This is a genomic window from Thauera phenolivorans (assembly GCF_001696715.1).
GTDB classification, from domain to species: Bacteria; Pseudomonadota; Gammaproteobacteria; order Burkholderiales; family Rhodocyclaceae; genus Thauera; species Thauera phenolivorans.
Genome location: NZ_MBFM01000002.1, coordinates 1 through 114,415, shown reverse-complemented (window position 1 = coordinate 114,415; position 114,415 = coordinate 1). Strand labels below are relative to the sequence as shown.

General features: G+C 67.7%; 101 protein-coding genes, 2 tRNA genes and 1 pseudogene (1 of these 104 cut by a window edge). 36 read left to right on the top strand and 68 right to left on the bottom strand.

Annotated features, from left to right (window positions below; genetic code table 11):
• From bamA to rpsB, 9 genes are all read right to left on the bottom strand, one after another.
• A protein-coding gene (gene bamA, locus BB334_RS04025) for an outer membrane protein assembly factor BamA (protein ID WP_068804664.1) crosses the window boundary here: on the bottom strand, positions 1–651 show its start. It extends 1,686 nt beyond the left edge of the window; 651 of the gene's 2,337 nt are visible here — the first part of the coding sequence; its start codon is at positions 649–651; its stop codon lies off the left edge, out of view.
• A gap of 8 nt (positions 652–659) precedes the next feature.
• Positions 660–2,024 (bottom strand): RIP metalloprotease RseP, encoded by a 1,365-nt coding sequence (rseP, locus tag BB334_RS04020; RefSeq protein WP_068804661.1) that lies wholly within the window; start codon positions 2,022–2,024, stop codon positions 660–662.
• Positions 2,021–3,223 (bottom strand): 1-deoxy-D-xylulose-5-phosphate reductoisomerase, encoded by a 1,203-nt coding sequence (gene ispC / locus BB334_RS04015; RefSeq protein WP_068804658.1) that lies wholly within the window; start codon positions 3,221–3,223, stop codon positions 2,021–2,023. The genes rseP and ispC overlap by 4 nt, the downstream gene beginning before the upstream one ends.
• A gap of 11 nt (positions 3,224–3,234) precedes the next feature.
• Positions 3,235–4,062, bottom strand: a complete 828-nt coding sequence (locus tag BB334_RS04010; RefSeq protein WP_068804655.1) for a phosphatidate cytidylyltransferase — start codon at positions 4,060–4,062, stop codon at positions 3,235–3,237.
• A complete protein-coding gene (uppS, locus tag BB334_RS04005; protein ID WP_068804652.1) occupies positions 4,055–4,837 on the bottom strand; it encodes a polyprenyl diphosphate synthase in 783 nt (260 codons plus the stop codon). The genes BB334_RS04010 and uppS overlap by 8 nt, the downstream gene beginning before the upstream one ends.
• A gap of 48 nt (positions 4,838–4,885) precedes the next feature.
• The gene (gene frr / locus BB334_RS04000; RefSeq protein WP_068804649.1) at positions 4,886–5,443 is read right to left on the bottom strand and encodes a ribosome recycling factor; all 558 of its coding nucleotides are present in this window, start codon (positions 5,441–5,443) and stop codon (positions 4,886–4,888) included.
• A gap of 18 nt (positions 5,444–5,461) precedes the next feature.
• Positions 5,462–6,178 (bottom strand): UMP kinase, encoded by a 717-nt coding sequence (gene pyrH / locus BB334_RS03995; RefSeq protein WP_068804646.1) that lies wholly within the window; start codon positions 6,176–6,178, stop codon positions 5,462–5,464.
• 11 nt (positions 6,179–6,189) lie between these two features.
• Entirely contained in the window at positions 6,190–7,086 is an 897-nt protein-coding gene (tsf, locus tag BB334_RS03990; protein ID WP_068804643.1) for a translation elongation factor Ts, read from the bottom strand.
• A gap of 114 nt (positions 7,087–7,200) precedes the next feature.
• Positions 7,201–7,962 carry a 30S ribosomal protein S2 gene (gene rpsB / locus BB334_RS03985; RefSeq protein WP_068804640.1) on the bottom strand — a complete coding sequence of 254 codons (762 nt, stop codon included), beginning with the start codon at positions 7,960–7,962 and terminating at the stop codon, positions 7,201–7,203.
• A 292-nt stretch (positions 7,963–8,254) separates the two neighbouring features.
• Between rpsB and map the strand changes: the two genes are divergently transcribed.
• Together map and BB334_RS03975 are read left to right on the top strand one after the other, a co-directional pair.
• Entirely contained in the window at positions 8,255–9,070 is an 816-nt protein-coding gene (gene map, locus BB334_RS03980) for a type I methionyl aminopeptidase (RefSeq protein WP_068804637.1), read from the top strand.
• A gap of 27 nt (positions 9,071–9,097) precedes the next feature.
• Entirely contained in the window at positions 9,098–11,674 is a 2,577-nt protein-coding gene (locus BB334_RS03975) for a [protein-PII] uridylyltransferase (protein ID WP_068804634.1), read from the top strand.
• Between the two features lie 137 nt (positions 11,675–11,811).
• Here the strand turns inward: BB334_RS03975 and typA are convergent, their stop codons facing one another.
• The 7 genes and pseudogenes from typA to BB334_RS03940 form a co-directional block, all read right to left on the bottom strand.
• Positions 11,812–13,629, bottom strand: a complete 1,818-nt coding sequence (gene typA, locus BB334_RS03970) for a translational GTPase TypA (protein WP_068804631.1) — start codon at positions 13,627–13,629, stop codon at positions 11,812–11,814.
• A 117-nt stretch (positions 13,630–13,746) separates the two neighbouring features.
• Positions 13,747–14,484, bottom strand: coding sequence for an S-methyl-5'-thioinosine phosphorylase (locus BB334_RS03965; protein ID WP_068804628.1), 738 nt, complete (start codon positions 14,482–14,484; stop codon positions 13,747–13,749).
• Between the two features lie 33 nt (positions 14,485–14,517).
• Positions 14,518–15,420: a UTP--glucose-1-phosphate uridylyltransferase GalU gene (galU, locus tag BB334_RS03960; RefSeq protein WP_068804625.1), complete on the bottom strand. Its 903-nt coding sequence runs from the start codon at positions 15,418–15,420 to the stop codon at positions 14,518–14,520.
• A gap of 55 nt (positions 15,421–15,475) precedes the next feature.
• Complete coding sequence (gene ligA, locus BB334_RS03955) at positions 15,476–17,542, bottom strand: NAD-dependent DNA ligase LigA (protein WP_068804623.1); 2,067 nt, start codon at positions 17,540–17,542, stop codon at positions 15,476–15,478.
• Positions 17,539–18,660 carry a cell division protein ZipA C-terminal FtsZ-binding domain-containing protein gene (locus BB334_RS03950; protein ID WP_068804620.1) on the bottom strand — a complete coding sequence of 374 codons (1,122 nt, stop codon included), beginning with the start codon at positions 18,658–18,660 and terminating at the stop codon, positions 17,539–17,541. The genes ligA and BB334_RS03950 overlap by 4 nt, the downstream gene beginning before the upstream one ends.
• A gap of 31 nt (positions 18,661–18,691) precedes the next feature.
• On the bottom strand, positions 18,692–22,231 hold the full coding sequence (smc, locus tag BB334_RS03945) for a chromosome segregation protein SMC (protein WP_083200281.1): 3,540 nt from the start codon (positions 22,229–22,231) through the stop codon (positions 18,692–18,694).
• Between the two features lie 364 nt (positions 22,232–22,595).
• A pseudogene (locus BB334_RS03940) lies at positions 22,596–23,614 on the bottom strand (NAD-dependent epimerase/dehydratase family protein).
• Positions 23,615–23,836: 222 nt separating this feature from the next.
• On the opposite strand from BB334_RS03940, the gene BB334_RS03935 reads away from it, so the two are divergent.
• The 5 genes from BB334_RS03935 to tnpC all read left to right on the top strand — a co-directional run bounded on the left by BB334_RS03935 (position 23,837) and on the right by tnpC (position 29,496).
• Positions 23,837–25,048, top strand: a complete 1,212-nt coding sequence (locus BB334_RS03935) for an IS110 family RNA-guided transposase (RefSeq protein WP_198531173.1) — start codon at positions 23,837–23,839, stop codon at positions 25,046–25,048.
• A gap of 80 nt (positions 25,049–25,128) precedes the next feature.
• Complete coding sequence (locus tag BB334_RS03930; RefSeq protein ID WP_068804614.1) at positions 25,129–26,829, top strand: IS1634 family transposase; 1,701 nt, start codon at positions 25,129–25,131, stop codon at positions 26,827–26,829.
• A gap of 288 nt (positions 26,830–27,117) precedes the next feature.
• A complete protein-coding gene (gene tnpA, locus BB334_RS03925; RefSeq protein WP_068804612.1) occupies positions 27,118–27,435 on the top strand; it encodes an IS66 family insertion sequence element accessory protein TnpA in 318 nt (105 codons plus the stop codon).
• Positions 27,435–27,794: an IS66 family insertion sequence element accessory protein TnpB gene (gene tnpB, locus BB334_RS03920; RefSeq protein WP_068804609.1), complete on the top strand. Its 360-nt coding sequence runs from the start codon at positions 27,435–27,437 to the stop codon at positions 27,792–27,794. The genes tnpA and tnpB overlap by 1 nt, the downstream gene beginning before the upstream one ends.
• A gap of 22 nt (positions 27,795–27,816) precedes the next feature.
• Positions 27,817–29,496, top strand: coding sequence for an IS66 family transposase (tnpC, locus tag BB334_RS03915; protein ID WP_068806079.1), 1,680 nt, complete (start codon positions 27,817–27,819; stop codon positions 29,494–29,496).
• A 589-nt stretch (positions 29,497–30,085) separates the two neighbouring features.
• Here the strand turns inward: tnpC and BB334_RS03910 are convergent.
• The 26 genes from BB334_RS03910 to BB334_RS03815 form a co-directional block, all read right to left on the bottom strand.
• The gene (locus tag BB334_RS03910) at positions 30,086–32,104 is read right to left on the bottom strand and encodes a polysaccharide biosynthesis protein (RefSeq protein WP_068804606.1); all 2,019 of its coding nucleotides are present in this window, start codon (positions 32,102–32,104) and stop codon (positions 30,086–30,088) included.
• Positions 32,097–32,474 (bottom strand): VanZ family protein, encoded by a 378-nt coding sequence (locus tag BB334_RS03905; protein WP_068804605.1) that lies wholly within the window; start codon positions 32,472–32,474, stop codon positions 32,097–32,099. The genes BB334_RS03910 and BB334_RS03905 overlap by 8 nt, the downstream gene beginning before the upstream one ends.
• Complete coding sequence (locus BB334_RS03900; protein WP_068804603.1) at positions 32,474–33,649, bottom strand: DegT/DnrJ/EryC1/StrS family aminotransferase; 1,176 nt, start codon at positions 33,647–33,649, stop codon at positions 32,474–32,476. Before BB334_RS03900 ends, BB334_RS03905 begins: the two co-directional genes overlap by 1 nt.
• A gap of 54 nt (positions 33,650–33,703) precedes the next feature.
• Positions 33,704–34,363 carry an acetyltransferase gene (locus tag BB334_RS03895; RefSeq protein ID WP_068804601.1) on the bottom strand — a complete coding sequence of 220 codons (660 nt, stop codon included), beginning with the start codon at positions 34,361–34,363 and terminating at the stop codon, positions 33,704–33,706.
• A complete protein-coding gene (locus tag BB334_RS03890; protein ID WP_269798988.1) occupies positions 34,363–34,956 on the bottom strand; it encodes a sugar transferase in 594 nt (197 codons plus the stop codon). The genes BB334_RS03895 and BB334_RS03890 overlap by 1 nt, the downstream gene beginning before the upstream one ends.
• Positions 34,957–34,964: 8 nt before the next feature.
• Entirely contained in the window at positions 34,965–36,089 is a 1,125-nt protein-coding gene (locus BB334_RS17445) for a glycosyltransferase family 4 protein (RefSeq protein WP_083200311.1), read from the bottom strand.
• Positions 36,090–36,135: 46 nt separating this feature from the next.
• Positions 36,136–37,389 (bottom strand): hypothetical protein, encoded by a 1,254-nt coding sequence (locus tag BB334_RS18090; protein ID WP_158014348.1) that lies wholly within the window; start codon positions 37,387–37,389, stop codon positions 36,136–36,138.
• 540 nt (positions 37,390–37,929) lie between these two features.
• Entirely contained in the window at positions 37,930–39,291 is a 1,362-nt protein-coding gene (locus BB334_RS03885; protein WP_068804597.1) for an IS1380 family transposase, read from the bottom strand.
• A gap of 119 nt (positions 39,292–39,410) precedes the next feature.
• A complete protein-coding gene (locus BB334_RS17440; protein WP_083200280.1) occupies positions 39,411–40,820 on the bottom strand; it encodes a lipopolysaccharide biosynthesis protein in 1,410 nt (469 codons plus the stop codon).
• A gap of 650 nt (positions 40,821–41,470) precedes the next feature.
• Entirely contained in the window at positions 41,471–42,589 is a 1,119-nt protein-coding gene (locus BB334_RS03880) for an ISAs1 family transposase (RefSeq protein ID WP_068804595.1), read from the bottom strand.
• Positions 42,590–42,759: 170 nt separating this feature from the next.
• Positions 42,760–42,924 carry a hypothetical protein gene (locus BB334_RS18085; RefSeq protein WP_158014347.1) on the bottom strand — a complete coding sequence of 55 codons (165 nt, stop codon included), beginning with the start codon at positions 42,922–42,924 and terminating at the stop codon, positions 42,760–42,762.
• Between the two features lie 196 nt (positions 42,925–43,120).
• Entirely contained in the window at positions 43,121–44,185 is a 1,065-nt protein-coding gene (locus BB334_RS17435) for a glycosyltransferase (RefSeq protein WP_083200279.1), read from the bottom strand.
• Positions 44,182–45,285 (bottom strand): glycosyltransferase, encoded by a 1,104-nt coding sequence (locus BB334_RS17430; RefSeq protein WP_198531172.1) that lies wholly within the window; start codon positions 45,283–45,285, stop codon positions 44,182–44,184. The genes BB334_RS17435 and BB334_RS17430 overlap by 4 nt, the downstream gene beginning before the upstream one ends.
• A gap of 223 nt (positions 45,286–45,508) precedes the next feature.
• Positions 45,509–46,534, bottom strand: coding sequence for an NAD-dependent epimerase/dehydratase family protein (locus BB334_RS03875; RefSeq protein ID WP_068804593.1), 1,026 nt, complete (start codon positions 46,532–46,534; stop codon positions 45,509–45,511).
• A gap of 118 nt (positions 46,535–46,652) precedes the next feature.
• A complete protein-coding gene (tviB, locus tag BB334_RS03870; RefSeq protein ID WP_068806076.1) occupies positions 46,653–47,930 on the bottom strand; it encodes a Vi polysaccharide biosynthesis UDP-N-acetylglucosamine C-6 dehydrogenase TviB in 1,278 nt (425 codons plus the stop codon).
• Between the two features lie 8 nt (positions 47,931–47,938).
• Positions 47,939–50,173, bottom strand: a complete 2,235-nt coding sequence (locus tag BB334_RS03865; RefSeq protein WP_068804591.1) for a polysaccharide biosynthesis tyrosine autokinase — start codon at positions 50,171–50,173, stop codon at positions 47,939–47,941.
• Positions 50,174–50,195: 22 nt separating this feature from the next.
• Positions 50,196–50,663 (bottom strand): low molecular weight protein-tyrosine-phosphatase, encoded by a 468-nt coding sequence (locus BB334_RS03860; RefSeq protein ID WP_068804589.1) that lies wholly within the window; start codon positions 50,661–50,663, stop codon positions 50,196–50,198.
• The gene (locus BB334_RS03855; RefSeq protein WP_232756645.1) at positions 50,663–52,921 is read right to left on the bottom strand and encodes a YjbH domain-containing protein; all 2,259 of its coding nucleotides are present in this window, start codon (positions 52,919–52,921) and stop codon (positions 50,663–50,665) included. The genes BB334_RS03860 and BB334_RS03855 overlap by 1 nt, the downstream gene beginning before the upstream one ends.
• A 194-nt stretch (positions 52,922–53,115) precedes the next feature.
• Entirely contained in the window at positions 53,116–54,054 is a 939-nt protein-coding gene (locus tag BB334_RS03850) for a capsule biosynthesis GfcC family protein (protein WP_083200277.1), read from the bottom strand.
• Positions 54,051–54,707, bottom strand: coding sequence for a YjbF family lipoprotein (locus BB334_RS03845; protein ID WP_068804588.1), 657 nt, complete (start codon positions 54,705–54,707; stop codon positions 54,051–54,053). Before BB334_RS03845 ends, BB334_RS03850 begins: the two co-directional genes overlap by 4 nt.
• A gap of 36 nt (positions 54,708–54,743) precedes the next feature.
• On the bottom strand, positions 54,744–55,763 hold the full coding sequence (locus BB334_RS03840) for a polysaccharide biosynthesis/export family protein (RefSeq protein WP_232756644.1): 1,020 nt from the start codon (positions 55,761–55,763) through the stop codon (positions 54,744–54,746).
• 171 nt (positions 55,764–55,934) lie between these two features.
• On the bottom strand, positions 55,935–56,282 hold the full coding sequence (locus tag BB334_RS17845; protein WP_068804584.1) for a hypothetical protein: 348 nt from the start codon (positions 56,280–56,282) through the stop codon (positions 55,935–55,937).
• A gap of 252 nt (positions 56,283–56,534) precedes the next feature.
• Positions 56,535–57,314, bottom strand: a complete 780-nt coding sequence (gene cysQ, locus BB334_RS03830; RefSeq protein ID WP_068804582.1) for a 3'(2'),5'-bisphosphate nucleotidase CysQ — start codon at positions 57,312–57,314, stop codon at positions 56,535–56,537.
• A gap of 290 nt (positions 57,315–57,604) precedes the next feature.
• On the bottom strand, positions 57,605–58,297 hold the full coding sequence (locus BB334_RS03825) for an RES family NAD+ phosphorylase (protein ID WP_068804580.1): 693 nt from the start codon (positions 58,295–58,297) through the stop codon (positions 57,605–57,607).
• Between the two features lie 2 nt (positions 58,298–58,299).
• Entirely contained in the window at positions 58,300–58,740 is a 441-nt protein-coding gene (locus BB334_RS03820; RefSeq protein WP_068804578.1) for an MbcA/ParS/Xre antitoxin family protein, read from the bottom strand.
• 246 nt (positions 58,741–58,986) lie between these two features.
• On the bottom strand, positions 58,987–59,403 hold the full coding sequence (locus BB334_RS03815; RefSeq protein WP_408646427.1) for an REP-associated tyrosine transposase: 417 nt from the start codon (positions 59,401–59,403) through the stop codon (positions 58,987–58,989).
• Between the two features lie 285 nt (positions 59,404–59,688).
• Between BB334_RS03815 and dapC the strand changes: the two genes are divergently transcribed.
• From dapC to BB334_RS03785, 6 genes are all read left to right on the top strand, one after another.
• Positions 59,689–60,882 carry a succinyldiaminopimelate transaminase gene (gene dapC, locus BB334_RS03810; RefSeq protein WP_068804574.1) on the top strand — a complete coding sequence of 398 codons (1,194 nt, stop codon included), beginning with the start codon at positions 59,689–59,691 and terminating at the stop codon, positions 60,880–60,882.
• A gap of 35 nt (positions 60,883–60,917) precedes the next feature.
• Positions 60,918–61,739 (top strand): 2,3,4,5-tetrahydropyridine-2,6-dicarboxylate N-succinyltransferase, encoded by an 822-nt coding sequence (gene dapD, locus BB334_RS03805; RefSeq protein ID WP_068804572.1) that lies wholly within the window; start codon positions 60,918–60,920, stop codon positions 61,737–61,739.
• A 17-nt stretch (positions 61,740–61,756) separates the two neighbouring features.
• The gene (locus BB334_RS03800) at positions 61,757–62,947 is read left to right on the top strand and encodes a PilT/PilU family type 4a pilus ATPase (RefSeq protein WP_068804570.1); all 1,191 of its coding nucleotides are present in this window, start codon (positions 61,757–61,759) and stop codon (positions 62,945–62,947) included.
• Positions 62,948–62,953: 6 nt separating this feature from the next.
• Complete coding sequence (gene dapE, locus BB334_RS03795; RefSeq protein WP_068804568.1) at positions 62,954–64,096, top strand: succinyl-diaminopimelate desuccinylase; 1,143 nt, start codon at positions 62,954–62,956, stop codon at positions 64,094–64,096.
• 63 nt (positions 64,097–64,159) lie between these two features.
• On the top strand, positions 64,160–65,101 hold the full coding sequence (gene prmB / locus BB334_RS03790) for a 50S ribosomal protein L3 N(5)-glutamine methyltransferase (protein WP_068804566.1): 942 nt from the start codon (positions 64,160–64,162) through the stop codon (positions 65,099–65,101).
• An 87-nt stretch (positions 65,102–65,188) separates the two neighbouring features.
• Positions 65,189–65,638 carry a response regulator gene (locus tag BB334_RS03785; protein WP_068804565.1) on the top strand — a complete coding sequence of 150 codons (450 nt, stop codon included), beginning with the start codon at positions 65,189–65,191 and terminating at the stop codon, positions 65,636–65,638.
• Positions 65,639–65,644: 6 nt separating this feature from the next.
• On the opposite strand, the gene BB334_RS03780 is transcribed toward BB334_RS03785, so the two are convergent.
• From BB334_RS03780 to BB334_RS03725, 12 genes are all read right to left on the bottom strand, one after another.
• On the bottom strand, positions 65,645–66,139 hold the full coding sequence (locus BB334_RS03780) for a glutathione peroxidase (RefSeq protein ID WP_068804562.1): 495 nt from the start codon (positions 66,137–66,139) through the stop codon (positions 65,645–65,647).
• 88 nt (positions 66,140–66,227) lie between these two features.
• Positions 66,228–66,422, bottom strand: a complete 195-nt coding sequence (gene iscX, locus BB334_RS03775) for a Fe-S cluster assembly protein IscX (protein ID WP_068804560.1) — start codon at positions 66,420–66,422, stop codon at positions 66,228–66,230.
• The gene (gene fdx / locus BB334_RS03770) at positions 66,422–66,763 is read right to left on the bottom strand and encodes an ISC system 2Fe-2S type ferredoxin (RefSeq protein ID WP_068804558.1); all 342 of its coding nucleotides are present in this window, start codon (positions 66,761–66,763) and stop codon (positions 66,422–66,424) included. Before fdx ends, iscX begins: the two co-directional genes overlap by 1 nt.
• On the bottom strand, positions 66,760–68,628 hold the full coding sequence (gene hscA / locus BB334_RS03765) for a Fe-S protein assembly chaperone HscA (protein ID WP_068804556.1): 1,869 nt from the start codon (positions 68,626–68,628) through the stop codon (positions 66,760–66,762). The genes fdx and hscA overlap by 4 nt, the downstream gene beginning before the upstream one ends.
• A gap of 22 nt (positions 68,629–68,650) precedes the next feature.
• Positions 68,651–69,184 (bottom strand): Fe-S protein assembly co-chaperone HscB, encoded by a 534-nt coding sequence (hscB, locus tag BB334_RS03760; protein WP_068804553.1) that lies wholly within the window; start codon positions 69,182–69,184, stop codon positions 68,651–68,653.
• Positions 69,185–69,200: 16 nt separating this feature from the next.
• Positions 69,201–69,524, bottom strand: coding sequence for an iron-sulfur cluster assembly protein IscA (gene iscA / locus BB334_RS03755; protein ID WP_068804552.1), 324 nt, complete (start codon positions 69,522–69,524; stop codon positions 69,201–69,203).
• Positions 69,525–69,544: 20 nt separating this feature from the next.
• Entirely contained in the window at positions 69,545–69,928 is a 384-nt protein-coding gene (iscU, locus tag BB334_RS03750; RefSeq protein WP_068804549.1) for a Fe-S cluster assembly scaffold IscU, read from the bottom strand.
• Between the two features lie 25 nt (positions 69,929–69,953).
• Positions 69,954–71,165, bottom strand: a complete 1,212-nt coding sequence (locus BB334_RS03745; RefSeq protein ID WP_068804548.1) for an IscS subfamily cysteine desulfurase — start codon at positions 71,163–71,165, stop codon at positions 69,954–69,956.
• A 61-nt stretch (positions 71,166–71,226) separates the two neighbouring features.
• Positions 71,227–72,396 (bottom strand): cysteine desulfurase family protein, encoded by a 1,170-nt coding sequence (locus BB334_RS03740; RefSeq protein WP_068804546.1) that lies wholly within the window; start codon positions 72,394–72,396, stop codon positions 71,227–71,229.
• Between the two features lie 17 nt (positions 72,397–72,413).
• Positions 72,414–72,896: a Fe-S cluster assembly transcriptional regulator IscR gene (iscR, locus tag BB334_RS03735; protein ID WP_068804544.1), complete on the bottom strand. Its 483-nt coding sequence runs from the start codon at positions 72,894–72,896 to the stop codon at positions 72,414–72,416.
• A gap of 108 nt (positions 72,897–73,004) precedes the next feature.
• The gene (cysE, locus tag BB334_RS03730) at positions 73,005–73,760 is read right to left on the bottom strand and encodes a serine O-acetyltransferase (protein ID WP_068804542.1); all 756 of its coding nucleotides are present in this window, start codon (positions 73,758–73,760) and stop codon (positions 73,005–73,007) included.
• 186 nt (positions 73,761–73,946) lie between these two features.
• Positions 73,947–74,687 carry an RNA methyltransferase gene (locus tag BB334_RS03725; RefSeq protein ID WP_068804540.1) on the bottom strand — a complete coding sequence of 247 codons (741 nt, stop codon included), beginning with the start codon at positions 74,685–74,687 and terminating at the stop codon, positions 73,947–73,949.
• 101 nt (positions 74,688–74,788) lie between these two features.
• On the opposite strand from BB334_RS03725, the gene BB334_RS03720 reads away from it, so the two are divergent.
• Positions 74,789–75,601: an inositol monophosphatase family protein gene (locus tag BB334_RS03720; RefSeq protein WP_068804538.1), complete on the top strand. Its 813-nt coding sequence runs from the start codon at positions 74,789–74,791 to the stop codon at positions 75,599–75,601.
• On the opposite strand, the gene BB334_RS03715 is transcribed toward BB334_RS03720, so the two are convergent.
• Positions 75,591–77,033, bottom strand: coding sequence for a DHA2 family efflux MFS transporter permease subunit (locus tag BB334_RS03715; RefSeq protein WP_068804537.1), 1,443 nt, complete (start codon positions 77,031–77,033; stop codon positions 75,591–75,593). The two genes, BB334_RS03720 and BB334_RS03715, sit on opposite strands and share 11 nt — an antisense overlap.
• A gap of 267 nt (positions 77,034–77,300) precedes the next feature.
• Between BB334_RS03715 and BB334_RS03710 the strand changes: the two genes are divergently transcribed.
• The 7 genes from BB334_RS03710 to BB334_RS03680 all read left to right on the top strand — a co-directional run bounded on the left by BB334_RS03710 (position 77,301) and on the right by BB334_RS03680 (position 85,647).
• Positions 77,301–77,675, top strand: a complete 375-nt coding sequence (locus BB334_RS03710; protein ID WP_068804535.1) for a response regulator transcription factor — start codon at positions 77,301–77,303, stop codon at positions 77,673–77,675.
• Positions 77,676–77,716: 41 nt separating this feature from the next.
• Positions 77,717–80,833 carry a PAS domain-containing sensor histidine kinase gene (locus tag BB334_RS03705; protein ID WP_068804533.1) on the top strand — a complete coding sequence of 1,039 codons (3,117 nt, stop codon included), beginning with the start codon at positions 77,717–77,719 and terminating at the stop codon, positions 80,831–80,833.
• Positions 80,811–81,641, top strand: coding sequence for an HD-GYP domain-containing protein (locus BB334_RS03700; protein ID WP_083200275.1), 831 nt, complete (start codon positions 80,811–80,813; stop codon positions 81,639–81,641). The genes BB334_RS03705 and BB334_RS03700 overlap by 23 nt, the downstream gene beginning before the upstream one ends.
• 127 nt (positions 81,642–81,768) lie before the next feature.
• The gene (locus tag BB334_RS03695; protein WP_068804531.1) at positions 81,769–82,233 is read left to right on the top strand and encodes an RrF2 family transcriptional regulator; all 465 of its coding nucleotides are present in this window, start codon (positions 81,769–81,771) and stop codon (positions 82,231–82,233) included.
• A 150-nt stretch (positions 82,234–82,383) separates the two neighbouring features.
• Entirely contained in the window at positions 82,384–83,454 is a 1,071-nt protein-coding gene (locus tag BB334_RS03690; protein WP_068804529.1) for a flagellar motor protein MotA, read from the top strand.
• A gap of 4 nt (positions 83,455–83,458) precedes the next feature.
• Entirely contained in the window at positions 83,459–84,565 is a 1,107-nt protein-coding gene (locus tag BB334_RS03685) for a peptidoglycan -binding protein (RefSeq protein ID WP_068804527.1), read from the top strand.
• A 143-nt stretch (positions 84,566–84,708) separates the two neighbouring features.
• Positions 84,709–85,647 (top strand): bifunctional enoyl-CoA hydratase/phosphate acetyltransferase, encoded by a 939-nt coding sequence (locus BB334_RS03680; RefSeq protein WP_068804525.1) that lies wholly within the window; start codon positions 84,709–84,711, stop codon positions 85,645–85,647.
• Here the strand turns inward: BB334_RS03680 and BB334_RS03675 are convergent.
• Positions 85,617–86,024: a Rossmann-fold NAD(P)-binding domain-containing protein gene (locus BB334_RS03675; RefSeq protein ID WP_068804523.1), complete on the bottom strand. Its 408-nt coding sequence runs from the start codon at positions 86,022–86,024 to the stop codon at positions 85,617–85,619. The two genes, BB334_RS03680 and BB334_RS03675, sit on opposite strands and share 31 nt — an antisense overlap.
• Before the next feature lie 48 nt (positions 86,025–86,072).
• Here BB334_RS03675 and BB334_RS03670 point away from each other — a divergent pair, with 48 nt between their 5' ends.
• From BB334_RS03670 to BB334_RS03640, 7 genes are all read left to right on the top strand, one after another.
• The gene (locus BB334_RS03670) at positions 86,073–87,395 is read left to right on the top strand and encodes an ISL3 family transposase (protein ID WP_068803159.1); all 1,323 of its coding nucleotides are present in this window, start codon (positions 86,073–86,075) and stop codon (positions 87,393–87,395) included.
• Positions 87,385–88,548 (top strand): catalase, encoded by a 1,164-nt coding sequence (locus tag BB334_RS03665; protein WP_083200274.1) that lies wholly within the window; start codon positions 87,385–87,387, stop codon positions 88,546–88,548. The genes BB334_RS03670 and BB334_RS03665 overlap by 11 nt, the downstream gene beginning before the upstream one ends.
• A gap of 48 nt (positions 88,549–88,596) precedes the next feature.
• Complete coding sequence (locus tag BB334_RS03660; protein WP_068804521.1) at positions 88,597–89,055, top strand: hemerythrin domain-containing protein; 459 nt, start codon at positions 88,597–88,599, stop codon at positions 89,053–89,055.
• A gap of 138 nt (positions 89,056–89,193) precedes the next feature.
• Positions 89,194–91,764, top strand: a complete 2,571-nt coding sequence (gene mutS, locus BB334_RS03655) for a DNA mismatch repair protein MutS (RefSeq protein ID WP_068804519.1) — start codon at positions 89,194–89,196, stop codon at positions 91,762–91,764.
• 10 nt (positions 91,765–91,774) lie between these two features.
• A complete protein-coding gene (locus BB334_RS03650; RefSeq protein ID WP_068804517.1) occupies positions 91,775–92,548 on the top strand; it encodes a fused MFS/spermidine synthase in 774 nt (257 codons plus the stop codon).
• A 109-nt stretch (positions 92,549–92,657) separates the two neighbouring features.
• Positions 92,658–92,864 (top strand): (Na+)-NQR maturation NqrM, encoded by a 207-nt coding sequence (nqrM, locus tag BB334_RS03645; protein WP_068804515.1) that lies wholly within the window; start codon positions 92,658–92,660, stop codon positions 92,862–92,864.
• Between the two features lie 25 nt (positions 92,865–92,889).
• Positions 92,890–93,291, top strand: a complete 402-nt coding sequence (locus BB334_RS03640) for a CBS domain-containing protein (RefSeq protein ID WP_068804514.1) — start codon at positions 92,890–92,892, stop codon at positions 93,289–93,291.
• Positions 93,292–93,298: 7 nt separating this feature from the next.
• On the opposite strand, the gene dnaQ is transcribed toward BB334_RS03640, so the two are convergent.
• From dnaQ to BB334_RS03625, 3 genes are read right to left on the bottom strand one after another with little or no spacing between them, the layout of a single operon-like run.
• Positions 93,299–94,018, bottom strand: a complete 720-nt coding sequence (dnaQ, locus tag BB334_RS03635; RefSeq protein WP_068804512.1) for a DNA polymerase III subunit epsilon — start codon at positions 94,016–94,018, stop codon at positions 93,299–93,301.
• Positions 94,019–94,028: 10 nt separating this feature from the next.
• Positions 94,029–94,490, bottom strand: coding sequence for a ribonuclease HI (gene rnhA, locus BB334_RS03630; protein ID WP_068804505.1), 462 nt, complete (start codon positions 94,488–94,490; stop codon positions 94,029–94,031).
• Complete coding sequence (locus tag BB334_RS03625; protein ID WP_068804503.1) at positions 94,491–95,222, bottom strand: class I SAM-dependent methyltransferase; 732 nt, start codon at positions 95,220–95,222, stop codon at positions 94,491–94,493.
• A 27-nt stretch (positions 95,223–95,249) separates the two neighbouring features.
• Between BB334_RS03625 and gloB the strand changes: the two genes are divergently transcribed.
• Together gloB and BB334_RS03615 are read left to right on the top strand one after the other, a co-directional pair.
• Positions 95,250–96,014, top strand: a complete 765-nt coding sequence (gloB, locus tag BB334_RS03620; RefSeq protein WP_068804501.1) for a hydroxyacylglutathione hydrolase — start codon at positions 95,250–95,252, stop codon at positions 96,012–96,014.
• Positions 96,015–96,113: 99 nt separating this feature from the next.
• Positions 96,114–97,343, top strand: a complete 1,230-nt coding sequence (locus BB334_RS03615) for a transglycosylase SLT domain-containing protein (protein WP_083200272.1) — start codon at positions 96,114–96,116, stop codon at positions 97,341–97,343.
• A gap of 25 nt (positions 97,344–97,368) precedes the next feature.
• Here the strand turns inward: BB334_RS03615 and BB334_RS03610 are convergent, their stop codons facing one another.
• From BB334_RS03610 to BB334_RS03600, 3 genes are all read right to left on the bottom strand, one after another.
• The gene (locus tag BB334_RS03610) at positions 97,369–99,468 is read right to left on the bottom strand and encodes an ABC transporter ATP-binding protein (RefSeq protein WP_068804499.1); all 2,100 of its coding nucleotides are present in this window, start codon (positions 99,466–99,468) and stop codon (positions 97,369–97,371) included.
• A 129-nt stretch (positions 99,469–99,597) separates the two neighbouring features.
• Positions 99,598–100,083 (bottom strand): FKBP-type peptidyl-prolyl cis-trans isomerase, encoded by a 486-nt coding sequence (locus BB334_RS03605; protein ID WP_068804497.1) that lies wholly within the window; start codon positions 100,081–100,083, stop codon positions 99,598–99,600.
• Entirely contained in the window at positions 100,065–100,556 is a 492-nt protein-coding gene (locus BB334_RS03600) for a peroxiredoxin (RefSeq protein ID WP_068804495.1), read from the bottom strand. The genes BB334_RS03605 and BB334_RS03600 overlap by 19 nt, the downstream gene beginning before the upstream one ends.
• A gap of 210 nt (positions 100,557–100,766) precedes the next feature.
• Here BB334_RS03600 and BB334_RS03595 point away from each other — a divergent pair, with 210 nt between their 5' ends.
• From BB334_RS03595 to BB334_RS03570, 6 genes are all read left to right on the top strand, one after another.
• On the top strand, positions 100,767–101,774 hold the full coding sequence (locus tag BB334_RS03595; protein WP_232756642.1) for a zinc-dependent alcohol dehydrogenase family protein: 1,008 nt from the start codon (positions 100,767–100,769) through the stop codon (positions 101,772–101,774).
• Between the two features lie 67 nt (positions 101,775–101,841).
• The gene (gene lexA / locus BB334_RS03590; protein ID WP_068804493.1) at positions 101,842–102,450 is read left to right on the top strand and encodes a transcriptional repressor LexA; all 609 of its coding nucleotides are present in this window, start codon (positions 101,842–101,844) and stop codon (positions 102,448–102,450) included.
• Between the two features lie 31 nt (positions 102,451–102,481).
• Positions 102,482–103,201: a translesion DNA synthesis-associated protein ImuA gene (gene imuA, locus BB334_RS03585; RefSeq protein WP_068804491.1), complete on the top strand. Its 720-nt coding sequence runs from the start codon at positions 102,482–102,484 to the stop codon at positions 103,199–103,201.
• A gap of 25 nt (positions 103,202–103,226) precedes the next feature.
• A complete protein-coding gene (locus tag BB334_RS03580; protein WP_068804489.1) occupies positions 103,227–104,663 on the top strand; it encodes a Y-family DNA polymerase in 1,437 nt (478 codons plus the stop codon).
• Between the two features lie 164 nt (positions 104,664–104,827).
• Entirely contained in the window at positions 104,828–105,388 is a 561-nt protein-coding gene (locus BB334_RS03575; RefSeq protein ID WP_068804487.1) for a hypothetical protein, read from the top strand.
• Positions 105,385–106,776, top strand: coding sequence for an MATE family efflux transporter (locus BB334_RS03570; protein ID WP_068804482.1), 1,392 nt, complete (start codon positions 105,385–105,387; stop codon positions 106,774–106,776). Before BB334_RS03575 ends, BB334_RS03570 begins: the two co-directional genes overlap by 4 nt.
• A 2-nt stretch (positions 106,777–106,778) precedes the next feature.
• Here the strand turns inward: BB334_RS03570 and BB334_RS03565 are convergent, their stop codons facing one another.
• The 6 genes from BB334_RS03565 to BB334_RS03540 form a co-directional block, all read right to left on the bottom strand.
• Positions 106,779–108,584, bottom strand: coding sequence for a M61 family metallopeptidase (locus BB334_RS03565; RefSeq protein WP_068804480.1), 1,806 nt, complete (start codon positions 108,582–108,584; stop codon positions 106,779–106,781).
• Positions 108,585–108,644: 60 nt separating this feature from the next.
• Positions 108,645–108,719: transfer RNA gene (locus tag BB334_RS03560), tRNA-Val, on the bottom strand.
• Positions 108,720–108,787: 68 nt separating this feature from the next.
• A tRNA-Val gene (locus tag BB334_RS03555) sits at positions 108,788–108,862 on the bottom strand.
• An 81-nt stretch (positions 108,863–108,943) separates the two neighbouring features.
• The gene (locus BB334_RS03550) at positions 108,944–111,691 is read right to left on the bottom strand and encodes an Hsp70 family protein (protein ID WP_068804478.1); all 2,748 of its coding nucleotides are present in this window, start codon (positions 111,689–111,691) and stop codon (positions 108,944–108,946) included.
• 23 nt (positions 111,692–111,714) lie between these two features.
• A complete protein-coding gene (locus tag BB334_RS03545) occupies positions 111,715–113,586 on the bottom strand; it encodes an Hsp70 family protein (RefSeq protein ID WP_068804476.1) in 1,872 nt (623 codons plus the stop codon).
• A complete protein-coding gene (locus BB334_RS03540; protein ID WP_068804474.1) occupies positions 113,583–114,152 on the bottom strand; it encodes a DUF2760 domain-containing protein in 570 nt (189 codons plus the stop codon). Before BB334_RS03540 ends, BB334_RS03545 begins: the two co-directional genes overlap by 4 nt.
• Positions 114,153–114,415 lie beyond the last annotated feature (263 nt).

Sequence of the window (114,415 nt, the reverse complement as noted above, 5' to 3'; positions counted from 1 at the left end):
GCGCGAGTACTGGTCGTTCTTGGTGTACCAGGTGAGCCAGCCGGGCGTGCGCAGCTGCATCAGTTCGATCAGCTCGTCTTCCTCGAAGGCCTTCGCGCCGACGATGTTGATCTGGCGGATCTTGGCGACACCGCCCTCTTCCACCGCGAAGTTGATGCCGACGCGGTTGCGCTCGAGCGGCGTCACCGTGGTGGTCACGGTGGCGGCGTACTTGCCGCGCGACAGGTACTGGCGCTTGAGCTCCTGCTCGGCGCGCTCGAGCAGTGCGCGGTCGAAGATGCGCGATTCGGCCAGGCCCACTTCGCGCAGGCCCGCCTTCAGCGCATCCTTGTCGAACTCCTTGACGCCGTCGAAGTCGATCTGGGCGATCGCCGGCCGCTCGTCCACGACGACGACGATCACCTCGTCCTCGACCTCGATCGCCACGTCGCTGAAGAAGCCGGTCGCGAACAGCGCCCGGATCGCATCCGCGGCCTGCCCCTCGTCAAAGCGCTCGCCCACCCGCACCGGCAGGTAGTTGAACACCGTGCCCGCTTCGGTGCGCTGGATCCCCTCGACACGGATATCCTTGACGGTGAAGGGCTCGAACGCGAATGCCGGGGCAGCGGCGAAGAGGGCAAGGAGCAGCCCGGGCAGAAGCTTGCGATTCATTCAGGTATTCAGCCGGAGATGAGGCGATTGATGTCGTTGTAGAAGGCGAAGGTCATCAGGATGATGAGGAGGGCCAGACCGATGCGCTGGCCGAGCTCCATGACCCGCTCGGGGAGCGGTCCGCCCTTTATGATTTCGGCCGTATAGTACATTAAATGCCCGCCATCCAGCACCGGGATGGGGAGCAGGTTCAGCACCCCCAGGCTGATGCTGATGAGAGCGACGAACTTCAGATAATGGTCGAGGCCGAGCTTCGCCGTCTGCCCTGCGTAGTCGGCGATCGTCACCGGGCCGGAGACGTTCTTCCACGACACTTCACCGGTGATCATGCGGCCAATCATGCGCAGGCTGAGCACGCTCGTGTCCCAGGTCTGCACCACGGCCTTCACCCCGGCCTCGAGCGGACCGTAGCTGACGCGCGCGAACATCGGCACGCCGCCCGGCGCCGGCTCGGCGACGCCGACCCCGATGCGGCCGATCGTCTCGCCCTTCTCCTGCGCCGCCTCGGGCAGCACGGCGAATTCCATCCGCGCGCCTTCGCGCATCACCTCGAAGCGCAGCTCCCGCCCGGGCGCCTCGCGCACCCGCTCGACCAGCGCCAACCATTGCGCGACCGGCTCGCCGTCGATCGCGACCACGCGGTCGCCCTCGCGCAGCCCGGCGCGCGCGGCCGGCCCGTCGGCGAGCAGGCGTGCCAGCACCGGCGGGATCTCGGGCCGCCACGGCCGCAGACCGATGCGCGCGATCAGGTCCTCGTTGCCGTCGTCGATGGCGATGCCGCTGAGGTCGAGCGTGCGCGTCGTCCGCACCTCCTCCAGGGTGCGCACGTCGAGCACCGGCCGGGCGCCGTCGAGCGCACGGCGCAGCAGCTCCCAGCGCAGCTCCTGCCAGCTGCGCACCGGGTCGCCGTCGATGGCGGTCACCAGGTCGCCGTCGCGCAGGCCCGCAGCGGCGGCGATCGAGGGCGGCTGGACGAGCGCGACGCGCGGCTGCAGCTCCTCGGTGCCGGCGGCGAACAGGCCCCAGTAGAGCGCGATCGCGAGCAGGAAGTTGGCGATCGGCCCGGCGGCGACGATCGCGAAGCGACGATAGACGCTCTGCTGGTTGAAGGCGCGATGGACTTCGGCGGGGGCCACCGGCGCCTCGCGTTCGTCGAGCATCCTGACGTAGCCGCCGAGCGGAAAGGCCGCCAGCGCCCATTCGGTCTGGTCGGCGCCGGCGCGACGCACCAGCAGCGGCTTGCCGAACCCGATCGAGAAGCGCAGCACCTTCACGCCGCACCAGCGCGCGACGAGGTAGTGCCCGAGCTCGTGCACCAGAATCAGCAGTCCGAGGGCGAGGACGAAGGGGACGAGGTAGCTCAGCAGGTTCATCGGGCGGTCTGTCTCTTGCGGATTTCTTCTCGGGCGAGGTCGCGCCCGCGCGCATCGGCGGCCAGCACCGCGTCGAGCGTGTCGACCGCGAGCGCGCCCGCCCGTTCCAGGCTGGCGGCGATCACCTCGGCGATCCGCATGAAACCGATCCGCCCCGCGAGGAAGGCGGCCACCGCCTCCTCGTTGGCGGCGTTGAGCACCGCGGCCGCGCCGCCGCCGGCGCGCAGGGCCTGGTAGGCGAGCGCGAGGCAGGGAAAACGGCGGAAGTCGGGGCGTTCGAATTCGAGGCGACCGATCTCGAACAGGTCGAGCGGGCGCACCCCGGCGTCGATCCGTTCCGGCCAGGCGAGTGCGTGCGCGATCGGCGTGCGCATGTCGGGGTTGCCGAGCTGGGCGAGCACCGAACCATCCACATAGTCGACCATCGAATGGATCACGCTCTGCGGATGGACGACGACCTCGATCTGGTCCGCCGAGGCACCGAACAGCCAGTGCGCCTCGATCACCTCGAGGCCCTTGTTCATCATCGTCGCCGAGTCGACCGAGATCTTGCGGCCCATGACCCAGTTCGGATGCGCGCAGGCCTGCTCCGGCGTGACCGCCTCGAGCGCCGCCACCGGCGTGGCGCGAAACGGCCCGCCCGAGGCGGTGAGCAGCACGCGGCGCACTCCACTCGCGCCCGGACGGCGGTCGTAGGCCGCCGGCAGGGACTGGAACACCGCGTTGTGCTCACTGTCGATCGGCAGCAGGCGGGCACCGCTGTCGGCGACCGCGTCGAGCAGCAGCTGGCCCGACAGCACCAGCGCCTCCTTGTTCGCCAGCAGCAGCTTCTTGCCCGCACGCGCCGCGGCCAGCGTCGGCCGCAGGCCGGCGGCGCCCACGATCGCCGCCATCACCGCGTCGACCTCGGGATGGGCGGCCACCGTTTCCAGTGCCTCGGCGCCGGCGAGCACGTCGGTGCCGCAGCCGGCGACGCGCAGCCGCGCCTGCAAGCGCTCGGCCTCGGCCGCGTCGCCGAGCACCGCGTAACGCGGCAGATGAGCGAGGCACTGCTCGTACAGCTTGTCGGCCTGGCGTTGTGCGCTCAGGGCGAAGACCTCGAAGCGCGCCGGATGGCGAGCAACCACGTCGAGCGTGCTGCAGCCGATCGAGCCGGTCGCGCCGAGCACGGTGATGCGCTGGATTCTGGGTTCTGCCATGGGGAAGGAAATCAGGGGACGAGCGCCAGTGCGGCGAGGGCGGCGAGCGGCAAGGTCGAGGTCAGGCTGTCGATGCGGTCGAGGATGCCGCCGTGGCCGGGCAGGATGCTGCCGCTATCCTTCATGCCCGCCTGGCGCTTGAGCAGTGATTCGAAAAGGTCGCCGATGATGCTCACCGCGGCATAGGCGACGAGCAAGGGCGCGAGACCCGGCCAGTCGGCGCGCAGCGGCAGCGCGAGACCGCCCTGCAGCGCGACCGCGTAGCCGAACACGAGCACGCCGATGCCGGCGCCGATCGCCCCCTCCCAGGTCTTGCCCGGGCTGATCGTCGGCGCGAGCTTGCGGCGACCGAAGGCGCGCCCGGCGAAATAGGCGGAAATGTCGGCCACCCACACCACGGCCATCACCGCGAGCAGGGTCCACGGCCCGAGCAGGCGCAGATGGGCGAGTGCGAGCGCCGGCGGCAGCAGGACGACGAGGCCGACGACGAGTGCGAGCACGGGATTGCCGAGACGCCACTTGCGCGACAACCAGGCGGGCACCGCCAGCAGCCAGAACGCGGCGCTGAGGCCGTAGAGCAGGAACAGGGGCGCCTTCGCCACAAGCACGCCGTCGCCCAGACCGACCGCCTGGCCGACGATCAGGCAGGCCGCGCCGAGGGCGAGCGCGAAGCCGGTGCGAAGGCCGCGGCCGAACCCGGCGAGCGCGCCCCACTCCCAGCCCGCGCCGGCCGCGACCGCGGCGCACAGTAGCAGCCAACCGCCCGCAGGCAACAGGAACAGCGCCGACAGCAGCCCGACGAGCAGGACGATCGCGGTGATGACCCGGGTCTTAAGCATTGCGCTGCGCGCCGTCGGCGCCCTGCTGCAATTGCTCGCTGGTGCGACCGAAACGGCGCTCGCGCCCCTTGTAGGAGCCGATCGCGTGATCGAGCGCGGCCAGGTTGAAGTCCGGCCACAGGGTGTCGGTGAAGTACAGCTCCGTGTAGGCGAGCTGCCACAACATGAAATTGCTGATCCGCTTCTCGCCGCCGGTGCGAATGAAGAGGTCGGGCTCGGGCGCGAAGCTCATCGACAGGTTCGCGGCGAGTTCCTCCTCGGTCACCGGCGCGGTGCGCCCGGGCTCGTTCGCGAGAACCCGGTTCATCGCGTTGAGGATGTCCCAGCGGCCGCCGTAGTTGGCGGCGATCGTGAGGTTGAACCGGTTGTGCCCGGCGGTCAGCGCCTCGCCCTCGCGCACCATCGAGACGATGCGCTCGTCGAAGGCCGACAGGTCGCCGACGACGCGGAAGCGGATCGCGTTGTCGTGGAGCCGGCCGACCTCCTTCTGCAGCGCCTTCAGGAAGAGCTGCATCAGGAAGGACACCTCGTCCTGCGGCCGGCGCCAGTTCTCGGAACTGAAGGCGAACACGGTGAGGTATTCGACGCCGCGCTCCATGCAGCCGCGCACCACGGTGCGCAGCGCCTCGACACCGCGGCTGTGGCCGGCGACCCGCGGCATGAAGCGCTTGCGCGCCCAGCGTCCGTTGCCATCCATGATGATGGCGATGTGGCGGGGCACGGCGGACGCCTCGGGGATACCCCGGGTGGAACTGCTGAAAACGGTTTCAGGCATTTTCCGTCACCTCGTGCGTCCGCAATGGGAACAGACGATCCGGACGGATCAAATCTGCATCAGCTCTTGTTCTTTCTGCTCGAGGAGCTTGTCGATCTCGATCACGTGCCGGTCGGTCAGCTTCTGGATCTGCTCCTCGGCGCGACGCTCGTCGTCCTCGGAGATGGTCTTATCCTTGACCGCCTCCTTGAGCTGCGCGTTGGCGTCGCGACGGATGTTGCGCACCGCGATCTTGGCCGCCTCGCCTTCGTGGCGGACGACCTTGGTGAGATCGCGCCGGCGCTCTTCGGTGAGCATCGGCATCGGCACGCGGATCAGCTCGCCCATCGACGCCGGGTTGAGGCCGAGGTCGGAGTCGCGAATCGCGCGCTCGACCTTGCCGACCATGTTCTTTTCCCAAGGCTGCACGCCGATCGTGCGGGCATCGATCAGGGTCACGTTGGCGACCTGATTGACCGGCACCATCGAGCCGTAGTAATCGACCTGGATATGATCGAGCAGGCCGGTGTGGGCGCGACCGGTGCGCACCTTGGCGAGGTCGGTCCTGAGGGCCTCGACCGACTTGCCCATCTTCTGATCGACGGTCTTGATGAGTTCGGGAATCATGCGGGTCCTCGCTATGGATCAGGAATGGACCAGCGTGCCTTCGTCCTCGCCCATCACCACGCGCTTGAGCGCGCCGGGCTTGAAGATCGAGAACACGTTGATCGGCAGCTTCTGGTCGCGGCAGAGCGCGAACGCGGTGGCGTCCAGCACCGCCAGATTGCGCCCGATCGCCTCGTCGAAGCTGATGCGATGATAGCGCTGGGCGTCCGGATCCTTGTGCGGATCGGCGGTATACACGCCATCGACCTTGGTCGCCTTGAGCACGATCTGGGCGCCGATCTCGGCGCCGCGCAGCGCCGCGGCGGTGTCCGTGGTGAAGAAGGGGTTGCCGGTGCCGGCAGCGAAGATCACCACCCTGCCCTCCTCGAGCTGGCGGATCGCGCGGCCGCGCACGTACGGCTCGACCACCTGGTCGATGCGCAGCGCGGACTGCACCCGCGCTGGCACGTCGAGGCGGCGCATCGCGTCGGCGAGCGCCATCGCGTTCATCACCGTCGCGAGCATGCCCATGTAGTCGGCAGTGGCGCGGTCCATGCCGGACGCGGCGCCCTTCATGCCACGGAAGATGTTGCCGCCGCCGATCACCACACCGACCTGCACGCCGAGGCGCACGACCTCCGCGATCTCGGCGACGATGCGGCTGACGACCTCCTCGTTGATGCCGTAGGCATCATCGCCCATGAGGGCCTCGCCCGAGAGCTTGAGCAGGATGCGCTTGTAGGCGGCGACAGTCATCGCGTAACTCCTTACTTCTGCGCGGCGGCGGCCTGCTGGGCGGCCACTTCGGCGGCGAAATCGGACACCTTCTTCTCGATGCCTTCGCCCACCACGTAAAGGACGAAACTGGCGACCGAGGCGCCCTTCGCCTTCAGCAGCTGCTCGATCGTCTGCTTGCCGTCCTCGGCCTTGACGAAGACCTGGCCGAGCAGCGTCACTTCCTTGAGGAACTTCTGCACCGTACCTTCGGCGATCTTGTCGAGCATGGCTTCCGGCTTGCCGGCCTCGCGCGCCTTCTCGATCGCGATGCGGCGCTCGGCGTCGATCAGCTCCTGGTTCACGCCCGAGGCGTCGAGCGACTTCGGCTTGGAGGCGGCGATGTGCATCGCCAGATCGCGTGCGAGCTGCTCGTCGCCGCCGACCAGGTCGACCAGCACGCCGATCTTGGCGCCGGCATGCACATAGCTCGCGACCAGGCCCTTGGCCTCGATGCGGGTGAAGCGACGGATGCTCAGGTTCTCGCCGATCTTGCCCACCAGCGCGGTGCGGAAGGCCTCGACGGTCTGGCCGTCGAGCTCGAGCGCGGACAGGGCCTCGACGTCGGCCGGGTTCTTCGCGGCGACCAGTTCGGCCAGGCGGGCGGCGAGCGAAATGAAGTCGTCGTTCTTGGCGACGAAGTCGGTCTCGCAGTTGAGCTCGACCATCGCGGCAAGCTTGCCGTCGTCGGCCAGCCAGGTGCCGACGATGCCTTCGGCGGTGACGCGGGCGGCCGCCTTGGAGGCCTTGTTGCCGAGCTTGACGCGCAGGAGTTCCTCGGCCTTGGCCATGTCGCCATCGGCTTCGGTCAGCGCCTTCTTGCACTCCATCATCGGCGCGTCGGTCTTCTCGCGCAGTTCCTTGACCATGCTTGCGGTAATTGCCGCCATGCTAGCTCCTGAATGTTTGGGCGTTGCACACGGCGAACCTGCGGCCCACCGCGCAAAAACTGTGGCCCGCAGCGGCCGCGGCATCGCGCGGACCGCGGGCGGGCCGGGCGTGAATCAGGCTTCCTGCTGCGCGCCTGTGTCGCCTTCGTTGACCTCGACGAACTCGTCGGCGCCGGCGGCGACGATTTCCTGCAGGGCCAGGTTGCGGCCTTCGAGCACGGCGTCGGCCATGCCGCGGGCGTAGAGGCGGATGGCGCGCGAGGAGTCGTCGTTACCCGGGATGATGTAGTCGATGCCTTCGGGCGAGTGGTTGGTGTCGACCACCGCCACGACCGGGATACCGAGCTTCTTGGCTTCGGTGACGGCGATCTTGTGGTAGCCGACGTCGATCACGAACAGCGCGTCGGGCAGACCGCCCATGTCCTTGATACCGCCGATCGACTTCTGCAGCTTTTCCATCTCGCGGGTCACGGTCAGCGCCTCACGCTTGGGCAGGCGCTCGATCGAGCCGTCCTCCACCATCGCCTCGAGCTCTTTCAGGCGCTTGATCGACTGCTTGACCGTCTTGAAGTTGGTCAGCATGCCACCGAGCCAGCGCTCGTCCACATAGGGCATCGCGGCGCGCTGGCCTTCCTCGGCGATGATCTCGCGGGCCTGGCGCTTGGTGCTGACGAACAGGATGCTGCCGCGGTTGGCGGCCAGCTTGCGCACGAAGTCGCTCGCTTCGCGGTACTTCTGCATCGTCTTCTCGAGGTTGACGATGTGGATCTTGTTGCGGTGGCCGAAGATGTAGGGGGCCATGCGCGGGTTCCAGAAACGGGTCTGGTGGCCGAAATGGACGCCCGCTTCGAGCATCTGACGCATCGTGACAGTCATGCTTTTACTCCAGATTTCAAGGGTTTGACCTCCGCCCTGCAGCGTGACGAAAGCGCGCCGGCAGCCGCCGGAAAACGAACGCTCCGCCACACCAGCCGCCACGCAGGCCTTGCCTGCGCCACGGACCCCGATCCTGCCGGGCGTGTGGATTTTGCCTGCGGTAGCAGACAAGCCCGCGATGTTAGCACGCGCGAATGACGCGACTCAAGACGCGCGGCAAAAACCGGTTTGCCGGCAGGGACCTGGAAGCGCTACCCTTACAGGCTTCGAAGCCAGCCCCAGCCCTGAAAGAATGTCAATCAGCATCAAGACCCCGGAAGAAGTCGAGAAAATGCGCGTGGCCTGCCGCCTGGCCGCCGAGGTGCTCGACTACATCGATCCCTTCGTCAAGCCGGGCGTCACCACCGGCGAACTCGACCGCCTGTGTCACGAGTACATGGTCGATGTGCAGAACACCGTCCCCGCGCCGCTGAACTACGCGCCGCCGGGCTACACCCCCTTCCCCAAGTCGATCTGCACCTCGATCAACCACGTCGTCTGCCACGGCATCCCCGGCGACAAGGCGCTGAAGAAGGGCGATATCATCAACCTCGACATCACCGTGATCGCCGACGGCTTCTACGGCGACACCAGCCGCACCTTCATCGTCGGCGGCGAGAGCAGCATCCTCGCCAAGCGCCTCACCCATGTCACCTACGAGTGCATGTGGCTCGGAATCGCCGCGGTGCGCCCGGGCGGCCACCTCGGCGATATCGGCGCGGTGATCCAGAAGCACGCCGAAGGCAGCGGCTTCTCGGTGGTGCGCGAGTTCTGCGGCCACGGCATCGGACGCAACTTCCACGAGGACCCGCAGGTGCTTCACTACGGCAAGGCCGGCACCGGCGCCGAGCTCAAGCCCGGCATGATCTTCACCATCGAGCCGATGATCAACGCCGGCCGTGCCGCGATCTCCGCGCTCGCCGACGGCTGGACCATCGTCACCAAGGACCGCAGCCTGTCGGCGCAGTGGGAGCACACGGTGCTCGTCACCGACAGCGGCGTCGAGGTGCTCACGCTGTCCGACAAGGCGCCCGCCCCGCCCGCGATCGTCGCCAGCCAGTTCGCCTGACTCCTTCCCGCCCGCCGGAGGCCGACCATGCTCGATGCCGCCACCGCCGCCCTGCAGGACACGATCGCCGCCGCGCGCGCCCGCCTGCAGGCAGGCACGGCGGCCTTGCGCGCCGAATACGAGGCCGAGCCGCGTAGCGCCCGCCTGCTGCAGGGTCGCGCGAAGCTGGTGGACGAGGCGATCGTCGGCCTTTGGCAGGCGTGCGGAATCCCCGCCGGGCTCGCCCTGGTAGCGGTCGGCGGCTATGGGCGCGGCGAGCTCTATCCCTGCTCCGACGTAGACCTGCTGGTGCTGCTGCCCGATGCGCCCGATGCCACGCTGTGCGGCCGGCTCGAGCGGCTGGTGGGCGCGCTGTGGGACATCGGCCTCGAGATCGGCCATTCGGTGCGCACGGTGGACGAGTGCGCGGACCTCGCCGCCAACGACATCACGATTCAGACCGCATTGCTGGAGGCGCGCCGGCTCGCCGGTAACCTGTCGCTGTTCGACGAGTTCGTCGCCCGCCTGGACGCAGCGCTCGACGTGCGCGTGTTCTACAAGGCCAAGCAGCTCGAGCAGGAACAGCGCTACCTGCGCTTTCACGACACGCCTTACGCGCTCGAGCCCAACTGCAAGGAGAGCCCCGGCGGTCTGCGCGACCTGCAGCTGCTGGGCTGGATCTCGCGCGCCGCAGGGCTGGGGCGCAACTGGCGCGAGCTCGCGCGTAACCGCATGATCACCGGCAAGGAGGCGAGCGAGCTGCGCAGCGTCGAGCGCTTCCTCCAGCACGTGCGCATCCGCCTGCACTACCTCACCGGTCGCGCCGAGGACCGCCTGCTGTTCGACCATCAGGAAAAACTCGCCTCGATCATGGGCATCGGCCCGAGCGGCGGCAAGCGCGCCTCCGAGGTGTTCATGCAGCGCTACTACGTCACCGCCAAGGTGGTGACCCAGCTCAGCACGGTGCTGCTGCAGAACTACGGCTCGGTGATCTTTCCCGACCGCGGCGCGGCGATCGTCATCAACGCGCGCTTCCAGGTGGTGCGCAACCTGCTCGACATCCGCCACGAGGACGTCTTCGCGCGCCACCCGTCGGCGATGCTCGAGTGCTTCCTGATCATGGGCCAGCGCTCCGAGCTCAAGGGCCTCACCGCGCGCAGCCTGCGTGCGCTCTGGCTCAACCGCACCCGTGTCAACGCCGCGTTCCGCAAGGACCCGGTCAACCGCGAGACCTTCCTCGACATCCTGCGCATGCGCCGCGGCGTACTCCACGCCTTCCGCCGCATGAACGACTACGGCATCCTGTCGCGCTACCTGCCGCCGTGGCGACGCATCGTCGGTCAGATGCAGCACGACCTGTTCCATGTGTACACGGTCGATCAGCACATCCTGATGGTGCTGCGCAACCTGCGCCGCTTCAACATGGGGCAGCACGCGCACGAGTACCCGATGATGACCCGGCTGATGCTCGGCTTCGAGCGCAACTGGCTGCTCTACGTCGCCGCCCTCTTCCACGACATCGCCAAGGGCCGCGGCGGCGATCACTCGCGGCTCGGCATGGTCGACGCGCGCGAGTTCTGCAACGTGCACCGGCTCGACGCGGAAGACGCCGCGCTCGTGGTGTGGCTGGTGGAGCAACACCTGACGATGTCGCAGGTGGCGCAGAAGGAGGACACCGCCGACCCCGAGGTGATCGCGCGCTTCGCCCGCCTGGTCGGCAGCGAGCGCCGCCTCATCGCGCTCTATCTGCTCAGCCATGCGGACATCCGCGGCACCAGCCCGACGGTGTGGAACGGCTGGAAGGCGAAGCTGCTCGAAGACCTGTTCCTCGCCACCCAGCGCCTGCTGCGCGGCGCCACGCCGCAACAGGCGCTCGGCCTGGACGACCGCATCGAGGACAGCCGCCGCCTGCTGCGCTTCCATGGCCTGCGTCCCGGCGTCGAGGACGAACTCTGGTCGCAGCTCGACACCGCCTACTTCATGCGCCACTCGCCGGAGGAAATCGCCTGGCACACCCGCCTGCTCTACCACCGCGCCGCGCCCGCCACGGCGGTGGTCAAGGCACGCGTCGCCGAGGACGAGACCGGCGTGCAGGTGATGGTCTATGTGCACGACCGGAAGGACCTCTTCGTTCACCTGACCGGCTTCTTCGGCCGGCTCGGCTTCAACATCCTCGACGCCAAGATTCACACTACCCGCCACGGCTTCGCGCTCGACAGCTTCATGCTGCAGGACCCGGGCAACGAATCCGCCTACCGCAACGTGGTGTCGCTGATCGAGCATGAGCTCGCCGAGCACCTGGTCGGCGACAAGCCCCCCGAGCGCCCGGCGCGCGGTCGCGTTTCGCGCCAGGTACGGCATTTTCCGATGACGCCCGAGGTCAGCATCGAGCCCGACGAAACCGGCCGCTACCACCTGCTCTCGCTCACCGCCGCCGACCGCCCCGGGCTGCTGTTCGACACCGCCGAGGTCCTCGCCCGCCACGGCATCCGCCTGCACATGGCGAAGATCACCACCTTGGGCGAACGCGCCGAGGACAGCTTCCTCATCACCGGCGCCGAACTCGCCAGCGAACCCGCGGTGTTGCGCATCGAACGCGAGCTGCTCGAGAAGCTGCAGGTCTAGTCAGCGTTCGCCGCAGGCCTGTAGGCGCCCTGCCCCCAGGGCGATAACCGCCGCCATCCCTGGCACGACCGCCGCCATCGCGCACGGGGGTGCGCTCCTACCGTGCTTGCGAGCGGTGTCGGCGAATGGGGGCGCGATTACGCGGCGTCTGCCTTGGCGGCGCGCTTGCGCTCGTGCTCGAGCAGGTAGCGCTTGCGCAGGCGGATGCTCTTGGGGGTGATCTCGACCAGTTCGTCGTCAGCGATGAACTCGATCGCGGATTCCATCGTGAGCTGGATCGGCGGCGTCAGCGACACCGCTTCGTCCTTGCCCGAGGCGCGCACGTTAGTGAGCTGCTTGCCCTTGATCGGGTTGACCACGAGGTCGTTGTCGCGCGAGTGGATGCCGATGATCATGCCCTCGTAGAGCGCGTCGCCCGGGCTCACGAACATGCGGCCGCGATCCTGCAGGTTCCACAGCGCGTAGGCCACGGCGTCGCCGTTGTTCTGCGAGATCAGCACGCCGTTGCGGCGCTCGCCCATCGCGCCCGCCATCGGGCCGTAGTCGTCGAAGACGTGGCTCGCCAGGCCGGTGCCGCGGGTCAACGTCAGGAACTCGCCCTGAAAGCCGATCAGGCCACGCGCCGGGATGCGGTACTCGAGGCGCACACGGCCCTTGCCGTCGGGCTGCATGTCCTGCAGATCGCCGCGGCGGCGGCCGAGCTCTTCCATCACGCCGCCCTGGTGGTCTTCCTCGACGTCGACCGTCAGCAGCTCGTAGGGCTCGCACTTCTTGCCGTCGATCTCCTTGAACACCACGCGCGGGCGACCCACCGCCAGTTCGAAGCCTTCGCGGCGCATGTTCTCGAGGAGGATGGTCAGGTGAAGTTCGCCGCGGCCGGAAACCTCGAACACGTCCGAGTCCTCGGTGTAATTCACCCGCAGCGCGACGTTCTTGAGCAGCTCCTTCTCTAGCCGCTCGCGGATCTGGCGGCTGGTCACGTACTTGCCTTCGCGGCCGGCGAGCGGCGAGGTGTTGACCATGAAGTTCATCGTCAGCGTCGGCTCGTCCACCGCGATCGGCGGCATCGCGTCGAGCGCGGACGGGTCGCACAGGGTGACGCCGATGTTGACCTGGTCGATGCCGGCCACCAGCACGATGTCCCCGGCCTCCGCCAGCTCCGCCGCCGAGCGTTCGAGGCCCTTGAAGGTCAGCACCTGGCTCACCTTGCCCTTGCCGCGGTTCTCGTCGCCATACATCACGACGATTTCCTGGTTGGGACGGATGGTGCCGCGCTTGATGCGGCCGATGCCGAGCTGGCCCATGTAGGTGGAGTAGTCGAGCGAGCAGATCTGCAGCTGCAGCGGGCCGGCGGCGTCGACATGCGGCGCGGGCACGTACTTGAGGATGGCCTCGTACAGCGGACGCATGTCGACGCGCTCGTCGTCGAGGTTCTCCACCGCGAAGCCGTTCAGGCCGGAGGCGAAGATCACCGGAAAGTCGAGCTGCTCCTCGGTGGCGCCGAGCTTGTCGAAGAGGTCGAAGGTGTGGTTGATGACCCAGTCCGGACGCGCGCCCGGGCGGTCGATCTTGTTGACCACCACGATCGGCTTGAGGCCGAGGGCGAGCGCCTTGCGCGTCACGAAGCGCGTCTGGGGCATCGGCCCTTCCTGCGCGTCGACCAGCAGCAGCACGCCGTCGACCATCGACAGCACGCGCTCCACCTCGCCGCCGAAGTCCGCGTGGCCCGGGGTGTCGACCACGTTGATGTGGGTGTCGCCGTACTGGATCGCGCAGTTCTTCGAAAGAATGGTGATGCCGCGTTCCTTCTCGATATCGCCCGAATCCATGACCCGTTCGGCCACTTGCTGGTTGTCGCGGAAGGTTCCGGACTGGCGCAGCAGTTGGTCGACCAGGGTGGTCTTGCCGTGGTCGACGTGGGCAATGATGGCGATGTTGCGGATGGAGCGCGTCATGGAGAAGGGGAAGTCCTTGAAAGGGCAAGGATTCTAACATGCGCCATGGCGGTGCAACATGAATTTGCGGGGAATGAGGAGGCAGTATGCCGCCGCGATGCGGCGGAGACGCGGCGGTCAGGCCCGGCAGATCATTTCGAGCACGCCCCGCACCCGGCCCATCGCGTGGTGCAGCACCGCCTCGATCTCGTCCATGCGGATCCCCTGCTCGCTCGACCAGCGCCCGGCCGCGTAGTTGACCACGACGTTGATCGCCGCATAGGGGATGTCGAGCTCGCGCGCGAGCGAGGCCTCGGGCATGCCGGTCATGCCGACCAGGTCGGCGCCGTCGCGCTCGAAGCGGTCGATCTCGGCGGCGGTCTCGAGGCGGGGCCCCTGCGCGGCGGCGTACACTCCGCCGTCGACCATCGTCTCGCCGGCGAGCGCGCCGGCGCGCAACAGGCGCTGGCGCAGGACCTCATCGTAGGGATGGGTGAAGTCGACATGGCGCACCAGGCCCTCACCGCCCTCGAAGTAGGTCATCTCGCGGCCCCAGGTGTAGTCGATGACCTGATGCGGCACGATCAGCGTGCCCGGGCCGAGGTCCTCGCGGATGCCGCCGACCGAGGCCACCGAGACGATCGCCTCGGCCCCCGCCTGCTGCAGCGCCCAGATGTTGGCGCGGTAGTTCACCCGGTGCGGCGGGATCGTGTGGCCGTAGCCGTGGCGGGCGAGAAATACCACCGGACGCTCGCACATGGTGCCGAAGATCAGCGCGCCCGATGGCTCGCCGTAGGGCGTGCGCGCCACCTCGCGGCGGAGCACCTCCATGTTCGAGAGCTTGGTGAGGCCGCTGCCTCCGATAATGGCGAGCATGGACGTGTCTCCCTTGTCGAGCGTGGTCGAGGCTTACTTCTTCTTCGCGACCGCCTGGCCGCCGAAGCGATGGGCGAGGTAGGCGTCGAATTCGCCGCCGGTTTCGGGGTGGCGGAGGCCGAATTCGACCGTGGCCTTCAGGTAGCCGAGCTTGGAGCCGCAGTCGTAGCGCACGCCGTCGAACTCGTAGGACAGCACCGCCTCCTGCTTCATCAGCGCGGCGATCGCGTCGGTGAGCTGCAGCTCGCCGCCGGCGCCGGGCTTGAGCGCGCGGATGTGATCGAAGATGCGCGGGGTCAGGATGTAGCGCCCCACCACCGCCTGCGTCGTCGGTGCCTCTTCCGGCTTCGGCTTCTCGACGATGCCGGTCACGCGCTGCACCTTGCCCGCCAGACCCTCGGTGCTGACGATGCCGTACTGGCTCGTCTCCTCGCGCGGCACGTTCATGGTGCCGAGCACCGAGCAGCGGTGATAGTCGTACACATCGGCCATCTGCTGCATCACCGACGGACCGCCGCGGTTGTCGAGCAGGTCGTCGGCGAGGATCACCGCGAAGGCCTCGTCGTCGTTGATCACCGCCGAGGCGCACAGCACCGCGTGCCCCAGGCCGAGCGCCTCGGCCTGACGGATGTAGATGCAGTTGACGTTCTTCGGCACGGTGTTGCGCACCAGCTCGAGCAGCTGCTTCTTGCCGCGCGCCTCGAGCTCGGTCTCGAGCTCGTAGGCCTTGTCGAAGTGGTCCTCGATCGAGCGCTTGGTGCGGCCGGTGATGAAGATCATCTCGGTGATGCCGGCGGCGAGCGCCTCCTCCACCGCGTACTGGATCAGCGGCTTGTCGACGATCGGCAGCATCTCCTTCGGGCTTGCCTTGGTCGCCGGGAGGAAGCGGGTGCCCATGCCGGCCACCGGGAAAACCGCCTTGGTAATCTTCTTCATGTTCGATCGCACTCCGGGTTGACACCGTCCGCGCCGCACGGCGGGACGGCAGGAATCATGACTGCAGCAGCGCGCGCAGGCCCGCCTCGTCGAGGATCGCGACGCCGAGCGTCTGCGCCTTCTCGAGCTTGGAACCGGCCTCCTCGCCCGCCACCAGGTAGTCGGTCTTCTTCGATACCGAGCCGCTCACCTTGCCGCCCGCGGCCTCGACCATCGCCTTCGCCTCGTCACGGGTGAGCGTGGGCAGGGTGCCGGTGAGCACCAGGGTCCTGCCGAGCAGCGCACCGGCCGGGGCCACCGCCGGCGGCCCCTCCTCCCAGCGCACGCCGGCGGCGCGCAGCTGCTCGATCACCTCGCGGTTGTGCGGCTCGGAGAGGAAATCGACGATGCTTCTGGCCACGATCGGGCCCACGTCGGGCACCTGCTGCAGCGTCGCCTCGTCGGCCTCGAGCAGCGCGTCGAGCGCGCCGAAGTGGCGCGCGAGGTCGCGCGCGGTGGCCTCGCCGACGTTGCGGATGCCGAGCGCGAAGATGAAGCGCGCGAGCGTGGTGTGGCGGCTCTTCTCGATCGCCGCCAGCAGATTCTGCGCCGACTTCTCGCCCATGCGCTCGAGGTTGGCGAGCGCGAGCAGGCCGAGCCGGTAGATATCCACCGGCGTCTTCACGATCGCCGCATCCACCAGCTGGTCGACCAGCTTCTCGCCCAGACCGTCGATGTGCATCGCGCGCCGGCTGGCGAAGTGCAGCAGCGCCTGCTTGCGCTGCGCGGGGCAGAACAGGCCGCCGCTGCAGCGCGCCGCCGCCTCGTCCTCGCCGCGCACCACGTGCGAGCCGCACACCGGGCAGGTCGGGTAGCGCGCGAGCAGGTCGAAGCGCGGTAGCTCGCCCGCGCGGCGCTCGAGCACCGGTGCCACCACCTCGGGGATGACGTCGCCGGCGCGGCGCACGATCACCCAGTCGCCGATGCGCACGTCCTTGCGGTCGATCTCGTCCTGGTTGTGCAGGGTGGCGTTGGTCACCGTAACCCCGCCGACGAAGACCGGCTCGAGCCGCGCCACCGGGGTGAGCGCGCCGGTGCGCCCCACCTGCACCTCGATGTCGCGCAGCAGGGTCACCGCCTCCTGCGCGGGATACTTGTGCGCCACCGCCCAGCGCGGCTCGCGCGAGACGAAGCCGAGCTCGCGCTGCAACGCGATCGAATTCACCTTGTAGACCACGCCGTCGATGTCGAAGGGCAGCGTCTCGCGCTTTTCCGCGATCTCGGCGTGGAAGGCGACGAGCGCACGCGCCCCGCGCAGCACCGCGCGGTGCTCGCACACCGGCACGCCGAAGGCGGCGAGCGCTTCGAGCACGGCGGAATGCGTCGGCGGCATCGCCCAGCCCTCGGCGTCGCCCACGCCGTAGGCGAAGAAGGACAGCGGCCGCCGCGCGGCGATCGCGGGGTCGAGCTGGCGGATGCTGCCGGCAGCGGCGTTGCGCGGATTGACGAAGGTCTTGTCGCCCGCGGCCTGCTGGCGTGCGTTGAGGCGCTCGAAGTCGGCGCGGCGCATGTAGACCTCGCCGCGCACCTCGAGCACCGGTGGCGCTTCGCCCGCCAGGCGCAGCGGGATCGCGCGCACGGTGCGGATGTTCTGGGTCACTTCCTCGCCGCGCTGGCCGTCGCCGCGGGTGGCGGCCTGCACCAGCACGCCGTGCTCATAGCGCAGGCTGATCGCCAGGCCGTCGAACTTGAGCTCGGCGGCATACTCCACGTCGGGCGCCGCCTCGGAGGCCTCGGGCGCCAGCCCGAGCTCGCGCCGGATGCGCGCGTCGAAGGCGATCGCGCCAGCCTCGGTGGTATCGGTCTCGGTGCGGATCGACAGCATCGGCACCTTGTGCACCACGGTGGCGAAACCGTGCAACGGCTTGCCGCCGACGCGCTGGGTGGGCGAATCCGGGCTCCGCAGCGCGGGATGGGCGGCCTCGAGGGCCTGCAGCTCCTGGAACAGGCGGTCGTACTCGGCGTCGGGAATGGTCGGCGCATCGAGCACGTAATAGGCATGGTCGTGGCGCGCGAGCTCGGCGCGCAGCGCCCGCACCCGTACCGCGGCCTCGGCGGCCGCGGCCTGCTGCCCAGCGCTCATATCGCGAACAGTCGCTTCGCCAGCGGGCTGCCCGCCGGAATGCCGTGCTCGTCCATGCGCTCCTGGAACTGCGCGATCTGACCGCGCACCATGTCGGCCGCCTCGGCGCCGAACAGGGTGCGATTGTCGTCGACCACCGCGCCGCCGAGGGCGTTGGCGAGGCGACCCGCCGCCTGCATCAGCAGGTCGAAGGCGACGGGCCCTTCGGACACCCGCGGCACGTCGATCACCAGCGTCAGGCCGCCGGTGCGCACCTGCTTCATCATGTCGGCGGCGAACAGGCTGGGCTCGAGATTACCCACGGTAAACAGCGTGTTGCCGTCGACGTCGCGCGCGTGATAGGTGCCGTCGCCCTGCAGCGTCATGCCTTGCGCACTGGCCGCCTCGTGGATGCGGCTGCCCTCGAAGGGGGCGCCGGTGGCGACCACGTTCACCCCCACCTGAACGTCCACCTCGGCGCAGAAGCGGTCGAGCGCGGCCGCCTTCTGCAGCGTGTCCGTGCGCAGCGGCAGCTCGGCCGGCAGCGCCATCAGCGCATCGGCCACCCGCTGCACACCACCCGAGAAGTGCTGGAACTCGGCCTCGCCGATCGCGCCCTGGCGGTTCACCAACTGCATCGCAGCGCAGTACCAATGGCAGGCGCCAGCGCTGTGGGCGTCGAGTCCGCGCCACTGGTTGCTGGTCTCGTCGAGAGCGAACCAGCGCACCGGCAGGCCGGCCAGCTGCTGCGACTGGGCGTGCCACACGCGCTGGGCCTCGAGCGGCTCGATCGCCTCGAGACGCACGATGCAGTCGGCGCGCGCATCGAGCACTTCCGGCACCTCGGGCGCGCTGCGCCGGGTCGGGGCTTCGCGCACCGGGCGGACCGCGGACGGGGCGGCGCCCGACGCGCCAACGCCCGCGACGGCCGCCTCATCCTCGCCGTCGCCGAAGCGCGGCTCGTTGCGTTCCTGCGCGCCGGCGCCGCTGCGCCGCTCGAGCAGCACGTCCCGGCCCTCGGAGCGGAAAGCCTCGGCGCGTTGCTTGTGCTTGTGTTCCTGCCACTTGTTGTAGGCGACGATGAGGACGACCAGTCCGAGCCCCGCGCCGACGAGAGCAATCTGCAGATCGCTGTCCATGAGTTCTTCTCTTCCTGTTGAGTCCTGCTTGTCAGGCTGCGACCGGCTCGGCCAGGCGCAACGCTTCTTCGATATCGACTTCCACCACGCGCGACACGCCCTGCTCCTGCATCGTCACCCCGACGAGCTGCTGGGCGAACTCCATCGTGATCTTGCTGTGGCTGATGAAAATGAACTGGGTCTGCGCCGACATGCGCTTGACCATGTTGGCATAACGTTCCGTATTGGTATCGTCCAGCGGCGCATCCACCTCGTCAAGCATGCAGAACGGCGCCGGATTGAGCTGGAACATCGCGAACACCAAAGCGATCGCGGTGAGCGCCTTCTCCCCGCCCGACAGCAGGTGGATCGAGCTGTTCTTCTTGCCCGGCGGCTGGGCGACGATCTGGATGCCGGCGTCGAGGATCTCCTCGCCGGTCAGCAGCAGTTCGGCCCGCCCGCCGCCGAACAGTTCCGGGAACAGCGTGCTGAACTGGCGATTGACGGTGTTGTAGGTCTCCTGCAGCTGCTCGCGCGTCTCGCGGTCGATGCGGCGGATCGCGTCCTCGAGGGTCTCGATCGCCTTGAGCAGATCCTCGGTCTGTTCGTCGAGGTAGCCCTTGCGCTCGCTGGCGGTGCGCAGCTCGTCGAGCGCGGCGAGGTTGACCGCGCCCAGCTCGGCGATCTCGCGTGCAAGCCGGCTCACCTCGCGCTGCAGGCTCGCCTCCTTGGGCTCGCTCGCGAGCAGCGGCGAGAGCGCGGCCTCGTCGGCGCCGGCCTCGATCAGGCGTTCGTCGAACTGGCTCGCCGCCAGCTCGGCCGCCTGTACCGCGAGCCGCAGCTCGGCCACGCGGTTGCGGACCGGCGCGCTCTCGTGCTCGGTGCGCAGACGCAGCTCTTCAATCTGCTTGAGTTCGCCTGCCGCGCCGGCGAGCGCGTCGCGGCAGGCGGCGAGGGCGGCCTCGCGCGTGTTGCGCAGCTCGAGCGCGGCGTGCAGCGCGTCGCGGCTGCGCTCGTCGGCGCTCGCCTCGATCTCGGTGTGGCGGCTGTCGCGCTCCGCGGCGATGCGTGCGAGCTGCTCGGCGGCGAGCTGCTGGTTGCGCTCGATGTCTTCCAGCTTGCCGGCGCACTCACGCGCGGAAAAGCGCGCCTCCTGCAATTCGTGCGCCGCGCCCTGCTCCACCGTGCGCAGCTCGCGCAGCGTCTGCTCGCGCTCGCGCAGCACCGCCTGCGCCGCGTCGAGGCGCTCGCGCTGAAGCTCGGCGAGCTCGGCGGCGCGCGCGTGCTCGAGCTCGGCACGCGCGTGGTGCTCGCGCTCGGTCGCCTCCTGGTGCAGCAGATCCTCGAGGTCGCGCGCGATCTGTTCTTGGCGCTCCTCGGCGCGGCTCCGCGCCTGGGCGAGTTTGAGCGCCTCCACCTGGGCGGCGTGCACCGCGGCCTGGGTCGATTGCGCCTCGCGGCGCAGTCCGCTCGCCTCGTCCTGCAGCCCGGCGGCGAGCTGCTCGGCGGCGTGCATCGCCCCGTGCGCCTCGCCCGCCTCGTCCTCGAGCGCGGCCAGTTCGCCGGCGAGCGCGTCGATCTCACGCTCGCGCTCGATCACGCCGTGGGTGCGAGAATCCGGACTGAAGTGGATCAGCACCTCGCGCCCGAGCAGCTGGCCGCGCGCGCCGCACAGCAGCGCCCCGGCGGGCAGCTCGGCGCGGCGCGGCAGCCAGTCCTCGAGCCGCTCGACCGCATGGCAGCCGCGCAGGAAGGCGGCCACCAGCGGCGCGAGCGCCGGGTCGGCGACCTTCACCAGCTCGGCCAGCGCGGTGGTGCCGGGGATGGTCGGCAGTTCGTCGGCGGCGGCCGGCGCCGCGGGCAGCGCGATCGCGAGCGACTCGGGCGGCGCCTCATCGAGCAGGCAGCGCGCGGCGGCCTCGGCCGCGGCGGGGTCGGCGGCCACCAGGGTGGCGAGCCGCTCGCGCAGCACCGCCTCCACCGCGGCGTCCCAGCCCTCGTCCACCCGCAGGCTGCGCCACAGCGGCGCGATGCCGTCCAGCCCCTGGCGGCGCAGCCAGTCGCCGAGCTTGCCCTGCGCCTGCACCCGCGCCTGCAGCTGCACGAGCGCGTCGCGCCGGGCGCGCAGCTCGGTGAGCCGGCGCTGCACCGCGCGTTCGTGTTCGAGCGCCTGCTTGAGCGCCGACTGCGCGTCGGGCAGCCGCGACTGCAACGCGGCGAGCGCCTGCTGCTGGTCTTCCAGGGTCTCCTGCAGGGTCTCGAGGCGCGCCTCGGCCTCCATCAGCGCGCGCTCGTCCGGGCCCTCGATCGTGCCGCGCTCGGCCTCGATGCGGCCGCGGCGCTGCTGCAGGCCGTCGAGGGTCCGGCTCGCGCTTGCCCGCCGCGCCTCTTCCACCCGCAGCTGCTGCTCGGTGTGGGCGAGCTCGCGGCGCGCGGTGGAGGCGGCGGCGTCGGCCGCCTCGCGCGCGGATTCCAGTTCGGGCAGGCGCTCGAGCAGCTCCTCGTGGCGCGCCTCGACCTGCGCCGCGCGCAGCCCCGCGTGTTCGGCCAGGCCCTCCCAGCGCTCGCGCTCGGCGGCGAGCGCCTCGCGCCGCGCGCCCCAGTCGGCGGCCTCGGTGTCGAGCTGGTCGAGCCGCGCCTCGGCGCGCTTGCGCGCCTCCTGCAGGTGCTGCAGCTCGGTCTCGAGCCGGCTCACCTCGGCGCCCACCGCGAAGAGCTCGCTCTGCGCACGGTGCACTTCCTCGGAGGCGGCGAAGTGCGTCTCGCGCGCCGCCTCCACGCCGCCTTCGAGTTCCTGCAGGCGGGCGCTGTCGGCCTCGATGCGGCGGGTGCACTCGTTGAGCTCGTCGGCGAGCCGGTCGCGCTGGGCGCGCGCCTCGTTGCGCTTGATCAGCCACAGCAGCTGCTGCTTCTGCACGTGGGCGTCGTTGAGCTCGTGATAGCGCGCCGCCACCGCGGCCTGCGCCTCGAGGTGACCGATGCGCTCGCCGAGTTCCATGCGGATGTCGTCGAGGCGGGCAAGGTTGTCACGCGCGTCGGACAGCCGGCCCTCGGTCTCCTTGCGCCGCTCGCGGTACTTGGTGACGCCCGCCGCCTCCTCGAGAAAGCCGCGGATATCCTCGGGGCGCGCCTCGATGATGCGCGAGATCATGCCCTGCTCGATGATCGCGTAGGCGCGCGGACCGAGCCCGGTGCCGAGAAAGAGATCGACCACGTCCTTGCGCCGCACGTGGACGTTGTTGATGTAGTAGCTGGAGGTGCCGGTGCGGTCGAGCACACGCTTGACCGAGATCTCCGCATAGCGCGACCACTGTCCGGGCGCGCGGCCCTCGAGGTTCTCGAACACCAGCTCCACGCTCGCGCGCTGCACCGGCTTGCGCGTGGTCGAGCCGTTGAAGATCACGTCCTGCATCGACTCGCCGCGCAGGGCCGAGGCGCGCGTCTCGCCCAGCACCCAGCGCACCGCGTCGATGATGTTCGACTTGCCGCAGCCGTTCGGCCCCACCACCCCCACCAGGTTGCCGGCGGTGATCACGGTCGTCGGGTCGACGAAGGTCTTGAAACCGGAGAGTTTGAGCTTGGTAAGACGCACGAGCGGATTTGCGGTGAAGGAGTTCCGGTACCGCCACACCGACCGCGGCCGGCGCAGCAAAGCGGCATGATAGCACCTTAAAACCCAGCGCCCACGCGGCTTATTGCGGTGCAGCGTAACCGTTCGCAACACCCCCGAGACGCTGTAGGAGCCCTGCCCCCAGGGCGATGGCAGCCGTCATCGCGGGCACCACCGCCGCTTATCGCGCAGAGGGCTGCGCTCCTACAGCGCCTGTGGCGCGCTCCCGTGTAGGAGCCCTGCCCCCAGGGCGATAGCAGCCGTAATCGCCAACACAGCCGCCGTTTATCGCGCTGAGGGCAGCGCTCCTACAGACCGCGGGCGGCGCGGTCGCACCCTTTTCCCGTCAATTCGCGATGTACCACGGCATCGCCGCCTGGATGCCGGCGAGGATGGTGTGGCTGGGGGCGTAGCCGAGCAGGCGCTCGGCCTTGCCGATGTCGGCCTGGGAGTGGCGGACGTCGCCGGCGCGGAAGTCGCCGTAGATCGGGGCCTTGTCGTAGGCCACGCCGTTCTCGCCGAGCGCCTGGCGCAGCGCTTCGAAGAGCTGATTGAGCGTGGTGCGATCGCCCACGGCGACGTTGTACACCTGGTTGCGGGCGGCTTCGTCGGTGGCGGTGGCGGCGAGCAGGTTGGCCTGCACCGCGTTGTCGACGAAGCAGAAGTCGCGGCTGGTCTCGCCGTCGCCGTTGATGAAGACGTCCTCGCCCGCGATCATCGCCGCGGTCCATTTGGGGATCACCGCAGCGTAGGCGCCGGCCGGGTCCTGGCGCTTGCCGAAGACGTTGAAGTAGCGCAGGCCGATGGTGGTGAAGCCGTAGGCGCGGGCGAACACGTCGGCATAGAGCTCGTTCACGTACTTGGTCACCGCATAGGGCGAGAGCGGCTTGCCGATGGTGTCTTCCACCTTGGGCAGGCCGGGGTGGTCGCCGTAGGTGGAGCTGCTGGCGGCGTAGGTGAAGCTCTTCACCTCGGCGTCGCGCGCGGCGACCAGCACGTTGAGGAAGCCGTCGATGTTGGCGGCGTTGGTGGTGAGCGGGTCGGCGAGGCGCGCGGCACCGAGCCGAGGGCGGCCTGGTGGAGCACGTAGTCCACGCCCTCGCAGGCGCGGCGGCAGTCGTCGAGCGCGCGGATGTCGCCTTCGATGAAGCGGAATTTGGCCCATTGCTGCGGCGAGACCAGCGTCTGCACCTCGTCGAGGTTGCGCTGGTGGCCGGTGGCGAAGTTGTCGAGGCCGACGACCGTCTGGTCGAGCTTGAGCAGGGTCTCCAGCAGGTTCGAGCCGATGAAGCCGGCCACGCCGGTGACGAGCCAGGTGCGGGGGGCTTGTTGGAGGGTGGTCTGCAGGGAGGCGTAGCAGTTCATGGTTACCTTCATGCGGAGGGTTCTCATCGCTGGAGCGTGAGCCAGTGCTTGGCTTGCGCGCCATTCACGTTGGCCGGGTCGATCCGCGCGTCGAAGCTGACAAAGCGGCACTCATGCCGCCCGGCAAGGCCATACAGAAGCCGGCAACCCCTGTAGAAACTATGAAGGGCCATCCGGTCTCTCTCCACCTGAACCGGTTGCACGGGATAACAGGAGGAAAAGATGGCACAGATGGCCCTTCAAGCGAACGATAGTGGATGGGTTGGGGTGTTGTACATGGCGCTGGAGCTGAGCAAGTCGACGTGGAAGGTCGGCTTCGAGTATCAGGGCAAGCGGCGGATCAAGAACGTGCCCGGTGGCGAGGTGAGCGCGCTGCGCCAGGCGCTCGACGAGGCGCGGCACAAGCTGGGCGTGCCTGAGGGGGCGTTGGTGCGCTGCTGCTACGAGGCGGGCCGGGACGGGTTCTGGCTGCACCGGCTGCTCGAGGGCTGGGGCGTGCAGAACGTGGTGGTCGATCCGGCGAGCATCGAGGTGAGCCGTCAGGCGCGTCGGGCGAAGACGGATCGGGTGGATCTGCAGTCGCTGCTGTCGAAGCTGCGCCAGTACCACGGGGGCGAATGGGGGGTTTGGAAGGTGGCGAAGGTGCCCTCGGAGCAGGACGAGGAAGGACGGCTGCTGCACCGCGAGCTCGAGCGGCTCAAGAAGGAGCGCACGGCTCATGTGCTGCGGATCAAGGCCTTGCTGTTCGCCCAGGGGGTGCGGGTCGAGCGGGTGGGTGGCAAGCAGTGGGCCGCGGCACTGATGGCGCTCAGGCGCCACGACGGTCGTGCGCTCCCGGCCGACCTGATGGCGCAGGTGCGTCGCGAGAGCGAACGCCTGGCGATGGTGCAGGCGCAGATCACGGCGATCGAGAAGGAGCAGGCGCGCCGCGTGCGCGAGGCGGCCGAGGCGGGCGGGGCGATGGCGATGGTGCGGGCGCTGCGCCAGCTCAAGGGGATCGGTCCGGTGGCGGCGTGGGTGTTCGTGATGGAGTTCTTCGGCTGGCGGCAGTTCAAGAACGGCAAGCAGGTCGGTGCGCTGGCCGGGCTGACGGGCACGCCCTACGCGAGCGGGCAGATGCAGCGCGAGCAGGGCATCAGCAAGGCGGGCAACCAGCGGGTGCGGGCGCTGGCGGTCGAGATCGCGTGGCTGTGGTTGCGCCACCAGCCCGACAGTGCGATCAGCCGCTGGTACGCCGAGCGCTTTGCCGGCACGAGCAAGCGCCACAAGCGGGTGGGCATCGTGGCGGTCGCACGCAAGCTGCTGGTGGCCCTGTGGCGCTACCTGGACACGGGCGAGCGCCCCGCGGGGGCCCCCGGGGTTCGACACTTAACCCCGATTTTCGCCCCTTTTCGGAAAGTGCCTTCAGCACTGGCGCGGGTTTCAAGGCCATGATCGCAAAAGTGATGTGGTGGCACGTTTGTAACAGCCACCTTCAAACTTGACGAGGTCTTGCGCCTGGGTAAAGTGGCGGCATGCACGTCAAGCTCACCACCTCCGGAGGCCGCCGCTACGTCCAGCTCGTCGAGTCCTATCGCGACGAAGCCGGACGGGTGAAGAAGCGCACCGTCGCCACGCTCGGCCGTGCCGAGCAGGTCGATGGTTCGCTCGACGCGGTGATCAACGGCCTGCTGAAGATCACCGGCCGCGCGCCGATGGGCGCCAAACCGCCGGCGCAGACGGTGACGTTCGAGTCCGCGCGTGCGCTCGGCGACGTATGGGCGCTGACCGAGTTGTGGAACTCCTTGGGCTTCTCGGGGCTGCGTCGGGTGTTCCGCCGCACGAGCCGCACCACCGACGTGGAGGCGCTGATCCGGCTGATGGTGCTCAACCGTCTGTGCGACCCCGAATCCAAGCTCGGCGTGCTGCGCTGGGTGCAGACCGTGGCGCTGCCCGACTTCCGGCCAAAGGCGGTCACGCACCAGCAGTTGCTGCGCAGCCTCGATGCGCTGATGGATCACCAGGACGAGGTCGATGCCGTGGTCGCCGGGCTGCTGCGCCCGCTGATCGACCAGGATCTGTCGGTGGTGTTCTACGACCTCACCACGATCCGCAGCGAAGGGCTCAGCCAGCAGCCCGGCGACGTGCGCCAGTACGGCATGGCCAAGGAAGGGCTGATCGCCCGCCAGTTCATGCTCGGCGTGGTGCAGACCGCCGAGGGGTTGCCGATCTACCACGAGGTGTTCGACGGCAACACGGCGGAGACGCGCACGCTGCTGCCCACGCTGACCAAGGTGCTCGAGCGCTTCCCGTCGGTGCAGCGCCTGGTGCTGGTCGCCGACCGGGGGCTGCTCAGCCTGGACAATCTGGAGGCGCTGAAAGCCGTGCGCCTGGCCAGCGGCAAGCCGCTCGAATTCATCGTCGCGGTGCCGGGCCGGCGATACAACGAGTTCATCGAGCTGCTCGAACCCTTCCACGAACAACAGTGCGGCACCGCCACGCAGGAAGTGATCTCGGAGCAGCCCTGGAACGATCTGCGGCTGGTGGTCGCGCACGATCCGGTGACGGCCGCCACGAAGACCGAACAACGCAACGAACGCATCGACGCGCTGATCCGCCAGGCAGACCAATGGAGCGGCAAGCTCACCGAACAAGACGAAGGCGTGAAGCACCGGGGGCGCAAGCTCTCGGATAGCGGCGCCAAGGCGCGCTTCTACCGCGCGGTCAGCGAAGCGCACCTGTCGCGCATTCTCAAGGTGGATCTGGGTGAAGAACTCTTCAGCTACCACATCGACGAGAAGGCGAAGCGTCTTGCCGAAATGATGGACGGCAAGATGCTGTTGGTCACCAACGCCGAGGACCTGTCCACGCAGAACGTGATTCAGCGCTACAAGTCGCTCGCCGACATCGAGCGCGGTTTCAAGGTGCTCAAGTCCGAGATCGAGATCGGTCCGGTGTATCACCGCCTGCCCGAGCGGATCCGCGCGCATGCGTCGATCTGCTTCATGGCGCTGATCCTGCATCGCGTGATGCGCAGCCGACTCAAGGCGGCCGACGCGGGCTACACGCCCGAGCGGGCGCTTGAGCAACTACAGCGCATCCAGCATCACCGGGTGCGACTGAACGGCTGTGAGCCGGTGGCGGGGGTGTCGACGCTCAGCACGGAGCAGCATGAGGTGCTTCATGCCTTAGGAATCGAAAAGCCAGCGGCGCCGGAGCAGTTGGCGCTGTTGTAGTGGCATTTTTGAAAGTGCGCTCTCGCAAAAACAAGCACTTGCGAGCGTAACTGTCGAACTCGGGGGGCCCGGCTCAAAGCGGTCCGGGCGTGACGCGCAACGCGGGCTGCAGGGGCGCGCCCGTTTGAGTTGGATGCAGGGCAGATGCGCCGCGTTGATCCCGAGTGGTTCGGTCGATGCGTGCGCGTACAGGTTGAAGAAGGTTTGTAAGCGCTCCACGAACCCCATCCTTACGTAGCCCTGGGTGAGCCCGCATGCTTCGGCTTCCGTTTTCCGGGGAGCACGAGCATGTCGGAGCGCAGCACGTTTTGGTTGTCGCACCTGTCGGCGATCGAGGCCGAGGGCATCACCACGAAGGCCTACGCCGAGCGCGAGGGCCTGTCGCCGCAAGCGCTTTACCAATGGCGTAAGCGCCTGGTGGCCGGCGGTCGCCGCAGCCGCGCCAAGCTTGGCGGATTCGTTCCGATCCAGATCGAGCCTTCGATGACGGCCCGCACGGGCTGCACGGTAATGATCGGCGCACAGCTGCGGCTCGAGTGCGCGACGCTGCCCGGCGTCGACTGGCTGGCCGCGCTGTCGGCGGCGCTCTCGGAGCGGAGGCGCTGATGCATCCGGGGCACACCATCGGCGCGGTGTATCTGTACCGGCCGGCGATCGACTTCCGCAAATCCATCGGCGGGCTGTCGGCGCTGGTCGAGCAGGAACTGGGGCTAAACCCGTTCGGCGACGCGCTGTACCTGTTCATCAACCGCCGCCGCGACAAGCTCAAGGCGCTGTACTGGCACCGCAACGGCTTCTGCCTCTGGTACAAGCGACTCGAAGCCGAGCGCTTCGCCTGGCCGGCGGCCGAGGCGGGCCAGCCCACCTGCACGCTGACGATGAAGGAGCTTGAGTGGCTGCTCGAAGGCTTCGATCTGTGGGCGGCTAAACCGCATAAAACGCTGCATTACCAATCAGTTACGTAGCATGATCGGGTATAATTCCGGCATGCCGCAACGTACCGCCGTCCCTCGCTCGAACCCCGCCGTCGGCGTGTGCGCATCCGTCCTCCCCGAGCAGTTGCCCGACGATCCAGCGGCGCTCAAAGCTTTGCTGCTGGCACAGCAGCAGGCGTTCGAGGCACGTGAAGCCGAACGGCAGGCAGCCTTTGATGCCCGCGAGGCGGAACTGCAAAAGGCCTTCGAGGCGCGCATCCTCGAGATCTACGAGCAACTACGCCTGGCGCGTCGGCGCATGTTCGGGCCCAGCAGCGAATCGCACGCGGGCCAGGGCTGGCTCTTCGACGAGGCCGAAGCGCTGGCCGCATCCGCACCCGAGGCGGACGACACCGCGACTCTGCCGCCCCCGGCCACCGAGCCGTCTGGCCAGACCCCGGCCGACGCCGGCAAGAAGAAGGCGCGCGGCAAGCGCAAGCCCTTGCCCATCGAGCTGCCGCGCATCGACGTCATCCATGACGTCCCCGAGGCCGAGCGCACCTGCGCCTGCGGCACGCCCATGGTCGAGATCGGCCAGGACGTCAGCGAACAGCTCGATATCGTGCCGATGCAGGTGCGCGTGCTGCGCCACATCAAGAAGCGCTACGGCTGTCCCAAGGGCGACCAGGCGCCCGTCAGCGCCCGCGCCCCGGCGCAGGTGCTACCCAAGAGCAACGCGAGCAACGACCTGCTGGCGATGCTGCTCGTCACCAAGTACGTCGATGGGCTGCCGCTGGCGCGTTTCGAGTACGTGCTCGCCCGCGCAGGCGTGCTCGTGCCGCGCCAGACCCTGGCGCGCTGGGTGATCGGCACCGCACGGGCACTGCAGCCGGTCGCCAACCTGATGCGCGATGTGCTGCTCGGGCACGACGTCATCCACATGGACGAAACCCCGGTCCAGGTGCTCAAGGAGCCTGGCCGGGCGGCGACCAGCAAGAGCCAGATGTGGGTGCAGCGCGGTGGCCCGCCGGGTAGGCCGGTGATTCTCTTCGAGTACGATCCGAGCCGCGCGCAGGCGGTGCCCTTGCGCCTGCTCGAAGGCTGGAAGGGGCATCTGATGGCCGACGGGCTCGAGAGCTACGGCGCCATTGCCTTCACCGAAGGGGTGACCCGGCTCGGTTGCTGGGTCCATGCACGCCGTCGTTTCGTCGATGCCGGCAAGGTGCTGCCCGAAGGCAAGCGTGGTCGCGCCCACGAGGCGCTGGCCCTGATCGGCAAGCTCTACGCCATCGAGAAGGAGGCGCGCGAACTGAACGACGCCGAGCGTCTGGCGCTACGCCAGAGCCGAAGCCGTGCCGTCATCGGTGAGCTTCGCGGTTGGCTCGATCAGGTGCTCCCCACCGTGCCGCCCACCTCGATACTCGGCGGTGCCCTAGGCTACCTGCATCGGCAGTGGCCGCGACTGACGCGCTACCTCGAGCGCGGCGACCTGCCGATCGACAACAACCCGGCCGAAAACGCCATCCGACCCTTCGTCGTTGGGAGGAAGGCGTGGCTCTTCTCGGACACCCAGGCCGGCGCGCGTGCCAGCGCGCTCATCTACTCGCTGATCGAGACCGCCAAGGCCAACAACGTCGAGCCGTACCTGTGGCTGCGCCACGTACTGCGCGCCTTGCCTACCGCGACCACCGTCGAACACTTCGAGGCCCTCCTGCCCTGGAGTCTCAAGGCTGAGCAGTTGATCACAGCGTAGCGAGCCCCGGAAGGATGGGGTTCGTGGAGCGCTTACGAAGGTTTCGCGGTCGCCCGAAGGGCTCCTGGGTGCATGAAGGCACCGACCTTGTAGAAGGGGCACCGCACACGATGGGTCGGACTGCCGCCTGCGGGCGTATGCAGTTTTAGGTCACCGCAGCCCGAGCGCGGGCGCGGTACGGATAGAAGGTGGTGACAGGCTCAGTCCTCTCACGCGATGGATCGACCCATGAACCTTGCATCGACGCTGTGCGCAGCAAGATGGACCGCAACACCGCGGGCAGGCGCAAGGCGGAAACGATGTCGAACAAAACAGGCAAGGGGTTCGGCAGGGTCGTCGGCCCGGTGTGGCCGGACCGACGACCCTGCGCGAGCCTAAGGCCCCCTTCACGGGGTCAAGGGTGCGCTACGCCGGTCCGCTTCGCGGCCCGCCCTTGACCCCGTTCCGGGGGAAAAACCGAAAACCGGAGAAGGTTGACAGCGGAGGCCTCATAGAAGGAGCCCTGCCCCCAGGGCGATAACCGCCGCATCGCCCGCACAACCGCCGTTATCGCGCACGGGGGTGCGCTCCTACAAGACCCGTGCGTGGGTCAGGCGGCGGCGCTGGGGGCGTCTTCCAGCCCCGCCCGCCGCGTGTAGATCAGATCCACGAGGCGCTCGTCCGGGGTGTACCCGCTCACCAGCGCCTGCAGCAGCTCGCGCACGCGCGGGTAGTCGGCGTGCTGGATGGCTTCGACGATGGACTGCAGGGCGGGCACGAGCTCGCTCCAGGGCAGGCGCTCCTCGGTGGCGCGCATGATCATCGGGTGGGCGGTGGGCAGCACGTTGTCGCCGATCAGCAGCTCCTCGTAGAGCTTTTCGCCCGGGCGCAGGCCGGTGAACAGGATCTCGATGTCGCCCTCGGGGCGCTCGTTGGAGCGCACCGTCAGCCCCGACAGATGCACGATGCGTTCGGCCAGCTCGACGATCTTCACCGGCTCGCCCATGTCGAGCACGAAGACGTCACCGCCCTCGCCCATCGACCCGGCCTGGATCACCAGCTGCGCGGCCTCGGGGATGGTCATGAAGTAGCGCGTCATGCGCGGGTCGGTCACCGTCACCGGCCCGCCGCGGCGGATCTGCTCGCGAAACAGCGGGATCACCGAGCCCGACGAGCCGAGCACGTTGCCGAAGCGCACCATCGTGAAGCGGGTGCGGTTTTCCACCGCGCCGCGCGCCTCCTCGCGGAACAGCACCGGCGCGCGCTCGGCCGCCAGCGCCTGCAGCACGAGCTCGGCCAGGCGCTTGGTCGCGCCCATGACGTTGGTCGGGCGCACCGCCTTGTCGGTGGAGATCAGCACGAAGTTGCTCACCCCGGCGCGAATCGCCGCCTGCGCCGAGAGCAGCGTGCCCATGGTGTTGTTGAAGAAGCCCTGGGCGACGTTGTGTTCCACGATCGGCACATGCTTGTAGGCCGCCGCGTGGTACACCGTGTCCACCCGCCAGGCGTTCAAGGCGTCGAGCATGCGTTCGTTGTTGCGCACCGAGCCGAGGATGCCCACCAGCTCGATCGCCAGCCCGCGCGAGCGGATCACGCGCTCGAGCTCGGTCTGGATCGAATACAGCGCAAACTCCGAATGCTCGAACAGCACCAGCGCCCGCGGCCGGCAGGTGACGATCTGACGGCACAGCTCCGAGCCGATCGAGCCGCCCGCGCCGGTCACCATCACCGCCTGGCCCACGATACAGCGCTCGAACAGCCCGCGCTCGGGCGCCACCGGCTCGCGGCCTAGCAGGTCGTCGATCTCCACGTCCCGCAGGTCCTCCACTTTCACCGAGCCTTCGCACAGCGCCTTCAGGCCCGGCAGCGTGCGCACGTGCACCGGGTAGGGATCGAGCAGCGCGAGGATCTCGCGCCGCCGCCGCCGCGGCGCCGACGGAATCGCCAGCAGCATCTCGGTGGCGCCGGTCGCCGCCAGCATGCGGCCGATGTCGTGCGGCGCATACACCGGCAAGCCGCCCACCACCGTGTTCCACAGCGAGGGGTCGTCGTCCACGAAGGCCACCGGCCGCAGCTCGTTGCCCGCGCGCAGACCGCTCACGATCTGGTTGCCCGCCGTGCCCGCGCCGTAGATCGCCGCCGCGGGTCGCTGCGGACGCGGCACCACCCGCACCCGCGGCTTGCGCTCGCCGCTCGGGCTCGCGACCCCGTCGGCGACGAAGTAATTGCGCATCAGCAAACGCAGCCCGCCGAGCAGCAACATCGCCGTGCCCCAGTAGATCACCGGCACCGAGCGCGGCACCACCACCTCCTGCGCCGGCATCAGGAGCACCACCATGAACAGCACCATCGTCGCCAGCGTCACCGCCTTGCCGATCGTGATCAGCGCGTGGCGCCCCACGTAGCGCAGCACCGCCCGATACAGGCCGAGCACCACGAAGAACGGCAGCGTCACCACCGGCGCGAGCAGAAACAGCCAGGCATGGCCGCCGAAGGGTTCGATCGGGCCCACTGCCTCCAGCCGGATCAGAAAAGCCAGCCACAAGGCCGCCCACACCAGCACCACGTCGGCCGCCACCTGCAGCACGCGCTTGTAGCGGCGCGGCAGCCGTAACAGTGAACTACGCATCACATTCCGCCTTTCTTCGATCGTCGGTCACTGCCCGACCCAATCCCCACATCAGATAGCCGGCGAGCACCCCCACCGCATCGGCCAGCCAGTCCTGCCAGTCGCCATACCGCCAGCCGGTCGCGGCCTGGGCGAGCTCTATGGCGACGCCGTAGGCCAGCAGCCCGAGCGCGACCCGGCCCACCGCCCCCGGAAAAGCCCCGAACCCGAGCACCGCCAGCAGCAGGAAGGCCAGCCCGTGCTGCGCCTTGTCCCACAGGTCGAAGGCCGCCGGCGGCAGCCAGGGGCCGGGCAGCAGCGACGCCACCGCGATCGCCGCGCACGCGCCCCAGAACACCAGCCGCAGCAGTGCGCTCAGGCGCTCGCCCATCAGCCCGCCGCCCGCGTCATCACCTGCGCCAGGGCGTCGCAGCTGCGCTGGATCTCGTCCGCGCTCAGGCCGGGATGCACCAGGAACATCAGGCTCGTCTCGCCCAGCTCGCGCGCCACCGCCAGCGGCGTCTCCGGCCGCCAGCCGGTGCCGTCGAAGGCCTTCTCCAGATACACCTCCGAGCACGAGCCCGAGTAGCACGGCACCGACAGCGCGTTGATCTCGTGCAGGATGCGGTCGCGGCTCCAGCCCGGCTTCAGCGCCTGCGGCTCGACGAACACGTAGCACTTGTAGGCGGCGTGCTCGATGTCGGCGGGCACCTCCGGCACGCGCAGGCCGGGCAGCGCGCGCGCCGCGTGCCAGATCGCGTTCGCGTTGCGCACCCGCTCTGCGTGCCAGGCCGGCATGCGCCGCAGCTGGATGCGGCCGATCGCCGCCTGCATCTCCATCATCCGCCAGTTGGTGCCGAAGCTCTCGTGCAGCCAGCGGAAGCCGGGCGGGTGCTCGCGCTCGTACACCGCCTCCCAGCTCTTGCCGTGGTCCTTGAGCGACCACATGCGCGACCACAGCGCGCGGTCGTTGGTTGTCACCATGCCGCCCTCGCCCCCGGTGGTCATGATCTTGTCCTGGCAGAAGGACCACGCCCCCACATGGCCGATCGAACCCACGCCGCGCCCCTCGTAGCGCGCGCCATGGGCCTGGGCGCAGTCCTCGATCACCTTCAGGCCGTGCGCCTCGGCCAGCGCCATGATCGGGTCCATGTCGCACGGCCAGCCCGCCAGGTGCACGCAGATCACCGCCCGGGTGCGCGGGCTCAGCACCGCGCGGATGGTGTCGGCGGTGATGTTCTGGCTGTCGCGATCCACCTCGGCGAACACCGGGGTGGCGCCCGCGTTCACGATGCTCGACACCGAGGCGAGGAAGGTGCGCGGCGTCACCACCACCTCGTCCCCCGGGCCGATGCCGAGCGCCTGCAGGGCCACGTCCAGCGCCACCGTGCCGTTGGCCAGCGCCACCGCGTGCGCCGTACCCGCCCACGCAGCGAACTCGGTCTCGAACTGCCGGCATTCCTGGCCGGTCCAGTAATTCACCCGGTTGGAGAGCACCACATCGCGAACCGCGTCGGCCTCTTCCGCGGTGAAGTTGGGCCAAGGGCTAAAAGGCGTATTGAGCATTACGAACTCGTCATTCCATTCATTCGATTGAAAGGGCCGCCACTAGCGCGGCCCCTACTTCTGCATCACCCGCGCCGGGTTGCCCACCACCGTGGCGCCCGCCGGCACGCTCTTCGTCACCACCGCGCCCATGCCCACCACCGCGCCGCGGCCGATCACCAGCGGCTCGCCAGGCCTGCCCTGCTTGATCACCGCACCGGTGCCGATGTAGGCGCGATCCTCGATGACGATGTTGCCGTTGCACTGGACGCCCGGCGCAAAGGTCACGAAGTCGCCGATCACGCAGTCGTGCTCGACGTAGCTATACAGGTTGGCGTGGAAGAAGCGACCGATCCGGATGTTCGAGGTCAGGGTCACGAAGGGGCTCAGCAGCGCGCCCTCCCCCAGTTCCACCTCGTCCATCACCACCACGTTCGACGCCGCCACCGTCCACGGCCGCACGCCGTCCGCCTCCAGCCGCGCGGCCAGCTTCGCGCGCACCGCACTGTTAGCGATCGCCAGCGCCGCAAAGCGCGTGCCCGCGGGTTCCGCCATAAAGGCTTCGTAGCTCAGCACCCGCTGCCCGTTCAGCACCTGGCCCGGCTGCGCCGCGTCATCCACGAACACCAGGCGGTCCGCCGCCATTCCGAGCGCGCGCGCCTGCTCGCGCGCGAGCGGCATGATCCCGCGCCCGCACCCGCTCGCGCCATACACGCAATAGAGCGCGTCCTGCATCACTTGTCCCTCGCTGCCGAGCCGGTGAATTTCGCCATCGTTGCCTCGCCCGCCGCGCTGATCCCCTCGCGCACGAACACCTTCTTCACCGTCAGCGCCAGGATCTTCAGGTCGAGCCAGAACGACTGGTTGTCCACATACCACACGTCCAGGCGAAACTTCTCTTCCCAGCTCAACGCATTGCGCCCGTTGATCTGCGCCCAGCCCGTCACCCCCGGGCGCACCGCGTGGCGGCGCGCCTGCTCGGGCGAATACAGCGGCAGGTATTCCATCAGCAGCGGCCGCGGCCCCACCAGGCTCATGTCGCCCTTGAGCACGTTCCACAGCTCGGGCAGCTCGTCCAGGCTGGCCGAACGCAGAAAGCTGCCGAAGGGCGTCATGCGCTCGGAATCGGGCAGCGGCTGGCCGTCCGGGCCGATGGCGTCGCGCATGGTGCGGAACTTGACCATCTGGAAGGGCTGGCCGTGCAGGCCGGGGCGGGTCTGGCGGAAGAGGACGGGGGAGCCGAGCTTGTTGCGGATCTGCCAGGCGAGGATTGGAATTACCGGGGCGAGCAACAACAGGCCCAACGCCGAAGCCAAGACGTCGAACATCCGTTTGATCATTGGACCCCCATCTCTCTTAGCATTACCGCATTCACCCGACGAACGTCATATTTCTCCTCGGCAATTAATCGTGACCGGCTACCCATACAACGCGCCAGCTCCGGATCCTCGATAAACCTCGTCATCGCCTCCGCCAACTCCCCTACCGACTTCACTGGTACGAGAAACCCGTTATCACCGTCCACAACCGTTTCTCGACATCCCGGCGCATCGGTCGTGATCACCGGCCGCCCCATCGCCATCGCCTCAAGCACGGTGCGTGGAGTACCCTCCCGATAAGACGGCAGCACATACACGCTACAATCCGCAATGGCGTGCCGCACGTCCTCCAGTCGCCCCAGATAATCAAGCGTGCCATCCCGGACCCATCCATCCAGTTCATCCGACCGTATCGCATCGGGGTTACTGTCGATCCACCCAACAAGTCTGAAAACGACGCTTGGATACTTCGAACGTACCAGACGCGCAGCTTCCGCATACTCGCGAATGCCTTTATCACCGAGCAGTCGCGCAATAAGCAGAAAACTGGGGGTCTCTGGGAATCTCGCAACGCAAAACCGCGCCAGATCAACGCCCGAGCCATTGAGGACATACGACGGCTTCGATGCGGTAAGCAAGCGCAAATTTCGAAACAGAGCCTCGTCGTCAGGATTCTGAAAAAAAACTTTACTACTACCTCGCAGCGCCAACCGATAGAGCCTTAGAGCCAAACTGCGCACTACTCCACGCAGCCCTCTACCGTGGGAGCCCGTAAACGCATAACCCAATCCCGTTATCAGGGCGAAAGATCTGGGCACCCCTGCCAGTCTTGCGGCCAACGACCCGTAGATGACCGGCTTAATCGTATACCCCAGAACGAAGTCCGGCCGAACCCGAAGCATCAATCGTCGTAGATATATAAGCGTAATCAAATCTGCCACCGGATTCATACCAGTTCGCGTCAAAGGGATATCGTGCGCCTTGATCCCTTTCGCCTCAAGCAGTGTCCGCACGGCACTACCCTCCGGCAGATCTGGTGCTGCAACGACCACCGATAGGCCGCACGCCAGTAAGGAATCTAACAGCGCACCCCGAAATTGTATTAACGAATCAGGAAACCCAGCGATGACAAGAAATTTCATTTTGCACATTCACCAATCAAAGGCCCCATCAAGAAAGACGCTTAACCTACTGTACCCGACCGCCCCCCGAAGGACTCGTCTGCCTCGCAGCCCGATCTCCGCCGAAAATACAAATTAACACCATAACATAGAAAAACATCGGCAATCTGAAGACAGTAGACGGAACAAACTGGAACAGTAAAAACAGCGCTATCACATAGCAGGAAAAGACGAAGGACATACTCCCACTATAGATATCATAGAAAAGAAAACAAAAGAAAATGATCGCAATTGAAAGCCCCACATAACCCAAAAGAAAAGAAATCTCTACAATAAAAGAATGTGGATTCATTTTTGCGAGCGAACTATCGTAGCTCGCAAAGAATTTTCCATAGTTCAAATCGGACATTGTCCCAAAGCCAAGTCTTCCAATATTTTCGACTAACCTAACGGAAGACAAGATACGAAACTCCGTTGACTGATCCTCCACAAGTGCGTTTATTGTTGAAAACTTTGCTATGGAACGCGCAATCACGTTGCTCTCAAAGCCTTCTATATTAACGCCAACTGCTAGCAATCCACAGATTATCGCCAAACCAAATACCCGCAAGACCTTTCCGGAGAGCTTAAAATTAACCAGATCACTTTCTTTGAGAAAGAAATAAAAAAGAACAGTTAAATACCCTATTAACGCCGTTCGTGATAGCAAGATTAGAACGGCACCACCAGACGCCAATAAGATACCAAAGCCGGAAATATCAAACCTTATTTTTCCAACAATAATCAAGAACAAAACTGTCAAAACAATCATTACCGATACATTGTTTGGATTCCCATAACTACCAGTCAACGACCCTGACCACTCAGCATTCTCCGCCCGCGGCGCGAGTCCCACACCCCACTCTAAATAGCTGAACTGTGCAAATACAATGAACACCTCAAACCAAAGCGAAAACCTAACCACGTCAAACGCGCGCCCCCTTAATGATTCACTCCTATTTAAATTAGCCCCAACAAATAGCAAGCAGACCAACAGAAAGCTATAAACAAACAGAGGTCTAGGCGGAAGATCACCACGCCCCCCATAAAAATACACTATCAACGAAAGAAGAAAAAATACGAAAAACAATATTATGTACTTAAACCAAACTTTTTCGATTTCACCCCCACTCATTACGACTACTGAAAAAATAAATATTAAAACGTATGTCAGCTCTAAAGCACCCGGAAATATAAAGTTAATCTGAGACGATACAAAAAATAAGAAAAAACTTGCAAGTGCAAAGCGATTAATTATCTCTTCTCTCTTCTGCGTATTCACGTGGAACACCTTACAAAATCAACTACGCCAAAAAAATACTCAGCGACTAACGCCCCTCTGCATCTTCATCGACATTCAACCGCCTGAGATCTCTGACCTTTTTAATTTAAACGCAAGAGTCTTACGGAAGCCCAATCGCTACGACACCACCAATTTCTTCTACACGCCGCAATACCCGCATTCCATAACGATACACCACACCTTTTCTGCAGCTCGCAGCAAGCACATACGAAATTACCATTAACTTACCCACCAGCAGCGTCATTTCTTAAATCAAGATCTCCCGCAGAATCTCAGACCTGAATCCGTGTTGTCTTCAGCGCGTACCCGCTCCGCGAGCCCCAGCGCATGATTTTTCTGCTGCCTGACTCCCAATCTCAGCTCACCGCAGCCCCGAGCACCGTCCTTTCACGGCCCGGAGGCCCGGCGAGCCGGGCTTACGGGGGGTGCGCTACGTCATTTTCCTGCTCCCACGCGGCCGTCGCCCTTTCGCCGCAGCGAAATGGCCTCGATTCGGAGAATTCGGCCGTCGGATTTGCATCACGGCGAAGCCACCGCGCACAGTCGCGCCTGCACCGTGGTGAACACCTTCTCATGCGCGTCGACGCCGCGTCCGAAGTCCAGCACTAGGCGGCGGGCGTGTTCGACGAACTTCGCCGCACGGTACATCACCTCCTGCAGCACTGTCTTGATGCGTCGGCGCTTGGCCGGGTGACGGATCGGCGAGAGCTCGCCGGTCAGCCCGAGCTGGCCGATCAGGCGCAGGCAGTTGTAGGCGAACGCGGCCAGATGCATGACCGCGTCGTTGGGGTCGAACTTGCCCGAGGGCAGGCGCTCGAGGTCCAGGTCGGTCTTGATCTCGGAGTGGAACTGCTCGTGCGTGCCGTGGTGCTTGTAGAGCTCGATCACGTCGGCCATCGCCACTTCGAGGCTGGTCCACCAGCCTTCGATCTCGATCTCGGGGGTCAGCAGGTGCTGGCCCTTCTTGTCGATCGTGCGCTCGGTCACCCGCACCACCAGACGCAGCGTGCGCTTGGCCTTCTTCCAGGCACGGTCGATCTTCAGGTCCAGCAGCCCCACCCGCTTGCCCGCGCGCACTTCCTCGAAGACGCCGGCGGCCTCGGCCCGGTCCACCCAGGCGGTCTTGTCCTGACGGCGCGGATTCCACTTGGTGAGGTAGTCGAACGAACGCCCCAGCGCTGCCCAGCGATCGCGCTCGTCGGCCAGCGCGAACAGCAGCCGGGCGCTGTCGAAGCCGCTGTCGGCCCGCCACAGCAGCTTCGCATCGGCCGCGCACACCCGGCGCAGGCGCGGGAACGCGCGCTCGAAGAAATACTCGGTCTCCAGCGCCGAGTGGTGCGACCCCGCGCGCAGCTCCAGGCCGAGGTTCCAGCCCTCGTTGCCCAGGTACAGCGCGATCGGCGTGTAGCCATCGACGCCCTGGTAAGTGCGGCTGACCGCCTCCTTCTTGGTGTCGGAGTTGTCCATCACGAAGGTGTCCAGATCGGCGCAGACGTAGCCCTTGTGCGCCGTGATCGGCGCCTCGGTGCGCTCGAGCAGGCGCAGGCTCAGCTCGTCGGTCAGCTCGCGCAGCTCGGCCGCGCGGGCATCGAGCCGTTGGCGCATCCACACGCTGCCGGGCACCTTGGCGAGCCCGAGCGCTTCCTTGAAGAAGCGGTCGCCGCGAAACGGCTCGATCGCCTCGAAGTCGCTTTTGCCCAGGCTCAGCAGCCCCACCACCGACTTGACCAGGTCCGAGCTCCGCATACCCTGCGACACCGGCAGCCTCGGGTCGATCACCGCCTCGACCTGTGCCGCCTGGCAGCACTGCCCGATCAACGCCAGGCCCGAGTAGGACGTCAGATTGAGCTTGGCGGATTGCTTGACTTCGAAGCGCGGCATGGTCGGTTGGATGAAAGGCTCGGATGCGTAATTATACAATTACATCAATGCGTTAGGCTGGATTTCCGGCTAAGCGAACACGGATTCAGGTGAGAGGCAGTGTTTCCTGGCTAACCAATCTAGCGCCTGCTTTTACCCAGCAACGCAGCCAACTCCACCCACTGTTCCCGATAAAAATATAAGGAAAAGAGAAATAAGAGCACCCATGATATGTGAGCGAGGCTTTGGAAAAACGTCGCCCAGAAGGACATCCCTATAGCGAGGCTAACCAGCAAGGTCACACAGAAATATAGATTTCCTCGCGGAATACTCCGCCAAATTCTTGACGAAACTTCCGTTCGTGCAAAAAAGAATGCGCTGAAAGCAATCGCATTGGAGGCTGCGGCACCAGCCGCACCATGCGACGGAACAAGAAAATAACCTAACACTATATTTATGAGCATGGCCAATAAAGTAATCCAAACCGAATGAATTGTCCGACGCTGTATCCCAATACCAACACACGTAATCTCCGACAGCGTATAAAGGAGCGGCTGCATCAACATGCACATCAGAATATATTTAACGTCGCTGTACCTACTAGGCAACAACCAATCACAAAGCCAAGACAAACTGCCACAGATTGCGACAATCGCGAAAATAATAGCCATTGCCTGTTTTGCAACGCGGTCAACCACGCTCATATCTGCGCCTTCAGAAACCCATCTATATACCGTCGGCGCCCATATCACAGTAAAGATCGATTGAAATACGATTGCTGCCCCTGCGAAGCTGCCTGCAACAGAGTAGACAGCGAGCTCATCTAAACTAGACCATGCACGAAGTGCAAGCGTGCTAGCAGCGGTCAAGCCCCAGTACGCTAAACTCGAAAACATTAACGGGAAGCCAAAAGCCAGTAGTTTTTTTAATTCAGCAAACTGAATATCTTTTTTTAACGCGTTTTTCCACTCAACCCGGGTATTCCACACGCAAAAAAAGACAACAGCAACCATAGAGAGCAGCATCGTACTTTGTAGCTGCAAGAAATCTCTAGCCGAAAATGTTATGACAATAACAAGCACAAGAATTAACTGCAAAACTTTCGGAATTACCTGACTTACTGAATACGCCCAACCTCGACCCTGCATTCTTAATGTTAGAGCTAAAAAGCGAGATAGGTACGAAGCAAAAAAAGCAGACACAGTAAGAAAATACAAAACTGGGTCCGCTCGCTCATAGAGCAGAAAAGCCAAGTCACCCGAAAACGGGAGGCTAATAGCCCCGACAGCACCAAGCAGCATAAAACCAGGAAGAAAACAACTCCGTAATAATTGGCCCTTGTTATTAGTTTCATGATATTCGCGCACATAGGCCTGATCTAGCCCTAGCACTGTAAAGAGTAAAGAAAAAGAAACTGCAATCTGAAACACGTTCATTCGTGCCACATCTGATGGCGCAAAACTCCATGCCACGACGGGGACGAGAATCAAGCCCAAACCCGCGGACGCAAGTGGGCCTACTGCAAACCCGATGATGTTCTTAAGAGTCATACGTCTTCCGATCTTGGCCTGTGCCTCGTTTTCTCGCCGTTTAACACGCACGAAACCACTTTATCCTGTTACGCTCTTTCTGGCTCTGTGCGGTTTGCAGTGAAAATTGACTTCTCAACAAACGTACCGGTAGTGCCCGTAGTCGCGGCGGATGGCCGACACCATGGAGTTCTTGGGCAGATGCTCAACTTAAATGTGAGCAGGTAAGGAATAGTGATCAAGTTGTCGAGGTCGCCGAAACTGCGGTAGGCGATCTTGCTTTGCTGGAGCAGTCCGTTCCTCGCTTGCGCCCGTCGAGCCTGCCGAGGGTCACCGCACCGGGGTACGGCCAGCCGCTTGAAGGACGCCAAGAGAGACCGTAAAGCCCAGTTCATCCATTTGATCTACGCCCAATGCGCGACCTTTTCGCTGTCGCTCGCGCCAGCTTCCTTGAAGACGATGCACAGCCCCTGCTTGATCCGCCAAGTCCGCCGGCTCTTGAAGCTTGAACGGTGTAGTTCACCGCATCACAACGCGCGAGGCTTCAGTGACCAGGGTTCTTGCGTATGGCCCCTAGCTGCCAGCGCAGTGTTTCCTTATTGCCAGTCCCTGCAGCGTTGCGGTTAGCGCGGCGATGTTGCGCATCCCCTCACCAGGGCCTCCGCACTCGCCTAGCATATTGATCGAATCCCCAGCATGCGCTCCCGTACTCCGTCATCCCACGCCGCCCCCTTGCGCTTGAGCCGAAGGCTGCTCTTGCGCGTGTCGGTCTTGTCGGCGCGGATGATGTTGAGCGCGATTTTGCGCAGCATCGACAGGTTCTGCGGCGCATTGTCCTTGGCCACCGTGCTGGCGTCCTCGCTGAAGCTGACGTCGAGGATCCAGTGAAGCCGGTTCTCCACGCCCCAATGCGCACGGACTGCGGTGGCCAGTTGCTCGGCGGTGAGGGCGCGCGAGCTGATGTAGTAGCGCCGCTCCAGATCGGATTCCTTGTCGCCGACCACCCGCATGGAGTCGATGCGCCCGATCGTGACACATTTGGGCCAGTCGGCCGGATCGACGATGCCCTTGGCCGAGAGCACCGAAGCGATCTGCCCAACGGTGCGTCCGTGGCCGCGTTCGACCAGCGCGCTGCGGTCGACCGACTCAACACCGTGCTGGTCGATGAAGGCGGTCTCGATCGCTTCGAGCAGCTTGGGCTGGTTGCCCTTGACCATCAGCAGGTAGTCGCCCTTCTTCGCAACGATCTGTTTGGCAATGCTTTTCTGGCAGCCCATGGCGTCGATCGTGACCAGCAGGCCCTTGATCGAGAGCGCCTCGAGCAGCTCGGGAATCGCGGTGATCTCGTTGCTCTTGGCGGCGACCTTCTCCTGGCCGAGCACCAGTCCGAGCTCGGTGGCGAAGGCGCTGACCATGTGGATCGCGCTCTCGCCGCCGGTGCCCGAGCCGCGCACGGTCTTGCCGTCGATTGCGATCGTGCCAGCCAGGCCCGCATCGTCGCTGAGCGCACCGACCACGCCGCCCACCCAGCGCCGGAACATGTTCTCGAACTGCTTCGGATCGAGCGCGCGCAGGATCCGCAGGAAGGTCTCCTCGGACGGGATGCCGTTCTTGAGCACGAGGAAGCGACGCAGCCACGCCTCCTTGGTGCGCGCCCAGAAGGTGATGTCCTCGACCGTGTCGCAATCCGAGAGCACGGCGGCGATCAGGATCACCAGGATCTCCCGGAAGTCGTGCAAGGTGCCGTTACTCGGCTTGCGCGGATCATCGATTTCGTCCAGATAGCTCATCAGGGAACCCCTTTGCGTCGCACTCACGCTCTTTGCCCAAAAGACGAGAGTAGACGTGATTTTCGAAGGGTCCACAAGATGAATGCATAAGATGTTGAATGTGAACGACTATTTCCAGGTGGCTATGCGATCAGGGAAAATGCATTCCGAGTGCGGAGGCCCTGATCCCCTCACGCCGACACGTCAAACTGCAAGAACTCCAGGTTATCCCAACTGCACCACACCCGATCGTAGATCGGCTGATGCTCAAACCTGCACTCAGCGCAGAACGCGCGCTTACCGAAGTGCTCGACATCAAAATCGATCCGCCGCATGCCCATGTTGAGTTTGACCATGGCAACATGCCATGGCGGCTTTAGCCAAATGTGGTGGTGAAGGGGCCTTCGATATGTTGGTTCATGGGATGTGAGGTCGGCGTCAGGATCGCGGAGTCGTACCAACGGCAATCAAGTTTGTTGAGAGGTCAACTCCCACAGGAAACAGCATCTAGCGCGAAATTTTTGTACCACATAGAGGCGAAATAGGATTTACTTAGCCGTAGACTTCCTTGATCTTCTGAACAAGCGACCTAGTCGTATACCCCTTTTTGTTAAACGCAGCATCGACGTCGGCTCGCGAAATTTCTATACGGGGCAAATTCTTAATCAATCTCACCCAAGAGTGGAAGTCTTCAAGCGGTAGATATGTAAGCAAGCCCAAGCCGACGTCAGCCTCTGGAGGAACTCGATCTGAGACAATACACGGTAGCCGAGACGCTTGCGCCTCTAATGCCACCATAGACAAACCTTCAAAAAAGGACGGCAACACAAACACGTCAAACGTGCGAAGAATCGCTGGAATCTCCTTTGTTGGCTCGATGAAACTAAACCGGCTCGACAACCCTAGATCTAAGACCTGCTTTTTTATTTTATCCCTCAGACCACCACTACCCACTAAAGCAAAGTGATAGTCATCGGACAGAGATTGCGCCAACTTGAGTATAAACTCATGATTTTTCACTGCAACAAATCGCCCTACATGACCAACGATGATTTTGTTTTTTGGAAGGCAGTACCTTTCCTTTGTAGCATCCGAATCGCCAGCTTCATCCAGAATTGACTGAACATCAATCGCATTATTTAAAACAGAAAAAGGCTGCTTCCCATAGAGAAAATCCCCTGCTTTTCTACTGCAAGCAAGGCGCACAGTGGCATTCTTAACTGCTAAAAACTTCAGTATCGAGAGAGAAAAGCCAAGACTTTTGTCTTCAAGCCCAGAAGTATGCGCGTGGCAAACTCTAACCTTAACACGCATCAGCCTCGCTAACAGCAAGGCCATGCCGTTTTTAAAACTATTATGGACATGTACAACATCATACCTTTCGGCAAAAAAAATGTGGATCAACCCGAGAAAATAGGCAACCGGGTTTTTCCTGATCGTTGGTAAAACGTAAACGGTAGCCCCCTGATCTTCAAATACTTTCTTAAGAGGGCCGTCATTAAAAGCTATATAGTCAAAGTGATAGTCGATACGGTGAGACACTTCACTCCACCCGCTAACGACTGATGAGATCCCGCCGTACTGCAATGTCGGAATGATTTGGAGAACTCTTTTCACTGTTGAATTCCGTATTTCTCTAGATAGATGGAAGATGTCCGCTCTAAGGAATATCCAAGAAAGCGAAGGCGTGCGTCAACCTCTGACTTTGAAACCCGAGGAAACGACTTAAGACTTTTCAACACGCACACCCAACGTTCAATCACCAAAGGCTCACGACGGCAAAGCCCCATCCCAATATCCACTTCGGCGGGCACACCCTCAGATACGATACACGGCAGGCACGCAGCCTGAGCCTCTAAAGCAGCAACGCCTAAGCCCTCAGAGAAAGACGGGAGAATCAAACAATGAAATTTGCAAAGCAACTCTTTCACATCGTCTCGCTTACCCAAAAACCTAACGTTATTTTCTAGCTTAAGACTCGCCACGAGATTTCTGATTTCAACCTCTTGATCACCCGATCCAATCAAATCCAGGGTGACATTTTCATCGTAATTACGTACGAGATCGCTCAGAACATGTAATGCGAAGTGATGATTTTTAACTTTTGAAAATCGCGCAACCATCACGATCTTTAAGGCGCCACTATCTAACCCTTTCGCAAAACCAATCCCCGCCCTTGGTAACACACTCTCAAAGTCAAATGCATTAGGAATTACATCAAAATCGGCATTTTTGCCAAAAAGAAAAAGGCCTGCGGGCTTTGAAATGGCAAGTCGAGACGTGGAAAAAAAACGACAGAGCAACCGTCCAACCAAGAACATAGCGGTTACCTTCCACGACCCTGGGGCAAAAACTTGGTTTCTTGCATGACTAACCCTATATTTCACCCCAAAGCACCAGGCCATCGCCATTACCAGACCCGAATAATAAGATGTATGCGAATGGACCGCATGAAATCTATTACTCCTCAGAACATTTGCCAGGTCCTTAAGGTGCCGATACATACCAAGCCTTGGGTGCTTAACCCGAAAAATACGCCCTCCTAAATGCAAAATTTGGCGTTCAAAGTAGCAATCATCATCGGTAAGAATGAGAAAATCAAACTGGACTTTACTCCTGTCTACTTTTTTATAGACATCAATTATTCGACTTTCCGCGCCACCCAAATTTAGGTTCGCAAAAACATGGAGAACACGGACCATATTTTCGACTTCCACTTGCAAATTAGTCACTATTTTCTTGAGGAGCGCGTCAAGAAACCTAGCGACGCACTTGCAAACCATATTTTTCTCAATTAATCAAGAGAATGCTGCAACTTTATATTAGCATTTCATTCACTAGCACCAGGAAAGCCAGAAATCTAATAACCTGAAAAGTTAGAGCGGCGTACAAACTCCTTAGTGAAAACCTTAGCAGGTGAGCGAATTCACCTAACGTTTATCATGAATACACTTTGATGCACCACGGAATAAAGGCTACAATACCGGCTCGAATATCGGAAGTAGGACGGTAACCGAGCAGCGTACCAGCCTTCTCAATATTTGCTTGAGAGTGGCGGACATCACCAGATCGAAAATCGTTGTAAACTGGTGCCCTATCATAGACAACACCCTGCTCGCCAAGTACCTGACGCAAAGCGTGGAAGAGTTGGTTAAGCGTGGTGCGCCCCCCGACAGCCACGTTATAGACTTGGTTTCGCGCACACTCAGCCGTGGCGGCGGCGGCGAGGAGATTGGCCTGCACTGCATTATCGACAAAACAGAAGTCCCGGCTGGTTTCGCCGTCACCATTGATGAAGACATTTTCCCCGGCAATCATCGCTGCAGTCCATTTTGGGATAACCGCAGCGTAGGCCCCGTTCGGATCCTGTCGCTTTCCGAATACGTTAAAATATCGCAGGCCTATTGTCGAAAACCCATAACTACGAGAAAAAACCTCGGCGTATAGTTCGTTCACATACTTGGTAATGGCGTAGGGGGAAAGAGGCCTTCCAATCACATCCTCGACTTTCGGCAAACCAGGGTGATCCCCGTATGTCGAACTGCTGGCGGCATAGGTAAAACTGGCTACCATCGCATCACGCGCGGCGACGAGCATGTTCAGGAAGCCATCGATATTGGTGGCGTTACTAGTGATCGGATCATTGAGGCTGCGCGGAACAGAACCCAATGCCGCTTGATGCAGGACGTAATCCACCCTCTCGCAAGCGCGCCGGCAGTCATCGAGGTTGCGGATATCCCCCTCGATAAAGGTGAAGCGGGCCCATTGGTCGGGCGTGACGAGGCCCATGACTTCATCCAGGTTGCGCTGGTAGCCGGTGGCGAAGTTGTCGAGGCCAATGACCCGTTGATCGAGCTTGAGAAGGGTCTCGAGCAGGTTGGACCCGATGAAGCCGGCTGCGCCGGTGACGAGCCAGGTCTTCGGGTTCTTGGGGAGGTCGAGGCAGAGTTCTTCGTAGCGCGTCATGGGTGCTCGGTGGGGCGGAGTGGCCGGGTTCGCGGGGGGCGTTGGGGTGCTTCGCGGCTGGGTTCGCGCCTGCCGGCGCTCCTACAGGGGCGTCGGCAGGGGCTCGGCGGGGGGACGGTTAGAGGCGGAGGTCGGCGGCGTTGCGGGGCATGACGTACTTCAGGTCGTACACCACATGCTCCGCCTTGCCGAGCGCGCGAATCGCCTCTGCCCCCATGTCCTTGAACTGCTGGTGCGCCACGCCGACGATGATCGCGTCGTAGGCGCCCGGCTGCGGCGCATCGATCGGGGTGAGGCCATATTCATGCTGGGCTTCGGCCACGTCCACCCAGGGGTCGAACACGTCGGCCTGGATGTTGTATTCGCCGAGTTCCTTGACGATGTCGACGATGCGGGTGTTGCGCAGGTCGGGGCAGTTTTCCTTGAAGGTGAGGCCCAGTACCAGCACGCGCGCGCCTTCGACGGTGATGCGGCGCTTGAGCATGGCCTTGACGAGCTGCGACACCACGTAGGCGCCCATGCCGTCGTTGAGGCGGCGGCCGGCGAGGATGATCTCGGGGTGGTAGCCGATGGATTGCGCCTTGTGGGTGAGGTAGTACGGGTCCACGCCGATGCAGTGGCCGCCGACCAGGCCCGGGCGGAAGGGCAGGAAGTTCCACTTGCTGCCGGCGGCCTGCAGCACGGCCTCGGTGTCGATGCCCATCTTGTTGAAGATGATGGCGAGCTCGTTGATGAGGGCGATGTTGACGTCGCGCTGGGTGTTCTCGATGACCTTGGCGGCTTCGGCCACCTTGATGCTCTCGGCCTTGTGGGTGCCGACGACGATGATCTGCCGGTAGAGCTGGTCGACCAGCTCGGCGACCTCGGGGGTGGAGCCGGAGGTGACCTTCTTGATGGTGGAGACGCGGTGTTCCTTGTCGCCCGGGTTGATGCGCTCGGGGCTGTAGCCGGCGTAGAAGTCGACGTTGAACTTGAGGCCGGAGAACTTTTCGAGGACCGGGACGCAGTCTTCTTCGGTGGCGCCGGGGTAGACGGTGGATTCGTAGATGACGATGTCGCCCTTCTTGAGCACCTTGCCGATGGTCTCGGAGGCCTTGACCAGCGGGGTGAGGTCGGGCTGCTTGTGCTCGTCGATCGGGGTGGGGACGGTGACGATGTAGGTGTTGCAGGCGGCGAGGTCGTCGAGCGCGGCGCTGTAGCGCAGGCCGGTGGCTTCGGCGAGTTCCGCGTCGGCGACCTCGAGGGTGGCGTCGTGGCCGGATTGGAGGGCGTCGATGCGGGCCTGGTTGATGTCGAAGCCGAGGACCTCGCGTTTCTTGGCGAATTCGACAGCGAGCGGCAGGCCGACATAGCCGAGGCCGATGATGGCGAGCTTGATGGAAGAAAGAGTGTGCATGGGCTGCATCAGGCTTTTTCGGATTTGTATTCGTATTGGTAGTAGTGGTAGCTGCCGTACGCGGCGGCGCGTTTCTGGATGCCGTTGAAGATCGCACCCTTGATGTCGATGCCGTTCTGGGCGAAACGGCGAACTGTGAGCTCGATCTCGCGCGCGCCGTTCATACCGAAGCGCGTGACGATAAGACTGGTGCCGGCCTGGCGGCCGACGATGGCGGCGTCGGTGACGGCGAGCAGCGGCGGGGTGTCGAGGATGACCAGGTCGAAGCGCTTGCCGACTTCGTCGAGGAAGGCGGTGAAGTTGGCGTGCATCAGCAGCTCGGAGGGGTTCGGCGGGATGCGGCCGCGCGGGATGAAGGCGAGGCCTTCCACCTCCGATCGATGGATGGCGGCGTCGAGCGTGCAGGTGTTGGCGAGGACATCCGACAGGCCGTTGTCCGCCCTGGCGCCGAAGAGCTTGTGCAGCCGGCCCTTGCGCATGTCGACGTCCACCAGCAGCACGCGCTGGCCGGCCTGGGCGATGACCGCGGCGAGGTTGGCGGAGACGAAGGTTTTGCCCACGGTGGGGCTGGGGCCGGAGATCATCAGGCGGTTGTCGGCGGCCTCGAGCATGGCGAAGTGCAGGCTGGTGCGCAGGCTGCGCAGCGACTCCACCGCGAGGTCGTGCGGGTGGGTGGCGGCGAGCAGCACCGGCTTGCCGCTGGCGCCCGCGGGCGCGCGGCGCAGCTGGGCCTCGATGCTCTTCTGCTGCTCGCTGAAGGGCACGGTCGCATACACGGGGAGCCCGAGCTGTTCGATCGCCTCGGGCGTTTCCAGGCCCTTGTTGAGCGAGCGGCGCAGCCACACCAGGCCGAGGCTGGCGAGGCCGCCGAGCACGGCGGAGAGCAGCACGATCAGCGCCTTGCGCGGCGCCACCGGCTGCTGGCGGTTGACGGCGGCGCTGTCGATGAGGCGAGCGTTGCCCACCGTGCCGGCGCGCACCACGTCGAGCTCCTGCGCCTTGTTCAGCAGCTGGGTGTAGATCTCGGTACTCACCTGCACGTCGCGGGTGTAGCGCAGCAGCTCCTGCTGTGTTTCGGGCAGGTTCTCGACCTTGGCCGCCAGGCTGGCTTTCTGCCGGCTGAGCTCGGCGAGCTGGGTGAGCAAGGCCTGGTAGCGCGGGTGCTCGCGGGTGAGGCGGCGGTCGTACTCGGCCTGCTGCAGGCGCAGGTTGGAGATCTGGGTCTCGAGGCCGACCACCTGGTCGAGCACCGCCTGGGTCTCGAGGCCGATGTCGACCGAGCGCGCGCGGCTCTGGTAGGTGTTGAGTGCGGCCTCGGCCTTCTCCAGCTCGCGGCGCACTTCGGGCAGCTGGCCACGCAGGAACTCGAGGCTGTTGGCGGCCTCGGCCGACATGCGCTCGACGTTCTGGCGCACGAACTGCTTGCTGATCTCGTCGAGCACCGCGCTGGCGCGCGAAGGATCGCTGTCGGCCAGCCCGAGGGCGATGATGCCCGAGTCGCGGCCGCGCTCACGAGCTTCGACCGCGTCCTGGTAGCCGCGCACGGTGGCGAGGCGGTCGCGGCGCACGAGGTTGAAGCGGGTGCCCGGGCGGGCAACGAGCTCGGAGAGCTGGATGCGCAGGCCGTTGGCCTCGACCTCCTCCCCCACCCTTCCCTCGGCCAGCGTCGTGTCCTCGTAGGCGAGGCTGAAATGGCCGTCCGCCCCGGCCACCAGCTCAAGTTCCTCGCCAACCAGCGCCGGCGGCACCTCCAGCCGGAAAACTTCGATCCGCTCGCCGCCCCAGGCGAAGCTCGCCAGCCCGAGCAGCGGCGCGGCGGTCTCGCCCGGGGTGGCGGGCACGAAGCGGCGCGCGAACCAGTTGCCGATGAGCGGGAAGCGCACCGGCTCGGCGCGGAGGTCGAGCTTGAGATTGTCCACCGCGGCGCCGATGACGCTGCGCGACTTGAGTAGCTCGATCTCGGTGACCGCCTTGCTCTCGGCGCCCAGCATGTCGCCGAGGTCGGACAGGCCGGGGATGCCGCCGGACTTCTTTTCGACCTGGATCAGGGCGTCGGCGCGGTAGATCGGCGTGGCCAAGGTGGCGTAGCCGGCGCCGACGACGACGAAGGCGGCGGTGACGCCGGCGATGAGCCACTTGTTGTCGAGCAGGACGCCGATGATCTCGCCGAGGTTGATGAAGTCGTCGCGATTGGCGTCGCGACGCGGCGAGGTCTGCGGCTGGAGGGGAGCGGGTCGGGTCATGGAATGGTCTGGTTTGAAGCGTTCACGTGATCTGGCGCGGCGCGATGCGCGCGGCCCAGGTCTTGACGCAGTCGTCGATGAGGTCGAAGGCGAGCTCGAAAGCCGCCTCGTCCTTGCGGTAGGGGTCTGGGATCTCAGCGTCGCCGCGCCACTTGCCGAGCAGGAAGGTCTTGCCGCGCGCCTGCGGGGCGCGGCGGCCGATCTCCTGCAGGTGGCCCTTCTCCATCACCAGCACCAGGTCGGCGTCCGCCAGCAGCGCGTCGTCGAGCTGGCGCGCCTCGTGTGGCTGGGGGGCGTGGCCGCGGCGCGCGAGCACCGCGAGCGCGGTGGGCTCGATCGGCTGGCCGGCCAGCGCGCCGAGGCCGGCGGAGGACACGGTGGCGCCGCAGTCGCCGAGCGCCTCGCGCAGCAGGTGCTCGGCGGTGGGGCTGCGGCAGATGTTGCCGACGCACACGACGAGGATGCGCTTGAAGAAGGGTGCGTTCGCCATCAATCGGTGAGTTTGTCGTGGTTGGATTGGAACAGCTTGGTGTGCCGGCCTTCGGTGAGGCCGAACAGACCGTAGGCGCGCTCGAGGCGGGCGCCGCCGTCGCGGGTGAGCGGCGCGAAGACCAGCTCGGCGCGGCGCAGGGTGGAGGTGGTCATGAGCTCGTCGAAGGGGATCGAGACGTAGATGCCCTTGTCGAAGCTGCCCTCGCCGAACTCCTCGTCGGAGGCGTCGGTGACGGTGGCCCAGGCGCCGAAGCGCACGCCATTGTGGAACTCGCGCGAGAGGTCGAGGGTGGCGCCGTAGTCGCCGGCCAGGTAGCGGCCGACGCTGAGCTTGGCGAGCACGTCGTCGAGGCCGCGATAGTAGCCGGTGAGGTGGCCGGTGACCGTGTCGTAGTTCCGCAGGCCGAAGTCCTGGTCGAAGTCGCGCTGCTTGACCCAGTTGAAATCGACGCCGAGCGCCCAGTCGCTGTTCATCGGCCGGTGCAGCAGCTCGGCGCCGAAGCCGGCGAACATGGATTCGAGATAGCCGCCGTAGACCATGCCGAAGAGCTCGCCGCCGAGCCGGCGGGCGTGGGTGAGCTGCAGCAGCGGCAGGGTGAGGTCGGATTCGGTCCAGTACGAGCGCAGGTCGGTGCGCACCCGCGGCAGGCCGCTGGGGGCGTCGTAGTCGAAGCGGTCGAAGTTGTTGGCGAGGTTGCCGCTGAGCCGGCCCGCCAGCCAGGTGCCGGGAGCGAAGCGGTACTCGGCGTCGAGGTTGGCGCTGAGCTGGTAGAGGATGAAGCTGTCGGGGCCGCCGAGGTTCTGCCGGTAGCCGAGGCCGGCGCCCCAGGTGAAGGGCGCGGGCGTCTGGGCGAAGAGCTCGGTGTCGCGGCGCGGGCTGGGGTCGTTGTGCTCGAGGCTGCGGATGAGGGTCTCGAGCGCGTCCGCGTCGCCGTCCTCGGCCGCGGCGGCGCGGAAGGCCTCGCGGTTGAGGCTGGTCTCGGCGACCGGCATGCCGGCGCGGTGGTCGACCACGGTGAGCCAGTCGACGTCCTCGGCGGCGGCGTGGTCGAGGATGCGCGCACTGCGGCCGATCGCCTTGGGGGCGTGGAAGTAGCGGGTCTGCTCGCCTTCGACGACGATCTCGCGCTCGCGGCGGGCGATGCGGCTGACGCGGTAGCCGGCGTTGGCTTCGAGCTCGCGCGCGACCTGGGCCCAGTCCTGGCCGGCTTCGGCGGCGCGGCTGGGGCGCGGGCCGGTGCGCAGCGGCGGCGCGGGCGGGTCGGTGAGCTTGGGCGGCGCGCTGCGGCGGGCGAGGTTGGCGTGAAGGGTGACGCCGATCATCGCGGTGTTGCCGCGCTCCCAGCCGGCGCGCAGGTCGAGCCAGTCGTTGACCCGATAGACGGCGCCGAGGTTGAAGGGCGAGTCGTGGTCCTGGTCGTTGTTCTGCGGCTCGTTGGAATAGTCGTTGCCGTCGTATTCGACGATGAGCTGCAGCGGCGCCCACGGGGTCTGCCACTGCACGCCGCCGAACAGCGCGGCAGGGCCGCGGAACCACGCGTCGGTGTTGACGTTGCCGCCCTGGTCGCCTGACTCGCGCCCGGGGCGGCGATCGAAGCGGTCGTCCAGCCAGCCGAGCGGGTTGGCGACGTTGTCCGCATTGCCGAGATAGCCCCAGCCGAGGCCGAGGGTGAAGTCGAGCGTGCCGTGGCGCTTGCTGGCGACGAGGTATTCACCGGAGAAGAGGCCGGTGCCGCCGATGTCGCGGGCGCCGAGGGCGAGCTGGGGGCGGTGGGCGGTTTCTTCGAGCAGGCGCAGCTTGAAGTCGAAGCCTTTGTCCTTGAGGCTCTGATCGCCGGCGATCGCGGGCCCGTAGAGGCGGTTGCGGATGTCGGTGTAAGCGAAGGTGGCTTCGAGCCAGTCGAAGGGCTGCAGGGTGAGGCCGAAGCGGGTGTAGGGGTCGACCTTGCTGAAATGCACCGACAGTTCGCCGGCCTCGGCCATGCGTGCGGTGGGCATCTGCAGCAGGCCGACACCGCCGAAGTCACTTGCGACCGGGCGCGGGCCCGCCGGGCCCACGTCCTGCGCATGCATCGCCGGCGCGAACGCGATCAGGCTCGCCGCGAGCCAGCCCCTGTAGGAGCCCTGCCCCCAGGGCGATAACCGCCGCACCGCCGGCACAACCGCCGCTATCGCGCAGAGGGCTGCGCTCCTACAGGGGACGGCACCGCCGCGCTCGTCGTAGGAGCCCTGCCCCCAGGGCGATAACAGCCGCATCGCCGGCCCAACCGCCGTTATCGCGCAGAGGGCTGCGCTCCTACAGCGGACGGCACCGCCGTGCCCGTGGTAGGAGCCCTGCCCCCAGGGCGATAACGGCCGCATCTTCGGCCCAACCGCCGCTATCGCGCAGAGGGCTGCGCTCCTACAGGGGGTGGCGGCACCGTGGGGGCGCGGGGCGATCCTGGCTTGGCTCATCGTCCGCCCTCCTCGATCGCCACCGGCTGGGTGGCGAGGAAGGCGGCGAAGTCGTCGTTGAGCTCGATCGCCCTGCCCTCCACCAGCGCTTGGCGCAGGGGGACGTAGACCCGCGCGCCCGGGGCGAGCGGCTGGGCGGGGTCGCGGTTCCAGCCGGCGACGCCGTGGCGGCTCACCACGCCATCGGGCTGGATCACGTACAGCCAGTCGGTGTCGGCGGCGGCGTGGCGCGGGCAGTCGGCGGCGTAGGCGGTAGCCGAACGCAGGCCGACGAAGGGCAGCACGCAGTCGGCCTCGACCGCGCCGGTGATGGTGACGGTGGTCGGGCGCGGCGGGTAGATCAGGCGGTCGCCGGCGCCGAGCGGGCGGTTGCTGCGCGGCTCGAGCTCGAGGCGGACGGGGTCGAGGGTGTTGCGGCGACGGCCGGTGACCGGCAGCGCGCCCACCTGGGCGGCGAGGCGGCCGGCGAGTGCGGCGAGTGCCTCGTCGCCCTCGGCGAAAGCGCCCTGCTCCAGCGTGCGCAGGTCGAACAGCAGACCGACCTTGAGCGCGCGCTGGGGCTTGAGTTCGTCGCGCCGCAGCCAGGCGGCGCCGGTGAGATAGGCGTCGGGTTTGACCCCGCCGGCGTGGGCGGCGTCGAACAGTCGGGCGCCGGGTTGCAGCGCGTGCGCGCCGGGTTTCGCCACCCGGCCGTCGACGGTGACCGTTGATTGGGCGGCAGCGGGGGTGGTGGTCAGGCAGAGGACGGCGGTGATCGCGCTGAGGGCAGCGCTCCTACAAAACCGAGTGCCGAAGGCACCGTAGGAGCCCTGCCCCCAGGGCGATGTAGGAGCCCTGCCCTCAGGGCGATAGCAGCCGTCGTCACCGGCACGGCCGCCGTTGATCGCGCTGGGGGCAGCGCTCCTACAGGGGGGGTGCGGATTGGCGGGCGTCATTGCGCGGCATCCCGATACGGGCGGAGCTGGGCGATCCGCAATGCCATGCCGGGCACGGGCTCCTGCACGCTGACGAAGACGAAGCCGTCGTCGGGATCGAGCCAGTAGCTGTGCAGGGTCCTGAACGCGCCGCCCTCCGCCTCGATCCGCTCGTCGACGCGCAGCAGCTCCCGTCGCTCGCCGAGGATCTCCACCGCTTCGCGCCCGCCGCGCGTAAAGCGCGAATGCAGCCTCACCCCATGCCGATAGCCGGGCATCCAGTCGAGTTCGCGCACGTGGGTGGCGCCGTCGGCGATGCGGTGCAGGCCGGCGGCGAAGGGGTCGGCGCTGCCGTCAACGAAGCGGGTGGCTTCGAGCGTCTCCGGAAAACCCACCGCCCGCCGCACCAGGCCGTGCTCGATCAGCAGCACCTGGCCGCTGGAGGTGGCCCAGTATTCGCGGCTGCCCTCGACCCGGCCGAGCGCCATCACCGCAGAACCCCAGGGGCTGTCCAGCCGGAGCTGGTAGTACGGCCGCGCGACGACCTCGTCGCGGGTGACGACGAGCTCGGGCGGGCCGGACAGGGCCGCGCTCAGGGTGTCGACCGAGCCCTGCATCAGCGGCGAGCAGCCGGCGAGCGCGAGGCTGGCCGCCACGGCGGCGAGCGACCGCATCAAGGGGGGGCGGAGAAGGATCACGTGCCGACCCGATCAGTCGTTGAGATCCGTCTTGATGTCGGTGCCGGCGCGCAGCAGGTTCGCGGTGGGGAAGACCTGGCTGATGAAGCGGTTCCAGCGCGTGACATCGGCCGCGCCGACATAGACCACGTCCTGCGGCTGCAGGTGGAAGCGCTCGGCGAGCACGAAGGCGGTGGGCGAGCTGGCGTCGAGGTGGTAGACGGTGGCCGGCTCGCGGCTGAGGTCTTCGGCGCCGCGGATCACGTACACGCGGCTGCCGTCGGCGGTCTCCTGGCGCAGGCCGCCGACCGTGCCGAGCACGTCGGAAAGATTGAGCGTCGAGGTCTTGAAGGGCAGCGCGGCCGGCTTGAGCACCTCGCCGAGCACATAGACCCGCTTGCGGTCGTTGAAGGCGAGGTGAATGCGGTCGCCATGCTTGACATAGACGCGGCCGAGGCTGGAGCCGGCGCGATTGAGCGCGTCGAGGTCGAGCCGGTATTCCTTGCCGTCGCGGGTGAGCATCAGGCTCGAGAGGTCGGCCTGGGCGGTGTTGACGCCCGCCTTGCCGACGACTTCGAGCAGGCTCAGCGGCACCGAGCTGACCGACTGCTGCTCGGCGTTCTCGAAGGCGCCGGAGACGACCACCTTCTGGCTTTCGTACTTGATGACCGCGACGTCGACCTGCGGGTCGGCGATGACCTTGGTGAGGCGCTTCGCGATCGAGGCGCGCAACTCCTCGACGGTGAGGCCCGCGGCCTTGACCGCGCCGATATAGGGGTAGTAGAGCGTGCCGTCCGGGCGCACCACCCGGCCGTTGGCCTCGAGGCTCTGCTGCGGGCCCGAGGGCGCGGTCATCTCGGGGTAGTCCCACACCGTGATGTGCAGGATGTCGCCCGCGCCGATGCGGTACGACTCGGGCTGGTAGTCGAGCAGCTCGGCCGGGATCCGCTCGCTGGCGTAGTCCGCCGCCTGGATGGCGAGCAACTTGGGCGTGATCGGCACCATATCGAAGCGCGCACTGTCCGGCGATTCCTCGCGGGCAAGGCGGTCCATGTCGAGATGCTGGCCGGGGGCGAAAGCGCAGGCGTGCAGGAGAACACTGGCCGCGAGGGTGAGGGCGGCGGTCGAGGCGCGAAACATGCGGACGGGGTACCGATGAGTGGGCAAAAGGACGATCACCCGTCGTGATCCACGACGGGTGATCGGACGGGGAGAAAGGCGGGTTTATCGAGTACCGGTCGTGCCAGTCGTACCCGTGGTGCCACCGGTTCCGCCGTTGGCACCGCCGCCGCCGCCACCACCGCCAACCGCCGCAGCGGCGGCAGCGAGGCCGACACCGACCGCGACGGTCCCAGCGGTACTCAGGCCAGTCACGCCGGCGACGCCCTTCAGCGAGCCGCCAACCGCGGGGGCATTGCCGCCAGCGGCGACCTGCCCGGGGGCGACATCGCTGGCAGGCGTCGGGTTCGCGCCGGGGTTGCTGTCCCGACCGGCCGCGGGCGCCTGCGCGTGGACTGCCGCGCTGGCAAACGTCATTGAGAGGGCAAGCGCCACGCTGAGGAATCGCTTCATGACCGGCTCCGGCATTGATTTGGTGTTGTTTGGGGAAATTTTGGCGCGATGATACGTGCCAGGGTTGCATGCCGCAAGGTGAATTGTGCACACGCAACAAAGATTTAACACGGGCTGGCGTGATTTTTGCTGACCGATTTTGACGCAACCCATTGTGGGGAATGGGTTTGCGCCGCGCCCCGCCGCGCAACCGCCCCCTGCAGGAGCCCTGCCCTCAGGGCGATAACAGCCGTGTCGCCGGCACAACCGACGTTACCGCCCAGAGCGCCGACCCATCGCCACGAAATGCGGATTCTCGAAGCCGGGTTTGCCGTAGTGCAGCGTGCTGCCGTGCACATCCTCGATGCGCCCGCCGGCGGCGGCGAGGATGGCGTGGCCGGCGGCGATGTCCCATTCCATCGTCCTCCCCAGCCGCGGGTAGAGGTCGGCCTCGCCAGCGGCGATCAGACAGAGCTTGAGCGAGGAGCCGGCGCTGCGCAGCTCGGCGACGTGGCGGCCGGCGAGGAAGGCGTCGAGCGCGGCGGGGTCGGCGTGCGAACGGCTGGCGACGACGGTGAGGCCTTGCGCGGGCGGCGGGCGGCAGGCGATCGGGCGGCGCGCGCCGGCCTCCTCGACGAAGGCGCCCAGGCCTGCGGCGCCGGCGAAGAGCCGGTCGATCGCCGGCGCGAGCACCACGCCGAGCACCGCCCGGCCCGCCTCCACCAGCGCGACATTGACGGTGAATTCGCCGTTGCGGCCGATGAACTCGCGCGTGCCGTCGAGCGGATCGACGAGCCAGAAGCGCGGGCCGGTCTGCACCGCGTCGCCCGCTGCCACCGCCTCCTCGGCGATTACCGGCACGCCCGGCAGCAGGGACTGCAGCGCAGGGACGATCAGCGCTTCGGCGCGCGCATCGGCCTCGGTCACCGGCGAGGCGTCGTCCTTGCTGCGCACCTCGAAGTCGGTGCGGTAGACCGCCATCACCAGCTCGCCGGCGGCGCGGACGATGAGGATGACGGAATCGAGGAGATGTTTTAGTTCGTCGGGGTGCATGTCGTTGGGTAGGGGCGGTGTCGATGGTACGAACGCCGTGGATCGCCCTGAGGGCAGGGCTCTACGGTACCTGCGATGGGGCCCGGGGGGTGTAGGAGCGCAGCCCTCTGCGCGATCAACGGCGGTGGTGCCCGCGGTAACGGCGGCTATCGCCCTGAGGGCAGGGCTCCTGCGGTGCCTGCGAACGACGCGGGTGGTGTAGGAGCGCAGCCCTCTGCGCGATGACGGCGTCTGTGCCGCGATAACGGCGGCCATCGCCCTGAGGGCAGGGCTCCTGCGGTGGGGCTCGATCATACATCGCGCGCCACTTGCTCCACCCGCGGCGTCGGGCCGCCCGCCCAGGTGAGCTGCCAGGCGCTCCCCCGCCGCACGTTGTTCACCAGCGCCGGCCGGAAGCACGCGAGGTTGGTGCCGCCGGCGCGGCGCACGCTGGGGTAGATCACACCCAGCGAACCGCCGCCGAGCAGCTCGAGGGCGAGGCGTTGCGAGGCGACGTAGCTGCGCGCGTCGAGGCAGTCGGCGAACGCGGGGGCCTCGCGCAGATCGTGGAAGCCGGCGCTGAAGTCGGCGAGCAGGGCCTGGTAGCGGACGCTGTCGTCGAAGCGGTCGATTTCCTGGTACTCGACCGTCTTGTGGAAGACGATCTCGGCGAGCGCGGTGTCTTCCTCGAAGGCGCAGTACCAGGCACCACGCTCGCCGTCGTTGAAGCGGCTGCCTTCGGGGCGCGGGTAGCAGAAGGCGGCGTTGATCATGCGGAAGTTGGGCACGCCGAAGACGAGCTCGTCGATGCCGATGCCGGCGAGCCGGCCCTGTTCGCCGAGCAGGCGGGCGTTGGTGGCGTTGTCGAGCTCGAAGAGTTCGCGCAGGTGGGCGTCGTCCTCGGCCAGCGGCGCGAGCACCGAGTCTTCCTGGTCGGCGAAGCGCGAGGGGATGAGGCGGACGGTGTCGATGCGGCGCAGCGCGGTGACCGGCGGCAGGCGCATCCTCACAAGCCTCCGCGACGGGCGTCGAGCAGCTTGCGCACCGTCTGCATCGCCAGCAGCCCGCCGCCCAGCATGTAGGCGAGCGGCGTGCGCCCGCCGAAGATGAGGTTGCGGTTGGGCAGGCTCACCCATTCGTCGGCGAGCTCGTCGCCGTAGAGGATGTGGAGCGCCTTGTAGATGCCGAGCAGGTAGGAGATGCGGGTGATGCGATCGACCTCGAGCACGCGATCCGGGTGCTTCTTCCATTCGTAGAAGGCGCTGCTGGAGAGCCCGCCGAGGAGCTCGCGCGCGTCCTCGTCGCGCAGCTTCCAGGCCTGGGCGAGTCGGAAGAAGCCTTTCAGGGCCGAGCGGGAGAGGCGCTCGCGCTCGGCGCGGACGTTGAGGTCGATCGGGACGGTGGGCTCGAAGCGGCTCTGGGGGTAGGCGTAGGCGAGGTTGGACATGGGGATACTCCTTTAACGGTTATTGTATGCTCCGTTTCCGGATATACAAGCACGATGGACGCCTGACTCCGCTGCCGCCAGAGCCCTGCCCTCAGGGCGATAGCCGCCGTTGTCGCGGGCACGAGCGCCGTTATCGCGCAGGGGGCTGCGCTCCTACACAGGGGCGGCGGACGGTGTTGCCAGGGGCATGGCGGTGGCCGAAGGGAGGGCAATCATCGAAAGGGCGCGGGGGCGCGCATTACCGACCTACAACCACACCGCATCCCAGTGCGGATACTCCCCTACCCTGCTGACGATTCCGGCGTGCAGCGGGTTGGCGACGATGTAGCGCGCGGCCTGGCGCAGGTCCGCTTCGCGCCGCAGGGCGCGATCGTGGAAGCCGCGCTGCCACACCGGCCGGCCGATTTCGCGCGTGCTCAGCGATTTCACCGCGCGCACCACCAGCGATAGCTCCGCCGCGTCGCCGAGCGACATCAGCCAGTGCAGGTGATCGGGCATCAGCACGTAGGCGAGCGTGTCCGCCTGGCCGAGCGCCTGTGCGCGGATCAGCGCGCGAACGACGGCGCGGGCGCAGAGGATTTCATCGAAAAGGGGCACGCGGCCGTCGGTGACGGTGGTGATCAGATAGACCCGCCCGCGCTCCGACCAGCGCCCGCGACGCAGCGCGCTGGCGTGGGGACGGGTTGGCGTGGATGGGGGCCATGGCAGACGGGATCAGCGGGCGGGAGGGGTCAGGCGAGTGTATTGCAGGACAACGGGAAAATGCTAAAAGAATATCTCCCAATGTATTGGGCTCGATGGTGGTGTAGGAGCGCACCCCTGTGCGCGATGACGGCGGTGGTGCCCACGATGACGGCCGCTATCGCCCTGGGGGCGGGGGCTGCTACGGTGGCTTGGGCGGGGGATCTGCTAAACTCTTCGGCCCATTTCGGCTTGCCTGGGCGCGCCATGAACCCGAACCTCGACCGCCTCCATCCCTATCCCTTCGCCAAGCTGCGCGCGCTCTTCGAGGGCGTGGAGCCGCCGGCGGGGGTCAAGCCGATCCGGCTGTCGATCGGCGAGCCGCAGCACGCCACGCCGGGCTTCATCCGCCAGACCCTGGCGGACAACCTGGGCGGGCTGGCGAACTACCCGAACACGATCGGCTCGGACGCGCTGCGCGGCGCGATCGCGAACTGGCTGCACCGCCGCTACGAGCTGCCCAACGTGGATCCGGCGACCCAGATCCTGCCGGTGAATGGCTCGCGCGAGGCGCTGTTCGCCTTCGCCCAGTGCGTGATCGACCCCAGCCGGGCGACCCCCAAGGTGCTGGCGCCGAACCCCTTCTATCAGATCTACGAGGGCGCGGCCCTGCTCGCCGGCGCCGAGCCGGTGTTCCTCAACAACCTGCCGGAGAACGGCTTCGCCTCGGACTTCGCCTCGGTGCCCGATCACACCTGGCGCGAGGTGCAGCTGGTGTACGTGTGCTCGCCGGGCAACCCCACCGGGCGCGTGCTCTCGCTCGAGGAGTGGAAGGCGCTGTTCGCGCTCGCCGACCGCCATGACTTCGTGATCGCCGCCGACGAGTGCTACTCGGAGATCTACTTCGACGACGCCGACAAGCCGATCGGCGCGCTCGAGGCGGCCTGGCGGCTTGGGCGGGTCGATTTCCGCAACATCGTGATGTTCTCCAGCCTGTCGAAGCGCTCCAACGTGCCCGGCATGCGCTCGGGCTTCGTCGCCGGCGACGCGCGGATCCTGGAGAAATTCCTGCTCTACCGTACCTACCACGGCTGCGCGATGAACCCGGCGGTGCAGGCGGCCTCGGTGGCGGCGTGGAACGACGAAGAGCATGTCGCGGAGAACCGCCGCCTGTATCGCGACAAGTTCGCCAGAGTGACGCCGATGCTGACGCCCTGGCTGGAGACCGCGGTGCCCGACGCCGGCTTCTATCTGTGGGCGCGCACCCCGATCGCCGACACCGACTTCGCCCGCCGCCTGCTCGCTGAATATAATGTGACGGTTCTGCCGGGAAGCTACCTCGCGCGCGCGGTCGACGGCGTCAATCCGGGCGCCGGCTTCGTTCGCATCGCCCTGGTGGCCGACACGCACGAATGCGTCGAAGGCGCCGAGCGTATCGCGGCTTTCTGCAAGTCGCTCTGAAAACTTCCCGTTTCGATTCAAGGATCCCAGCTTCCATGCACGCCCTCCAAGCCATCATCGACGACGCCTTCGAGAACCGCGCCTCGCTCTCGCCCACCTCGGCCCCGGCCGAAATCCGCAACGCCGTCGAGGAGGTGATCGCCGGCCTCGACGCCGGCACGCTGCGCGTGGCCGAGAAGAAGGACGGCGAGTGGGTGGTGAATCAGTGGATCAAGAAGGCGGTGCTGGTCTCCTTCCGCCTGCGCGACAACGAGGTGCAAGCCGCCGGCGCGCTCAACTTCTTCGACAAGGTGCCGACCAAGTTCGGCGACTACACCGCCGAGCAGTTCGCCACGGGGGGCTTCCGCGTGGTGCCGCCGGCGGTGGCGCGCAAGGGCAGCTTCATCGGCAGGAACGTGGTGCTGATGCCTTCGTACGTGAACATCGGTGCCTATGTGGATGAGGGCACGATGGTCGACACCTGGGCCACCGTGGGCTCCTGCGCGCAGATCGGCAAGAACGTGCACCTGTCGGGCGGCGTCGGCATCGGCGGCGTGCTCGAGCCGGTGCAGGCCGGCCCGGTCATCATCGAGGACAACGTCTTCGTCGGCGCCCGCTCCGAGGTGGTGGAAGGCGTGATCATCGAGGAGAACGCGGTGCTGTCGATGGGCGTGTACATCGGCATGAGCACCAAGATCTACGATCGCGAGACCGGCGAGGTCAGCTACGGCCGCGTGCCCGCGGGCTCGGTGGTGGTGCCGGGCAGCCTGCCCTCGGCCGACGGCAAGTACAGCCTGTACTGCGCGGTGATCGTGAAGAAGGTCGACGCGCAGACGCGCGCCAAGACCGCGATCAACGACCTGCTGCGCGGCGCCTGAGCACGGAGATCCCTCGCATGGCATTGCTCGACAAGCTGTTCCAGTTGATGGCCGAGAAGAAGGCCTCGGACATCTACATCACCGCCGGCGCCCCGATCCAGATCAAGATCGAGGGCGAGACGCTGCCGATCAACCAGCAGGTGATGCTGCCGGCGGTGATCAAGCAGATGATCTACGAGTTGCTCAGCACCGAGCAGATCGCCCGCTTCGAGCGCGACAAGGAGCTCAACGTCTCGTTCGGCCGCAGCGAGTACGGCAACTTCCGCACCAACCTGTTCTGGCAGCGCGGCTCGATCGCCGCGGTGATCCGCTACATCCAGGGCGACATCCCCACCCTCGAGAGCCTCGCGCTACCGCCGGTGCTGTCCGAGGTGGTGATGGAGAAGCGTGGCCTGGTGCTGGTGGTGGGCGCGACCGGCTCGGGCAAGTCGACCACGCTCGCCTCGATGCTCGACCACCGCAGCAGTCACCGCTCGGGCCACATCCTCACCGTCGAGGATCCGGTCGAGTTCCTGTTCAAGCACCGCAAGTCGGTGGTGAACCAGCGCGAGGTCGGCATCGACACGCACAGCTGGCACGAGGCGCTGCGCAACGCGATGCGCCAGGCGCCCGACTGCATCCTGATCGGCGAGATCCGCGACCGCGAGACGATGGAGGCGGCGATGGCCTATTCGCAGACCGGCCACCTCTGCCTCGCCACCCTGCACGCGAACAACGCCTACCACGCGCTCAACCGCATCGTTAACTTCTTCCCGCTCGAGAACCGCCCCCTGCTCTATCTCGACCTCGCGGTGGCGCTCAAGTGCATCGTCTCCCAGCGCCTCGTGCGCAAGCCCGACGGCATGCGCACGCCGGCGGTCGAGATCCTGATGAACAGCCGCCATGTGGCCGATCTGATCGAGCGCGGCGAGCTCGGCGAGATCAAGGAGGCCATGGAGCAGAGCCTCACCCCGGGCTCGCGCACCTTCGAGCAGGACCTGGTGCGGCTGTACACCGAGGGCACGATCGACATCGAGGAGGCGATGGCCAACGCCGATTCGCCGAGCAACCTGTCCTGGCTGATCAACAACGCCAAGGCGGGCAAGGACGAGGAGCAGCTCGGGCAGCCGCCGTCGGGCGCACCTTCCTTCGAGTTCCAGCAGACCGCCGACGACGGCACCTCCTTCAGCGAGTTCGCACTCGACCTCGGCGAGACGCCCGAGCGCTAGGCCCCCATGCCCCACACCCACAATCGCACGCTCGCGCTCGCCCGCGAGCTGATCTCGCGCCCCTCGGTGACGCCGGACGACGCCGGCTGCCTCGAGCTGATCGCCCAGCGCCTGGCGCCGCTCGGCTTCGTCTTCGAGCGCATCGACACCGGCGGCGTCTGCAACCTGTGGGCGCGCCGCGGCACGGCCGCGCCGGTACTGTGCTTCGCCGGCCACACCGACGTCGTGCCCGCCGGCCCGCTCGAGCAGTGGGCGAGCCCGCCCTTCGAACCGACGATTCGCGACGGGCTGCTGTACGGCCGCGGAGCGGCGGACATGAAGTCCTCGCTCGCCGCCTTCGTCACCGCCATCGAGCGCTTCGTCGCCGAGCATCCCGACCATGCCGGCAGCATCGCGCTGCTGCTGACCTCGGACGAGGAAGGCATCGCCACCCATGGCACGGTGAAGGTGGTCGAGGCCCTGGCCGCGCGCGGCGAGCGGCTCGACTACTGCGTGGTCGGCGAGCCGACCTCGGTCGCCACCCTCGGCGACACGATCAAGAACGGCCGCCGCGGCTCGCTGTCGGGCACGCTGAGGGTGATCGGCCAGCAGGGCCACGTCGCCTACCCGCAACTGGCGCGCAACCCGATCCACGCCTTTGCCCCGGCGCTCGCCGAGCTGGCCGCCACCCACTGGGACGACGGCAACGAGTTCTTCCCGCCGACCACCTTCCAGGTGTCGAACATCCACGCCGGCACCGGCGCCAACAACGTCATTCCGGGCGAGTGCGAGGTGCTGTTCAACTTCCGCTTCGCCTCGGTGAGCTCCGCCGACGCGCTCAAGGCGGGTACCCACACGGTGCTCGACCGCCACGGCCTCGACTACCGCCTCGACTGGCACCTGTCGGGCAAGCCCTTCATCACCGGCCGCGGCCGACTGGTGGCGGCGCTGTCGGCGGCGATCCGCGACACGGTTGGCGTGGAAACCGAGCTGTCGACCACCGGTGGCACCTCCGACGGCCGCTTCATCGCCGACATCTGTGCCGAGGTGGTGGAGTTCGGACCGGTGAATGCGTCGATCCACAAGGTTAACGAGTGCGTCGCGCTCGAGGCGCTGGCGCCGCTGTCCGAAGTCTACGAGCGCACCCTGCGCGGCCTGCTGGTGGCCTGAGCCTTCCGGCAGCCTCCCCTTCCTGAAGCGCCCCTTTCGATCCGACACCAAGAGCCAGAGCCGATGAGCGAACACCAGCACCACGACGATCTGCAACACGAGGACCACGAACACGAGCACGGGCCGCTCGCCGAGCTGGTGACGGTGCGCGACTGGCTGCGCTACGCGGTCACCCGCTTCAACCGCGGCGGCATCTTCTGCGGGCATGGCGTCGCCGACACCTACGACGAGGCGGTGTGGCTGGTGCTCGGCACGCTGTCGCTGCCGCTCGACCGCCTCGAGCCCTTCCTCGACGCCTGCATCCCGTCGGACGAGCGCGAGGCGCTGTTCGACAACATCGAGCGCCGCGTCGAGCAACGCATCCCCACCGCCTACCTGCTCGGCGAGGCCTGGCTGGGCGACTTCCGCTTCAAGGTGGATCAGCGGGTGATCGTGCCGCGCTCCTTCTTCGCCGAGCTGCTCGAGGACGGCTTCTCGCCCTGGATCGACGAACCCGACGCGGTGGAGCGCGTGCTCGACATGTGCACCGGTTCGGGCTGCCTCGCCATCCTGATGGCGCACGCCTTCCCCAACGCGGCGGTGACCGCGGCCGACCTGTCGGACGATGCGCTCGCGCTCGCGCACGACAATGTCGCCGATTACGGCCTCGACGACCGCATCGAGCTGGTGAAGAGCGACGTCTTCTCGGCGCTCGAGGGCCGGCGCTTCGACTTCATCCTGAGCAACCCGCCCTACGTCACCGCCGAGGCGATGGACGCCCTGCCGCCGGAATACCTGCACGAGCCCCGCATGGCGCTGGCCTCGGGCGAGGACGGCCTCGACGTGGTGCGTCGCCTGCTCGCGGGCGCGGCCGACCATCTCAATCCCAGGGGCATTATCGCGGTGGAAATCGGGCATAATCGCTCGATCGTCGAGGCGGCGTTCCCGCACCTGCCCTTCACCTGGCTGTCCTGCCACGGCGGTGACGACATGGTCTTCATGCTGCGGCGGGAAGAGCTCTCCTGACCCGGATCGTCCGAGACGGATTGCGGATCCGCCCACCGCTTGCTTCGACGCAAGCGGCGCCCTTTCGAAACAGGAGGACGAAATAAATTGAGCAGCACACGCCCGATTCTGCTGGTGGAAGACAACCCCGACGACGAGACGCTCGCCCTGCGTGCCTTCGGGAAGAAGAAGATCCCCAACCCCGTGGTGGTGGCGCGCGACGGTGTCGACGCGATCGATTACCTGCTCTGCCGGGGTGCCTTCAGCGACCGCGATCCCAACGTGCTGCCCGCGGTGGTGCTGCTCGACCTGAAACTGCCGCGCATGGACGGGCTGGAGGTGCTGCGCCGCATCCGCGCCGATGCCCGCACCGCAGTGCTGCCGGTGGTGGTGCTCACCACCTCGGGCGAGACCCTCGACATCGAGCAGGCCTACCGCCTCGGCGCCAACAGCTACATCCGCAAGCCGGTCGACTTCGAGCGCTTCCTGCAGGCCGTCGGCCTGCTCGGCGAGTACTGGCTGGACCTCAACCAGTCGCTCGAGCCGCGCGCCGCCTGAGGCGCGCTAGGCGGCGGCTTCGAGCAGTCGGCGGATGTCGTCGGCAATGGTGGCCGGGGTGGTGAGCGGTGCGTAGCGCTTCACCACCCTGCCCGCACGGTCGACCAGGAACTTGGTGAAGTTCCATTTGATCGCCTCGGTGCCGAGTACGCCGGGTTCCGCCTCGCACAGGTGGCGAAAGAGCGGATGCGCCCCCTCGCCGTTGACCTCGACCTTCTCCGACAGCGGAAAACTCACGCCGTAGTTACGTTCGCAGAAGGCGGCGATCTCGTCCGCCCCACCCGGCTCCTGTGCGCCGAACTGGTTGCAGGGGAAGCCGATCACCGAGAAGCCCTCGCCCGCGAAGCGCCGCTGCAGATCCTCCAGCCCGGCGTACTGCGGGGTGAAACCGCATTTGCTTGCGGTGTTGACGATCAGCAGCACCTGGCCGCGAAAGGCGGACAAGGGCATCGCCGCGCCGTCGAGGGCGCGCGTTTCGAAGTCGAAGACGGTGGCGGGCATGGGGATCTCCTGGGTGGGGTTGCGGCGGTTCGCCGCCGTGCCGGCAATGCGCCCATTATCGCCCTGGGGGCAGGGCGATCAACCGCGTTCAGGCGACCTCGTCGATCCACGCCTGCTGGATGCCCTCGAGGATGCGCTCGCCGCAGTGCTTGGGATCGTCGTCGAACTCCGGCAGAGCGATGACCCAGCCCATCAGATCGACGAAGTTCACCTTCAGGGGATCGACATCGGGATGCGCGTCGGCGAGCTGGATCGCGATCTCCTGCACTTCGGTCCACTTCATCAGTGCTTTCCTTCCCTGGCCATGTTGATCGTGTAGCGCGGGATCTCCACCACGAGGGGCGCGGCGTCCACCAGCGCCTGGCAGGACAGACGCGACTGGGGCTCTAGGCCCCAGGCCTTGTCGAGCAGGTCTTCCTCTTCCTCGGTCGCTTCGCCGAGGGAGTCGAAGCCCTCGCGCACGATCACGTGGCAGGTGGTGCAGGCGCAGGACTTCTCGCAGGCGTGTTCGATGTCGATGCCGTTGGCGAGCAGGCTGTCGCATATCGAGGTGCCGCGCTCGGCCTCGATGACGGCGCCGTCGGGGCAGAGTTCGACGTGGGGGAGAACGATGATCTGGGTCATATTTCGAGTTCGTCTACCTTGTGGCCCGCGAGCGCGCCACGAATGCTGTTGTCCATGCGGCGGGCGGCGAAGTCGTCGGTGGCGCGCGCGAGCGCATCCAGCCCGGCCTTGATCGCGCGCCCGTCGCTGCCGGCGCGCGCCTTGCGCAGGGCCTCGATCGATTCGCGGATCGCCGCCACTTCTTCCGCCGAGAGCAGCGCGCCGTCCTTGTCGAGCGCCTGCTCGGTGGCTTCGATGCTGCGGTCGGCCTCGACCTGCTGCTCGCGCAGCGCGCGCAGCTCCTTGTCCTCGCCGGCGTGCTCGAAGCCGGCCTGCAGCATGCCGGCGATCTCGTCGTCGGAGAGGCCGTAGGACGGCTTGACCAGCACGCTCGCCTCCACGCCCGAGGCCATCTCGCGCGCCGACACCGACAGCAGACCGTCTGCGTCGACCTGGAAGGTGACGCGGATGCGGGCCGCGCCGGCGACCATCGGCGGGATGCCGCGCAGCTCGAAGCGTGCCAGCGAGCGGCAGTCGGAAACCAGCTCGCGCTCGCCCTGCACGACGTGGAAGGCCATCGCGGTCTGGCCGTCCTTGAAGGTGGTGAATTCCTGCGCACGCGCGATCGGCAGCGTGGCGTTGCGCGGCACGACCTTCTCGACCAGGCCGCCCATGGTCTCGAGGCCGAGCGAGAGCGGGATGACGTCGAGCAGCAGCCAGTCGTCTTCCGCCTTGCGGTTGCCGGCGAGCACGTTGGCCTGGGTCGCGGCGCCGAGCGCCACGACCTTGTCGGGGTCGAGGTTGGTGAGCGGCTCCTGGCCGAAGTACTCCGCCACCGCGCGCTGAATGTGCGGCATGCGGGTTGCGCCGCCGACCATCACCACGCCCTTGACGTCCTCCGGGCCGAGCCCGGCGTCGCGCAGCGCCTTGCGCACCGGCACCAGCGTCTTCTGCACCAGGTGGCGGGTGATTTCGGCGAACTGGTCGCGGGTGATGACGAGATCGACTTCCTCGCCGTTCGACAGCATGGCGTGGATCGGCGCCTCCTCGCTGGAGGTGAGCAGCTCCTTCGCCTCGCGCGCCTTCATGTGCAGGCGGCGCGCATCGGAGGCCGACGGCGGTTCGATGCTCGACTGGTCGAGCACCCAGCAGTAAAGGCGATGGTCGAAGTCGTCGCCGCCGAGAGCGGCGTCACCGTTGGTGGAGAGCACCTCGAAGACGCCGCGCGAGAGCTTGAGCACCGAGAGGTCGAAGGTGCCGCCGCCGAGGTCGTACACCGCATAGACGCCTTCGGCCGCGTTGTCGAGGCCGTAGGCCACCGCCGCCGCGGTGGGCTCGTTGAGCAGGCGCAGCACGTCGAGGCCGGCGAGCCGGGCAGCGTCCTTGGTCGCCTGGCGCTGGGCGTCGTCGAAGTAGGCCGGCACGGTGATCACCGCCCCCACCAGCGGGCCGCCGAGGCTGGCTTCGCCGCGCTGGCGCAGCACGCGCAGGATCTCGGCCGAGATCTCCACCGGGGTCTTGACACCCTGCACGGTACGCAGGCGCACCATGCCGCTGCTGTCCTCGAAATCGTAGGGCATCGTTTCGGCGTGGGCGACGTCCTTGAGCCCGCGGCCCATGAAGCGCTTGACCGACACGATGGTGTTCTTCGGATCGACCGCCTGGGTGCGCAGCGCGGCGAGGCCGACCTCGATGTCGCCTTCGGCGCCGTAGCGCACCACCGAGGGCAGCATGCTGCGCCCGGTTTCGTCGGCGAGGCAGACCGCGATGCCGTTGCGCACCGTGGCCACCAGCGAGTTGGTCGTTCCGAGGTCGATGCCCACCGCGAGCCGCTGCTTGTGCGGCTCGGCGGACATTCCGGGTTCAGCGATTTGCAGCAGGGCCATCAGCTATCCGTGCCTATGTGTGTCACTCTTCGAGCGCCTCGAGGGCCTCGTCGATATCGTGTTGAAGTCGTTCGACGAACATCAGCCGACGCACGGTGTCGGCAGCCGCCGCGTAATCGCGCGCCTCGTCGAGCTGGTGGGCGAGTCCGCCGAGCACCTCGCGCGCATGCTGGCGCAGGCGATGATGGAGCTGCTCGAGCTCGCCCATCTCGCCCGCCTCGCGCGCCTCCTCGACCGCCTCGCGCCACTCCATCTGCTCCATCAGGAACTCGGGCGACATCGCCGTATTGGTCTCCAGCCCGCTGTCGACGCCGGCGAGCTCGAGCAGGTACTGGGCGCGGCTGAGCGGCTTGCGCAGAGTGGCGAAGCCTTCGTTGACCCGCGTCGCCCACTGCATCGACATGCGCTTCTCGCTGTCCGGCAGGTGGGCGTAACGGTCGGGATGGACGCGCGACTGCAACTCGTGCCACGCCGCCTCGAGCGCCGCATCGTCGATGAAGAAGCGGCGCGGCAAGCCGAACAGCGCGAAATAGTCCTGGCTCAGGTCGACACTCATGTGCTTGCCGGGCCGCTCAGACGTTGAAGCTTTCGCCGCAACCGCACTGGTCCTTGACGTTCGGGTTGTTGAACTTGAACCCCTCGTTGAGCCCGTCCTTGACGAAGTCCAGCTCGGTCCCCTCGAGGTAGGCCAGGCTCTTCGGATCGATCACGACCTTGACGCCGTGACTCTCGAAGACCAGGTCCTCGGGCTGGGTCTCGTCTACGAACTCGAGCCTGTAGGCCATGCCGGAGCAGCCCGACGTGGTCACGCCGAGGCGAATACCGACACCCTTGCCGCGCTTGGTGATGAAGTTCGCCACGTGGCGGGCGGCGCTTTCTGACAGGGACACACCCATGATTCGACCTCCTGTCGCGTTCAGTCCTGATGCTTCTTCTTGTAGTCGGCCACGGCGGCCTTGATCGCGTCCTCGGCGAGGATCGAGCAGTGGATCTTCACCGGCGGCAGCGCGAGTTCCTCGGCGATGGCCGTGTTCTTGATCTCGAGCGCCTGATCGATCGTCTTGCCCTTGACCCACTCGGTGACGAGCGAGCTCGAGGCGATCGCCGAGCCGCAGCCGTAGGTCTTGAACTTCGCGTCCTCGATGACGCCGTCCTTGCCGACCTTGATCTGCAGCTTCATCACGTCGCCGCAGGCGGGCGCGCCCACCATGCCGGTGGCGATGCCGTCCTCTTCCTTGCCGAAGGAGCCGACGTTGCGCGGGTTCTCGTAATGGTCGAGCAGTTTTTCGCTGTAAGCCATGTGTTTTCTCTCCAGGGTTCTTTGTTTAGTGGGCCGCCCACTGCACGGTGTCGAGGTCGACGCCTTCCTGCACCATCTCCCACAGCGGGGAGAGTTCGCGCAGCTTGCCGATCTTCTTGTGCAGCAGATCGATCGTGTAGTCGATCTCTTCTTCGGTGGTGAAGCGGCCGATGCTGAAGCGGATCGAGCTGTGCGCGAGCTCGTCGTTGCGGCCGAGAGCGCGCAGGACGTAGGACGGCTCCAGGCTCGCCGAGGTGCAGGCCGAGCCGGACGACACCGCGATGTCCTTCACCGCCATGATCAGCGACTCGCCTTCGACGTAGGCGAAGGAGATGTTGAGGTTGTGCGGCACGCGCCGCTCGACGTCGCCATTGATGTAGGTCGCCTCGATGTCGGTGAGGCCGCTCAGCAGGCGGTCGCGCAGGCGGCGGATGCGCACGTTCTCCTCGGCCATCTCCTCGCGGGCGATGCGGAAGGACTCGCCCATGCCGACGATCTGGTGGGTGGGCAGCGTGCCCGAGCGCAGGCCGCGCTCATGGCCGCCGCCGTGCATCTGCGCCTCGAGGCGCACGCGCGGCTTGCGGCGCACGTAGAGCGCGCCCACGCCCTTGGGGCCGTAGGTCTTGTGCGCGCAGAAGCTCATCAGGTCGACCTGCAGCTTCGACAGGTCGATGTCGACCTTGCCGGTGGCCTGGGCCGCATCGACGTGGAAGACGATGCCCTTCTCGCGGCAGATCTCGCCGAGCTGCTCGATCGGCTGGATCACGCCGATCTCGTTGTTCACCAGCATCACCGACACCACGATGGTGTCCGGGCGCAGCGCGGCCTTGAACACCTCGAGGTCGATGAGGCCATTCTCCTGCACGTCGAGGTAGGTGGCGTCGAAGCCTTCGCGCTCGAGCTCGCGCACCGGGTCGATGACCGCCTTGTGCTCGGTCTTGACGGTGATGACGTGCTTGCCCTTCGACTTGTAGAAGTGCGCGGCGCCCTTGATCGCGAGGTTGTTCGACTCGGTCGCGCCCGAAGTCCAGATGATCTCCTTGGCGTCGGCGCCGACCAGCGCGGCGACCTGCTCGCGCGCCGACTCCACCGCCTGCTCGGCCTCCCAGCCATAGGCGTGCGAGCGACTCGCCGGGTTGCCGAACTTCTCGGTCAGCCAGGGGATCATCGCCGCCGCGACCCGCGGATCAACCGGGGTGGTGGCCGAGTAGTCGAGATAGATGGGGAACTTCAGCATTTTGCGTTTTCTCCGCGGAGTCTGTCTTGTCGTCGGTGGTCGTTTCTTGGGGCTGGCGTCGTCAGACCGAGATCGACGCCAGTTGTTTCAGTTCGTTCACGATGCGCTCGAAGGTTTCGATGAAGCGCGTCACCTCGTCCTCGGTGGTGGTGCGGCCGAGGCTCACCCGCAGCGCGCCGCGCGCGACCTCCGGCGCCACGCCCATCGCCAGCAGCGTGTGCGAGGGCTCGGGGTTGGCGCTCGAGCAGGCCGAGCCGCTCGCGCAGGCGAAACCGGCGCGGTCGAGCTTGCCGACCAGGGTCTCGCCGTCGATGCGCTCGACCGCGAAGAACAGCGTGTTCGGCAGCCGCGGCGCCTGCGCCGAGAAGATCAGCGCGCCCTTCGCCGCGAGTGCAGTCTCGATGCGGTCGCGCAGCGCGGCCAGCCGCGTCGCCTCCGCCTCGCGCCTGGCCGTGGCGCGCTCGCAGGCGACGCCGAAACCGACGATCGCCGCGACGTTCTCGGTGCCCGAGCGCAGGTTGCGCTCCTGGCCGCCGCCGGCGATCAGCGGCGCGAGTTCCACCCGCTTGTCCACCACCAGCGCGCCCGCACCCAGCGGACCGCCCAGCTTGTGCGCGCTCAGCGTCATCGCATTGACGCCCAGCGCACGAAAATCCAGCTCGATCTTGCCCAGCGCCTGCACCGCGTCGGTGTGGAACCAGGCCCCGGCCGCCCTGCCCTCGCGCGCCAGGCGGGTGATGTCCTGCAGCACACCGGTCTCGTTGTTGGCGAGCATCACCGACAGCAGCGCCGGGCGCGCTACGCACACTTCAGCCCAGTCGGTGGCGTCGATCCGCCCTTGCGCGTCGACCGCGATCTCACGCAGCATCCAGCCGCCGCGGCGCAGCTGCTGCGCGGGCTCGCGCACGCAGGGATGCTCGATGCCGCTGACCGCGATCAGGCCCGGCTTCATCAGCGCCGCCGCGCCCTTGACGAAGAGGTTGTTCGCCTCCGAGCCGCCGCTGGTGAAGATCACCTCGGTGGGGTGGGCGTTGACCGCCGCCGCCACCCGGCCGCGCGCCTCGTCGATCGCCGCGCGTGCCCCACGTCCGTACTCGTGCCGGCTCGAGGCGTTGCCGAAGCGGCTCGCCTCGCCGGCAGCGCCGAGCCAGGGCAGCATCGCCTCGCGCACCGCCTCGTCGAGCGGCGCGGTCGCGTTCCAGTCGAGGTAGACGGGGGCGAAGAAGTCCATCGGCGTGCGCCTTCCGCTCAGGCCGCTGCCGATTCGCGCAGCGCCACCGCGGCGCGCCGGCGCACGTTGACCAGCACGCTCATGTCGCCCTCGGGACGCACCTCGCGATTGACCAGGGCCTGCAGCGTCACCGAATCAAGATAGGCGTACATGCGGCGGTTGAGGTTGGTCCACAGATCGTGGGTCATGCAGCGGTGGGCGTCGTGGCAGTTCTGCTCGCCGCCGCACTGGGTGGCGTCGAGCGGCTCGTCGACCGCGACGATGATGTCGGCGACGGTGATCTTGCCCATCTCGCGCGCCAGCCGGTAGCCGCCGCCCGGGCCACGAACGCTGTTGACCAGCTTGTGGCGGCGCAGCTTGCCGAACAGCTGTTCGAGGTAGGACAGGGAAATCTTCTGGCGCTCGGCGATGCCCGCCAGCGTCACCGGCCCGTCGGTCTGACGCGAGGCAAGATCGATCATCGCGGTCACGGCGAAGCGGCCTTTCGTTGTCAGTCTCATCGGATTCTCCTTCCAGCATCGACGGGGCTTGCCCGGCGATACCCGAGCGATGCGGTCAACTATACTTAACCCGACAAAAACGATCAAGTATTGCGACCGCAGGCGCGCTCAGTCGACCATCCGTGACAGGCTGGAGGGATCGAAGCCGTCGGCGGGCTCGACGCTGTCGTCGAGCTTCATGCCGGCCGCCTCCATGCGCTTGATCAGGCACTCGAGGCGGCGGTCGGTCTCGACCGCGTGGTCGAGCAGGCCGTGCAGCGCCTTCGCCACCGGATCGTCCATGTCGCGGGTGACGCCGTAAGCGGTGAAGCCGATCTGCTCGGCCTTCTGCTCGCGCGCCGCGTCGCGGTCGCGATCCAGAACGCGCGCCGGGTTGCCGACCGCGGTGGCGCCCGCCGGCACCGGCTTGACCACCACCGCGTTGGAGCCGATCTTGGCGCCGTCGCCGACGGTGAAGCCACCCAGCACCTTGGCGCCGCCGCCCACCACCACGCCCTTGCCGAGCGTCGGGTGGCGCTTGGTACCGCGATAGAGCGACGTGCCGCCCAGGGTGACGCCCTGGTAGATCGTGCAGTCGTCGCCGATCTCGGCGGTCTCGCCGATCACCACGCCCATGCCGTGGTCGATGAACACGCGGCGGCCGATCACCGCGCCCGGATGGATCTCGATCCCGGTGAGCATGCGGCTGATGTGACTGATGAAGCGCGCCGGCCAGTGCAGCCCGCGCGCCCAGGCCGTATGGGCGAGGCGATGGAAGATGAGCGCATGCACGCCCGGATAGCAGGTCAGCACTTCCCACGTCGAACGGGCGGCGGGGTCGCGTTCGCGCACACTGGCCAGATCTTCGCGCAGGCGGGTGAACATGCTGGTGCGTCTCCGGTTTGAATAGCCGATCATTTTAATCGACTTATCGTCGCCGCTCAAAGCCGACAATCGCCGCCGTGTAGGAGCCCTGCCCCCAGGGCGATAGCAGCCGTCGTCGCGGGCACAACCGCCGCTATCGCGCACAGGGGTGCGCTCCTACGGTGCCTTCGACGGCCGCCGCGGGATTCACTCCCCGCGGTCCGGGTTGTGTTTTTCGAAGGCGGTGAGCATGCCGCGCAGGATCGCGACCTCTTCCTTCTCGAGGCGGACGCGGTTGAACAGGCGCCGCATGCGCGGCAGCAGGCGCTTGGGGTTGGCGGGGTCGTGGAAGCCGCTGGCGGTGACCGCGCGCTCGAGGTGGGCGTGAAAACGCTCGAGCTCGTCGTGGGTGGCGAACTCGGGGCGGGGGTCCTGCGGCGCGGTGGGCGCCAGCGCCGCCATGCGCACCTCGTAGCACAGCAGCTGCACCGCGGCGCCGAGGTTGAGCGAGGAGAAATCGGGGTTCGCCGGGATCGACACCGGCATGCTGCACAAGCCGACCTCCTCGTTGCTGAGGCCACTGGTCTCGTTGCCGAAGACCAGCGCCACCTCGCCGTCGGCGACGTGATTGACCACCTCGATCGCAGCCTCGCGCGCGAGTCGGCGCGGCAGCGCGAGCTCGCGCCGGCGGGCGGTGACGGCGGCCGACAGGATGGTGCCGGCGAGCGCCTCTTCCAGGCTCCCGACCACCCGCGCGTTGGCGAGGATGTCGGTGGCGCCCGAGGCACGCGCCTCGGCGACCTCGTCGGGGAAGCGCTGCGGCGCGACCAGCCACAGCTGGTGCAGGCCCATCGTCTTCATCGCGCGCGCGGCGGCGCCGATGTTGCCGGGGTGGCTCGGATGGGAGAGGACGACACGGATGCGGTCGAGCGCAGGGGCGCGATTCATATTAAAATTCTGTGTTTTCCGAAATCCTGCGGGCGGTGCAGGCGGTCGAGTTCGCGCTCGATGCGCCCTCCGCCCCGTTTCTTTAGCCGAGGCCGAGCCGCATGCATCCCACCCTTAACATTGCCATCAAGGCAGCCCGCCGCGCCGCCAGCGTCATCAACCGGGCCTCGACCCAGCTCGACCTCCTGACCGTGCAGACCAAGTCGCCCAACGACTTCGTCACCGAGGTCGACCACGCGGCCGAACGGGCCATCGTCGAGGTGCTGCGCGAGGCCTTCCCGGGGCACGGGATTCTAGCAGAGGAGGCCGGCGAGCTCGGCCCGCTCGACGGCCAGGACAGCGAATACCTGTGGATCATCGACCCGCTCGACGGCACGACCAACTTCATCCACGGCTTCCCGCAGTACGCGATCTCGATCGCACAGACGAAGAATGGCGTGCTCGAGCACGCAGTGGTCTACGATCCCACCCGCAACGAGCTGTTCACCGCCTCGCGCGGCGCCGGCGCCTTCCTCAACGACCGCCGCATCCGCGTCTCGCGCCGCACCCGCCTGAACGATGCGCTTATCGGCACCGGCTTCCCCTACCGCAACTTCGACCACGCCGACGCCTACCTGGCGATGTTCCGCGAGCTCACCCAGAAGTGCGCCGGCATCCGGCGCCCCGGCGCGGCCGCGCTCGATCTCGCCTACGTCGCCTGCGGCCGCTTCGACGCCTTCTGGGAAATGGGCCTGTCGCCGTGGGACATGGCCGCTGGCATCCTGCTGATCCAGGAAGCGGGCGGCCTGGTGTCGGACTTCGCCGGCGACTCGGCGCAGATGCAGACCGGCAACGTGGTTGCCGGCACGCCGAAGATCTTCGGCCAGGTGCTGCCGATCATCCAGTCCTACCGTCCGGCCACGCTCAAGGGCTGATTGCCGCCACCGCGGCCTTCTTCCTGCGCATCGCCAGCGTCGCCATCATCGCCAGCACGAAGGCGGCCGCCACCAGCATGAAAGCCTCGGAATAGGCGCTCGGCAGCGCCGCCGGCCCATGGACCTCGGCGCGCCACTCGACGAACACCGCCACCACCGCCACCCCGAGCACGCCGCCGAACTGGCGGCTGAAGTTCGACAGCATCGAGCCCTGGCCGAGCTGCGCCGGCTCGAGGTGGCGCAGGGTGGCGAGCGTGAGCGCCGGTATGATCAGGCCCAGACCGATGCGGCCGAGGATCGTGAACGCCACCAGCTCGCCGTAGCCGATACCGCCGCCGCGCCAGGCGAGCAGCGCGAAGGACGCGGCGAACAACCCCAGCCCGGCGAAGGTGATCCAGCGCGGCGAGTGGCGGTCGGCGAGCACGCCGACGAGCGGGATCACCACCGCGAGCACGATCCCCGCCGGCAGCAGCGCGAGCCCGGCCGGTGTCGCCGCGTAGCCGAGCGCGCTCTGCAGGAAGACCGGGATCAGATAGGTGGAGGCGTAGATGCCGAGGCCGTAGGCGAAGGTGACCAGGATGCCCATCGCGAAGCCGCGCTCGCGAAACAGCTCGGGCTGCACCACCGGCGCCTCGGTGCGCCGGGCGTGGCGCAGGAAGAGCACCATCGCCAGCGCGACGACGAACAGCGCCAGCAGCGTCCATGCGGAGAGCAGTCCGTGCACGCGCAGCGCCGCCACCGCTTCGATCGCAACCAGGGTCGCCACGCACAGCAGGACCACACCGAGCCAGTCGAAACGCCGGCGCACCGCCTCGCCCGCCTGCGGCAGCAGGTAGAGCGCGAGCACCGCAGCGAGCAGGCAGAACGGCAGGTTGAGCAGGAAGATCGAGGCCCAGCCGAAGTGGTCCAGGAGCACGCCGGCGAGCGCGGGCGCGGTCGCCGGCGCGAGCACGATGCCGAAGCCGAGCAGCCCGGACGCCCTGCCCTGGCTGCCGCGCGGGAACAGCCGCATCACCACCAGGGTCGCCAGCGGCTGCAGCAGGCCGGCCGCCGTGCCCTGGACGATGCGGACAAAGACGACGAAGCCGAAATCGCTCGCGAGCGCGCCGAGCACGCTGGTGATCGCCATCAACAGGCTCGCGCCGAGGAAGAGGCGGCGAAAGCCGACCCGATCGAGCAGCCAGGGCGTGGGCAGCATCGCCACCGTGAGTGCGCCCATGTAGCCGGTGATCACCCATTGCACGCGGTCCTGGCCGATGCCGAAATGCGCGCTCATCGCCGGCACGGCGACCGCAAAGCTGGTGGTGGCGAGCACCGCCGCCACCGTCCCCAGCCCCACCACCAGCAATGCGAGCCACTTGTAGCGCTCGCCGTGGATCTCGAGCAGCCGCTCGCGCGAAAGCGGACGGGGCGGACCGGGAAGGAACTTCATCGGCGACGGCAGGCGGGGAGACAAGACGCCCATCCTACCCCGCTGCCCCGCAGGTGACGCGGTCTGCGGTGCGACGCGGCGGTCGCCGCTGCTATCCGGGCTGCTCCGCACATGCGGCGGGCTCGGGCGTGACGCAGTTGGCGCCGGCAACCGTTCTGCCCGGCCGCGACCTCGACGCTGTGTTAACGTCCGCGTCCAAGGCCCCGGCGAACGAGGCATGACCGCCCTCCCCAGACGCGAACCGGACCGAACAGGAGAAGCAAGGCAATGAGCAAAATCGTCCTGGTCGTCGAGGACCAGCCCGACATCCGCAAGCTGGTGCGCATGACCATGGAGTTCGACGACTACGAGGTGCACGAGGCGGACAACGGCGCGAGCGGACTGCGCATGGCGCGTGCACTCAAGCCCGACGTGGTCCTGCTCGACGTGATGATGCCGGGCGAGTTCGACGGCCTCGAATGCTGCGCCCGCATCAAGGCCGACCCCGAGTTCGCCGGCACCGGTGTCGTGCTGCTGACCGCCCGCGGCCAGGCCGAGGACCTCGCCGCCGGCAGCCACGCCGGCTGCGACGCCTATCTGACCAAGCCCTTCAGCCCGCTGGAGCTGATCGACACCGTCGAAGCGCTGCTTCAGCGCCAATGATCCGCGCTCGCCGGCACCCCTAGCGCCGCGAGCCGCCGCGCATGCCCCATTCGATTCCGTCCCGCCTGCGCCGCTACCGTCGCCGGTTCCTGCTCGGGCCCACCCTGTGGCTGGTGCTCGGACTCGTGCTGGTCGGCCTCGCGATGATCTATGCGCACCGCGCGGTCGACGCCGAGCTGCGCCACGAGGCGCGAATCTTCGCCGACGTGGCGGCCGGCAGCGTTGACGCCCACCTGCAGATGGAGCGCGGTCGCCTCCACGCCCTGGCGAACAACCCGCTGCTCGCGCGCTTCACCATCGACCCCGGGATGGTCGCCTACGTCGGGCCGATGTTCGCCCAGCGCTGTGCGAGCGGGCTGATCAGCGGCCTCAAGCTGCGCGGCGCCGACGGCACGGTGCTGTTCGGCGCCTGCCCCTCGCGCCATGCGGACGAAGCCGCCGGCAAACGGCTGGCGGCCGAAGCGTTGCGCCGCGGCACCGAGGTTCTCTCGCTCGGCGAACTTGCGGCCGACGAAGTCGTGGCCGCCAGCTGGCTTCATGTCGCGCTCCCATTGCCGGGCGCGGCCGGCGCGCTCGAGCTCGAATTCAACCTGCGCGCGCTGCTCGCCGACATTCACCACGGCCACGCCGCCGAGTTTGCGCCGGAGGAGCGGCACACGCCCGGCCTGGTCTGGATGCCCGCCGGTGCGCCGGCCGAACACGGCGTCTCCGACACCACCGAGGCGTTGATGCTGCTCGATCCGCTCGCGCTCACGGTCGGCGACCGCCGCCTCGCGCTCACGATGCACAGCCATCGCGGCACCGGCGCGACCCACGACCTGATCGACCTCGGCTTCGCCCTCGCCAGCCTGCTGCTACTCGTCCTTTACTACATCGCAATCCAGCGCCGCCGGGCCGAGGTTCGCAGCCGGCTGACCCAGGACGATCTGCGTCTTTGGAACGCGGCCCTCGCCGCGAGCCACAATGCGATCCTGATCGTGGCCGAGGATGGCGGCCTGGTGCATGCCAATGCTGCATTCGGCCGCGTCACCGGGCTCGACCCCGCAGCGGCCGACCTGGCGCCCTGGCCCGGGGTGCTGCAGTCGCTCGCCTGCAATCCCGCATCGGCCGCGGACGCGATCGCGGCCGCCGAGACCGGGCCCTCGACGCTCTGCCTGCGACGGCGCGACGGCGCCCTCGCCTGGGTCGAGCTCAAGCTGACGCCCTTTATCGACGAGGGCGGCCAGCGCTACCGCCTGGTGGTGATGCGCGACGTCTCGGCCCTCGTCGCCAGCGAGGACAAGTACCGCTCGCTGGTCGACGAGATCCGCGAGGTGATCTACCAGCTCGCCCCCGACGGCCGCGTGCTCTTCGTGAGCCGCGCCTGGGAACGCATCACCGGCATCCCTTCCGGGGAATGCGTGGGCGAGAACGTCTTCCGCTTCGCCCACCCGGAGGAAATCAGCTGGCGCCGCCGCAGGTTCGAGCTGGTGGTCGCGGGCAAGGAAGAGCGGCTCGAATACGAGGCCCGCTTCCGCACCCGCAGCGGCGACTACTGCTGGATGGCGGTGTCCCTGCGTGCCGAGCGCGGACCCGACGGCAAGGTGGCGCGCCTGACCGGCACCCTTGCGGACGTCACCGGCAGTCACGCGGCGAAGGCCGCGATCGCACTGCGCGAGCGCGCCCTGCAGGCGGCCGCCGAAGGCGTGGTGATCACCGACCTCGAGCAGCCCGACAACCCGATCATCTACGCCAATGCCGCTTTCCAGGCGATCACCGGCTATCCGGCACACGAGGTGCTGGGCCAGAATCCGCGCTTTCTCCACGGCCAGGAGCACGACCAGCCGGCGCTCGAGGAGCTGCGCGGCGCGATCGCCGACCGCCGCCCCTGCCAGGTGGTGCTGCGCGACTACCGCAAGGACGGCTCGCCCTACTGGACGCGACTCACGATCTCGCCGGTGCCCGATCCCCTCACCGGCCGCGTGCGCCACTACATCGGCATCCAGAGCGACATCACCGCACAGCGCCAGGCCGAGGAGATGCTGCGCCAGTCGCTCGCGCGGCTCGACCTGATCTTCACCCAGAGCCCGGACGCGATGGTCTGCTTCGACGGCCGCCGCCGCCTGAGCTACGCCAACCCGGCCATCGAGGCGCTCGCCGGGCGCCCCATTCAGGCGCTGATCGGCATGCCGTTCGAACGCTTCGAGGCCCTGATCCACGCGCGGCGCGACCCCGCCCTGCCCTGGCCCGCGCTGCCGGCGGCGCTCGCGCCCTCGCCGGCCATCGAAGGCGACGCGCCGGCCGACGCCGAGATCCTTCATCTTCGGCTGCCCGAGCCGCGCGCCTTCAAGCGCAGCCTGCGCCGCTCCGACAGCGACACCGCCGCGCTCACCTTCTACCTGCGCGACGTCACCCGCGAGCGCGAGCTCGATCATATGAAGTCGCAGTTCCTGTCGACCGCGGCCCACGAGCTGCGCTCGCCGATGGCGAGCATCTACGGCTTCTCCGAACTGCTGCTGGCGCGCAAGTTCGACGAGGAACGCACCCGCGACGTGCTCGAGACGATCAACCGCCAGGCCCGCCGCCTGTCGACGCTGGTGGCCGATCTGCTCGATCTCGCGCGCATCGAGGAGCGGCGCGGCGAGAGCTTCGTGTTCGCGCCGCTCGAGCCGGCAGCGCTGGTGCGCGAGAGCGCCGCCTCGGTGGCGGTGCCGGGCGAGCGCCACACGCTGACCCTCGCGCTGCCCGCCGCCCTGCCCGCGGTGCGCGCCGACCGCGCCAAGCTGCTGCAGGCGCTGATCAACCTGATCGACAACGCGTTCAAGTACTCACCTGCGGGCGGTGAGGTGCGCATCGATGCGCTCGAGCGCGTCGAGCAGGGCCAGCCCTGGGTCGGCATCCGTATCCGCGACCACGGCATCGGCATGACGCCCGAGCAGCTCGCGCACTGCTGCGAGCGTTTCTACCGCGCCAACGGCGACGGAAACATTGCCGGCACCGGGCTAGGCCTGGCGCTGGTGAAGGAAATCATGAAGATCCACGGCGGCCGCGTCGACATCGACAGCGCGCCCGGCGTGGGCACCACCGCGACCCTCTGGCTGGCGGCCGAAGCGCCGCCCGCGCCACCCCGATCACAACCGTACACGGAGCGCCACGATGAACAACCACGACCTGCCTGAACTGACCGAGATCCTCCTCACCGACAAGGACGTGCCGCCCTGCACTACCGACTGTGGCGCAACGCCGAGCCCCGCCGCCTGTGAAGCCGCCTTCCGCCAGATGTACCGCATGGTCGACGATCTCCACACCCTGCGAAGCGAGCGCGAGGCCGCGTTCCGCGCCCTCGAGAAAGCGCATCGCCAGGCCCTGATGAGCCTCGCGCGCGCCGCCGAATTCAAGGACGAGGACACCTGGGTCCATATCCTGCGAATCGGCGCGATGTCGGCACGCCTGGCCGCCGCGCTCGGCCATCCGCCGGCGTGGTGCGAGATGATCCTGTTCGCCGCGCCGATGCACGACGTCGGCAAGATCGGCATCCCCGACCACATCCTGCGCAAGCCGGGAGACCTCGACGAGGCCGAGCGCGCGATCATCAACACCCACCCCGAGCTCGGCGCCCGCATCCTGGGCGATGCCGACGTGCCGCTGCTCGGCATGGCGCGCGAGATCGCGCTCGCCCACCACGAGTGCTGGGACGGTTCCGGCTACCCCCACGGCCTCGCCGGCGAAGGGATCCCGCTCGCGGCACGCATCGTCGCGGTGGTCGACTACTTCGACGCGCTCACGATGGATCGCTGCTATCGCAAGGCTTATTCGGACGAGGATGCGATCGCGATGCTACGTGCGCAGCGCGGCGGCAGTTTCGACCCGCAGATCGTAGACGCCGCGCTGTCGATCATCGACCGCCTGATCGCGCTGCGCGACCTTGTCAATGCCACCGCGCCCGAACGGATGGAGGAATGGGGCGAAGGCTGGTGGCGGAACTGAGCCGTCGACGCAGCAAAGCGGGTGCGGAGGCGATCTCGGTCAAAAACTTCATCGCCGATGAATGTTATCTTGCGACGCAGGTCGACCTTAGCGACGGCGACACCGGCCCAACTGGAGGGCTCACCCGATGAAACTCACCGACTATACCGACTACACCCTGCGGACCCTGATCTTCCTGGGCCTGCACCGCGACGGCCTCGTCACCATCCAGCAGATCGCCGACAGCTACGACATCTCCAAGAACCATCTGATGAAGATCATCCACCGCCTCGGGCTCGACGGCGTCGTCGAGACGGTGCGCGGGCGCAGTGGCGGCGTCCGGCTCGCCCGCCCGCCGGAGGAAATCAACATCGGCGCGGTGGTGCGCGCCGCCGAGCAGGACTTCAGCATCGTCGAATGCTTCGACCGGGTGAACAACCGCTGCGTGCTGTCGCCGGCGTGCAAGCTGCAGGCGGCCTTCCGCGAGGCGCTCGAGGCCTTCTTCCGCGTGCTCGACGCCAAGACCCTTGCCGACGTGATCGGCAATGCCGAGCAGGTGATCAGCTTCATCCCGCTCGAGACCCTGCGCTACCCCGCACCCGGCCGCGCCTAAGGCCGCGAGCGGAGCGCGCAAGATCGATACGCCACGCCCCGCAGCAGCGGAGAAGGACGCGTCGCTCACCCCACACGCCGTAACGACAAGGAAAGCCCGAAGGGGGTACAGTCGCCCTGATTTCTTCTTGCACGCCGAGGATGCCCACCGATGGAGCGCACCGATTTCACCCGCCCGATCCACGTCACCACCTGGATGGCGGTATTCCTCGCCCTCGTCGCCACCGTGGCGGCGCTCCTGCTACCCCAGCTCAAGCATGCCTTCCTCGCCAACATCGCCTTCAACGGCGTCATCGTCTTCGTGCTCGCAATCGCGATCGCGGTGAACCTGCGCCAGGTATGGCGACTGCAACGCGAGGTGCTGTGGATCGAGAGCTTCGAGCGCATGCCCGCGGGCGCGGTCGGGACGATTCGACCGGTGCTGCTCGCACCGATGGCCCAGTTGCTGCGCCAGCGCGAGCACGGCCCGCTGCGGCTGTCGCCGGCATCGATGCGCTCCTTGCTCGACAGCGTGCACATCCGCCTCGAGGAGCAGCGCGACCTCAGCCGCTACCTGATCGGCCTGCTCGTCTTCCTCGGTCTGCTCGGCACCTTCTGGGGCCTGCTCACGACGATCCGCGCGGTCGGCGACATCATCGGCAGCATGAGCGGCGGCAGTGACGCGGTGGCGATGTTCGAGGCGCTCAAGGTCAAGCTCGATGCGCCCCTCGGCGGCATGGCGACCAGCTTCTCCACCTCGCTGTTCGGCCTCGCCGGTTCGCTGGTGGTGGGCTTCCTCGACCTGCAGGCGGGCCACGCGCAGAACCGCTTCTACAACGAGCTTGAGGAATGGCTGTCGGCGAAGACGCGCATCCCCGTGTCCGGCCTCGAGACCGAAGTCGAGGCCGGCGTCCCCGCCTATGTGCAGGCCCTGCTCGAGCAGACCGCGGAGAGCCTGGAGCGCATGCAGCGCTCGGTGGTCGACAGCGAGCGCGAGCGGCGCGCCACCACCGACCAGCTCGCCGAGCTCGGCCACCAGCTCAACCGGCTCGCCGAGCTGATCAGCCGCGAGTCGCGCGGGCTGTCCTCGGTGACCGAGACCCAGGAGGACCTGCGCGCCCTGGTGCGCCAGCTCGCCGCCCGGCCGCAGGACACGAATGCCTTCAGCGACGAGCTGCGCGCCGAGCTGAGGCTGATGTCGCGCACGATCGCCGCCGCGCTCGGCGGTCACAAGGCGGATTGAGGCGATGGGCAGCCGCACGCGCAGCCGCCGCGGGGTGGACTACTGGCCGGGCTTCGTCGACGCGCTGGCCTCACTGCTGATGGTGATGATCTTCGTGATCCTGATCTTCACCCTCGGCCAGTTCGCGCTGACCGACGCGGTCAGCGGTCGCGACAAGGCGCTCGCCCGCCTCAACGCCGAGCTCGCCGCACTCGCACAGACCCTGAGCCTGGAACAGAGCGCGCGCGCCAGTCTTGCGGGCCAGGCCGACGAGCTGCGCGCCTCGCTCGCACGCGAAGCCGAGACACGTGGCGCGCTCGAGGTCGATCTCGGCCGGGCGCGCGCCGCGCTCGAGGCGCAGACTGAAGCGGCCGCGCGCCTCGGCGCCGACGTCGCCGCGCTGCAGCGACTGAAGGCCGAGCTCGAGGCGGAGGTGGCCCGCCTCGCCGGCGCGCTCGACACCTCCGAGAAAACCCGCGGCGAGCTGGCGGAGGTCTCCGACCGCGCGCTCGCCCAGGTCGAGCTGCTCAACCGCCAGCTCGCCGCGGTGCGCGGCCAGCTCGACGAGCTCAACAAGGCGCTCGAGACGGCGCGCAACGAGAGCGCCGCGAAGGAGCTGAAGCTCGAGGAGCTCGGCCGCGAGCTCAATCTCGCCCTCGCCGCCCGGGTGCAGGAGCTGGCCCGCTACCGTTCGGAGTTCTTCGGCCGTCTGCGCGCCGCGCTGGGCGAGCGCGAGGGGGTGGCGATCGTCGGCGACCGCTTCGTGTTTCCGAGCGAGGTGCTGTTCCCGAGCGGCTCGGCCGACGTCAGTGAGGACGGCCTGCGCCAGCTCACCCGACTCGGCGAGACGCTGAAGGACATCGCGCGCGACATTCCGTCCGATCTGCCCTGGGTGCTGCAGGTCGATGGCCACACCGACCGCCGCCCGATCGCGACCGCGCGCTACCCGTCGAACTGGGAGCTGAGCACCGCGCGCGCGGTGGCGATCGTCAAGTTCCTGCGCGATCAGGGCGTGCCCGCCGCGCGCCTGGCGGCCACCGGCTACGGCGAATACCACCCGCTCGACCCCGGCAGCACCGACGCCGCGCACGCGCGCAACCGCCGCATCGAGCTCAAGCTCACGAACCGCTGAGCGGCATGGCGGCAGCGGCGAACGCCGCGGATCGCCCATGACGCGGCGGTCGCCGCTGCTACCGGGGCGGCGGTGCGGTGAATGCGCTGACGGTATGCGAATTCTCCTGCGGCCGGTTAACATCGCGGCTGAAGGAGAAACTCATGCATATCGAACGTAACGGACGCCCCAATTTCAGCGAAATTCTCGCCCGCCAGTATCAGGGCTCCAAACCCCTCGACGTCGCCGTCGTCTATCCCTGCGACGGCGTCAGCCTGCGCGGCGCCGTGCTCGCCGCCCGCGGCGGTGCGATCCGCCCCCTGCTGATCGGCCCCGAGGAGCGCATCAACGAGCTCGCCGGCGTCGGCGGCCTCGACATCGAGGACATCGACATCCATGACGTCGAGTACGACTTCGAAGCCGCCGAGGTCGCCGCCCGCATGGCCCGCAGCGGCGAAGTCGCCGCGATCATGAAGGGCTCGCTGCACACCGATGTGTTGATGCGCGCGATCGTCTCGCGCGAGGCCGGCCTGCGCACCTCGCAGCGGATGAGCCACGTGTTCGCGGTCGACCACCCCGGCTATCATAAGTTGCTGCTGGTGACCGACGCCGCGATCAACATGACGCCGACCTTGCGCGAGAAGCGCGACATCGTGCAGAACGCGATCGACCTCGCCCACCGCCTCGGCATCGCGCTGCCCAAGGTGGCGCTGCTGGCGGCGGTGGAGACCGTCGAGGACAACGTCGAGGCCACGGTGCACGCCGCCGCGCTGTGCAAGATGGCCGACCGCAAACAGATCCGCGGCGGCCTGCTGGACGGTCCGCTCGCGCTCGACAATGCGCTGTCTGCCGAGGCCGCCCGCATCAAGGGCATCGACAGCGAGGTCGCCGGCGACGCCGACATCCTCGTGGTGCCCAACTACGAGGCCGGCAACATGCTGGCGAAGGAGATGGAACTGCTCGGTGGCGCCCACACCGCCGGCCTGGTGATCGGCGCCAAGGTACCGGTGATCCTGACCTCGCGCGCCGACTCCGAGTCCGCGCGGGTAGCCTCCTGCCTGCTTGCGAAGGCCTATGTGAAGGGGGTTCGCGACTCGCTCTGAGCCATCTCGATGTACGCGAGGCGCCGGCGGGCTCTCGACGACTTCTGCGTCACCGCCCTCGCGATCGCGGCCCCAATCTCCGCGCTGGCGGTGATCCCCTGCACGAAGGGTCGATCGTGCATCAGATACGGCAGCGCGCCGAAGGCGATACGGCCGCGCGCGAGCTCGGGTGCGAGCAGGGTGTAATCGTCGCCAACGTCGGGGATGTCGTCGCCCACGGCCTGAAGCTGCCTGCGCAGCCGGGGGAAGGGCAGATCCTTGGTCGCCAGCGGTCTCTGCCCGCGCGCGTCGATGAACACGTCGAAGGCGAGCGTCTCGCCATCGAGCTCGATGGGCTCTGTGCCGTTTCCAGTGGAAATTGACTTCTCAACAAACATGACGATCGGTGGTACAACCGCCCGAACCTGACGCCGACCTTGCGCCCGATGAACACCCAGATCGAAGCCCTCTTCACCACCGCACTTGGCCTGCAGCCGCCCTGGCACGTCGCCAAGGTCGAGCTCAACATAGCCAAGCGGCGGATCGACTTCGAGGTCGAGCACACCGGCGGCCGTGCAACGTGTCCGGCGTGTGGGGCCGAGCACCAGCTGATCCACGATCGGGTGCGGCGCAGCTGGCGTCACCTGGATTTCTTTCAGTTCGAAGCGTGGCTGCATGCCGAGATCCCGCGCGTGCAGTGCAACGGCTGCGGCAAGACCACGCAGCTGCCGGTGCCGTGGGCGCGTGAGGGGAGCGGCTTTACCCTGCTGTTCGAGGCGCTGAGCCTGTCGCTGTGCCAAGAGATGCCGGTGCGCCAGGCAGCCAACCAGTTGCGGGTTGCCCCGAAGCGCCTGTGGCGCCGCGTGCGCCATTACGTCGAGGTGGCCCGCGCCAAGGACGACATGTCGGGCGTCCGTTACGTTGGCATCGACGAGACCAGCGTCAAGCGCGGGCACGCGTACATCACCGTCGTGCATGACCTTGAAGCCAAGCGCCTGCTGTTTGCCACTCCCGGCCGCGATCACGGCACGTTGCAGGCCTTTGCCCAGGACATGCGTGCGCACGGCGGCGATCCGCTGGCCATTGAGCACGCCTGTATCGACATGAGCGCGGCCTACGCCAAGGGAATCGGCCAGTCGCTGCCCCATGCCCGGATCAGCTACGACCGCTTTCATGTCGTGGCGCTGGCCAACGCGGCGATGGACGAGGTGCGTCGCGAAGAGGTGCGTAGCTCGGCGGCAGCGGTGCGCGAAGCGGTCGGCGCACAGAGCAAGAAGACGCTGCGTCAGCTGCTGTGGGGGATGCGCAAGAACCCGGTGAGCTGGACCCGTGCCCAGTTCGAGGCGATGCACTGGCTGCAACGCTCGAATCTGAAGAGCGCGCGCGCCTGGCGCCTGAAGCAGGCACTGCGGCTGGTCTATCGCGATGCAGCCGCGAGCAACAGCGAGGAGATCGCACAAGGTGCCATGAACAAATGGCTGAGCTGGGCGCGCCGCAGCCGCCTCGAGCCCTTCAAGCGGCTGGCCCTCACCCTGAAGGCGCACCTCGGCGGCGTCGTGCGCGGCATGCTCGACGGACGCAGCAACGCCTACGTCGAAGCGATGAACGGCCTGCTCCAACAGACGAAGACCGCCGCCCGAGGCTTCCGCAACATCGAGAACTTCATCGCCATGGCCTACCTGCGCATGTCCAAGCTCAAGCATCTACCGCAGAACCCCCTGGTGCCGGCCGTCGCCCGCGACTACGGGCGCTACCGTCATGTTTGTTGAGAAGTCAATTTCCACTGGAAACGGCATAGAGCCCAATTTCTTCGCCGAAACGGAACAGGTCGCCTTCTGCACCGCACATGTGGTGCCAGGCATCGATTTCACCAACGATCCGCTGCTCGCCGGCCGCATCCACTCCTACGTCGACACCCAGATCTCCCGCCTCGGCGGTCCCAATTTCCACGAGATCCCGATCAACGCGCCGCTCGCACCCGTCCACAACAACCAGCGCGACGGCATGCATCGCCAGGCCGTTCATCGCGGCCGCGTCGCCTACGAGCCCAATTCGCTGGCAGGCGGTTGTCCATTCCAGGCGGGCACGGCCGGCTTCATGCCCTTCCCGGAGCCGGTGTCGGAGGTCGAGCTGAGGGGCAAACCCGAGAAGTTCGCCGAGCACTACAACCAGGCCGCCCTCTTCTACGAGAGCCAGACCGAGTTCGAGCAGCGCCACATCATCGACGCCTTCGCGTTCGAGCTGAGCAAGGTGACCGTACCCGGCATCCGCAAGCGCACCGTGGCGATGCTGCGCAACGTCTCCGAGCCGCTGGCCAAGGCGGTGGCGGACAAGCTCGGCATGGAGGAGCTGCCCGACCCGCTGCCGAAGGCGAATGAAGCGCCGATGGCGCCCGAGCTCGAGCGTTCGGAATACCTGTCGTTGACGGCGCGCCCCGGCGAGGTCGGCATCCGCACCCGCAAGGTGGCGGTGATGGTGGCCCCGGGCGTGGATGGGGCGAGCGTCGACAAGATCGCCGACGCGCTGATCGCAGAGGGTGCCGTCGTTCGACTGGTAGGGCCACGCATCGGCCTGATGCCCAGCGCAGCGGGAGGGCGGATCGACGTCGACGCCTCGTTCTCGAACAATCCCTCGCCGCTGTTCGATGCGGTGGTCGTCCCGAGTGGCGAGTCCGCGATCGAAGCCTTGTGCAAGGACGGCCAGGCGCTGGAGTTCGTGCGCGACCAGTTCAGGCACGGCAAGGCGATGATGGCCATCGCGGAAGGGCGTCGCCTGCTGGAGGAAGCCGGCATCCCCATCGATGGCAAGGACAAGGGGCTGGTGATCGCCGACGGCGCGAGTGGCGACGGCACGCAGGCCTTCATCAAGGCGCTCGAGCAGCACCGCCATCCCGAGCGTGAAACCGACCCGCCGGTGGTCTAGTCCAGGGAAGCAGGCACGGCAACCCGATCACCGTTTTGGAGGGTATTCATGGCAAGAAACATCTATGAAGCGCTGCGCGAGAGCCATGAGATCCAGCGCTCGCTCTGCCGGCGCTTGCTCAGGGTGAAGCCCGACAGCGGTCGCCGGGAAGAGGTGCTTCGTGAGCTGCGGATCGAACTGGCCGCCCATGCGGCGGCGGAGGAGCGCTTTCTGTATGCGCCCATCCTGATGCACGACATGGGCCTGAACTCCTCTCGCCACGCGCTTGCCGAGCATCACAAGATCGACGAGTGCGTGGAGGATCTTTCCGGCGCCGACTACGAGGGCGGCAGCTGGCATGCCAAGGCGAAGCAGCTCTCGCACGAGGTGCACCACCATCTGCGCGAGGAGGAACGCAAGTTCTTCCAGGTCTCGGGCAAGATCCTGACGGAGGCGCAGAAAACGGAACTGGCCAGCCAGTACGAGACGGACTACGAGCGCATGAAGAAGGTGCTCGCCGCGTCCTGACCGGAGGAGACATCCTCCCCCGAGCGGGAGGATGTCTCTCTCATGACCGCTGCCTGCCCGCTAGGGTGGGCACGCCGGGAGGAATTGGCCCGGTTTGCCCCGTAAAATGGCGCCCTCGAGCAACAGCGGCTGGTTTTGATGAATACCCTGGATTTATCGTCGCACACGCCGATGATGCAGCAGTACCTGCGCATCAAGGCCGAACACCCCGACACCCTGCTTTTCTACCGCATGGGCGACTTCTACGAGCTCTTCTTCGATGACGCGGAGAAGGCCGCCCGCCTGCTCGACATCACGCTGACCACCCGCGGCCAGTCCAACGGCGCGCCGATCAGGATGGCGGGCGTGCCCTTCCACGCCCTCGAGCAGTACCTCGCCCGCCTCGTGAAGCTCGGCGAATCGGTGGTGATCGCCGAGCAGGTCGGCGAGCCGGGCGCGAGCAAGGGACCGATGGAGCGCGCGGTGAGCCGCATCGTCACCCCCGGCACCCTCACCGACGCAGCGCTGCTCGACGATCGCCGCGATTCACTGCTGCTCGCCGCCAGCCTGCATCGCGGCACCCTCGGCCTGGCCTGGCTCAACCTCGCCAACGGCGACCTGCGCCTGCTCGAATGCGCTGCCGAATCGCTACAGGCGCAGTTCGAGCGCCTGCGCCCGGCCGAAGTACTGATCCCCGACGGCCTGTCACTGCCGCTGCTCGAAGCGCTCGCGCCCGCGCTGCGCCGGCTCGCCGACTGGCAGTTCGACGCCGACACCGGCACCCGGCTGTTGACCGCCCACTTCGGCACCCGCGACCTCGCGGGCTTCGGCGTCGAGGCGCTGCCGGTGGCGCTCGGCGCCGCGGCGGCACTCTACGACTATGCCAAGGCGACCCAGCGCCAGAGCCTCGAGCACCTCACCGGGGTCGTGGTCGAGCGCGAATCGGAGTTCATCCGCCTCGACGCCGCGACCCGGCGCAACCTCGAGATCACCGAGACCCTGCGCGGCGAAACCGCACCCACCCTGCTCTCCCTGCTCGACACCTGCGTCACCAGCATGGGCTCGCGCTGGCTGCGGCACGCCCTGCACCACCCCTTGCGCGAGCGCGCGGTGCCTGCGGCGCGCCAGGCGGCGGTGGCCGAGCTCGTGGGCGACGGCGACGGCCGCAGCGCGGCGGCGGTGCGCGGCGCGCTGCGCGGCGTGGCCGACGTCGACCGCATTACCGCCCGCATCGCACTGCGCAGTGCGCGTCCGCGCGACCTCTCGGCGTTGCGCGACAGCCTCGCCCGCCTGCCCGCGCTCGCCGCCGCACTCGAACCCGGCGCCGACGGCCTGCTCGCCGAGCTGCGCGCGGCGCTCGCGATCGCTCCCGAGGCGCTCGCCCTGCTGCAGGCGGCGATCGCCGCGGAGCCGGCGGCGATGATCCGCGACGGCGGCGTGATCGCGCCCGGCTTCGACGTCGAGCTCGACGAGCTTCGCGACATCCAGACCAACTGCGGCGAGTTCCTGATGGCGCTCGAGGCGCGCGAGCGCGAGCGCAGCGGCATCCCCGGGCTGAAGGTCGAGTTCAACAAGGTGCACGGCTTCTACATCGAGGTCAGCCGCGCCAATGCCGACAAGGTGCCCGACGACTACCGCCGCCGGCAGACGTTGAAGAACGCCGAGCGCTACATCACCCCCGAGCTGAAGACCTTCGAGGACAAGGCGCTGTCGGCCCAGGAGCGCGCGCTGGCGCGCGAGAAGGCGCTCTACGACGACATCCTCGACCGGCTCGCGGCCCACATCCCCAGCCTGCAGCGGGTCGCCCGCGCGCTCGCCACCCTCGACGGCGTGGCCGCCTTCGCCGAGGCCGCGCTGCGCTACGACTACGTGCGCCCGCTGTTCGTCGACCAGCCCGGCATTGCGATCGAGGGCGGCCGCCACCCGGTGGTCGAGCGCCAGGTGGAGGAGTTCATCCGCAACGATGCGCGGCTGTCGGCCACCCGCCGCATGCTGATGATCACCGGCCCCAACATGGGCGGCAAATCGACCTTCATGCGTCAGGTGGCGCTGATCTGCCTGCTCGCGCACGTGGGCAGCTTCGTGCCCGCCGAGGCCGCCCGCCTCGGCCCGCTGGACGCGATCTTCACCCGCATCGGCGCCTCGGACGATCTCGCCTCGGGACGCTCGACCTTCATGGTCGAGATGACCGAGGCCTCGGCGATCCTGCACGGCGCCACCGAGCACAGCCTGGTGCTGATGGACGAGATCGGCCGCGGCACCTCGACCTTCGACGGCCTCGCGCTCGCCTTCGCGATCGCGCGCCACCTGCTGGAAAAGAACCGCAGCCTGACCCTGTTCGCCACCCACTACTTCGAGCTCACCCGGCTCAACGCCGACTACCCCGAGTGCGCCAACGTGCATCTGGATGCGGTCGAGCACGGCCATCGCATCGTCTTCCTGCACGCGCTCGAGGAGGGGCCGGCGAGCCAGAGCTACGGCATCGAGGTCGCCGCGCTCGCCGGCATCCCGCCGGGGGTCATCCGCGACGCCAAGCGCCGCCTGCGCGCGCTCGAGAACCGCGAGATCGGTGCCGGCCCGCAGGCCGACCTGTTCGCGATGCTGCCCGAAGCCGAGGCCGAGCCGCTGTCGCACCCGGTGCTGACCGAGCTCGCCGAGCTCGACCCCGACAGCCTGAGCCCGCGCGAGGCGCTGGAAAAGTTGTACGCGCTCAAGCGCATGGCGAGCTGAGGAGGCCCGCATGAACGACATCCCGATCGACATCTCAGAGGAAGCCGGCGTGCGCTACCTGCACTTCGGTTCGGAGTGGGTGCAGGGCGCGATGCGCATCCGCAAGCCCTATGCGCTCGAGCTCGCCTACACCCGCGAGATGATGGCCGGCCTGCTGCTGCGCGAGGCCCTGCCACTCGAGGCTGGCCAGTGGCCGAAGCGCGCGCTGGTGATCGGCCTGGGCGCCGCCTCGGTGGCGAAGTTCCTGCACCATCACTGCCCGCACGCCCGCATCGACGTCGTCGAGATCGCGCCCCAGGTGGTGGCGGCGGCACGCCAGTTCTTCCGTCTGCCGCCGCAGGACGCGCGCTTCGCGATCCACATCGGCGACGGCGCCGACTGGGTGCGCGAGGCGGACCGTCGCTACGATTTCGTGCTGGTCGACGGCTTCGACCCCAAGGCCCGCGCCGGCGCCCTCGACACCGAGCCCTTCCACCGGGCGCTGCGCGAGCGGCTGACGGAGAACGGCCTGGTCGCAGCGAACCTCTTCGGCCGCTCGCGCGGCTACAAGGCCAGCCTCGAGCGGATCTTCCGCGCCTTCGACGACCGCGCGCTCGCGTTCCCCTCCTGCGACAGCGGCAACGTGGTCGCCTTCGCCGCGGTCGGCGAACCGATCGTGCTGCCGGTGGCCGAGCTGCGCGCACGCGCCGTGGCGCTGAAGGCGGCCACCGCGCTCGACCTGCTCCCCACGGTGACCCGGCTGGAGCAGGCCGGCAGCCTGCCGGGCGGCATCCTGCACCTGTGACCGCCGGCGAAGCGGCGCCGTCGATCGCGCTGGGGGCAACGCTCCTACCGGAACACGCTGGTCCGGGTTAATGTCCACTCTGAAACGAATCATCACGGAGCTGACGGTCATGAATACTTTCCTGCTGACCCTGGTCATCGTCGGCGTCGTCATCGCCGCCATGGCGATCGGCGTCATTTTCGGCCGCAAGCCGATCGCGGGCAGCTGCGGTGGCCTTGGGGCGGTCGGCCTGAGTTGCGACGGCGGCTGCGCGAAGCCCTGCCCCGACCGGCTCGCGCGCATGAAGGCCGAAGCCGAAGAAGCACGCCAGCACTGAACATCGAAGTGACGACGGAGTCGCCATGCTCAAATCACTGCTCGTGAAAGATCACATGGTGGGCGATCAGCTCGCCTTCCGGCCAGAAACGGACGTGCTGCAGGCAGTTCATCTGCTGCTAAAACACCGGCTCAGCGGCGCCCCGGTGGCCGACTCGGAGGGCCGCCTGATCGGCTTCCTGTCGGAAAAGGACTGCCTCAAGGTGGCGCTCAGCTCCACCTACTTCGACGGCCAGGCGGGAACGGTCGCGGAGCACATGACGCGCGAGGTGGTCACCCTCTCGGGCGAGAGCAGCATGATCGAGGCGATCCAGCTTTTCATCACCCGCGCCTACCGCTGCCTGCCCGTAGTCGAGGGCGAACGGCTGGTCGGCCAGCTGTCGCGCCACGACATGCTGAAGGCGCTCGAGACGCTGCGCCGGCGCTGAGCCGGCTTCAGCCCTCCGGCGCTGCCTGTGGCGGCAGCCACAGGCAGTTACCCCTGTTCGCCTTCGCGATCTGCGCCAGCACGTCGGCGTGGGCATCGAGTTCCGCAGAGCTCGCACGCAGGACCTTCAGCGGCGGACGAATGGCCGGCGTGCCGTCGACTTCGAGCGCGCCCCCCCCCGGCTCCTCCTCGAGCGACATGATCAGGCTCTCCTGGCCGCGCGTCATCGCCAGATAGACCTCGGCGAGCAGTTCCGCGTCGAGCAGCGCGCCGTGCAGCGTGCGGTGCGCGTTGTCGATCGCGTAGCGCTCGCACAGGGCGTCGAGCGAGGCCTTCTTGCCCGGGTTCTGTTCCTTGGCCATGCGCAGGGTGTCGATCACCCCCGCGCACAGGCTGTCGATCCTGCCGCGGCCGAGCAGATCGAGCTCGCAGTCGAGGAAACCGACGTCGAAGCTTGCGTTGTGGATGATCAGCTCGGCATCGCGAACGAACTCCTCGAAACCCGCAGCGACCTCGGCGAACTTCGGCTTGTCGGCGAGGAACTCCTCGGTGATGCCGTGCACCGCCACCGCCTCGGCGTCGATGCTGCGGCCCGGGTTGATGAAGACGTGGTAGTGGCGCCCGCTCAGCTTGCGGTTGAGCAGTTCGACGCAGCCGATCTCGATGACGCGATCGCCGTTGCGCCAGTCGAGGCCGGTGGTCTCGGTGTCGAGCACGATCTGTCGCATCTCCGCCCCCTCAGCCTTCCACCGTCGCGCGCGCCTTGCGGCTCGCTTCGGCGCCGCGTCGGGCCAGTTCGTCGGCGCGCTCGTTCTCGGGGTGGCCCGAATGGCCCCTCACCCAGAGCCACTGCACCTTGTGACGCGAGGCCGCCTCGTCGAGGGCGCGCCACAGGTCGGCGTTCTTCACCGGCGCCTTCGAGGCGGTCTTCCAGCCGCGCGCCTTCCAACCGTGGATCCATTCGGAGATGCCCTTCTGCACGTACTGGCTGTCGGTATGCACCCGCACCGCCACCGGCCGCTTGAGCGCGCCCAGCGCACGGATCACCGCCATCATCTCCATGCGGTTGTTGGTCGTCTCGGGTTCGCCGCCCCACAGTTCCTTCTCGTGCCCGTTCGCGCGCAGGATCGCGCCCCAGCCGCCGGGTCCCGGGTTACCGCTGCAGGCGCCATCGGTATAGATATCCACCACTTCTTCCATTTACTCGCTTTTCCTTGTTCCGCCGCTGCGCTGCGTGAGCGCTGAGAGTCGTCCGGCACGCGCGCCGCGCTCACGCCATTGCGGCGTGATCAGCCGCATGCCATGCACCCGCTTGATCCCGTGAACTACATACACCGCGCCGCAGATCGGCCACCAGCGCGCCCCGGCGCGGTCGACGATGCGCCAGCGCGCCAGCCATTGCGGCGAACGCACCGGCGGCGCCCAGGCCACGCAGCTCGCCGCCTGCACCTCGATGCCGAGCAGGGCCAGCCAGTCCTTGATCCGCATCAGCGTGCGATAGTGGCCCTGCCACGGCATCGCGCTGCCTTCGCGCGCGAGCAGCCGCCGCACCCCCCAGAGGCTGAACGGGTTGAAGCCGCTCAACACCACGCTGCCGTCGGGCACCAGCACACGATCGACCTCGCGCAGCACGTGATGCGGACGCGGGGCGAACTCGAGCACGTGCGGCAGCGCCACCAGGTCGAGGCTGGCGCTGGCGAAAGGCAAGGCGTCCACTTCGGCGTACGCGGAAACGCCTGCGCCCCGCGGATCGCAGCGGAAGCGGAAGGGCATGCGGTTGGCGCGCAGGAAGTCGACGCCCGACAGCCCGAGCTGCAGAGCGTGGTAGCCGAACACGTCGGCGACCACGCCGTCGATCGCTACCTGCTCGGCCTCGAGCAGGTAGCGTCCCTGCGGCGTTTCCAGCCAGTCCGCGAAACCGAGGATTGACATCGGCGCTGGAGCTCCCAAAATTCGCGGATGCACATTATCCCTCTTCCCGCCTTCCGCGATAACTACATCTGGCTGGTACATGACGACGCCCATGCGATCGTGGTCGACCCGGGCGACGCCGCCCCGGTCGAAGCCTGGCTCGCCGCCCATACCTCGATCCGTCTGTCGGCCATCCTCGTCACCCACCACCACCCCGACCACGTGGGCGGCATCCCCGCCCTGCTCGCGCGCCACCCGGTGCCGGTGTACGGCCCGGCGGCCGAGAACATCGCCGCCGTCAGCGACCCGCTCGCCGACGGCGACACGGTGCACCTTTCCGCGCCGCCGATCGCGTTCGAGGTGATGGCGATTCCGGGCCACACCGCCGGCCACATCGCCTACCATGCCCCCGGCATCCTGTTCTGCGGCGACACCCTGTTCTCCGCCGGCTGCGGCCGCCTGTTCGAGGGCACGCCGGTACAGATGGCCGGTTCGCTCGAGCGTCTCGCCGCTCTCCCCGACGACACCCGGGTCTACTGCACCCACGAGTACACCCTGTCCAACCTCGCCTTCGCGCGCGCGGCCGAGCCCGTCAACCCGGCGCGCGACGCCTACGCGGCGCACTGCGAGGCGCAGCGGGCCGCTGGCGAGCCCACCCTGCCGAGCACGATCGGACGGGAGAAGGTCGTCAACCCCTTCCTGCGCTGCGAGCAGCCGGGGGTGATCGAGACGGTGCGTGCCCGCACCGGCGAACGTCCGGCGGACCGCGTCGCCTGCCTCGCGGCGCTGCGGGCCTGGAAGGACGTCTTCTGAGACGCCATGATCCGGCCCCTGGGCCGGATTCAAATTGACGCCCCTCGGCGCGACTCGTAGACTGCCGGGTTTTCCGCCGGCCGAGGCCGCTTCGCGCCCATGGCACACCCCCTCCTCACCGCTCTGCTGATCCTGCTCGCCGTGCTCGCGCCCGCCGCCGCTCGTGCCCAGCTCGAAGCAGGTGCCGATGCGCCCCTCGCCGCACCCGCGCGCGTACTGACGCTCGACCTCACCCGCGACGCCAACGACATCTGGGACCGCATCCGCCGCGGCTACGGCATGGCCGACCTCGACAGCCCGCAGGTCGCCGAGCAGCAGGCCTTCTACCTCAACCACCCGGGCTACCTGAAACAGGTCTTCGCGCGCGGCGGACGCTACCTCTACTACATCGTCGACGAGCTCGAGCGGCGCGGCATGCCCACTGAGCTCGCCCTGCTGCCGATGGTCGAGAGCAACTACAACCCGCTCGCCTACTCGGCTGCCCATGCTTCCGGACTGTGGCAGTTCATCCCCTCCACCGGGAAGTACTTCAACCTGACCCAGGACCGCTGGGTGGACGAGCGGCGCGACGTGATCGCCTCCACCAACGCCGCCCTCGACTACCTGCAGCGCATCTACGAGATGCACGGCGACTGGCATCTCGCGCTCGCCTCCTACAACTGGGGCGAAGGCTCGGTCAAGCGCGCGATCGAGCGCAACCGGGCGCAAGGCCTGCCCGCCGAATACAGCCGGCTGCGCATGCCGGAGGAGACGCGCAAGTACGTTCCCAAGCTGCAGGCGATCAAGAACATCGTCGCCCAGCCCGAGCTATTCGCCTTCGAGCTGCCCTACGTCGCCAACGAGCTGCACTTCGTCACCGTGGAAGCGCCCACCGCGGTCGACCTCGGCACCGCGGCCCGCCTCGCCGGGCTGCCGCTGGAGGAGTTCATCGCGCTCAACCCGGGCTTCAACCGCCCCGCGGCCGCCGCCGGTCGCACCTTCGTCGTGCCCGCGGACCGGGCGCAACGCTTCGAGGACGGCCTCGCGGAACTGGAAAAGAGTGGCCAGGGCTGGCAGACGCACACGCTGCAGGCGGGCGAGACCCTGGAGGCGGTGGCGGCGCGCTACGGCCTGAGCTCGCCCGATCTGCGCCAGCTCAACGCGCTCGCGGCGAACAGCAATCCGGGGCCGGGCTACAGCCTGCTCGTGCCCGACGGGATCGATCCCAGCCACGCGCTCGAGGCCAGCCGGCTGCTGCCCTTCGCCACTTCCGCCGGCAGCCGCCAGGGCTTGCGGGCGGGCGGCGGCACCGGCGTGCGCGCCTCCGGCGCGAGGCGGGCGAAGAACTGAGCGGCAAAGAACCGCGCCTGCGTGCCTAGTAGGCGTGCTCGTGCGGCCAGTGGCAGCGCACCGCGTGACCGCCGCCGAGCGAGTCCTCGGCCGGATAGCGGATGCGGCAGATGTCGCTCGCGCGCGGACAGCGCGGATGGAAGTGGCACCCCGGAGGGGGCTTGAGCGGTGAGGGCAGCTCGTTCGCGCTACCCGCCAGCGACAGCGCGGCGTCGCGCACCGGCAGCGCTTCAGCCTCCTCGCCAACCAGGGCGGGCTCGGTCTCCCGCTCCCCGACCTCGATCCGCGGCACCGCCGCGAGCAGCGCGCGGGTATAGGGATGGGCGGGCGAGCGCAGCACGCGCGCGGCCGGGCCGCGCTCGACGATACGGCCGAGGTACATCACCGCGACGTCGTCGGCGAGGTAATCCACCACTGCCAGGTTGTGGGTGATGAACAGGTAGGCGAGGCCGCGTTCGTGCTGCAGCTCGCGCATCAGGTTCAGCAGCTGCGCCTGCACCGAGACGTCGAGCGCGCTGGTCGGCTCGTCGCAGATGATGACCCGCGGCGACACCGCCAGCGCGCGTGCGATCGCGATGCGCTGGCGCTGTCCCCCCGAGAACTCGTGCGGATAGCGCCAGCGCATCGCCGGCGCCAGCCCGACCCGTTCGAGCAGGGTCTCGATGATGCGCTGACGCTCGGCCTCGTCCGCGCCCACGCCGAGGCTGGCCATGCCCTCGGCGAGGATCTCGCCGACCCGCATGCGCGGATTGAGCGAGGCGAACGGGTCCTGGAACACCATCTGCACCGCGCGCCGCATCGGCCGCAGCGCCGACTGCGGCAGCGCGAGCACGTCCTCGCCGTCGACCACGACCTCGCCGTCGTTCGGCTCGATCAGGCGCAGGATGGCCTTGCCCACCGTGGTCTTGCCGCAGCCCGACTCGCCGACGAGGGCGAGGGTGCGGCCCGGCAGCAGTTCGAGGCTGACGCCATCGACCGCCTTCACCATGCCCTCCACCCGCTTGAGCAGGCCCTTTCGCACCGGGAAATGCACCGCCAGGTCGCGCACCTCGATCACCGGCTTGGCGCGCCGCGAAGAACTCGCCTCGCCGGCGCCGGCGGCGCGGCGACCGAGCGGGCGCGGCACCGCGACCTCGTCGTAGAGATGGCAGCGCACCCGCTGCGCGCCGAGCTGACGCCAGGTCGGCGCCTCGTCGTCGCAGCGGTCGAAGGCCGAGGGGCAGCGTTCGACGAAGCGGCAGCCGTGGAAGTGCCGATCGAGTGGCGGCACGCTGCCGATCGGCGCATCGAGTGGCGAGCCGCGCTGGGCCGCGGTCGGCAGCGCGTCGAACAGCTTGCGCGAATAGGGATGGAGCGGCGCGGCGAAGAAGGCCTCGCGCGGGCCGGTCTCGACCAGCTCACCGGCATACATGACGCCGACGCGGTGCGCCATGCGCGCGACCACGCCGAGGTCGTGCGTGATCAGCAGCATGCCCATCCCATGCTCGGCCTGCAGCCGCGCCAGCAGGTCGAGGACCTGGGCCTGGATGGTGACGTCGAGCGCGGTGGTCGGTTCGTCGGCCACCAGCAGTTCGGGCGAACCCGCGAGCGCGATCGCGATCATCACCCGCTGCTTCATGCCGCCGGAAAACTGGAAGGGATACTCGCCGAGACGGCGCGCCGGGTCGGGAATGCCGACCGCCTCGAGTAGCGCGAGCGAGCGCGCCGCGATCGAGGCGTCGTCGCCGCCGTGGAGAGCGAGCACCTCGCCGATCTGTGCGCCGACCGTCATCACCGGGTTGAGGCTGGTCGACGGCTCCTGGAAGATCATGCCGATGCGCCCGCCGCGCACGCCGCGCATCGCCGCCTCGGGCAGGCGCAGCAGATCCTCGCCGCCGAGCCGGACCTCGCCCGCGGCGATACGGCCGCCGTCGGGCAGCAGGCGCGTCACCGCCAGCGCGGTCATCGACTTGCCGCAGCCCGACTCGCCGAGCAGGGCGAAGGTCTCCCCCGCGGCGATGCTGAAGCCGACGCCCTCGACCGGACGCACCTCCCCGGCGGCGGTGTCGATGCTGACGCTCAGGCGGGAGACCTCGAGCAGGGGCGCTCCAACAGGGGGCGGCGCCGGGGGCTGGGAGGCGGTCATGGCGAAGTGGGAGTCGGTGGAAGCGCGGAGTGAAAAAGAACGAAGCCGGAGAAACGAAGCCGGGCCGGGCGCCCCCGGGAGGGTGCCCGGCCCGTCAGGAGAAAGGGCCGCGATGCGGCCCCGTCGGGATCAGTGGTGGTGGCCGCCCTCGCCATGCACGTGGCCGTGGCCGATCTCCTCGGCGGTGGCCGGGCGGATCTCGGCGACGGTGAGGTCGAACACCAGGGCGACGCCCGCGAGCGGGTGGTTGCCATCGACCACGACCTTGCCGTCGGCGATGTCGGTGATGCGGTAGATCATCTCCTCCTCGCCGTCGTCGGAGACGCGCTCGAAGGACATGCCGACCTCGATGTTCTCCGGGAACAGCTTGGCGTCCTCGACCAGCACCAGCTCCTCATCGTAGTCGCCGAAGGCGTCTTCGGGCTGCAGCTTGACGGTGAGCTGCTCGCCCAGCTTCTTGCCGTGCAGCGTCTCCTCGATGAGCGGGAAGATGCCATCGTAGCCGCCGTGCAGGTAGACCAGCGGGTGGTGGCCGTCGTCGATGATCGCGCCATCGGGGTCGCGCACGGTGTAGTTGAGCGTGACCACGGTGTTCTTCACGATTTCATTTTGCATGGCTTCTTTCCAAGTTCCTTGACCAGTTCGAATACCGCGGCCACGTGACCGCGGGGCGCGACGTCGTAGAGTGCGTGGCGGATGACGCCGTCCTTGTCGATGACGAAAGTCGACCGCCGCACGCCCATCTTCTTCACCCCATCGACCTCCTTCTCGCGCCAGACCTGGTACAGCTTGCACACATCGGTGTCGCTGTCCGACAGCAGGCGGACCGAAAGGCCTTCCTGGTCACGGAATTCGGCATGGGTCAGGCAGTCGTCCGGGCTGACCCCGACGACGATGCAGTCATGACGGGCGAAATCGTCTTCATGGTCGCTGAAGTCGGCGGCCTGAAGCGTGCATCCCGGCGTCTTGTCCCGCGGGTAGAAATAGAGGACCACATGTTGCTTGCCGAGGGCGGACGCGAGATCGAAAATCTCCATGTCGGCGTCCGGCAGTGAAAATACGGGGGCGATGTCTCCGCTCTGAAGCATGGGTTCTCCCTGACGTGGGCGGATTCTAGCCGAGAGGCCGGGCGAACTCTACCGGGATCGTCCCGCCGGCCCGTCGCCCCGTCGCCCCGTCGCCGCTCGCGGGGCGCATGATCCGCATGGATTTGCAAAGCAGCCGCATCAATAGCCCAGATGCGCCCGGGGCTCAAGTCGCAGCGCATCATCGATCCGCCGAGAACAAAGGAGGTCGCCATGTCCGCATCCCTTCCCGAACGCATGCACGCTATGCTGTTCGAGCGCGTCGGCCAGCCGCTGCGTGCCGCCGAGCTGCCGGTGCCCCGCCCCGGCCCGGGCCAGGTACTCCTCGAGGTCGAGGCCTGCGGCGTGTGCCGCACCGACCTGCACCTGATCGACGGCGAGCTGCCCGATCCGCTGCTGCCGGTGATTCCCGGTCACGAGATCGTCGGCCGCGCGGTGGCCTGCGGTGAGGGCGTGAAAGGCATCGCCGTCGGCGCGCGGCTCGGGGTGCCCTGGCTGGGCTGGACCTGCGGCCACTGCCGCTACTGCAGCAGCGGGCGCGAGAACCTGTGCGACCAGGCGCGCTTCACCGGCTACCAGATCCACGGCGGTTACGCCGAATACACGGTGGCCGATGCGCGCTACTGCTTTCCGGTCGATGAGGCCGCCGACGCCGCCGCGGCCGCCCCGCTGCTGTGCGCCGGCCTGATCGGCTACCGCACCCTGTCGATGGCCGGCGACGCGCAGCGCATCGGCATCTACGGCTTCGGCGCCGCCGCCCACATCGTCGCCCAGGTCGCCACCTGGCAGGGGCGCGAGGTGTTCGCCTTCACCCGGCCCGGCGACCGCGACAGCCAGGACTTCGCGCGCCGGCTCGGCGCCCGCTGGGCGGGCGCCGCCGACGAGACGCCGCCCGCCGCGCTCGACGCCGCGCTGCTCTTCGCCCCCGCCGGCGAACACGTGCCGGCGGCCCTGCGCGCGGTAAGCAAGGGCGGCATCGTCGTCTGCGGTGGCATCCACATGAGCGACATCCCGTCCTTCCCGTACGCGATCCTGTGGGGCGAGCGCCAGATCCGCTCGGTCGCCAACCTCACCCGCCACGACGGCGAGGCCTTCCTCGCGCTCGCACCTCGCGTGCCGGTGCGCACCGAGGTCACGCGCTTCCCCCTCGCCGAGGCCAACGCCGCACTCGAGCGCCTGCGCCGCGGCCAGCTGCAGGGGGCGGCGGTGCTGGTGCCGTGATTTTTCTCGCGCGCCTTGCGCATCCCGGAAAGCTGTTTAAAATTACAGCATATATCCGGAGCCCGACATGAGCAGCCGCAGCGAACACCTCACCGCCCGCCAGCAGGAAATCCTCGATTTCATCCGCGTCACCGTCGAGCGCGAAGGCCGCCCGCCGACCCGCGCCGAAGTGTGCACCGCGTTCGGCTTCCGCTCGCCCAATGCGGCCGAAACCCATCTGCGCGCGCTCGCCGCCAAGGGCGCGATCATGCTCGAGGAAGGTCGTGCGCGCGGTATCCGCCTCGCCGAAGCGCTCGGCCTGCCGCTGGTCGGCAGGGTCGCCGCCGGCAGCCCGATCCTCGCCGCCGAGCATGTCGAGGCGCGCTACCAGCTCGATCCCGCGCTGTTCTCGCCGCGCGCCGACTACCTGCTGCGAGTGCGGGGCCTGAGCATGCGCGACGCCGGCATTCTCGACGGCGACCTGATCGCGGTGCACCGCGCCGCCGAAGCACGCAACGGCCAGATCGTCATCGCCCGGGTGGACGACGACGTCACCGTCAAGACCTTCCAGCGCAAGGGCCCGATCGTGGAGCTGCAGCCGGCCAATCCCGACTTCGAGCCAATCGTGGTCGACACCCGCGAACGGGCGCTGGCGATCGAGGGCGTCATGGTCGGCCTGATCCGCAAGGACCACTGAGCCGGGCCTCTCTCCTGCCGGAAGCGAACCGATGTCAAGCCTGGCCTCTCACGCGTCGACCGACGGCGTCCTGCACGCCGGTCTGGTATGGCGGGGCGACCGCCTCGCCACCGGCAGCGGGCCGGTGCTGCCGACCGGCTTCGCCGCCCTCGACGCCGTGCTGCCCGGCGGCGGCTGGCCTGCGAACGCGCTCGTCGAGCTGCTCGCCGAGCGCCCCGGCATCGGCGAACTCTCGCTGCTGCTGCCGCTGATGCGCGTCATCGGCGCGGGGCGATGGCTGGCCTGGATCGCCCCCCCGCTGCTGCCCCATGCAGCGGCGCTCGAAGCCGCCGGCGTGCCGCTCGAGCGGCTGCTGCTGCTCGATCCCCCGCGACCCGAACAGGCGCTGTGGGCGACCCGCCAGGCCCTCGCCTCCGGCAGCTGCAGCGCGGTGCTCGCCTGGCCGCAACGCATCGACGGCGCCGGCCTGCGCCGCCTGCAGCTCGCCGCCGAGGACGGTGCGACCCCGCTGTTCCTGTTCCGGCCCCCGGCGGCCGCCCGCCAGGCCTCGCCCGCACCGCTGCGCCTGCTGCTGTCGGCCGCCCCCGGCGCACTCGAGATCCACATCCTCAAGCGGCGCGGTCCGCCGCTGACCGCGCCGCTGCGCCTGCCGGTGCATGACGGCCTGGTCGCGGCGGCGGAGCCCTCCGCCGCCGTGCAGCCCTTCCACCCCGCCCCCACCGCCGTCGCCCCCAGCCTGCAGGCGGGCTGACGCCCCCACTTGCGCCTCACTCGCCATGTTGTGGCTGGCCCTCTTCCTCCCCGATCTCGGGCTGCAGGTCTTCACCCGCGGCAACGCCACGCCCGGCCTGCTCGCGCTCGCCGACTCGCCTGTCCGCCCGCGACTGATCGCGGTCGGTCGCGAGGCCCGCGCCGCCGGCATCACCCCCGGCATGAGCGTGGCGGCTGCACGTGCGATCGCCCCCGGTCTGCAGGCGCGGATGCGCGACGCCCGCCTCGAGGCCGGCACCCTCGCCGAGCTCGCCGCCTGGGCGGGGGCCTTCACCCCGCGCGTCAGCCTCGCCGGCGATGACGGCCTGCTGCTGGAGATCGGCGGCAGCCTGCGCCTGTTCGGTGGCGCGGAAGCGATCCGCCGCGAGGTCGACGACGGCCTCGTGGCCCTCGGCCTGAGCGCCCATGCCGCGCTCGCCCCCACCCCGCTCGCGGCGAGCTGGTTCGCGCGCTGCGCCGAGGCCGTGCCCGCGGGCAGCGACGACTGGCGGGCGGCGCTCGACCGCCTGCCGTTGCGCGTGCTCGGCACCTGTGGCGAGGTCGACAGCGCGACCCTGGATCTGCTCGAGGGCGTCGGCCTGGGCCGGATCGGCGAGGTGCGCCGCCTTCCCGCCGCCGGCCTCGCCCGCCGCCAGGCCCAGGCGGTCGGCGCCGTGCTCGCCCGCGCCCGCGGCGAACGCCCCGACCCCAGGCCCTGGTTCGAGGCGCCGCCCACCTACCTGCAGCGCCTGCCGTTGAGCTTTGCGACCGACAGCGTCGAGCCGCTGCTGTTCGCCTGCCGCCGCCTGTTCGCCGGCCTCGCCGGCTGGCTTACCGCCCGCCACGCCGGCATCGACCACTGCCGGCTGGAACTCCTTCACGAGCACCGGCCGCCGACGGTGCTCGAGATCGTCACCGGCACGCCCTGCCGCGACGAGGCACGACTCACCCTGCTCGCGCGCGAACACCTTGCGGCTCTCGCGCTGCCCGCCGCGGTGTGCGAACTGCGGCTGTCGGCGGCCGCGCCGCTCGCCTTCGACGCCCGCGCCGGCGAGCTCTTCGAGCGTCCCGGCGAGGCCGCAGAGAACGCGCTGCACCTGCTTGCCCGCCTGCGCGCCCGCCTCGGCAGCACGGCGCTGGCCCGGCTGTCGGCCCATGCCGATCATCGCCCCGCCGCCGGCGTCCATCCGCTGCTCGAATCACCCGCGGCCAAGGCGGCGGACCGCCTCGCGCCGTCCGGCCCGCGCTGCCGCCCCCTATGGCTGCTGCCGCAGCCGAAGGCCTTGCGGCCGTCGTCTGTCGCCCTGCTCAGCGGACCGGAACGCATCGAGAGTGGCTGGTGGGACGAGGCCGAGATCCGGCGCGACTACTACCTCGCCCGCGGCCCGGGCGATGCCATGTGGTGGGTGTTCCGCGAGCTCGACCCACCCGGCGGCTGGTACCTCCATGGTTATTTCGGCTGATCGCGCAGTGCCCGGGTAGCAGCAGCGACCACCGCGTCGGGGCCGCGCGCACCGCCGCCGCGGACCGGACGTAGTACACTGCTGCACCGCAACCGCCCCTTCCGTTTTCCGCCCGCGGCACGGCAGCCCGCTGCCGGCTGGCCCGCGTGGCCGCATCGAGAACCATGTCCGCTTCCGCTCCCGCGCCGCTCGTCGGCACCGCCGGTGACGCCGCCCGTCGCCGCGCTGCCCGCGCCTTCGTCATTTTCCTCGTCGCGCTGCCGCTCTCCTACCTGCTCTTCAGCCGTCTCGAACCCATCTGGGCCCGGATCCTGCCGCTCGAAGGTGCCGTGTTCATGCTCGCTGCCACCCTGCTCGGCGCGGTGCTCGCGCTCACCCCGCTGGCGGCGGCGATCGGCTTCCTGCTCGCAGTCTGGCACGGCGTCGAGAGCGTCTACCTGCCGCGCAGCCGGCCGAGCCCCCTGCTCGACCGCGGCATCGTCGCCGGCGGACTGCTGGTGTGGTTTTCCCCTGCGCTTGCGCTGCTCGCCGCGGCGATCCGCGGCCTGATCGAAGGCAAGGTGCATTTCGTTCGCCCGCCGCGCGACTACCTGCTCGCCACCGACCCGCACGCCTTCTGGCAGAGCATCGGCTTCTTCCTCATCATGGGCGCGTTGTTCGCCCTCATGGCGTGGCGCTACTGGCGCGGCAAGCTCGCCGCGGACGCCGCCACGGAGCGCTCTTGAACCCTCCGCCCGGCGCGGGCACAGCGGACGCCAGCGCCGCCACCGTCGCCCACCAGCTGCTGCACCACGCCTGGCCGGTGCTGATCGCACAGCTGCTGTCGATGTCGATGATGGTGGCCGACACTCTGATCGCCGGTCGCTACGGCACCGCCGACCTGGCAGCGGTCGCGGTCGGCAGCGGCCTCTACATCTCGGTCGTGATGCTGCTGGTGGGCATCCTGCAGGCGGTGGCGCCGACCGTCGCCCACCTATACGGCGGCGGACGTAGCGAGGCGATCGGCCCGGCGCTGCAACAGGGGTTCTGGCTCGCGCTGATGCTGGCGGTGCCGGGCACCCTCGTGCTCGCCTGGCCGGCGCCGCTGCTCGAGCTCGCGCGGGTGCCGCCGGAGGTGGCGGACAAGACCGCGAGCTACCTGCAGGCAACCGCGATCGGCCTGCCTGCAGTACTGCTGTACCGCACCTTCTACGCATTCAACAACGCGCTCGGCCGGCCGCGCGCGCTGATGGTGATCAGCTTCATCGCCGCCGCCGCCCACATTCCGCTGGCATGGGCGCTGACCAACGGCAGGCTCGGCCTCGCGCCGCTCGGCGGCACCGGCTGCGGGGTGTCGACCGCGCTCGTCAGCTGGCTCGCGCTCGCCTGCGGGCTGGGATACCTGCTGCGCAACCCGGCCTATCGCGCCTACCGCATCTTCTCCGACTGGCAGGCGCCGCGGCCGCGTGAGCTCGCCGCGCTGCTGCGGCTCGGCGTGCCGATGGGCTTTTCCACCTTCATCGAGATCACCTCCTTCACCCTGGTCGCGCTCTTCGTCGCCCGGCTCGGCGCCGAGGCCGTGGCGGGCCACCGGGTGGTGGCCAACTTCGCCGCGCTGACCTACATGCTGCCGCTGTCGATGTCGATCGCCACCCTGGTGATGGTGGGCCAGGCCGCCGGCGCGCACGACTGGGTGCGGGCGCGGATGGCGGTGAAGGTGAGCCTGTGGCTGACCACCTCCTTCGCGGTCGTGCTGGGGGTGGGCTTGTGGGTCGTGCGCGAGCCGGTGATCGCGCTGTCGACCGGCGACCCGGCCGTGCGCGCGGTCGCCCTCGCGCTGGTGTTCTACGTCTGCGTTTACCAGCTCAGCGACGCGCTGCAGACGGTGGCTGCGCATGCGCTGCGCGGCTACAAGGTGACCCTGCTGCCGATGTTCCTGCACACCCTGTGCTTCTGGGGCGTGGGCCTGGGGGGCGGCTACTGGCTGAGCTACCACGCCGGCACGCGCGTCGAGGCGCCGAGCGTGGCCGGATTCTGGGAAGCGAGTGTGCTGGCGACGGTGCTCGCCACCGTGCTGTTCGGCGTCCTGCTGCGCAGCGTGATACGCCGTCATGGCACCCTCGCGGGCGGCTAAACTCAGCTGCCGAGCCAGCCGTCGCGCAGGGTACGCGCGCCGGCGCCGGCGCGCGGGGCGAGCCTGAGTGTGATCCGCTCGGCCGGCGCGGCCGCGAGTTCGAGCTCGAACGTCATCAACTCGTCACGACGGAAGGCATGAAGTTCGAGCGGCGCTCGGGCGGCGCGGCGGGCGAGCATCGCCTCGAGACCGGCGATCGTGCCGATCCGCAGGCCATCTGCCGCGACCAGCACGTCGCCCGCCGAAAGACCGGCGCGCTCGGCCGGCCCGCCGTCGAACACGCTCGCCAGCCGCACTTCGCCGCCGCTCTCGGCGAGCTTGGCGCCGATCACCGGGCCCTTGCTGGCCGCTTCGGCCTTCCACTCGACGCCGAATCGCGCGAGCAGCTCGGCAAGCGGCAGGTCATCGGTGCCCTCGACCGCCTCGCGCAGCCAGTCCGACAGACGCCTGCCGAGGCGGGGGCCGCCGACCTCCGCCACGACCGCGAAGATGCCGTCCTCGGCGACGCCCTCGCCGCTCGCCCCGTGGCGCTGCCACAGCAGGCGCATCACATCGTCCAGGCTCTTCTCGCCGCGACTGCCCGCGCGCAGCCGGAGGTCGAGTGCGAGCGCGATCAGCGCGCCCTTGGCGTAGTAGCTGACGATCGCGTTAGGCGCGTTCTCGTCCTGGCGGTAGAACTTGGTCCACGCGTCGAAGGAGGACTCAGCGACGCTCTGGCGGAAGCGACCCGGGGAGCGCAGCACGTTGGAGACGGTCTTGCCGAGCAGGCCGAGATAATCGTCCGCGTCAATCACGCCCGAGCGCACCAGGGCGAGATCGTCGTAGTAGGAGGTAAAGCCCTCGAAGGCCCACAGCAGACGCGTGTAGTTCTCCACCGCGAGGTCGTAGGGCACGAAGGCCGCGGGCTTGATGCGCTTGACATTCCAGGTGTGGAAATACTCATGGCTGCACAGGCCGAGGAAATTCTTGTAGCCATCGGGCATGCCCACCATGCCCTTCCACGGCAGATCGGCGCGGCTGGCGAGCAAGGCCGTCGAGGCGCGATGCTCGAGCCCACCGTAGCCGTCGCCCACCACCATGGTGAGGAAGGCGTAGTAATCGACCGGCGCAGGCGCGCCGAAGAGCGCGATCTGCCAGGCACAGATGCGCGCGAGATCGTCGCACAGGCGCGCGGTGTCGCAGTCGTGACGACCGGTGAGCGCGATCTCGTGGCGGACCCCGCCTGCCTCGAAGGCGGCGAGGCTGAAGCTGCCCATCTCGACCGGATGGTCGATCAGCTCGTCATAATCGGCCGCGCGATAAAGGCCGAAGCCATGCATCGGCGCCGCACCGGCCACGCCCTCGGCGCGCGGCAAGGCGGTGATCACGCGCCACGGTTCGCCCTCGACCCCGCGCGGCGCGACGATATCGACCAGGCACTCGCGCTCGCGCCGGCCTTCGGCGGCGAGGAACACGCTCGTGCCGTTGAAGAACCCGTGGGTGCGGTCGAGATGCGCAGCGCGCACCGACAGGTCCCAGGCATAGACCTCGTAATCGACCACGATCGCCCCGCCCCCGGCAGGCGATGCCACGCGCCAGCTGTGCTTGTCGCGCTTTTCCACCGCGAGCGCCGCGCCGCCCTCGTCCGCCGCACACAGGCTGACGATGTTGCGCGCAAACTCGCGGATCATGTAGCTGCCCGGAATCCAGGCCGGAAGCGTGAAGACCTGCCCCGCCGGATCGGGATCGGCCACCGTGCAGCGAACCCGGAACAGGTGGGCCTCGGGACGGTGGGGCTCGACGCGGTAGCGGATCGGCGGCTGATGCATGGCGTTGCTCCGGCGGACAGATAGCAAAAAGCCGGCGCGAGGCCGGCTTTTCAGTATTCGTGGTGGGCGGTACTGGGATCGAACCAGTGACCCCTGCCGTGTGAAGGCAGTGCTCTACCGCTGAGCTAACCGCCCGGTTCGCGATCGGGCCAGAAGGCCGGATCCTGCGAAGCGGATTTTTCGTAGGACCACCGTAAAGACAGTGGTGGGCGGTACTGGGATCGAACCAGTGACCCCTGCCGTGTGAAGGCAGTGCTCTACCGCTGAGCTAACCGCCCTACGAAGCCGCGCATTTTAGGAGATCACTCAAAGTAGGTCAAGCAGGATTTGATCGGTCCCGTCACGCGGAACGTCCCGGCTCAAGCCTCTCGAAGCAACTTCAGCCCCGGCGGGAGCGACTCGCCGAAGCTGCGCCGCCGGTCCTCCTCGTCGAGCATCCCGCCCTCGCGCACCATCGTGACCCAGCTCGGCGGCACCTTCGCCGCCTCGAGCCGGGTGGCGACCTCCTCGCGCAGCGCGGACGGCAGGTCGCGCGCGCGGTCGCCGCTCCGGCGGGCGAGCTGGGCTGCGGCGAAGGCGGCCGGCTCCACCGCCTTCCAGTCGAGCGCGCACACTGCCTCGAGCCACTCGGCTGCGATCGCGGGTGGCACCACGTTGTGGGCGCTGCCGTAGAGCAGCTCGCGCGCGCCCACACGGCCGAGCGCCCACCAGGTGTGCGGCTTCTCCGCAGGGCGGCGCAGGCGCTCGAGCAGCCAGCGGCCCACCTCGATCCGGTGCATCACGGGCACCTGCTCGAGCGAGGCGGTGAGCCGCACCATGTCGTCGTAGCTCGCGTAGAGCGGCCCGCTGCGACCCGCCTCCATCGCCTCGAGATGCTCAGCGAGAGTCTCGAGCAGCTGCAGCTGCGCTGCCGCGTCGAGCCCGCCCGCCGCCCGCCGCCACAGGGTCCACCACTCGGCCCAGTTTCGGCTCTCGTTGACATACTGGATACCCTGCGCGAAAAGCGACCACAGCTGCTCGACGCGCCATTCGTCGAGCGGTGCGCCCTGGCCCGGGCGCAGGCAGTACCCCGCCAGGTTGAGCCACACCCGTTCGTGTTCGGCGGAGCGCCGACGGCGTCTGACGCGCTCCCACAGGGCGTCGAACAACGCGCGCAACAGGTTCAGGTCCCAGCGCTCGCGCTTGCCGAGCAGACGTTCGAGACGGGCGCGCAACTGACGAACCGCCTTGGCGTCGACCTCCTTCGACTGGGAACCGAATACCGACTCGATTGCGGCAATCGCATCGTCGAAGCGCGGCGGCAGCCCGCCCGTTTCGTCGCTTGCCGCCGTCGCCGGCTCACCGCGCAACGCGAAGCTCAGCCGCCAGCGCTGGCCCTCGTCGGCACAGCTCACGCAATGCACCCCGAGCGTGCCGACCTCGTCGAGCGCGGCGGTGAGCCTGACCGCGACCTCCCGACCGCGCCCGCCCGCGGGGGCTGGCAGCGCGGCGACCAGGGGCGGCAGGCGGATGAAACCGGGATCGTCCAGATTGATCAGTTCGCCTGCCCGATAAGCGTGGCTCGAGGCGGTCGAGGCAAGGTGAAAGCTCACCGCCTGTCCGAGGCGCAGTGCGAAGCTGCGTGCGGGCAGGGGCACCTCGCGGCCCTCTTCGGTGCCGCGCGGGAGCACGCATATGCCGCGCCGCCCGCCGGCCTCGTCCTCCAGCACGAGAAAGTAGCTGCGCGCAGAGCCGCCGCCGACGCCCGCGCCGACCCCGCTGCGCGCGAGCGCGTGGGCGACCGCGCCGCGGGCGACGGCCAGATCGGGCTCCGCATTGTTGAGCACCCGCGGCGGCCCCCCCCGCCATCCGCCGATCGTGTCGACCAGGCGTTCGATCAGGGCGTGCGCATGGAAGACCCCGCCGTTGAGGAGGATGGTATCGGGCAGCGCGCCTGCGCCCGTATCGCCCTCCACCTCGCCCCGCTCCTCGGCCTGACGCCGCAGGAATTCCGCCAGATGGCGGGTGATCGCAGGATCCGCCGGATGGGGCAGGCCGAACTCGACGATCGCGCTGCGCCGGCGCTGCGGCGAGGCGTCGGCCGCAACGCGGGGGAAGAAGCCATCCACGATGAGGCGTTCGACCTCCTCGCGCTCGAGCTCGACCGTGCGCGCACCGCCGACCAGCCTGGCGCCCGCGCCGACCAAAGTGACCGCCACCCGCTCGGGCGCATCGGCCGCGAGCAGTTGCTCCTTCGCCACCCGGCAGCGCTGTACGAGCTGGGAGAATCGGCCCGCAGAAAGCCTGGTGCCCTCGCCCATTCGCCGTTCGACCGCGTGCGCGAGTGTCAGGTCCATGTTGTCGCCGCCCAGCATCAGGTGGTCGCCGACCCCGATCCGGGTCAGCAACGGCCCACCCGCTCCCGGCTCGACCCGGATCAGGGTGAAGTCGGTGGTGCCGCCGCCGACGTCGCACACCAGGATCAGGCCCGCATCGGTGAGCGCGGCCGCGAGCTGCGCGCGATGCAGGAAGAGCCAGTCATGGAACGCGGCCTGAGGCTCCTCGAGCAGATGGACCTGCGGCAGCCCGGCAAGCCGTGCAGCCTCGACGGTGAGTGCGCGCGCGCCTTCGTCGAAGGAAGCGGGCACGGTGAGCACGATCCACTGGCGCTCGAGCGGCGCATCGGGAAAGCGGACATTCCAGCCCGCGCGCAGGTGAGCGAGATAGCTCGCGCTCGCGTGCAGCGGCGACACTTTGGGGACACCCGGCTCCGCCCCCCAGGGCAGGATCGGTGCGGTGCGGTCCACTCCGGGATGCGACAGCCAGCTCTTGGCGCTGGCGACCTGGCGCCCAGGAACCTGAGTGCCGAGCTCGCGCGCGAAGTCGCCCACCACCACATCGGCCAGCCCCCCCGGATCCCCGGCCTGCCAGGGCAGGCGCAGGTCGTCCGCCGGAAGCTCGCCCGGCGCCGGGTGATAGCGCACCGAAGGCAACTGCGCGCGCGCATCCACCTCGCCCGCCGCCACCAGTTGATCCACCGGCAGGATCCGGATCTCTTGGCTTCCGCACCGGGCGAACGCGAGCACCGTGTTACTGGTACCGAGGTCGATGCCGACGAGATAATCCATGCCCTCTGACAATCTCCCGTCTTTCAGGCGTCGGCCCGCGCCGGGTGATCGTCGCGCCCGTCCCCACGCACATCGAACTCGACCTTCCAGCGCTCGCTGCCATCGACCGGCAGAGCCTCGAGCTCGAGCGTGCCCGTCTCGGTGACCCTGGCGTGCAGCTTGACCCGGACGATCGCGCCGGGCGTCCGCTCTTCGGCGGGGAGGTTGACCTCGATCTCCTCGAGCTCCTGGAGCTCGTCCTCGTCCCAGAAGTCCAGCCGGGTGCCGACCTCGTCCTGCCTGCGCACGCTGGAGCCAAAGAAACGAAAACGGACCGGCTCGCCCACCACCAGACCGAACTCCTGTTCCGGCAGCGCCGCCTCGCTGCCCTCCTCCATGCCGAACGGCGCCACGCACAAGGCCTCGATCGGCGGCTCCATGCCGGGTACTGCGGGCATCGCCGACTCCACCGCCACGTAGTGCGCACGCGCCGTTCCGCCGCGGATGCGCACACCCTTGCCGCGACGGACGTAGCCGTAGTAGGCCGCGCCGCGCGCCACCGCGAGGTCGAGATTGGCGCCCTCGAGCAGGCGCGCGGGCTCGCCGCGCTCCGCTTCGAGCCAGCCATTGAGCACCTTCATCATCCGCTCGGCGATCAGCTCCGACTTCAGGACGCCGCCGTTGAACAGCACCGCGGTCGGGTGCAGGAAGCTGGCACCGTCCGGAATAGCATCCGAGAAACCTTCCAGTTCGGCTGTCGCGCCGAGCTGCCGGCCGAGGAAGGCCGCCAGGTGACGGGTTACCGCCGCATCCTGCGCATAAGGCAGGCCCACCTGGCTCAGGCCGGCGCGCGCGCGCGTCTGTGGGCGTTCCGCAGCATCGACTTCGGGAAAGAAGCCGTCGACCAGCGTTTGTGTCAGTTCATCCCGCGTAATCTCGGTGCGGATCGAGCCGCCCACCAGCTTCGACCCGCGGCTCGGCACCACCACCGGGAAGCTCGCGAGATCGGCGTCGCCGAGTAGCGCCTCCTTCGCCGCCCGGCAGCCGTGGGCGAGCGCCCTCACCTGCCAGGCGTCAAGCCGAGTCCCCTGGGCGGCGAGCTTGCGCACCACTGCGTAGGCGAGGGCGAGGTCCATGTTGTCGCCGCCGAGCAGGATGTGGTCACCGACGGCCACCCGGTGAAGCTCGAGATTGCCCTCGCGCTCGAGCACCGCGATCAGCGAGAGGTCGGTCGTGCCGCCCCCAACGTCTACCACGAGGATCACGTCACCGCGGCGCACGTCCTTGCGCCAGGCCCCGTCGCTGGCCTGAATCCAGCTGTAGAGCGCAGCCTGGGGCTCCTCGAGCAGCGTCACGCTCGCGAAGCCTGCGGCGGATGCGGCCTCGGCCGTCAGCTCGCGTGCAGCCGGGTCGAAAGACGCCGGAATCGTGACGGTGACGTCCTGGTCGTCGAAAGGCGCATCGGGATGCTTCGCGTTCCATGCCTCGCGCAGGTGCGACAGGTAGCGCACCGAGGCATCGAGCGGAGAGAGCCGTTCGAGCTCCGGCGGCGCATCCACCGGCAACAGCGCCGAGCGCCGATCAAGACCCGCATGGCAGAGCCAGCTCTTGGCACTCGACACCAGCCGGATCGGCGTCGCTGCACCGCGACTGCGCGCCAGTTCGCCAACGATCGCATCCGTCGCAGCGGACCACGGCAGAGCGAGATCGGTAGCGACGAATTCGCTCTCGTGCGGCAGATAGAGGAAGGATGGCAGTAGCGAGAGTTCCTCGACCGCACCAGGACCGCTGAGTTGCGCGATCGGCAGCACCTCCTGGCGCACCGCCTCACCGTCGCTCGCCTCGATGTCGACATACGACAGGGCGCAATGCGTCGTTCCCAGGTCGATCCCGATCGCGTACCGGGCCGCGCTCACAGCTCCACCTCCGCCTGCGCGACGATGGAAACGTCATGCCCGTTCGCGAGCATCGGAAGCCGCGTCTCGGTGACCCGCCAGCCGCGATGCGCGAGCGTGCCGCTGAATGGGGGATCGCCCACCACTCTTCCCGTCAGGCGGACCGCAGCGGCGTTGAAACCGTCGGCCACGGTGATGCGGCTACCTTCCGGCTCGCTGTACACGGGTTCGATAGTGAAATGCTCCCGCAGTACCTTGCGACATCCCTCATGCACGATGCGTGCCGCCGCACCGATGTCGGCGTCCGAATAGGCCGTCACCTCCTCTTCCACGAAATCGATGAACCGCGCATCGCGCTGGAGCATCCCCAGAAGCTGCAGCGCGGCCTCATGCGGTGCTTCGTGGAGCGCTGCCGCGGCTGCAGGTCTGTGGGCCGGCGACACTCCGGTCCCCGCCTGCGCAAGCGTCTCTTCGCCGGCGCGCATGCGTTGATACCGCCCCGCGACTTCCGCATTTCCGAGCAACGCAAAAAAGCCGCCGAAAGCGATGCCGATCCTGCGCAGGAACGAAGGATTGCCTTGGGTCATAGAGAGCTTCCTTTAACTAGTCGGTTTATTCCCGGGTATCTCGCGCTCACGCGAGCGGACCCCACCACGATGCAATCTACGCAGCACCTCGATTCGCCGGAGCGGGCGGTTGAACACCGCAAGCCATCGGGTGCTGCAGAGAGCGGCAAGGCGGCTTTGCTGCGTTGCAATATACCTCAGTTCGACGGATCGCGTAGACGGCCGACGCCCGATCCATTGATGAGATGGATCGGGCGCGGGAGGGATGGGGTTAGTCTGACGAT

Excerpts from the sequence above, each read along its gene's own strand:
- rseP (WP_068804661.1), bottom strand. The coding sequence starts at position 2,024 with ATGAACCTGCTGAGCTACCTCGTCCCCTTCGTCCTCGCCCTCGGACTG.
- ispC (WP_068804658.1), bottom strand. The coding sequence starts at position 3,223 with ATGGCAGAACCCAGAATCCAGCGCATCACCGTGCTCGGCGCGACCGGC.
- BB334_RS04010 (WP_068804655.1), bottom strand. The coding sequence starts at position 4,062 with ATGCTTAAGACCCGGGTCATCACCGCGATCGTCCTGCTCGTCGGGCTG.
- uppS (WP_068804652.1), bottom strand. The coding sequence starts at position 4,837 with ATGCCTGAAACCGTTTTCAGCAGTTCCACCCGGGGTATCCCCGAGGCG.
- frr (WP_068804649.1), bottom strand. The coding sequence starts at position 5,443 with ATGATTCCCGAACTCATCAAGACCGTCGATCAGAAGATGGGCAAGTCG.
- pyrH (WP_068804646.1), bottom strand. The coding sequence starts at position 6,178 with ATGACTGTCGCCGCCTACAAGCGCATCCTGCTCAAGCTCTCGGGCGAG.
- tsf (WP_068804643.1), bottom strand. The coding sequence starts at position 7,086 with ATGGCGGCAATTACCGCAAGCATGGTCAAGGAACTGCGCGAGAAGACC.
- rpsB (WP_068804640.1), bottom strand. The coding sequence starts at position 7,962 with ATGACTGTCACGATGCGTCAGATGCTCGAAGCGGGCGTCCATTTCGGC.
- map (WP_068804637.1), top strand. The coding sequence starts at position 8,255 with ATGTCAATCAGCATCAAGACCCCGGAAGAAGTCGAGAAAATGCGCGTG.
- BB334_RS03975 (WP_068804634.1), top strand. The coding sequence starts at position 9,098 with ATGCTCGATGCCGCCACCGCCGCCCTGCAGGACACGATCGCCGCCGCG.
- typA (WP_068804631.1), bottom strand. The coding sequence starts at position 13,629 with ATGACGCGCTCCATCCGCAACATCGCCATCATTGCCCACGTCGACCAC.
- BB334_RS03965 (WP_068804628.1), bottom strand. The coding sequence starts at position 14,484 with ATGCTCGCCATTATCGGAGGCAGCGGCCTCACCAAGCTCTCGAACATG.
- galU (WP_068804625.1), bottom strand. The coding sequence starts at position 15,420 with ATGAAGAAGATTACCAAGGCGGTTTTCCCGGTGGCCGGCATGGGCACC.
- ligA (WP_068804623.1), bottom strand. The coding sequence starts at position 17,542 with ATGAGCGCTGGGCAGCAGGCCGCGGCCGCCGAGGCCGCGGTACGGGTG.
- BB334_RS03950 (WP_068804620.1), bottom strand. The coding sequence starts at position 18,660 with ATGGACAGCGATCTGCAGATTGCTCTCGTCGGCGCGGGGCTCGGACTG.
- BB334_RS03935 (WP_198531173.1), top strand. The coding sequence starts at position 23,837 with ATGGCACAGATGGCCCTTCAAGCGAACGATAGTGGATGGGTTGGGGTG.
- BB334_RS03930 (WP_068804614.1), top strand. The coding sequence starts at position 25,129 with ATGCACGTCAAGCTCACCACCTCCGGAGGCCGCCGCTACGTCCAGCTC.
- tnpA (WP_068804612.1), top strand. The coding sequence starts at position 27,118 with ATGTCGGAGCGCAGCACGTTTTGGTTGTCGCACCTGTCGGCGATCGAG.
- tnpB (WP_068804609.1), top strand. The coding sequence starts at position 27,435 with ATGCATCCGGGGCACACCATCGGCGCGGTGTATCTGTACCGGCCGGCG.
- tnpC (WP_068806079.1), top strand. The coding sequence starts at position 27,817 with ATGCCGCAACGTACCGCCGTCCCTCGCTCGAACCCCGCCGTCGGCGTG.
- BB334_RS03910 (WP_068804606.1), bottom strand. The coding sequence starts at position 32,104 with ATGCGTAGTTCACTGTTACGGCTGCCGCGCCGCTACAAGCGCGTGCTG.
- BB334_RS03905 (WP_068804605.1), bottom strand. The coding sequence starts at position 32,474 with ATGGGCGAGCGCCTGAGCGCACTGCTGCGGCTGGTGTTCTGGGGCGCG.
- BB334_RS03900 (WP_068804603.1), bottom strand. The coding sequence starts at position 33,649 with ATGCTCAATACGCCTTTTAGCCCTTGGCCCAACTTCACCGCGGAAGAG.
- BB334_RS03895 (WP_068804601.1), bottom strand. The coding sequence starts at position 34,363 with ATGCAGGACGCGCTCTATTGCGTGTATGGCGCGAGCGGGTGCGGGCGC.
- BB334_RS03890 (WP_269798988.1), bottom strand. The coding sequence starts at position 34,956 with ATGTTCGACGTCTTGGCTTCGGCGTTGGGCCTGTTGTTGCTCGCCCCG.
- BB334_RS17445 (WP_083200311.1), bottom strand. The coding sequence starts at position 36,089 with ATGAAATTTCTTGTCATCGCTGGGTTTCCTGATTCGTTAATACAATTT.
- BB334_RS03885 (WP_068804597.1), bottom strand. The coding sequence starts at position 39,291 with ATGCCGCGCTTCGAAGTCAAGCAATCCGCCAAGCTCAATCTGACGTCC.
- BB334_RS17440 (WP_083200280.1), bottom strand. The coding sequence starts at position 40,820 with ATGACTCTTAAGAACATCATCGGGTTTGCAGTAGGCCCACTTGCGTCC.
- BB334_RS03880 (WP_068804595.1), bottom strand. The coding sequence starts at position 42,589 with ATGAGCTATCTGGACGAAATCGATGATCCGCGCAAGCCGAGTAACGGC.
- BB334_RS18085 (WP_158014347.1), bottom strand. The coding sequence starts at position 42,924 with ATGGTCAAACTCAACATGGGCATGCGGCGGATCGATTTTGATGTCGAG.
- BB334_RS03875 (WP_068804593.1), bottom strand. The coding sequence starts at position 46,534 with ATGACGCGCTACGAAGAACTCTGCCTCGACCTCCCCAAGAACCCGAAG.
- tviB (WP_068806076.1), bottom strand. The coding sequence starts at position 47,930 with ATGCACACTCTTTCTTCCATCAAGCTCGCCATCATCGGCCTCGGCTAT.
- BB334_RS03865 (WP_068804591.1), bottom strand. The coding sequence starts at position 50,173 with ATGACCCGACCCGCTCCCCTCCAGCCGCAGACCTCGCCGCGTCGCGAC.
- BB334_RS03860 (WP_068804589.1), bottom strand. The coding sequence starts at position 50,663 with ATGGCGAACGCACCCTTCTTCAAGCGCATCCTCGTCGTGTGCGTCGGC.
- BB334_RS03855 (WP_232756645.1), bottom strand. The coding sequence starts at position 52,921 with ATGCGGCTGTTATCGCCCTGGGGGCAGGGCTCCTACGACGAGCGCGGC.
- BB334_RS03850 (WP_083200277.1), bottom strand. The coding sequence starts at position 54,054 with ATGACGCCCGCCAATCCGCACCCCCCCTGTAGGAGCGCTGCCCCCAGC.
- BB334_RS03845 (WP_068804588.1), bottom strand. The coding sequence starts at position 54,707 with ATGCGGTCGCTCGCCGCCGTGGCGGCCAGCCTCGCGCTCGCCGGCTGC.
- BB334_RS03840 (WP_232756644.1), bottom strand. The coding sequence starts at position 55,763 with ATGGACCGCCTTGCCCGCGAGGAATCGCCGGACAGTGCGCGCTTCGAT.
- BB334_RS17845 (WP_068804584.1), bottom strand. The coding sequence starts at position 56,282 with ATGAAGCGATTCCTCAGCGTGGCGCTTGCCCTCTCAATGACGTTTGCC.
- cysQ (WP_068804582.1), bottom strand. The coding sequence starts at position 57,314 with ATGCACCCCGACGAACTAAAACATCTCCTCGATTCCGTCATCCTCATC.
- BB334_RS03825 (WP_068804580.1), bottom strand. The coding sequence starts at position 58,297 with ATGCGCCTGCCGCCGGTCACCGCGCTGCGCCGCATCGACACCGTCCGC.
- BB334_RS03820 (WP_068804578.1), bottom strand. The coding sequence starts at position 58,740 with ATGTCCAACCTCGCCTACGCCTACCCCCAGAGCCGCTTCGAGCCCACC.
- dapC (WP_068804574.1), top strand. The coding sequence starts at position 59,689 with ATGAACCCGAACCTCGACCGCCTCCATCCCTATCCCTTCGCCAAGCTG.
- dapD (WP_068804572.1), top strand. The coding sequence starts at position 60,918 with ATGCACGCCCTCCAAGCCATCATCGACGACGCCTTCGAGAACCGCGCC.
- BB334_RS03800 (WP_068804570.1), top strand. The coding sequence starts at position 61,757 with ATGGCATTGCTCGACAAGCTGTTCCAGTTGATGGCCGAGAAGAAGGCC.
- dapE (WP_068804568.1), top strand. The coding sequence starts at position 62,954 with ATGCCCCACACCCACAATCGCACGCTCGCGCTCGCCCGCGAGCTGATC.
- prmB (WP_068804566.1), top strand. The coding sequence starts at position 64,160 with ATGAGCGAACACCAGCACCACGACGATCTGCAACACGAGGACCACGAA.
- BB334_RS03780 (WP_068804562.1), bottom strand. The coding sequence starts at position 66,139 with ATGCCCGCCACCGTCTTCGACTTCGAAACGCGCGCCCTCGACGGCGCG.
- iscX (WP_068804560.1), bottom strand. The coding sequence starts at position 66,422 with ATGAAGTGGACCGAAGTGCAGGAGATCGCGATCCAGCTCGCCGACGCG.
- fdx (WP_068804558.1), bottom strand. The coding sequence starts at position 66,763 with ATGACCCAGATCATCGTTCTCCCCCACGTCGAACTCTGCCCCGACGGC.
- hscA (WP_068804556.1), bottom strand. The coding sequence starts at position 68,628 with ATGGCCCTGCTGCAAATCGCTGAACCCGGAATGTCCGCCGAGCCGCAC.
- hscB (WP_068804553.1), bottom strand. The coding sequence starts at position 69,184 with ATGAGTGTCGACCTGAGCCAGGACTATTTCGCGCTGTTCGGCTTGCCG.
- iscA (WP_068804552.1), bottom strand. The coding sequence starts at position 69,524 with ATGGGTGTGTCCCTGTCAGAAAGCGCCGCCCGCCACGTGGCGAACTTC.
- iscU (WP_068804549.1), bottom strand. The coding sequence starts at position 69,928 with ATGGCTTACAGCGAAAAACTGCTCGACCATTACGAGAACCCGCGCAAC.
- BB334_RS03745 (WP_068804548.1), bottom strand. The coding sequence starts at position 71,165 with ATGCTGAAGTTCCCCATCTATCTCGACTACTCGGCCACCACCCCGGTT.
- BB334_RS03740 (WP_068804546.1), bottom strand. The coding sequence starts at position 72,396 with ATGGACTTCTTCGCCCCCGTCTACCTCGACTGGAACGCGACCGCGCCG.
- iscR (WP_068804544.1), bottom strand. The coding sequence starts at position 72,896 with ATGAGACTGACAACGAAAGGCCGCTTCGCCGTGACCGCGATGATCGAT.
- cysE (WP_068804542.1), bottom strand. The coding sequence starts at position 73,760 with ATGTTCACCCGCCTGCGCGAAGATCTGGCCAGTGTGCGCGAACGCGAC.
- BB334_RS03725 (WP_068804540.1), bottom strand. The coding sequence starts at position 74,687 with ATGAATCGCGCCCCTGCGCTCGACCGCATCCGTGTCGTCCTCTCCCAT.
- BB334_RS03720 (WP_068804538.1), top strand. The coding sequence starts at position 74,789 with ATGCATCCCACCCTTAACATTGCCATCAAGGCAGCCCGCCGCGCCGCC.
- BB334_RS03715 (WP_068804537.1), bottom strand. The coding sequence starts at position 77,033 with ATGAAGTTCCTTCCCGGTCCGCCCCGTCCGCTTTCGCGCGAGCGGCTG.
- BB334_RS03710 (WP_068804535.1), top strand. The coding sequence starts at position 77,301 with ATGAGCAAAATCGTCCTGGTCGTCGAGGACCAGCCCGACATCCGCAAG.
- BB334_RS03705 (WP_068804533.1), top strand. The coding sequence starts at position 77,717 with ATGCCCCATTCGATTCCGTCCCGCCTGCGCCGCTACCGTCGCCGGTTC.
- BB334_RS03700 (WP_083200275.1), top strand. The coding sequence starts at position 80,811 with ATGAACAACCACGACCTGCCTGAACTGACCGAGATCCTCCTCACCGAC.
- BB334_RS03695 (WP_068804531.1), top strand. The coding sequence starts at position 81,769 with ATGAAACTCACCGACTATACCGACTACACCCTGCGGACCCTGATCTTC.
- BB334_RS03690 (WP_068804529.1), top strand. The coding sequence starts at position 82,384 with ATGGAGCGCACCGATTTCACCCGCCCGATCCACGTCACCACCTGGATG.
- BB334_RS03685 (WP_068804527.1), top strand. The coding sequence starts at position 83,459 with ATGGGCAGCCGCACGCGCAGCCGCCGCGGGGTGGACTACTGGCCGGGC.
- BB334_RS03680 (WP_068804525.1), top strand. The coding sequence starts at position 84,709 with ATGCATATCGAACGTAACGGACGCCCCAATTTCAGCGAAATTCTCGCC.
- BB334_RS03675 (WP_068804523.1), bottom strand. The coding sequence starts at position 86,024 with ATGTTTGTTGAGAAGTCAATTTCCACTGGAAACGGCACAGAGCCCATC.
- BB334_RS03670 (WP_068803159.1), top strand. The coding sequence starts at position 86,073 with ATGAACACCCAGATCGAAGCCCTCTTCACCACCGCACTTGGCCTGCAG.
- BB334_RS03665 (WP_083200274.1), top strand. The coding sequence starts at position 87,385 with ATGTTTGTTGAGAAGTCAATTTCCACTGGAAACGGCATAGAGCCCAAT.
- BB334_RS03660 (WP_068804521.1), top strand. The coding sequence starts at position 88,597 with ATGGCAAGAAACATCTATGAAGCGCTGCGCGAGAGCCATGAGATCCAG.
- mutS (WP_068804519.1), top strand. The coding sequence starts at position 89,194 with ATGAATACCCTGGATTTATCGTCGCACACGCCGATGATGCAGCAGTAC.
- BB334_RS03650 (WP_068804517.1), top strand. The coding sequence starts at position 91,775 with ATGAACGACATCCCGATCGACATCTCAGAGGAAGCCGGCGTGCGCTAC.
- nqrM (WP_068804515.1), top strand. The coding sequence starts at position 92,658 with ATGAATACTTTCCTGCTGACCCTGGTCATCGTCGGCGTCGTCATCGCC.
- BB334_RS03640 (WP_068804514.1), top strand. The coding sequence starts at position 92,890 with ATGCTCAAATCACTGCTCGTGAAAGATCACATGGTGGGCGATCAGCTC.
- dnaQ (WP_068804512.1), bottom strand. The coding sequence starts at position 94,018 with ATGCGACAGATCGTGCTCGACACCGAGACCACCGGCCTCGACTGGCGC.
- rnhA (WP_068804505.1), bottom strand. The coding sequence starts at position 94,490 with ATGGAAGAAGTGGTGGATATCTATACCGATGGCGCCTGCAGCGGTAAC.
- BB334_RS03625 (WP_068804503.1), bottom strand. The coding sequence starts at position 95,222 with ATGTCAATCCTCGGTTTCGCGGACTGGCTGGAAACGCCGCAGGGACGC.
- gloB (WP_068804501.1), top strand. The coding sequence starts at position 95,250 with ATGCACATTATCCCTCTTCCCGCCTTCCGCGATAACTACATCTGGCTG.
- BB334_RS03615 (WP_083200272.1), top strand. The coding sequence starts at position 96,114 with ATGGCACACCCCCTCCTCACCGCTCTGCTGATCCTGCTCGCCGTGCTC.
- BB334_RS03610 (WP_068804499.1), bottom strand. The coding sequence starts at position 99,468 with ATGACCGCCTCCCAGCCCCCGGCGCCGCCCCCTGTTGGAGCGCCCCTG.
- BB334_RS03605 (WP_068804497.1), bottom strand. The coding sequence starts at position 100,083 with ATGCAAAATGAAATCGTGAAGAACACCGTGGTCACGCTCAACTACACC.
- BB334_RS03600 (WP_068804495.1), bottom strand. The coding sequence starts at position 100,556 with ATGCTTCAGAGCGGAGACATCGCCCCCGTATTTTCACTGCCGGACGCC.
- BB334_RS03595 (WP_232756642.1), top strand. The coding sequence starts at position 100,767 with ATGTCCGCATCCCTTCCCGAACGCATGCACGCTATGCTGTTCGAGCGC.
- lexA (WP_068804493.1), top strand. The coding sequence starts at position 101,842 with ATGAGCAGCCGCAGCGAACACCTCACCGCCCGCCAGCAGGAAATCCTC.
- imuA (WP_068804491.1), top strand. The coding sequence starts at position 102,482 with ATGTCAAGCCTGGCCTCTCACGCGTCGACCGACGGCGTCCTGCACGCC.
- BB334_RS03580 (WP_068804489.1), top strand. The coding sequence starts at position 103,227 with ATGTTGTGGCTGGCCCTCTTCCTCCCCGATCTCGGGCTGCAGGTCTTC.
- BB334_RS03575 (WP_068804487.1), top strand. The coding sequence starts at position 104,828 with ATGTCCGCTTCCGCTCCCGCGCCGCTCGTCGGCACCGCCGGTGACGCC.
- BB334_RS03565 (WP_068804480.1), bottom strand. The coding sequence starts at position 108,584 with ATGCATCAGCCGCCGATCCGCTACCGCGTCGAGCCCCACCGTCCCGAG.
- BB334_RS03550 (WP_068804478.1), bottom strand. The coding sequence starts at position 111,691 with ATGGATTATCTCGTCGGCATCGACCTCGGTACCAGTAACACGGTGCTC.
- BB334_RS03540 (WP_068804474.1), bottom strand. The coding sequence starts at position 114,152 with ATGACCCAAGGCAATCCTTCGTTCCTGCGCAGGATCGGCATCGCTTTC.